Here is a 112,206-nt window from a genome sequence, read left to right on the forward strand (position 1 = left end):
GGACGGCGGGGTCGAGCCCGCCGGACCGGTACTGGGCCGCGGCGATCTTCCCGAGTCCGGCCCGGGCCGTGTTGAGCCGCTCCGTCCTGCGGGCGGCCTCGTCCCGCAGCCGGTCGAAGGCCGCGCGCGCCGCGTCCGCCTTCTCCTTCGCCCCGTTGTACCGCTCGGTCGCGACCTCGGCCTCCTGGTGGAGCCGGTCGACCTTCGCCTTCACCTGGGCCGTGGTGGGCCGGGGGTCGGCGTGTCCCGATCCCTCGAGGAGGGCCGTGGTCGCCGCCGAGGCGAGGGCGAGCGTGGCGGCGGTGCGGACCGCCTGGCCACCGAGGGGGAACGAGCGGGGTTTTCGGTGCGCTGCCACGAGGGCGGGTCACATCCTCTTCCTGACCGGGGACGGTGCCCGCCGGGCCGGCGGCGGCCCGCACAGGGGAGACGGACCGCCGCCGGTTTTTTCGGCGGGGGCGACCGACAGCCGCCGGGTGACCGGCGGTGGTGGGGAGCCGGCCACCTGCCGCAGGACGCTATGCGGGCCGGTTGCGTCCCGGCGGGGAGTTGACGTCAATTGACGTGACTTGGCGTTCCTCGATCGGTTGTTTTCGCTTCGAGCGGTGCGGTGTGTTTCCTTCCGGCAGGTCACCGACCGAAGCGCCGGAGACGGTGGACCCGGCCGCCGAGCGGTGCTAGGGCCCCGGCTAGGCTCCGCCCCATGGACGTCCTCATCAATGTCTTCGTCGCCCTGCACATCATCGGTATCGCCTCCCTCCTGGGCGGATTCCTCACCCAGATGAAGGCGATGGGAGCAGGTACGGCCCGCTTCACCCCCGCCATGCTGCACGGCGCGCTCACCATGCTGATCACCGGCATCGCGCTCGTCGGCCTCAACCAGGCCGACGACCAGACCGTGAACAACGTCAAGATCGGCGTCAAGCTGGCCGTCCTCGTCGTCATCCTCGCCCTCGTCTACGTCAAGCGGGACGAGGAGCGCGTCGACAAGGGCCTCTTCGGTGCCGTCGGCGGCCTGACCATGGCCAACATCTTCATCGCGACCCTCTGGGTCTGACGCGTCCGACGCTCCACCGCCGGCCGGTACAGCCCGTCCCGTGGCCGGTGCGACCGGTCCGTGTGACCCGTCTCGCGTCGCCGAAGCGCACCGGCCCGCCGAAGCCGGGACCGGATGTCGGTGGAGCGTCCTAGACTCGTGAGGCGATGAGCAGCCTCTTTGACGACAGCTTCCTGGCCGGCCTCCAGAACCACTCCTCGGAGGAGGCCCCGCCCCCGCCCGAGGACGACGACCACGGCACCCCGGCCGCGGAGGAGGTCCCGCACGACCTCTTCGGGGAGCACTTCGACGCGCCCCCGCCCCGGGACGCGCACTACCGCGACGGCGCCGCCCGGCCCGTCGTGGACGCCGCCGCGCTCCTGGAGGGGCTGAACGAGCAGCAGCGCGCCGCCGTCGTCCACACCGGCTCCCCCCTGCTCATCGTCGCGGGCGCCGGCTCCGGCAAGACGCGGGTGCTCACCCACCGCATCGCCCATCTCCTGGCCACCCGGCACGTCCACCCCGGCCAGATATTGGCGATCACCTTCACCAACAAGGCCGCCGGCGAGATGAAGGAGCGCGTCGAGCAGCTCGTCGGCCCCCGGGCCAACGCGATGTGGGTCATGACCTTCCACAGTGCCTGCGTCCGGATCCTGCGCCGCGAGTCGAAGAAGCTCGGCTTCACGTCCTCCTTTTCGATCTACGACGCGGCCGACTCGAAGCGGCTGATGTCCCTGGTCTGCCGCGACCTCGACCTCGATCCCAAGAAGTTCCCGCCGAAGTCCTTCAGCGCCAAGATCTCGAACCTCAAGAACGAGCTGATCGACGAGGAGGCCTTCGCCGACCAGGCCGCCGACGGCTTCGAGAAGACGCTCGCCGAGGCCTACCGGATGTACCAGGCCCGGCTGCGCGAGGCCAACGCCCTCGACTTCGACGACATCATCATGACGACGGTCCACCTGCTCCAGGCGTTCCCGGACGTCGCCGAGCACTACCGCCGCCGTTTCCGGCACGTCCTCGTCGACGAGTACCAGGACACCAACCACGCCCAGTACACCCTGGTGCGCGAGCTGGTCGGCACGGGCTACGAGGACCTCGGCCCGGCCGAGCTCTGCGTCGTCGGCGACGCCGACCAGTCGATCTACGCCTTCCGCGGCGCCACCATCCGCAACATCCTCCAGTTCGAGGAGGACTACCCGGACGCGACGACGATCCTCCTGGAGCAGAACTACCGCTCCACGCAGACGATCCTGTCCGCCGCCAACGCCGTCATCGAGCGCAACGAGTCCCGCCGCCCCAAGAACCTCTGGACGAACGCGGGCGCGGGCGCGCGGATCACCGGTTACGTCGCGGACACCGAGCACGACGAGGCCCAGTTCGTCGCCGACGAGATCGACCGGCTCACCGACGCGGGCGAGGCCAAGGCCGGTGACGTCGCCGTCTTCTACCGGACCAACGCCCAGTCCCGCGTCTTCGAAGAGATCTTCATCCGCGTCGGCCTGCCCTACAAGGTCGTCGGCGGCGTGCGCTTCTACGAGCGCAAGGAGGTCCGGGACGTCCTCGCGTACCTCCGCGTCCTCGCCAACCCCGAGGACACCGTCCCGCTCCGCCGCATCCTCAACGTGCCGAAGCGGGGCATCGGCGAGCGCGCCGAAGCCATGATCGACGCCCTCTCCCTGCGCGAGAAGATCACTTTCCCGCAGGCGCTCAAGCGGGTCGACGAGGCGTACGGCATGGCCGCGCGCTCCGCGAACGCCGTCAAGCGCTTCAACGCGCTGATGGACGAGCTGCGCACCATCGCCGAGTCCGGCGCGGGCCCCGCCGTCGTCCTGGAGGCCGTCCTGGAGCGGACCGGTTACCTGGCCGAGCTCCAGGCCTCCACCGACCCGCAGGACGAGACCCGCATCGAGAACCTCCAGGAGCTGGCCTCCGTGGCCCTGGAGTTCGAGCAGGAGCGCGGCGAGGGCGAGGGTACGGGCACGCTGGCCGAGTTCCTGGAGCAGGTCGCGCTCGTCGCGGACTCCGACCAGATCCCCGACGAGGACGAGGAGGGCTCGGGCGTCATCACCCTGATGACCCTGCACACCGCCAAGGGCCTGGAGTTCCCGGTGGTCTTCCTCACCGGCATGGAGGACGGCGTCTTCCCGCACATGCGCGCCCTGGGCCAGACGAAGGAGCTGGAGGAGGAGCGGCGCCTGGCCTACGTGGGCATCACGCGCGCGCGGGAGCGGCTCTACCTCACCCGTTCCTCGATGCGCAGCGCCTGGGGCCAGCCCTCGTACAACCCGGCCTCGCGCTTCCTGGAGGAGATCCCGCCCGCGTACCTGGAGTGGAAGCGGACCGGGCCGATGGTGAAGCCCGCCGGGCCGACCTCGGGCATCACCTCGTCCCTCTCCTCCTCGCGCTCCCGCTCGGGCCCGTCGGGCTTCGCGACGAGCCGGGCCGGTGACAAGCCGGTCGTCGCGCTCAAGGTCGGTGACCGGGTCACGCACGACCAGTTCGGTCTGGGCACGGTGATGGCGGTCGGCGGCGCCGGTCCGAACGCCGAGGCCACGATCGACTTCGGCGGCGAGAAGCCCAAGCGACTGCTGCTGCGGTACGCCCCGGTCGAGAAGCTGTAGCGCGATACGGGCGCCGCACGGCGAAGGCCCCGGCGAAAGCCGGGGCCCTGGTCGCAGGCAGCAGACAGCATGCAGCACGCCTCGTGCCGTACGTCTGTGACGTGGAGGCGGTTCAGCTGGTCGGGTCGAGGCCGTGGCTGCGGAGCCAGGCCAGCGGGTCGATCGCCGAGCCGCCGCCCGGCCGGACCTCGAAGTGGAGGTGGGGGCCGGTGGAGTTGCCGGAGTTGCCGGAGTACGCGATGACGTCACCGGCCTTGACCTCGCCGGAGCGGATCTTGGTGCTGCTGAGGTGGCAGTACCAGGTCTCCGTGCCGTCCTTCGCCGTCACGATCGCCATGTTGCCGTAGGCGCTGTTCCACTGGGTGCGGACGGTGCCGTCGGTCGCCGCCATCACCTTCGTGCCGTACTGGACGGGGAAGTCGATGCCGGTGTGGACGGACATCCAGTTGACGCCGGACTGGCCGTAACGCGCGCTGAGCTGGTGCAGCTTCACCGGCAGCACGAACTTCGGGCGCATCGCCTCACGGAGGGCCGCCTCCTCCGCGCGCTTCTTCCGCTCCGCCTCCTGGCGGACGCGGAGGTCGATGCGCTCCTGGGTGCGGCTGGCACGGTCGCCGAAGTCACGGGCGCCGTTGTCGAGCGCGACGAGCTGGGTGTCGAAGCGGTTGTTGGCGGCGATCTGCTGCACGGAGGCCTGGTCGGCCGCGGCGAGGGTGGTCGTGTCGTCCTTCTCGGACGCCGTGTTCTGCGGCGCGGTGAGCCCGCTGACGGAGGCGGCGGCGATGCCGGCGACGCCCATGACACAGGCGGAGGGAACGGCGACGGTCAGCAGGGCGGAGCGCTTGGCGGGGGTACGGCGACGGCCGCGGCCGCCGCCGGAGGTGCGGCGCGCGGAGCGGCCCGCACCGGTCTCGTCGGTGCGGAGCTCGACGGCCGGCCGGTGGACGGCGGCCGGGTCATGGTCCGTGCCGCCCTCGTACGCGTACTCCGCGGCGTCCCCGTCCCCGGCGGTGTCACCGTCCTCCTCGGACCGCGCCGGCTCGGGCACGAAGACGAACTCGGCGGTGTGGTCGCCGGTGTGGTCGGCGGCCGGCGCGTCGGCGGCGGAGGGGGAGCCGGCGTCGCTGTCGGTTCCGGTCGCGCGGCCGTGCTCCGGGTCGGCGTCGTACAGCGCCTCGGGGGTGTACTGCTGGGGGACGACCGGCTCGGCCTCGGCCGGCGCCTGGTTCCAGGCGGTCGCGTCGAAGGCACCGGTGTCGGTGGCGAAAGCGGGCGCCGCCCACTGGCCGGTCGCGTCGTACGACTCGTAGCCGTAGGTGTCCTGGGGGGCGTACGCGCCGGAGTGGACGGTCTCGTACGCGCCGGTCGCCTGCGCGTCGGTCCAGGCGGTGGCGTCCCACTGGCCGGTGGTGTCGTACGTGGTGGCGGCATCGTGGTGGGCGGTGCCGGGATACGCGGTGGTGGTGGCGGTGCTCCACTGGCCGGTGGTGTCCCACTGACCCGTCGCGTCGCCGTAGGTCTCGTACGCGCCCGTGGCGTCGGGCGTGGCGTAGGCGGTGGTGCCGGTGCCGGTGTCGTACTGCCCCAGATCCCATGAGCCGCTGTGGTCGGCCTGACCACCGGGATACGCGCCGAACAGCGGGTCGATGGCGAAGCTGCCGGTGGAGTGGGCGTCACCTTCGACGTACCCGGCGTAGGGGTGCTGGTCGTTCACCAACTTCTCTCTCGCCTCGGCAGCAGAACCAGTCCGGGGCGGGCCCGACGAGGGGTGTCCCGGGGGGAAGCAGTGGGCGCGACTGTACCCGGCGGTATGCGGCACGGACAATCTTCGGCGGGGTTTGAGGCCGCAGGAAACGGGCAATCGGCCGTGTTTCGCCAGCTCGTGGAGAGAGCTTTGGCCTTGTGTTCGAGAAACGTTCGAAGGGTCGTGTCGCCGCACGGTCATCACCCGCCCACCGGGGACTCGCCGCGCCTCCCCGGACTGGGCGCCGGACGGTCCACGGGCAGTCGCGACGTGGTCTGCGGACAGTCACCGAAGGAGCACGCGCGACTCCCCGGGCGGTCTTCGCGGGGCGGTCGTCGCAGGTCCGGAGCGATCCGGGGGTCCGGCCCTCGCTCTGCCGAGCAGGGTGTGCGCGTCCGGCGCGGCGGTCAGGCCACGGACGCGGCCCCCGGGTCGTCGTCCCCCGCCTCCGGGACGGCGGAGCCCTCGGCGTCCAGGGCCTCCAGGACCCCGGCGGCCACGGTGGGGTGGACCGGCAGCGCGAGATGGCCGATTCCGCTCACGCGCACGTCGTGCACCACGAGGTCGGCGTGGCGCAGCCGGGCCGTCTCCACCGGCACCATCACCCGGTCCAGGTCGCTCCAGAAGCTCACGAACCGCGTCCGGCAGCCCGGGGCCGGCTCCGCGAGTTCCCGCAGCACTTCGGAACCGGGCCGCATCTGCCGTACCAGCGGATGCGCGTCGGCGAGCGGCGCCACGGTGGTGCCCGCGTGGGGCGTGCCGAGCGTGACCAGGGTCCGGACCCGGGTGTCACCGCCCAGACGCTGGACGTAGTAGCGGGCGATGAGCCCGCCGAGGCTGTGCCCGACCACGTCCACCTCGTCGTGGCCCGTCCGCTCCCGGATCTCCTCCACCCGGCGGCCCAGGACCTCTGCCGCGGTGCGCAGATCGCAGGTGAGCGGCGAGTAGTTCAGCGACTCGACGCAGTCACGGCCGCCCCGCAGGAGGGCGCGCCGGAGCATGACGAAGACCGAACGGTTGTCGACGAAGCCGTGGAGCAGCACCACCGGCCGCCGGCCCGTGGCGCGCACCCGGCGCACCTCGCCGTCCGGGTCGGGGTCCCCGGCGGGGTCCGTGTCCGGCACGGGGGCGGGGGAGAGCCGCTCGGCGACGATGCCCGAGGGGTACAGGACGAGATGGCCGGTGAGGATGGCGAGCTCGAGAGCGGTGGCTTTCATCAGGGCGGTGACCTTGGTGAACTCCATCGCCGGCCTCCCTCCCGAACGGCGCGAGGGGCCGGACCGTACGGCGGTGCGCCGTACCCCCGTGCCGCGTGTCGGTGACGCGGAGGTACGGCGACACGCTGCGGCTCCCTTGCGGCCGCCCCCCGCTCGCTGCTGTGGGGCCCAGGAGGAGGGCCCGGAAGCGGGGGACGGCGCAGAGCGAACATGTCCCACGTGTGATTTCCCCCTCGCTGCCCACCGCGAAACGGCCGCTTGCGGGATGCTGTCGATAACGTTCGTTCACCTCCCCGGCAATCAGGCGCGGGGGTCGCATGTGGAGGCAGTGATGGGTGTGACCGGTCCGATCCGCGTGGTGGTAGCCAAGCCGGGTCTCGACGGCCACGATCGCGGGGCCAAGGTGATCGCGCGGGCGCTGCGCGACGCCGGTATGGAGGTCATCTACACGGGCCTCCACCAGACGCCCGAGCAGATCGTCGACACCGCGATCCAGGAGGACGCCGACGCGATCGGCCTCTCGATCCTCTCGGGCGCGCACAACACGCTGTTCGTGAAGGTCCTGGAACTCCTCAAGGAGCGCGACGCCGAGGACATCAAGGTCTTCGGCGGCGGCATCATCCCGGACGCCGACATCGCGCCGCTGAAGGAGAAGGGCGTGGCGGAGATCTTCACGCCGGGCGCCACCACGGCGTCCATCGTCGACTGGGTCAACGCCAACGTGCGCGTGGCGGTCTGACGCACCTTCGGATCCGAAGGGCTCTCCCGTGCGGGAGGGCCCTTCGCGCGTGCGGCCCGGAATTTTCGCCGGGGGCGGCGGACGGGACGGCCCGCACCCGGCGGGGAGCGAGCCCGTGGTGCCTTCCATTTCCGTACCCAAGCGATCCGTGGCGATCATCTTCGGGCAGTCCCGGTCCCGCCCTGGTGCGCTCCGTCACCGCGCCGTTACGTTCGGTGGCGCAGTGCTGGTACGAACGAGGCGGTAGAGCATGACTTCGGCACCCCGTATCGACGTCTCCACCTCGCTCCGCGACGGCGGGGCGGAACCCACCTCCCAGGAACTCGCCGAGCTGGCGGCGAGCCTCGCCACCGACGTCCTCTTCACCCTCCCGCTCGGCTCCGCCGGCGGAGCCGAACCCGACGCGACCTGGCAGCTGACCGGGGAGCGCGCGAGCGGCACGGCGGCCGTCTACTACGCGGAAGGGCGCACCCACCTGCGGAAGCCGTTCCTCTTCGCCGACGGGTTCAACTACGGCCCCAGCGACCTGCCCGCTCTCTACGGCCACTTCAACACGCCGTACGAGGAAGGCCGGCCGGGCTTCCTCGACCAGCTCCGCGCCCGCGGCTTCGACATCGTCCTGATCGGTTTCGACGAGCGCCACACCCACATCCAGCACAACGCCGAGGTCGCCCGCCAGGCGATCCTCCGCACCGTCGCCGAACGCCTCGGCGGCGAGCCGCTGGTCGTGGGCGGCGTCAGCATGGGCGGCATCATCACCCGGTACGCGCTCGCCAAGATGGAGAACGACGGGTACGACCACCAGACCGCCACCTACCTGTCCTACGACTCCCCGCACAACGGCGCCTGGATCCCCCTCGTCCTCCAGCAGATGGCGTACTTCTTCGAGAAGCTCGCACCCGCCGAGCCGTCCCAGGCCGCCCTGATCCGCAGTCCCGCCGCCCAGCAGCTGCTCTGGGCCTGGGTACCGGACTCCACGTACACCGGTGAGGTCGCCACCGCCAGTGAGCTGCGCCGGGAGTTCGTCCGCGAACTCGCCGACCTCGGCAACTTCCCGCGCCGGCCCCGGCTGCTCGGCGTCACCAACGGCCGCGGTGACGGCGTCGGCCGCCCGCTGCCGGCCGGTGAGATCGCCTTCGACTGGCAGGCGATCGTCGCGAGCGCCACCGCCCGCTTCCAGCCCGACAAGGGGACGGAGCAGCCGATCGGCGGCATGCACGCCGGTCTTCAGGTGCGCCGCTCCACCACCAGCGAGGTGCCCGCCCTGGACGGCGCGCCCGGCGGCACCCTGGACTCCTTCGGCAAGGTCGCGGACGCGATCAGCGCCAAGATCAGCGAGGAGTACCGCAGCGGCGCCTTCGTCCCGACGGTCAGCGCGGCCGCGCTCGACCACGACCCCGTCACCTGGGACGTCGACCCGAACCTCGACCTCCTCGACCAGGCCCCGGACCGCTTCCACCTGGACGACGTCGGCTTCGACACCGACAACACCACCCACGGCCAGGTCACCGCGCCCCTCGCCGAGTGGATCCTCGACCGGCTCACCTGACCGCCCGCCGGTCCGGCCCTCCGGACGGAGGGCCGGACCGTCCGGCGCCCTGGTCATCCGGCATCCGGGCCGTCCGTGCCCTCCCCGCCCAGGAGTTCGGCCCGCATCGCGGCCCGCAGCCGGAGGGTGGCCACCAGGCGCTGGAAGGCCTCCGACCAGTAGCCGCCCGCACCGGGCGAGAGGTCGTCGGCCTCCGCGGGCAGCGCCGTCAGCGCCTCCAGATGGCGCGTCGCGTCCGGCGCGAGGCAGCGCTCCGCCAGACCCATCACCCCGCTGAAGCTCCACGGATAACTCCCCGCCTCCCGCGCGGTGGCGAGCGCGTCGATCACCGCCCGGCCCAGCGGTTCCGCCCACGGCACGGCACAGACACCGAGCAGCTGGAACGCCTCCGGCAGGCCGTGGGCGGCGACGAACGCGGCCACCCACTCCGCCCGCTCGGCCGGCGGCAGCGTCGCCAGGAGCTGCGCCCGCTCGGCCGGCGACGCGATGCCGGGGCCCGTCGTCTGCGGGGCCGCCGGAAGCCCGAGGAGCGCGCGTGACCAGGCGGCGTCCCGCTGGCGCACGGCGGCCCGGCACCACGCGGCGTGCAGCTCCGGCTGCCAGTCGTCGGCGACGGGCAGCGCCACGATCTCCTCGGGGGACCGCCCGCCGAACCGGGCCCGCCAGGTGTCCAGCGGGGCCGCTTCGACGAGCTGCCCCAGCCACCAGGACCGCTCGCCCCGCCCGGACGGCGGATGGGGTACGACCCCGTCCCGGCGCATGCCCTCGTCGCATTCGTGCGGAGCCTCCACCACGACCGTCGGCGTGTCGGCCGTCCGGTCGAGGACGACACAGCTCGCCGCCCGGCCGGCCATCCGCCCCGCGAGCGCCGAACGGGGCAGGGCCGACAGCAACTCGGCGGCGGTCGCCCGCACGTTGCGGCTCCGGTCGGTGAGAGCGGCCTCCAGGAACTCCTCGTCCGCGTCGGACAGCCCCGCCCGCAGCGAGTCCAGGAACATCAGGCGGTCCTCCGCCCGCTCGGTCGCCCAGGTGGAGGCGAGGAGCGCACGTCCCGCCGCCGCGTCGGCCGCCCGTACGGCTCCGAGCAGGGCGACCCGCTCCGCGAACAGGCCTTCCTCCCACAGGGCCAGGACGGACTCCCGGTCCGCCGGGTCCGGCAGGCTCCCGCCCGCTCCCGCGCCCCGGAGGGCGAAGCGCCAGTCCGGGTTGAGGCGCGCCAGCCACAGCCCGCGCGGTCCGGCGAGGGCGAGCGCCCGCGGCCGCAGGTCGGTCCGCGCCCGCGCCGCGTCCAGCAGCGCCGGCAGGACGGCCGGCGGTGCCTTGTAGCCCAGCTCCACGGCCAGCGCCAGCCACTGCGGGAGCAGTTCGGCGAGGTCGGGCGTGATGCCGCGGCGCCCCCCGGCGGGCGAGGGCGCCACCCGGCCCGCGAGCAGCTGCTCCAGCCGGCGGCGGGCCGCCCCGGGCAGGGCGGGGCGCCCGTCCTCAGCGGCGGGTTCCGGGCGCGGAGCGGCCCGCCCGGGCAGCAGCCCCGCCCTGCGCCGTACGGTGTGCAGCGCGGCGGCGTCGAGCAGCGCGCCCGGCAGCGCGGCGGCGTCGAACACGGCCTGCGACGGTGCCCCCGCCGCACCGCTCGCACGCCCCGGCGTCCGCCGGTCCGTCCCCAGCAGCGCGGAGGCGACCAGCTCCTCCCACGCCTCCGCCTCGGCGGGGCCGGGCGACGCACCCGCTCCGGGTCGCGCGGATCCCGACCCCGGACCCGGCCCGGTGCTCCCGGTCGTCCCGGTCGACTCCGTCGTCACGGTCGTCGGTGCGGTCGTGTCCATCGGGCTCCTCCGGGCGGTCGGGGATCGGTGCGGGGGGTCATACGAGCGGGACCGTCTCGTGCGGGGACTCCGGGGACCAGGCGGCCAGGGGGGCGAAACCCCGGTGTCCGCACTCGCCGAAGACGGTCACGGGGGCCCCGCCGGACAGGGCGAGGAGGCGCCACAGGCCGGCGCGGGAGCGGGCGGCGGCGGTCAGGGGGAGGGCCTCGCGGCCGTCGGCGTCGGCGAGCTGCCAGCCGTACTCCGCCTGTGCGGGCACCACCTGGCCGAGGGTCACGGGCCAGGAGTCGAGCCACGGGTCCTCGCCCAGCATCCGGCCGTACGTGTCGAGGGCCCGGCCCACCGGCACCCCGGGCGGCGGCGCGGCCGGCACGTCCACCGGATCGAACCGCTCGCCCGGCTCGGCCCGCAGGCCGCCCGAACCCGCGTACGGGGTGAGCTCACCGGCCAGCACCCCGCCCACCGGGAACGCCAGCCGCGGCGCCCGCCCGGCCGCGCCGTAGGACAGCAGCAGCGCGGTCCGCCCGGATCCCGTGCCGTACAGCCAGATGCGACGGGTGGTCAGCCGGCCGTCGGCCGTGTCGTACTGGGCGAGGACGAGCCACCGGTCCCGCACCGGAGTTCCGTCGGCGGGCGCGGTGAGGCCCACCCGGGTCCGTACCGTCGCCGCGAGCGGGGTGGGCAGCCGGTCGGCCGACAGCCAGGCCCGGTCGAGAAGATGGATCAGGGCGCACTCCTCCAGGAGCCGCACCGGCCAGCCCGGCCCGGAGCCCGGTATCGCGGCCAGGTCCCGGACCCGGCCGGCGAGGCCCGGCGCCTGGGCGTCGACCATGCGCGCCGCGGTCTCCTCCCACAGGCCGTACCCCGCCTGCCCCGCCGCCGCGAGGCCACCCCGCAGCAGGTCCGCGAGGCGCCGCTCCAACTCCTCGGTGCCCGCGGTGATCCGGGCCGCCCTGCGCTCCGCGCGCCGGCGCGCCGCGCCGGGGTCGGCCGGGCCGTCCGGCGTGTCCCCCGTGGCCCGCCGGACGGCCGACTCCGCGCGGCCGCGCCGTCCCGCGAGCCACTCCCCGGCCCAGTCGGGCGCCGGCGCCTCCGGTACGGCGGCCTCGTCCGAGGCGGCGAGCAGCAGCAGGCCCAGCGCGTGCTTGCACGGGAACTTGCGGCTCGGACAACTGCACCGGTAGGCGGGTCCCGTGCCGTCCACGACCGTCCGGTACGGCGTCCTGCCGCTGCCCGCGCACAGCCCCCACACCGCCCCCTCGCCGCGGCCCGTCCCGGACCACGACGCGGCCCCAGCCAGCTTGCTCCCCGCCCGGCGTGAGGCCTCGTCAGGAGCCAGCGCCAGCACCTGCCCGGCCGTCCCGGGCACCCCCATGGCATTCATGTCACCGACCGTAGAGGCCGCCACTGACAACGCCCCGGCGCCGCCTCCCCGCACCCCGACGAAACTGCCCCTGACCTGCGGCGACGGCCGATTGTCAGTGACATGGTGCACCGTGGATCGCACAGCAGGTCGAACGATCTGGAGGGGGACCCATGACCGTGCCCGAAACCATCCCGCAGCCCCTGACCGGCGCCGCGCAGGACACCGCCCCGGCCGCCCCGGGGCCCGTCACGGAAGCCCTGCGGCCCCACGCGGAACACGCCTTCGCCCACGAACTCACCGCGCTCGCCGCCGCCGACGACCGGCCCCGGCCCACCCGGTGGCGCCTCTCACCCTGGGCCGTCGCCACCTACCTCCTCGGCGGCACCCTCCCCGACGGCACCCTGATCACCCCCAAGTACGTGGGCCCGCGCCGCATCGTCGAGGTCGCCGTCACCACCCTCGCCACCGACCGGGCGCTCCTCCTGCTCGGCGTCCCCGGCACCGCCAAGACCTGGGTCTCCGAGCACCTCGCCGCCGCCGTCAGCGGCGACTCCACCCTCCTCGTCCAGGGCACCGCCGGCACCCCCGAGGAGGCCATCCGGTACGGCTGGAACTACGCGCGGCTCCTCGCCGAGGGCCCCAGCCGCGCCGCCCTCGTGCCCAGCCCGGTCATGCGCGCCATGGCCCAGGGCATGACGGCCCGCGTGGAGGAACTCACCCGCGTCCCCGCGGACGTGCAGGACACCCTCATCACGATCCTGTCCGAGAAGACGCTGCCCGTCCCGGAACTCGGCGAGGAGGTCCAGGCCGTCCCCGGGTTCAACCTGATCGCCACCGCCAACGACCGCGACCGGGGCGTCAACGACCTCTCCAGCGCGCTGCGCCGCCGCTTCAACACGGTGGTGCTGCCGCTGCCCGCCACCGCCGACGCCGAGGTCGACATCGTCACCCGGCGCGTCGCACAGCTCGGCCGCTCCCTGGAGCTCCCCGCCGTCCCGGAGGGCGTGGAGGAGATCCGCCGGGTCGTCACCGTCTTCCGCGAGCTGCGCGACGGCGTCACCACGGACGGACGCACCAGGCTCAAGTCCCCCTCGGGGACGCTCTCCACCGCCGAGGCCATCTCCGTCGTCACCGGCGGCCTCGCCCTCGCCGCCCACTTCGGCGACGGCGTGCTGCGCCCTGGCGACGTCGCCGCCGGCATCCTCGGCGCGGTCGTCCGTGACCCCGCCGCCGACCAGGTGATCTGGCAGGAGTACCTGGAGACGGTGGTCAGAGAACGGGACGGCTGGAAGGACTTCTACCGCGCCTGCCGCGAGGTGAGCGCATGACGCCCTCCACCCTCACCGCACCCGCCGGCCCCCCGCCCAACGCCAGGGCGCCGCGCGAACGGGACGGCGGGCCGCTGCTGCTCGGCGTGCGGCACCACGGACCCGGCTCCGCCCGGGGCGTACGGGCCGCGCTGGACGCCGCCCGGCCCGAGGCCGTCCTCATCGAGGGCCCCGCCGAGGCCGACGCGCTCGTCGCCCTCGCCGCCGACCCCGCGATGCGGCCCCCCGTCGCCCTGCTCGCCCACGCCGTCGACGACCCGGGCCGCGCCGCCTTCTGGCCGCTGGCCGCGTTCTCGCCCGAGTGGGTCGCGATCCGCTGGGCGCTCGACCGGGGGGCCACGGTCCGGTTCATCGACCTGCCCGCCGCCCACACCCTCGCCGCCTCCGATCCCACCTGGCGGGACGACGAGGAGTCCGCCGACGGCGGCGTCCGCGTCGACCCGCTCGCCGAACTCGCCCGCGCCGCCGGGCACGAGGACGCCGAACGCTGGTGGGAGGACGCCGTGGAACTCCGGGGCGGCGGCGACCCCCTCGCCCCCTTCGCGGCGCTCGCCGAGGCCATGGGCGCCGTCCGCGAGGCGCACGGCGACGGCGGCGACCCCCGCGACCCGGTCCGCGAGGCCCACATGCGGCTGCGGCTGCGCGAGGCCCGCAAGGAGTTCGGCGACGCCGTCGCCGTCGTCTGCGGCGCCTGGCACGTCCCCGCCCTCGCCCGGAGGACCACCGCCACCGCCGACCGGGCCCTGCTCAGGGGCCTGCCCAAGGTGAGGACCGAGCTGACCTGGGTGCCCTGGACCCACCGCAGGCTCGCCCGCCGCTCCGGTTACGGCGCCGGCATCGAGGCACCCGGCTGGTACGGGCACCTCTTCGCCGCCCCCGACCGCCCGGTCGAACGGTGGATGACCAAGGTCGCCGGCCTCCTGAGGGCCGAGGACCACCCCGTCTCCACCGCCCACGTCATCGAGGCCGTCCGCCTCGCCGAGACCCTCGCCGCCCTGCGCGGCCGGCCGCACCCCGGCCTCGACGAGACCACCGACGCCGTCCGCGCCGTCCTCTGCGAGGGCTCCGACGTACCCCTCGCCCTCGTCCGCGACCGGCTCGTCGTCGGCGACGACCTCGGCGAGGTCCCGGCCGCAGCCCCCGCCGTACCCCTCCAGCGCGACCTCACCCGCCACCAGCGCGGCCTGCGCCTCACGCCGGAGGCGCAGGAACGCACCCTCGAACTCGACCTGCGCAAGGACACCGACGCCGCCCGCAGCCGCCTGCTGCACCGGCTGCGGCTGCTCGGCGTCGACTGGGGCCGGCCCGCCGCCGGCCGGGCCGGCACCGGCACCTTCCGGGAGACCTGGCACCTCCGCTGGGAACCGGAACTCCACGTCAGGGTCGCCGAGGCCGGCGTCTGGGGCACCACCGTCGAAGCCGCCGCCTCCGCCAAGGCCCGCTCCGGGGCCCTCGCCGCCACCGCCCTCGCCGACGTCACCGCCCTCGCCGAACACTGCCTCCTCGCCGGACTCACCCGGGCACTGCCCGTCGTGATCCGGGCGCTCGCCGACCGGGCCGCGCTCGACACCGACGTCGCCCACCTCGCCGACGCCCTCCCCGCCCTCGCCCGCTCCCTGCGGTACGGAGACGTCCGCGCCACCGACACCGGCGCCCTCGCCGACGTGGCCACCGGCCTCGCCGAGCGGATCTGCGTCGGCCTCCCGCCGGCCTGCGCCGGACTCGACGGCGACGCCGCCACCGCCATGCGCGAGCGGATCGACGCCGTCCACCGGGCGGTCGGCCTGCTGCCCGACTCCGCCGGCACGGCCGCCCGCTGGCGCGCCGTGCTCCACCGCCTCACCGGTCGCGACCGGGTGCCCGGCCTCCTGCGCGGACGCGCAGCCCGCCTCCTCCTGGACGAGGGCGGCATCGCCGAGGACGCGGCGGCCCTCCTCATGAGCCGCGCCCTCTCGCCCGCCGTCCCGCCCGCCGACGCCGCCGCCTGGATCGAGGGGTTCGCCGGCGGCGCCTCCGGAGGCGGACTGCTCCTCGTCCACGACGAACGGCTCCTGGGCCTCGTGGACACCTGGCTCACCGGCGTACCGGCCGAGGCGTTCACCTCCGTCCTGCCGCTGCTGCGCCGCACCTTCTCGGCGTACGAGCCCGGCGTCCGCCGCAGCCTCGGGGAGCTGGTCGCCCGCGGCCCCCGGGCCGGCGGGCCCGGCCGGTCCGCGCCCGTCACCCCCGGCTTCGCCGAGACCTCCGACCCCGGTCGGGCGGACGGCGTGCTGCCCCTCCTCCACCTCATCCTCGGCAGGGAGGCCCACCCGTGACCCCGACCACCGCCGACGAACGGCTCCGGCGCTGGCGCCTCGTCCTCGGCGGCGACGCCGACGGCACCGGCCACGCCCTCACCGGCACGGACGCCGCCATGGACGGTGCCCTCACCGCCCTCTACGGCCGGCCGGCCGCCGGCGACCGGGCCACCGGCCGCGACCGTTCCGGGGGACTCGGCGCCTCCGCGCCCTCCGTCGCCCGCTGGCTCGGCGACATCCGCGCGTACTTCCCCACCCCCGTCGTCCAGGTCATGCAGCGCGACGCCATCGACCGGCTCGGCCTCGCCACCCTCCTCCTGGAGCCCGAGATGCTGGCCGCCGTCGAGCCGGACGTCCACCTCGTCGGCACCCTCCTCTCGCTGGGCAAGGCTCTGCCCGAGACGACCCGGGAGACCGCCCGGGCCGTCGTCCGCACGGTCGTGGACGACCTGGAGAAACGGCTCGCCGGCCGCACCCGCGCCACCCTCACCGGCGCCCTCGACCGCTCCACCCGCGTCAGCCGCCCCCGCCACCGGGACATCGACTGGGACCGCACCCTCCGCGCCAACCTCAAGAACTACCTGCCCGAGTACGGCACGGTCGTCCCCGAGCGGCTCGTCGGCCACGGACGCGCCTCCCGGGCGGTGAAGAAGGAGGTGGTGCTCTGCATCGACCAGTCCGGCTCCATGGCCGCCTCCGTCGTGTACGCCTCCGTGTTCGGCGCGGTCCTCGCCTCCCTCCGCTCGCTCGCCACCCGGCTCGTCGTCTTCGACACCGCCGTCGCCGACCTCACCGAGCAGCTCGACGACCCGGTCGACGTCCTCTTCGGCACCCGCCTCGGCGGCGGCACCGACATCAACCGGGCCCTCGCCTACTGCCAGTCCCGCATCACCCGTCCGGCCGAAACCGTCCTCGTCCTCATCAGTGATCTGTACGAGGGGGGCATCCGCGACGAGATGCTCAAGCGGGTCGCCGCCATGCAGGCCTCCGGGGTGCGGTTCGTGTCCCTGCTCGCGCTCTCCGACGAGGGCACCCCGGCGTACGACCGGGAGCACGCGGCGGCGCTCGCGGCCCTGGGCGTCCCCGCCTTCGCCTGCACCCCCGACCTGTTCCCCGACATCATGGCCGCCGCCCTGGAGAAGCGCCCCCTGCCGATACCCGCGCCCTGACGCCGCCGCCCGCGCACGGGAGCCGGGCCCGCACGGGAGCCGGGCCCGCACCCGGGCCCCGCGCCTGAGAGCCGGGCCCGCGCCCGGGCGCCGAGTCCGGGCAGGGCCCCGCCGCGGGCGCGCCCGCACCCGCCCCGGACTTCCGGAACCCCGGGGGCCGACCCGCCCCTCCCCGGTGCGGAATCCGTCGCCCCCGCGCCACCCGCACGGACGCCCGCCGGCCCACTGAGGCCCATATCACACCCGTACGCCACGGGCCCTCACCCCGGCGCAGGGCGGGTCGTGAGCCCCGTACGGCCCAGGCCACGCCTGCCACCGGGGCATCCCGGCCCACCCGGCCCACCCCTACGGACAGCCCCCTGGCCCCTACGATCTGTGACCCGTATCACCGCTCCGTTGTGATCTGCGATTTAGGGACCCACGTCCCACGGGGATAACCTGCGAGACGGACATGCCGCGTCCACGGACTCCGTGCACGCCTCCCTTGTGACAGCGCAGTCACGTTGCCCTTCGCGGCACGCCCACGCAGACAACGAACCGCGATCATCAGAAAAGGGACGGACGCGCGTGGACCTGTTCGAGTACCAGGCGAGGGACCTCTTCGCCAAGCACGGTGTACCGGTGCTGGCCGGTGAAGTCATCGACACGCCTGAGGCGGCGCGCGAGGCCACCGAGCGTCTTGGCGGCAAGTCGGTCGTCAAGGCGCAGGTGAAGGTCGGCGGCCGCGGCAAGGCCGGCGGCGTCAAGCTGGCCGCCACCCCGGACGAGGCCGTCGCCCGCGCGACGGACATCCTCGGGATGGACATCAAGGGCCACACGGTCCACAAGGTGATGATCGCGGAGACCGCTCCGGAAATCCTCGAGGAGTACTACGTCTCGTACCTCCTCGACCGCACCAACCGCACCTTCCTGGCCATGGCCTCGGTCGCCGGCGGCATGGACATCGAGGAGGTCGCCGCGACGACCCCCGAGAAGCTGGCCAAGGTCCCGGTGGACGCCAACAACGGCGTCGACATCGAGAAGGCCCGCGAGATCGTCGCCCAGGCCAAGTTCCCGGCCGACGTCGCCGAGAAGGTCGCCGAGGTCCTCGTGACCCTGTGGAAGACCTTCGTCGCCGAGGACGCGCTCCTCGTCGAGGTCAACCCGCTGGCCAAGGTCGCCTCCGGCGACATCATCGCCCTCGACGGCAAGGTGTCCCTGGACGCCAACGCCGACTTCCGCCAGCCGGAGCACGAGGCGCTCGAGGACAAGGCCGCAGCCAACCCGCTCGAGGCTGCCGCCAAGGCCAAGGGCCTCAACTACGTCAAGCTCGACGGCGAGGTCGGCATCATCGGCAACGGCGCCGGCCTGGTCATGTCGACCCTGGACGTCGTCGCGTACGCCGGTGAGAACCACGGCGGCGTGAAGCCGGCCAACTTCCTCGACATCGGTGGCGGCGCCTCCGCCGAGGTCATGGCGAACGGCCTGGAGATCATCCTGGGCGACCCGGACGTCAAGTCCGTCTTCGTCAACGTCTTCGGTGGCATCACCGCCTGTGACGAGGTCGCCAACGGCATCGTCCAGGCCCTGGAGCTCCTCGCCTCCAAGGGCGAAGAGGTCACCAAGCCGTTGGTCGTGCGCCTCGACGGCAACAACGCGGAGCTGGGTCGCAAGATCCTGTCCGACGCCAACCACCCGCTCGTGCAGCGCGTGGACACCATGGACGGCGCGGCCGACAAGGCCGCCGAGCTCGCGGCTGCGAAGTAAGGGACAGGGGAAACCACAGCCATGGCTATCTTCCTCAACAAGGACAGCAAGGTCATCGTCCAGGGCATGACCGGTGCCACGGGCATGAAGCACACCAAGCTCATGCTGGGTGACGGCACCAACATCGTCGGCGGCGTGAACCCGCGCAAGGCCGGCACCAAGGTCGACTTCGACGGCACGGAGGTCCCGGTCTTCGGGTCCGTCGCCGAGGCCATGAAGGAGACCGGCGCTAACGTGTCCGTCCTCTTCGTGCCGCCGGCCTTCGCCAAGGCCGCCGTCGTCGAGGCGATCGACGCCGAGATCCCGCTCGCCGTCGTCATCACCGAGGGCATCGCGGTCCACGACTCCGCCGCGTTCTACGCGTACGCCGTGGAGAAGGGCAACAAGACCCGGATCATCGGCCCGAACTGCCCCGGTCTCATCACCCCGGGCCAGTCCAACGCCGGCATCATCCCGGGCGACATCACGAAGCCGGGCCGCATCGGCCTGGTCTCGAAGTCCGGCACGCTGACGTACCAGATGATGTACGAGCTCCGTGACATCGGCTTCTCGTCCGCCGTCGGCATCGGTGGCGACCCGGTCATCGGCACCACGCACATCGACGCCCTGGCGGCCTTCGAGGCCGACCCGGACACCGACCTGATCGTCATGATCGGTGAGATCGGCGGCGACGCCGAGGAGCGTGCGGCCGACTTCATCAAGGCCAACGTCACCAAGCCGGTCGTCGGCTACGTCGCGGGCTTCACCGCGCCCGAGGGCAAGACCATGGGCCACGCCGGCGCCATCGTCTCCGGCTCCTCCGGCACCGCCCAGGCGAAGAAGGAGGCCCTGGAGGCCGCGGGCGTCAAGGTCGGCAAGACGCCGACCGAGACGGCCAAGCTGGCGCGCGCGATCCTCGCCGGCTGAGCTTCCACCGCCGCACAGTGAGAGGGCCCCGCGCCCACCCGGAGACGGGTGGCTGCGGGGCCCTCTCGCGCGCGCGAGCCGCTATTCCGCGTACGGGACGAGCCGCTCGGGGCCTGGATGCGGCAGGGTCCTGAGCATGTCGCGCAGCTCCACGTCCTCCGGGTCCAGCTGCTGCGGGCCGCCCCGCACCGGCACCCCTCCGACGGACTGGCCGGGCGCGTTGACCGGGATGTAGCGGGTGGGCGCGGTCGCCGCGGTGACGGCCGTGACGCCGATGAGCACCGCCGTCATGCCGATCGCCGCCCGCGTCCAGCGCCGGATCCGCCGCTCGCCGCCCGTGCGGATCGCGGGGGCCGCCGGGAGGGTCGTCGTCGGTGCCTCCGCCACCAGGGTGCCCAGGCGTTCCCGCAGGGCCTCCGGTTCGGCCAGCTCCGGCACCCGGTCGGCGATGACCGCGCGGGCGTGCAGCAGCCGGCCGGCGGCGGCCGGGGTGCTCGCCTCGGTCTCGGCCGCCGTGTCCGGCAGGTCGAGGCCGAGCCCGTCGTAGAGCAGGACGGTCCGGCGGTACGGCGGCGGCAGTTCCAGCAGCGCCGCGAGCAGGGCCCGCCGCCTCGCCTCGGTCGGCGGGGCGTCGGGGTGCTTGTGGGCGCGGCGCAGCCGGTGCCAGGGGGAGAGCGCGTACTCGTGGGTCGCCGCCCGTACCCAGCCGACCGGGTCGGCGTCGACGGCCACCTCGGGCCACCGCTCCCACGCCTGGCGGAAGGCGTGCTCGACGGCCTCGCGGGAGAGTCCCCGGCGCCCGGTGAGCAGATAGGCCTGGTGGGCGAGGCCGGGCGCGGCGTAGGCGTACAGCGCGTCGAAGGCCTCTTCGGGGGTGAGGACGGGGGCCGCCGCCCGTGCGGACTCCGGTGCTCCGGCCCGCCCGGGAGCGCCGGATACGGGCCCGGAGGAGCGGGCGACGGTTTCCGCCGGGGTGCCGTTCTCCGCCGGGGCGGCGGTGCGTTTCAGGCGTTCCTGGTCCTGGGGCCGTCCGGCGCCCGGCCGGCGGGCCGGTCCCTGGGCGATGGCGGGGGAGGGCGAGGGCGCCTTCGGCGGCTTGGTGGCCCGCTTGGCGGTGGCCCGGGGCCGGACGTGGGCGGCGGGGCCGGGGGCGCTCGCGGGCGGGTCGCCGCCGGCGGGGGTGCCCGCGTCCTCCGCGGCGGCGAGCAGCTTCGCGTAGGCCTCGCGCTTACGGCCCCGCGGCGCCGAACGCCCGGTCTCCCACGCCTTCACCGTGGCCTTGGTGACGCCCACGGCCTCGGCGACCTGCTCCTCGCTCAGTGCGAGGGCCTCACGGAGCCGGCGTCGCTCCTTGGGGGTCGGAAGACTGACGGCGGATGCGGATTCGGTGGTGCTCCGGCTCATCGGCGTCGACCTCCCGCAGAGCTCCTCTGGGCGGAAAAGTACATAAACGTATATTGAGCGACACAACGGATGTTTGCCTGTTACGCCGCGAAAGCGCGTGTCGTTGGCAGCATGGCCCCGTGACCCACGTGACCGAGCACCCCCTGGTCCAGGGCGGCCGTTCCACCGCGTTCGCCACCGCCTGCGTCCGTGGCGCCGTCGCCGCGGGCCTCGGCCTCGGCGCCCTCGCCGTGCTGGTGATCGCGGCCTGGATCAGCTCCCCCTTCCCCGACAGCGGAGCCGGCGGCGCGCTGCACGTCGCCGCCGGCCTGTGGCTGCTCGCCCACGGCGTCGACCTGATCCGTACGGACACGCTGTCCGGCCTGCCCGCACCCCTCGGCGCCGCCCCGCTGCTCCTCGTCGCCCTCCCCGTCTGGCTGCTCCACCGCACCGCCCGCGACACCCTCGACCCGGCCGACCCGACCCGGCCCCGCCCCACCCCGGGCGGCGCGGTGGGCGCCGTCAGCGGCGGATACCTCCTCGTCGGCGCCACCGTCGTGGTCTACAGCGCCAGCGGGCCGCTGCCGGCCGACCTCGTCGCGGCCGGGCTGTGGCTGCCGGCCGTCGTCGTGGCCGCGGCGGGGGCGGGGGTCTGGACGGCGCTCGGCCGCCCCCTGCCCCGGCGTCGCGAGGCGGCGGTCGCCCTGCGGGCCGCCGGACTCGGACTCGCCACCCTGCTCGGCGGCGGGGCGGTGCTCGTGGCGGTCTCCCTGGTCTGGCACGCGGGCGCGGCCCACACCGCGTACCTCACCCTCGCGGGGGAGTGGTCGGGCCGGGCGGCGGTGCTGCTGCTCGTCCTGGCGCTGCTGCCGAACGCGGCGGTGTGGGGCGCGGCGTACGGGCTCGGGCCCGGCTTCGCGCTCGGCACGGGCGCCCTCGCCACGCCCCTCGGGCTCGCCGGGGTCCCCGCCCTGCCGCCCTTCCCGCTCCTCGCGGCCCTGCCGGCGGACGCGCGCGGGACGTGGCCGCACTGGTCCGCCGCCGCGGTGCCGTTCGCCGCGGCCGCGGTCCAGGGCTGGTACGCCGGCCGGGCCGGGCGGGACCTGGCGGCCCGGGGGACCGTCCTGGCGGCCCTCGGCGCGGCCTGGGCGACGGGCGCCGCGCTGACCGCCCTCGCCGCCGCCTCCGGGGGCCCGATCGGCTCCGGCCGCCTCGCCGACTTCGGTCCCGTGGGGTGGCAGACGGGCGCGGCGGCGGTGCTGTGGGGCGCGGCCGTGGGGGTGCCGGTGGCGTGCGGGGTACGGGCGTGGGGGCGGCGGGGCGTGCGGGGCCCGGAGGAGGCCGGTGCGGGGGGCGGGCCGGTCGGGCCGGTCCCGCCTGTCCCGTCGGCCCCGCCTGTCCCGTCGGTCGCACCGGTGGTCGCCGGGGCGACGACGGGCTACGAGGACCTGGACGAGCTGGACGGTCGCCTGGGCGGGCTGGACGACGCCGGGTACGAGCCGTACGACTTCCTGCCGGCGGCCTGGGAACCGACGCCCCCGGGGCCGGGGCCGGGGCCGGGGCCGGGACCTGAACCCGGAGCCGGGCGGGGACCTGTTCCGGGTGCGGGGCCCGGACCCGGCGCGGGTCCGGAGCCGGGGGACGGGGCGCCGGCGTAGCGGAGGGGGCGCCGTCCTGGTGGGGACCGGGGTTCCGGGGACGGGCACCGTCCCGGGGGTGTTGTGCCCACCCGTTCCGCCCTTGGCGGACGTATGCCCACAACATGGCGGTCGTGGCGGCGCGCGCCCGCCCGCCACGGGGCCGTCGCGGTGCCGTGGCACCTGGCCTGCCCCCGGTCGGCACCTGCCCCTCACAACATGGCCGCCGTGGCGGCGTTGGACCCTGTCGGCCCGTGGCGGCGTCACGCGCCCGCTTCGGCAGTGGCCGGCGGGTGCCACGGGGCTGTCGGGCGGGCCCCGCCCCGGCGTGTGCCACGACGGCGCCGGGTGGGGCGGCGTCATGAGCGGTCCACCCCCGGCCGGCGGGTGCCCACAGCACTCCCCCGTGGCGGGGCAGCCCCGGCCCCGGCGACCGATGGCCGCAACGGGCCCGGGCCGCGGGGCTGCGCGCGTCCCGGAGGGCTACTCGCGGACGCCGAAGCCGTCGCGGAGGGGCTTCGGAAGGTGGTTGTTGCAGGAGAGCTGGCCCGCGTGGGTGAGGGCGTCGTCGCGGCACTCGTAGAAGTCGCGGTAGACGAGCTGCATGGTGAAGCCGACCGCGACGATCAGGAGGGCGACGCTCGCGGCCACCAGGCCGCTGATCGCCGCCGTGCGCAGGGAGCGGAGCGGCGTCGCGGGGGCGGCCGGTCCCGAGGGCTGGGACGGCGGCTGTGACGTCGGCGACACCTCCGCAGCCCGCGTCGGCTGCTCCGCCGGCGCCGCCGGCTTCGCGCGGAGGGCGCTGACCGCCCAGTAGACCCCGAGCGCGCCGAGCAGCAGCGCCAGCTCCCGGATCTCGAAGATCGCGAAGAAGAACGCCCACATGCCCGCGAGAACCGCGTACCGCGCGCGCCGCTGGGCCGGGTCCGTCGGGTCCCAGCGCAGGGCGGGCCGCCCCGGTTCCTTACCGGGACCGTTACCGCCCTGGCGGTCCGGCCCCCGCCCGAAGCCGTCCGTCGAACGGCCCGGCTGACGCGGGCTCCAGCGCCCGTCGGCCGAGCCCTGGGCCCCCTCGGAGCCCTGCGGGCCCTGCGCGTCCGACGACCCCGAGGCCCCGGACGCGTCGTCGCCCGAGCCCTCCGGTCGCCGCGGCTGCCACGGCTGATCCGGCCGGCCCTCGGGCGGCGGCGCGAACGGGTTGTTGTCGTTCGTGGACTGGCGATCCGGCATGTGCTGGACGTCTTCCCTCTGTCGTCGTGACCGTCGTCGTGACCGCGGCCGCACCCGCGGTCGGCCCGCCTGACTACTGGCGTGGACCCTGACGCTACCGCCCGGCTCCGCCCCCGTCCCGTGGGGGCCGTCCGGTGTGCCGGTATCGTTGCTGACGGTCGAGCCATTCGTAGGGTTCCCCGTATCGAGGGGCACGATTCGTTCGTACGACCGCACAAACACCACGGAAAGAGTGTCTCCTGTGGCTGCCGCCCGTCTCGTCGTCCTGGTCTCCGGCTCCGGCACGAACCTCCAGGCCCTGCTCGACGCCATCGCCGCCGACCCCGAGGGGTACGGGGCGGAGATCGTCGCCGTGGGCGCCGACCGCGACTCCATCGCCGGTCTGGAGCGGGCCGAGCGCGCCGGGCTGCCCACCTTCGTCTGCCGGGTGAAGGACCACGCGACCCGCGAGGAGTGGGACCGCGCCCTGGCCGAGGCCACCGCCGCGTACGCGCCGGACCTCGTCGTCTCGGCCGGTTTCATGAAGATCGTCGGCAAGGAGTTCCTCGCCCGCTTCGGCGGCCGGTTCGTCAACACGCACCCGGCCCTGCTCCCCAGTTTTCCCGGTGCCCACGGGGTGCGTGACGCCCTCGCCTACGGGGCGAAGGTCACCGGATGCACCGTCCACTTCGTCGACGACGGTGTCGACACCGGCCCGATCATCGCCCAGGGCGTGGTCGAGGTGCGGGAGACGGACGATGAAGCCGCTCTGCACGAGCGCATCAAGGAAGTCGAGCGCTCGCTGCTCGTCGACGTCGTGGGGCGTCTCGCCCGGCACGGCTACCGCATTGAGGGACGAAAGGTTCATGTCGGTGAACACGGACACCGTTAAGCCCATCCGCCGCGCGCTGGTCAGCGTCTACGACAAGACGGGGCTGGAGGAGCTGGCCCGGGGCCTGCACGAGGCCGGTGTCGAGCTCGTCTCCACGGGTTCCACCGCCGGGAGGATCGCCGCCGCCGGCGTCCCGGTCACCAAGGTCGAGGAGCTCACCGGCTTCCCCGAGTGCCTCGACGGCCGCGTCAAGACCCTCCACCCGCGCGTGCACGCCGGCATCCTCGCCGACCTGCGCCTGGAGTCGCACCGCGCGCAGCTCGCCGAGCTCGGCGTCGAGCCCTTCGACCTGGTCGTCGTGAACCTCTACCCGTTCCGCGAGACCGTCGCCTCCGGCGCCACCGCGGACGAGTGCGTCGAGCAGATCGACATCGGCGGCCCGTCGATGGTCCGCGCCGCCGCCAAGAACCACCCGTCGGTGGCCATCGTCACCAGCCCCGAGCGGTACGGCGACGTCCTCGCCGCCGTCCGGGCGGGCGGCTTCGACCTGACCGCCCGCAAGCGCCTCGCCGCCGAGGCCTTCCAGCACACCGCCGCGTACGACGTCGCCGTCGCCTCCTGGTTCGCCGACGACTACTCCGCCGCCGACGACTCGGGCTTCCCCGACTTCCTGGGCGCCACCTTCGCCCGGAAGAACGTCCTGCGCTACGGCGAGAACCCGCACCAGGGCGCCGCGCTCTACGTCGACGGCACGGGCGGCCTCGCCGAGGCCGAGCAGCTGCACGGCAAGGAGATGTCGTACAACAACTTCACGGACACCGACGCCGCGCGCCGGGCCGCGTACGACCACGCCGAGCCGTGTGTCGCGATCATCAAGCACGCGAACCCGTGCGGCATCGCGATCGGCGCCGACGTCGCCGAGGCCCACCGCAAGGCCCACGCCTGCGACCCCCTGTCCGCCTTCGGCGGGGTCATCGCCGTCAACCGCCCCGTCTCGGTCGAGATGGCCGAGCAGGTCGCCGAGATCTTCACCGAGGTCATCGTCGCCCCCGGCTACGAGGACGGCGCCGTCGAGATCCTCGCCAAGAAGAAGAACATCCGCGTGCTGCGGGCCGAGGGCGCCCCGGCCAACCCGGTCGAGGTCAAGCCGATCGACGGCGGCGCGCTCCTCCAGGTGACCGACCGCCTCCAGGCCGAGGGCGACGACCCGGCCCACTGGACCCTCGCCACCGGGGACGCGCTCTCCGCCGACGAGCTGGCCGAGCTCGCCTTCGCCTGGAAGGCCTGCCGCGCGGTCAAGTCCAACGCGATCCTGCTCGCCAGGGACGGCGCCTCGGTCGGCGTCGGCATGGGCCAGGTCAACCGCGTCGACTCCGCGAAGCTCGCGGTCGAGCGGGCCGGCGAGGAGCGGGCGCGCGGCTCGTACGCCGCCTCCGACGCCTTCTTCCCCTTCCCCGACGGCCTGGAGATCCTCACCGCCGCCGGTGTGAAGGCGGTCGTGCAGCCCGGCGGCTCGGTCCGTGACGAGCTGGTCGTCGAGGCCGCGAAGAAGGCCGGGGTGACCATGTACTTCACCGGCACCCGCCACTTCTTCCACTGAGCGCCCACGGGCGCACGGGTCACCCGTCACGGGTCACCCGTCACGGGTGACCCGTGCGCCGGCCGTGGGGTCCTCCCGGCCCGGTGGGAGCCCCCACCGGCTCCCACCGGGCCGGACGGGCCCGGCCGGTGGATTCTGGTCTAATGGGATGCTCTTTGGTCGGCCGCCGGTACTGGGGGACGTGGTGTTGGACGTACTGAACAGGCCCGCTGCGGACACCGCCGACGCGCGCCCCCCGGACTCGGAACTGTCCCCGGCGCCGCTCCGCCCGTACCTGATCGTCGCGGCCGTGCTCTGCGGCCTGTACTTCCTCTACTCCTGGGTGCAGTACAGCCACTTCCGCACCCCCTCCTGGGACCTCGGCATCTTCGGGCAGTCCGTCCGCGCCTACGCCGAGTTCCGCGCCCCGGTCGTCGACATCAAGGGCCCCGGCTTCCTCATACTCGGCGACCACTTCAGCCCGGTGACGGCGCTCCTCGCGCCGCTGTACTGGGTCTGGCCCTCGCCGGTCTCGCTCCTGTTCGCGCAGGCCGCGCTGTTCGCCGCCTCCGCCGTCGTCGTCGGCCGCACCGCGCAGCAGATCCTCGGCAGCCGGGCCGCCGGCCTCGCCCTCACCGTCGCCTACGGGCTCTCCTGGGGCCTCCAGGAGGCGGTCAAGTCCGACTTCCACGAGATCGCCTTCGCGGTCCCGATGCTCGCCCTCGCCTGCCGCGCCCTCCTCCTGGGACGGTGGACCGCGGCCGTCGCCTGGTCGCTGCCCCTCGTCCTCGTCAAGGAGGACATGGGCCTGACCGTCTCCATGGTCGGCGTCGTCCTCGTCGTGAAGGGCCGCAAGCGGCTCGGGGCGGCCGTGGCCGCCTTCGGCGCGGCGGCCTTCGCGCTGACCGTCCTCGTCCTGATCCCGGCGGCGAGCCGGGCCGGCCAGTACGACTACTGGGCGAAGATCGAGAAGACCGGGCAGGGCACGGAGACCTCCTTCGGGCAGGTCGTCGCGGACGCGCTGACCTCCGGCGAGCGCTGGGAGATGCTCGTCTTCCTGCTCGGGATCACCGGCTTCCTCGCCCTGCGCTCCCCGCTGATCCTGCTCGTCCTGCCCACCCTCGGCTGGCGCTTCCTCTCCCAGGACGCCAACCACTGGGGCATGCACTGGCACTACAGCGCCATCCTCATGCCGGTCGTCTTCCTGGCCCTCGTGGACGCCGCCCGCGCGGTCCGCACCTCACCGCGCGCCTGGCTCGTCTCGTACGGGAAGGTCGTCGTCCCGGTCGCGACGGCGGTCGCGCTCGTGCTGGCCGCGAACCTGCCGCTGCGGGAGCTGCTGCGCTCCGAGACGTACCGCGCGGACGCCCGGGTCGCCCAGGCCCGGGCCGCGGTGGCGGCGGTGCCGGACGGGACGAGCGTGGAGGCCGACGTCCCCCTCCTCGCCCACCTCACGGCGGACCACCGCGTCTACTGGGTCGGTACGGCGAAGGGCGCCACGCCCGACTACCTCGCCCTGGACCTGCGGGGCTGGTCACAGCCGGTCTCCGACCCGGTGGCGCTGGCTTCGCAACTGCATCCGGAGGCGCGGTACGCGATCGTGCACCGCTCCGAGGGGTTCGTGGTGCTGAAGCGGCAGTGACGGACGGGAAAAACACCGTGGGCCGGATTCCAGAGGAATCCGGCCCACGGTGTTTTCGGGCTCAGTACTGGGGCTGGTTGCGCTTGAACCAGGCCACGGCGTCCGACTTCGCGTAGAAGACGATGATCAGGATGCCGAGCACCAGGCTGATCAGGGCGAAGACGTTCGTGCCCAGCAGGCTGAGGAGGCTGATGGCGACCACGAGCGAGGCGTAGACGATCGCGGAGATGCGAAGGCCGTTGCCGCCCTTGGTGGTCTTGAGGGCCATGACGAGCGCCCATATGCCGAAAGCGAGCGCCAGGATGCCGACGACCACGAAGACGCCGGTGACCGCGGCCGCGGCACCGTCCGCGTTGTTGACATCGGCGGAGCGGTCCATGATCTGGTCGGCGACCCAGCCGCCGGCCACCATGGTGGCGACGCCCATGACGATCTGGCAGATCGCCAGGATCCACAGCATCACGCGCGCGGCCTTCACCCCGCCCGGCATCTCCATCACCGCGCCCGGGTAACCGCCGCCGTACGGCGCGGCCGGCGGGGCGGCCGGGTAGCCGTAACCCTGCTGCGGCGGGGTGCCCTGGGGGGTCTGCTGCGGGTAGCCGTAGCCGGGCTGCTGTCCCTGCGGCGGCTGGCCGTAGGGGTTGTTCGGTTCGCCGAAGCTCATCGCGGGGTTCCTCCGTGAGGTTTTCTTGCGGGGACGTACGCGGCCCGCGCGGAGGACATTCACGGCATATGAGCGGCTTCCCCCCGGCACTTTCCGCGGCACTGCGCGGATCATCGTCGTCGTAACGTCGCTTTTTTGTCCAGTCGATAGGCGGCGGAGTTGTGCAAGTGCAACGGAAGCGCAACCTGCCGCGGTGGAGCGCGGGCACCGGGCGGAGGGCGAATTGGAAGTGGGCGGGGTTCATCCGGGAGGATGGGCCCCATGAGCGCCCAGATTCTCGATGGCAAGGCCACCGCAGCCGCGATCAAGTCCGAACTGACCGTCCGTGTGGCGGCTCTCAAGGAGAAGGGCGTCACGCCCGGTCTCGGCACGGTCCTGGTCGGCGACGACCCGGCCAGTCAGAAGTACGTGGCCGGAAAGCACCGTGACTGCGCGCAGGTCGGCCTGGCCTCGATCCAGCGGCAGCTGCCCGCCACCGCCACCCAGGAGGAGATCGAGGCGGTCGTACGGGAGCTCAACGAGGATCCCGCCTGCACCGGTTACATCGTCCAGCTCCCCCTCCCGAAGGGCATCGACGAGAACCGCATCCTGGAGCTGATGGACCCGGCCAAGGACGCGGACGGCCTGCACCCGACCAACCTCGGCCGGCTCGTCCTCAACGAGCCCGCGCCGCTGCCCTGCACGCCGAACGGCGTCATCACCCTGCTGCGGGCCCACGGTGTCGAGATCAACGGCGCGGAGGTCGTGGTCGTCGGCCGCGGCGTCACGATCGGCCGGCCGATGCCGCTGCTCCTCACCCGCCGCTCCGAGAACGCCACCGTGACCCAGTGCCACACGGGCACCCGGGACCTCGCGGCGCACCTGCGCAACGCGGACATCATCGTCGCGGCGGCGGGCGTGCCGCACCTGATCAGGCCCGAGGACGTGAAGCCGGGCGCGGCCGTCCTCGACGTCGGCGTCTCCCGCAACGCCGAGGGCAAGATCATGGGCGACGTGCACCCGGGCGTCGCCGAGGTGGCCGGCTGGATCTCCCCGAACCCGGGCGGCGTGGGCCCGATGACCCGCGCGCAGCTCCTCGTCAACGTCGTCGAGGCCGCCGAGCGCGCGGCCGCGGCGCTCTGACGTGACCTCCGGGACCCCGGGATCCCCGGGGACCCCGGACGGGCCGGAGGAGGCGGCGGACCCGGTGAAGGGCTCCCCGGTGTCCACCCCCGCCCCCACGGGCCCCGCCGCCGGCGGCTCCGGGCGTGGCTTCACGCGGCCGAAGCCGACCGTCGTCACCGAGGGCACCTCGCGGCCCGAGGGCGGCGGACGGGCGGCCTCCGGCGACGCGCCGGCGCCGGCCCGGCAGTGGCCGCTGCTCACCGTCCTCGGTCTGACGGCGCTCGGCCTGCTCGTGGTGGGGACCGACCCCTTCCCGCAGTCCTTCCGGGTGGGCGCGATCCTCGTCGGAGGCGCGCTCCTCACCGGTGCCGGGTTGCGCAGGGCGCTGCCCTCGGTCGGGATGCTGGCCGTCCGGTCGCGCTTCACCGACATGTTCACGTACGGGGTGCTCGGCACCCTCATCGTGCTGCTCGCGCTCATGGTGCAGCCGGGCCCCTGGCTGCGGATCCCGTTCCTGGAGGACGTCCTCCATCTGACCGTGACGTAGAGCGCCAAGCACACGGCGGTGCCCGCCCTCTCCCCCGTGGGAGGGCGGGCACCGCCGCGTGATCAAGGGTCATGTACTCGCCAAGCGGCTTCAAGCGCCGTCGGCGCGCTGTGGCACGGAAGTGACCATTCCGCTATGTTCCGCGCCGCCGGAACCGCCGGAGCGGCTGCTCCGTACCGGCCGCGCCGCGCCCCCGGACCTGCCATCCTGCGGGGAGGCAGGGGAACGAAGGGGAGCTCACATGCCCGGTTGGAAGCCGCTTCCTGAGGAACTGGCCCCGGAGATCCGCGCGTTCACGGAGCGGATGCGGCGGTCGATCGACCGCAGCGGCCTCGGTGTCCTCGCCGTCGCCGAACGGACCGGCCACGACCGGGCCACCTGGGAGGCGTACCTCCGCGCCGACCGCCCGGTGCCCCGGAGCGCCGTCCTGGCCCTCGCCGACGTGACCGGCGCGGACGCCGGCGCCCTCGCGGCGGACGCCGAACACGCCGAACGTGCCTGGCGGCGCGCGGGAACCGGCGCCACGCCGGGACCCGGCCCGGACGCCGAGGACGGCCGGGGTACGCGTCCGGCGCCGGCGCCCCCCGTCGCGTACCGGCCGGCGACCCAAGCCCGGGCGGTCCCCGACGGAGCCTCCGCCTTCCGCGACGACGGCGACGGCGGCGGTGACCCCGGTGGTGGCGGCCAGGACCACACCCTGCGGATCCGCCGCGTCGACGGAGACCTCCCGCTCACCCCCGCTCCCGGCACCGGCACCGCCCGCCGGGCCGGCGGCCCGCCCCGTACCCCCGTCACCCACGCCGTGCCACCGCCCCGGGACCGGTCCCCCGTCCGTACCCCCCTGACCCGCTCCCGCGCCGCGCTCCTTCACGCCGCGGGGATCGTCGGCGCGGGACTCGTCGTCACCGCCGCGCTGCTCCTCGTCGACCTCGGCGGCGGGGGCGCCGACGACGGGCGGGCGGCCACCGCGCCGCCCACCCGTGCCACCACCCCGCCCCCCACCGTCGTCACCCCGCTCCCCGCCGGAGCCACCTGCGCGGGACCGAGCTGTTCCGGGCAGGACCCGGAGGCCCTGGGCTGCGGCGGCCCCCTCGCCACCACCGTCGCGCGCACCACGGTCGGCGGCGCCCGGGTCGAGGTCCGGCACAGCCCCGCCTGCCGGGCCGCCTGGGCCCGCATCAGCGGCGCGGCGCCCGGGGACACCGTCACCGTCGAGGCCGCCGGCGTCACCCGGCGCGCCACGCTCCCGGCCGGCACCGACACCGACGCCTACACCCCGATGGTTCCGGTCGCCGCGGGCGGCGAGGCCCGCGCCTGCGCCGCGCTCGCCGACGGACGCGCCGGCTGCACCCCCGGCTGACGGCCCGGCGGACGCACCGGCCGCGCCCGGGGCCTGACGCGCCGACACCCCGCGGAAGGGTGGCAGTGAGCCGCACCACAAGGGGGTGGGGGTTCGGGGGGGCCCGGGTCGGATAGCCTGACCGCTGGATATCTCTTCACATCGAGACACCGATCGATCAGAGAGCCGTCCGACACCAGGGGCAGGGACCCCCCACCGCCAGCTGTCTTACGGAGATCGCCATGACCCGCACTCCCGTGAATGTCACCGTGACCGGCGCGGCCGGCCAGATCGGCTACGCGCTGCTGTTCCGCATCGCCTCGGGCCACCTGCTCGGCGCGGACGTGCCGGTCAAGCTGCGCCTCCTCGAGATCCCGCAGGGCGTGAAGGCCGCCGAGGGCACCGCCATGGAGCTCGACGACTGCGCGTTCCCGCTGCTCAAGGGCATCGACATCTTCGACGACCCGAACAAGGGCTTCGAGGGCGCCAACATCGCGCTGCTCGTCGGCGCCCGCCCCCGCACCAAGGGCATGGAGCGCGGCGACCTGCTCTCCGCCAACGGCGGCATCTTCAAGCCGCAGGGCAAGGCCATCAACGACCACGCCGCGGACGACATCAAGGTCCTCGTCGTCGGCAACCCGGCCAACACCAACGCCCTGATCGCCCAGGCCGCCGCGCCGGACGTCCCGGCCGAGCGCTTCACCGCCATGACGCGCCTGGACCACAACCGCGCGATCTCGCAGCTGGCCGCCAAGACCGGTGCCTCCGTCGAGGACATCAAGCGCCTCACCATCTGGGGCAACCACTCCGCCACCCAGTACCCGGACATCTTCCACGCGGAGATCGCCGGCAAGAACGCCGCCGAGGTCGTGGGCGACCAGGCGTGGGTGGCCGACACCTTCATCCCGACCGTCGCCAAGCGCGGCGCCGCGATCATCGAGGCCCGGGGCGCGTCCTCCGCCGCCTCCGCCGCCAACGCCGCCATCGACCACGTCCACACGTGGGTCAACGGCACCGCCGAGGGCGACTGGACCTCGATGGGCATCCCGTCGGACGGTTCCTACGGCGTTCCCGAGGGCCTCATCTCCTCCTTCCCCGTCACCTGCAAGGACGGGAAGTACGAGATCGTCCAGGGCCTGGAGATCAACGACTTCTCCCGCGAGCGCATCGACGCCTCCGTCGCCGAGCTGGCCGAGGAGCGCGACGCCGTGCGCGAGCTGGGTCTCCTCTGACCCTCACCCTGCGCCCCAGCACCCCCGGCCACCAGGCCGGGGGTGCTTTTTTCGGGCCGACACCGGGCACCGGCCTCCCCTATGCTGGCCCCTCCGGTCCGGCCAACACCGGCCGGGAACCAGTCCGTTCACGACATCGGGGGAGTCTTGACGCAGGCCTCCGTTCCCCATCAGCCGCCCGGGCCCCCCGGGCCGTCCGCACCACCGCCCCCACCGCCTCCGGGGCCCGGCACCGCGCCGCCCGCCACCGACGCGCGCCGGTCGCCCTCCGCCAGCGAGGCGACCCGGCTGCTCTGCGCCGGCACCTACCTCGACGACGGCTTCCGGGACGCCGTCATCGACCAGCTGTACGTCCACGAGGAGCGCTTCGCCGCGCCCTCCCTCGGCTACGACGCGAGCCGTGTCCTCGCCCACGCCCTGCGCGCCCGGCGCGTCGAACTCGCCTGGGCCGCCGGCATCCTCGCCCTCTGGATCGTCGCCTTCCCGCTCACCAAGGGCCTGGTGCTGCTCCTCGTCCTGCCCCTGCTGCTCCTCGGCCTCGCCCGCTGGATCCGCGGCCGGGCCGCCCGGGTGCCCCTCGTCCGCGCCCTCCCCGCCCTCCTCCTGCGCTGGTACGCGCGGCTGGCGCTCGCCCAGTCCTTCGTCCTCCTCCTCGTCCTCGCCCTCGCGGGCGACGAGGGCCGCTACGAGTTCTTCGACGCCACCGAGGAACTCTGGGAACTCCTCGGCACCGTCGGCCTCGGATTCGGCGCCGCCTTCGGCGCGTCGCCCGCGGAGCTGTGGAGCGTCGGAAAGCTGGAGGTGTGGATCACCCTCGCCCTGCCGTTCCTGATCGCCTGGGCGGTGGCCACCCAGCGCGGCCAGTTCGCCCGCGCGCTCACCGAGGAACTGTCCCGGGACCACTTCGCCGACCTGCGCGCCGACCCGGCCGAGCAGGCCGAGGGGGCCCGCTTCCGCCGCCTGCGGGACCGGATCCGCGCCGAGCAGCACGCCCCCCTCGTCCTGTACGACACCGAGTGGCCGTTCCGCGGCGCCGGCCAGCCGTACGAGCCGTGGTCGCTCTCCATCGAGCTGCGCCCCCGCGAGGGCCTCGGCGACACGGCGCCCGAACCGCTCGACAACAGCGCGGTGCTGCGCCACGTCGTCCCGTACGTCGCCGCCCTGCGCGAGCCGTCCCCGCACGGCTCGCCGGCGGCCCGGGCGGCCTCCCGGGACCGGCTGCGCGAGCTGGAGATCGACGAGGTCGTCTTCCTGCCCGCCGACGGCCTGACGGACCGGGCCACCGCCCCGTACACCGCCGCCGCGTTCGAGGCGCACCGGGCGGGCGCCGTCGAGGAGGGCGGCGAGGCCCGCCGCCACTTCCTGCGCGTCCGCGTCGGCGGCTGGGGCGAGGAGGTCGTCACGACCGTCTTCGTCCGGGTCCACACGCAGGGCGGCATGCTGATGCTGGAGGTCGCCCCGCACGTCCTGCGGCCGGTGAAGCGCCTGTACCGCGAGGCGGACCGGATCGCCCACCGCTACCGGTACAACCACCGCTTCGGCAGGGCCGTCTGGGCGCTCGGGCAGACCCCGCGCTCGGCCGGGCAGGCGCTCGTCACCCTCGCCCGCGCGCTCGGACACCTGTGGCGGGTCGCCACGGCGGGCCACGAGCACGCCCTGCCCGAGGGGCCGTACGCCTCGGTGCGCGAGCTCGGCTCGGACGACGAGGCCTCCCTTTTCCAGGAGATGGACGTCAGCCGTTACCTCAAGAGCATCCAGGACCGGGTGGCCAACGGCGTGACCGCCGCACTGCGCGAGGCCGGGTACGAGACCGCCGAATTCGAGCAGAAGATCATCCAGGTCGCGGAGGGCGGCACCTTCATCGAGAACACGCGGGGGAACGTGACCATCGGCGACCGCAACACCGTCACCAACAAGACCTTCACCACCACCCATACCACGAGGCCCGGAGGCGACCGTGGCTGAACAGGACAGGCCCGCGACCCGCGGCATCAACATCAGCAACGCGCACGGCAACGTCAGCGTCGGCGACAACAACCAGGTCTCGTACACCGTGCACGGGGCGGGGGCCGCCGCCCGCGACCCGCTCCAGGAGGAGCTGCTCACGGCGATCCGCGCGCTCCGCGCCGACCTCGGCCGTCTCGTCGCGACCGACGAGACCACCGTCCTCGAAGCCGAACTGGCCGACGCCGAGGACGAGATCGAGGGCACCGGCGCCGCCGGCCGGCCCCGCCTCGCCCGGCTCCGCCTCGCCCTGACCGACGCCGGTGCCGTGACCGGCATCCTCGCCTCGGGCGTGGCCGTCGGCCAGGCGGTCGGCGCCCTGCTCGGCGGGTGAGCCCGCCGTGACGGCCCGCTGGAACGACGAGACGCAGCGCTGGGAGAGCCCCGGTGACGGGCCGGGGCGGCCCACGGAACCCGCGGGGGACCCGGCGCCCGGCCCCGCGCCGCTCCCTGTGCCTCCGCCCGCGCCCCTTCCCGTGTTTCCGCCTTCGCCCGCGCCCGGTACGGGACCGGGCGCCGGCCCCGTACCCCCGTGGCCCGACGCCCCGGCGGCGCCCCCGGGCTCGCCCGTGTTCGATCCGGTGAGCGGGCGGTGGGAGAACGCCGGGTCGCCCGCGCGGACGGCGTCGCGGCTGCCCGGGAGGGTGCCCCGGCGCACGGTGGTCGTGGCCGCGGCCGTCGGCGCGGTCCTGGTCGCGGGCGCCCTCGGGAGCCGGCTGTTCCCCGGCGATGACGGCGGGGAGCCCGTGGCGGGCGAGCCGCATCCTTCCGTCTCGGCACCGGTGACCGCCGAGCCGGAACCGTCCACGGCACCGCCCTCGGAGACGTCCTCGGCCCCCACGCCGACGGTCATGCCGACCGGGACCGAGCCCCCGGCCGGCTACCGGACCGTCGACGACACCGGCGGCTTCACGATCGCGGTCCCCGAGGGCTGGGACCGCACCGAGTCCGACCAGGGCGTCTTCTACAACGCCCCCGACGGACAGAGCCTCCTGCAGGTCTTCGTGGTCCGGGAGCCCGGCCTGACGCCGTACGAGGCCCTGAGCGGGGTCTCCGCCGACGGCCGCGCCAACAAGCCCGGCTACGAGGAGACCGGCCCCCGCCGGGTCGGCGGCGAACCGGACGCCCCGGCGGACGCCGCCGAGCTGGTGTACGCCTACGACCGCCCGGACGGCACCCGCCGCAAGGTCGTCGACCGCGCCTTCACGGCGCCCGACGGCACCCACTACGCCGTCCTGGTCGCGGGGCCGGACACCGACTGGCCCCGGCAGCGCGAGCACCTGCGCGTCGCCCTGCGGTTCTTCCGGCCCGGCACGTCCTGACCCGGCCCGGGGCCCTCAGCCCGTGAGGTGCCCCGCCCGGAGCTCCGCCGCCAGGTCCGCGAGACCGCCGACCGCGCGGAGCAGCAGGGCGTTGCCGAAGGTGAGACGGTCGGCGCCGAGGCGGCCGAGTTCGGCGAAGGACGGGCCGCCCGGGACGGCCAGGGCGTTCAGGGACAGGTTCCCGAGGACGCTGCGGAGGGCCGGCAGGTCGGACGGCGGGGCGCCGATGGGGTACACGCAGTCCGCGCCCGCCGCCGCGTAGAGCCGGGCCCGGGCGAGGGCCTCCCCGGCCGGATCCGGGCCCCCGCGGAGATAGGCGTCGACGCGCGCGTTGACGAACAGCTCCGGGCCGGCCGCTTCCCGCACCCGTGCCAGCCACTCCGCGTGCGCCCCGGCGTCCTTGAGGCCGCCGGTCGCCCGGTCGGTGTCCTCCAGGTTGACCCCGACGGCACCGGACTGCCGTACCCGCTCGACCAGTTCGGCGGGCGGGAGGCCGTACCCGCCCTCCAGGTCCGCCGTGACGGGTACGGAGACGGAGCGGACGATCCGGGCCACGGCCGCGAACATCTCGCCGGGCGGCGTCGCCCCGTCCTCGTACCCGAGCGAGGCGGCGATCCCGGCGCTCGGCGTGGCCAGGGCCGGGAAACCGGCCGCCTCGAAGGCGCGAGCGCTGGCCGCGTCCCACGGGCCCGGCAGGACGAGGGGATCGTGCGCGCGCCGGCCGCGGTGCAGGTCCCGCAGGAGCCGCGCCCGCTCCGCCGCCCCGGCCCGGGTCCCCGTCCCGGTGACGCCCGGCGGTGTCATGAGGCGGTGCGGGGGGTGTAGTGGCCGGCGACCATGCGGGTGGTGACGCCGATCCGGTTCCAGGCGTTGATGGCGATGACGCCGGCGAGGAGCCGGGCCAGCTCCGTCTCCTCGAAGTGCCGCGCGGCCTCCTCGTACACCGCGTCCGGCACGAATCCGTCGGTGAGGACGGTGACGGCCTCGGTCAGGGCGAGGGCGGCGAGCTCCCGCTCGGTGTAGAAGTGCCGGGACTCCTCCCAGGCGGAGAGCTGGACGATCCGCTCGACGGTCTCGCCCTCCGCGAGCGCGTCCTTGCTGTGCATGTCGATGCAGAAGGCGCAGCGGTTGATCTGCGAGGCCCGGATCTTGACCAGGTGGTGGAGGGTGGGGTCGAGGTCCTTCGCGGCGGCCGTCTCCAGGCGGAGCATCGCCCGGTAGAAGTCCGGGACGAGCTCGGCGAAGGCCATCCGGGGCGAGTGCTCGTGCGCGTGCCCGGCGGTCGGGGTGCCGGAGTGCTGCCGTGTGTCCGTCGTGGTGGTCATGTTCCTCACCGTACGGGCGGGATGGCGCAGGGGTATGGTCCATTTCCATGGCGAACGACCGGGCCACTTTCGGGGCCGACCTCCACCTGGAACTGCGCGGCACCCGGCTGCGGGCCGGCCTCATGGACGCGCTGCGGGAGGCGGTCCGCAGCGGCCGTCTGGAGGCGGGCACCCGGCTGCCGTCCTCGCGGTCCCTCGCCGCCGACCTCGGCATCGCCCGGAACACCGTCGCCGACGCGTACGCCGAACTCGTCGCCGAGGGCTGGCTCACCGCCCGGCAGGGCTCCGGCACCCGGGTCGCCCCCCGCACCGCGCCCCGCCCCCCGGCCCCGCCCTCCACCGCCCCGGCCATCCCGGCGGCCGCCCGGACGCGGCACCCCGCCCGCCCCGACCGCCCCCTGCACAACCTGAAGGCCGGCACCCCCGACCTCGCCTCCTTCCCCCGCGCCGAGTGGCTCAAGGCCTACCGCCGGGCCCTGACCGCCGCCCCCAACGAGGCCTTCGGGTACGGCGACCCGCGCGGGCGCGCCGAACTGCGCACCGTCCTCGCCGAGTACCTCGCCCGCGCCCGCGGCGTGCACGCCCGGTCCGAACGGATCGTGATCTGCGCGGGGTTCGTCCACGGGCTGACCCTGATCGGCCAGGTGCTACGGGCCGGAGGCGTACGGGAGGCGGCGGTGGAGTCGTACGGGCTCGGGCTCCACGCCGACCTCCTCACGCGCGCCGGCCTCGCGACCCGGGCGCTGCCCCACGACGCGCGCGGCACGCGCGTGGAGTCGCTGACGGACGACCCGGCCTTCCGCGCGGCCGGCGCCGTCCTGATGACGGCCGCCCACCAGTTCCCGCTGGGCGGGGCCCTGCCGCCCGACCGGCGGGCCGCCGTCGTCGACTGGGCGCGCGCCACCGGCGGCGTCGTCCTGGAGGACGACTACGACGGCGAGTTCCGCTACGACCGCCAGCCGGTGGGGGCCCTTCAGCAGCTCGACCCCGAACGGGTCGTGTATCTGGGCACCGCCAGCAAGTCCCTGGCGCCGGGGCTGCGGCTGGCGTGGATGGTGCTGCCCGAGCGGCTGCTCGACGCCGTGGTGGCCGAGAAGGGAGCGGTGGACTGGGTGTCCAGCGCGACCGACCAGCTCGCCTTCGCGGAGTTCCTGCGTTCGGGGGCGTACGACCGGCACGTACGCGCCATGCGGCTGCGCTACCGGCGGCGCCGGGACCAGCTCGTGGAGGCGGTCGCGGCCCACGCGCCGCACACCCGCGTCGGGGGCATCGCGGCCGGTCTCCACGCCGTCCTCGCCCTGCCGCCGGGCACCGAGCAGGAGGTGCTGCGCGCCGCCGCCTGGCAGGGGCTCGCCGTCCAGGGCGTCGACCAGTTCCGCCGCCCCTCCGTCGCTCCCGCCCTGGACGGCCTGGTCGTCGGCTACGCCACTCCGCCCGACAGCGGCTGGCAGGCCGCGCTACGGGCCCTCTGCCGGATCCTGCCGCAGGACCCGGGCCCGGTCCCCGCCCCGCCGGCACCGTGACGGCCCGGCGCCCCCGCAACGGCGCCCGGCCCCGTCCGGCCCGGGGCCGAACCGTCGCGTTCGGTACGGAACGACTCCGTGGCGTGCGGCCGGAAAGCACCGGCCTACACTGTGCGGTCGCGACGGTCGCGACCGCGAAGGGGAGGGCGACGGACATGCGGAGGCTGAGGTCGAGCACGGTGGTGCTCGGCGGGATGGGTGTGCTCGCGGCGACGATCACCGCGTGCGGATCCGAACCGGACCGGCGGTGCGTGGACCCGCTGACGCGCGAGGAACTGCCCTCGTACGAGTGCCGGAGCGGCAGGGACGACGACGGCAGCGGCAGCACCGCCCGCGGCCAGTACTACTACGGCGGCTCCGTCCGCGACCGCACGGTGAGCGGGGGCAGCTTCGACAAGAAGGCCGTCGACACCGGCGGTTTCGGCTGCTCGGGCTCCGGCGGCGGCTGAGGAGGGCCCGGCCCATGGAACGGCACACCATCGACCCCCGGCCCGACTGGCAGCGGATCGTGGAGGAACAGGGGGTCGTCTACCCCCTGACCCGCTACCCGGACGGTTCGCTGCGCCCCTACTGGGACGAGAGCGCCTACTACAGCTTCTCCCTGCCCGAGGTGGAGGCGCTGGAGGAGGTCGTCGAGGAGCTGCACGCGCTCTGCCTGGAGGCGGCGGCGCACATCGTCGAGAAGGACCGTTTCGCCGAGCTCGGCATCACCGACCCCCGGGTCGCGTCCCGCGTCGCCGAGTCCTGGCGCCGCCGGGCCGAACTGCCCTCGCTGTACGGCCGGTTCGACCTGCGCTACGACGGGCGCGGCGGCCCGGCGAAGATGCTGGAGTACAACGCCGACACCCCCACCTCCCTGGTGGAGGCGGCCAGCCCGCAGTGGTTCTGGATGGAGGAGCGGTTCCCCGGCGCCGACCAGTGGAACTCGCTCCACGAGCGGCTCGTCGACGCCTGGAAGCGGCAGGCGCACCTGCTGCCGCCCGGCCCCGTGCACTTCGCCCACTCCGACGGCGACGAGCTCGGCGAGGACCTGATGACGGTCGCGTACCTGCGCGAGACCGCGCAGCAGGCCGGGCTCGCCACCGAGGCGCTCTCCGTCGAGCGGATCGGCTGGGACCGGCTCTCCCGCCGCTTCGTGGACGACCGGCTGCGGTTCATCCGCAGCTGTTTCAAGCTCTACCCGTGGGAGTGGCTGACCACCGACCGCTTCGGCCCGTACGTCCTCGACACCCTCGACAACGGCGGCGGCACCGGCACCACCTGCTGGATCGAGCCCGCGTGGAAGATGCTCCTCTCCAACAAGGCGCTCCTGGCGATCCTGTGGGAGCTCAACCCGGGGCACCCGAACCTGCTGGCCGCCTACCTCGACGGTCCGCGGGAACTCGCCGCGACCACCGGCTGGGCCGCCAAGCCGCTCCTCGGCCGTGAGGGTGCGGGCGTGACCCTGCACGAGGCCGGCGGCACGCCCGTCGTACGCGACGAACCCTGCTGCTACCAGGAGCTGGCCCCGCTGCCCGACTTCGACGGCAACCGGGTGGTGCTCGGCGCGTGGGTCGTCGAGAACGAGGCGGCGGGGCTCGGCATCCGAGAGTCGGCGGGGCTCGTCACGGACGAGTACGCCCGCTTCCTGCCGCACGTCATCCTCTGACCGGGGCGACCGGCGGCAGCCGGCCGGTTCCCGCCGGACCGTTCGCGAGCGCGCGCGAACGGTCCTCGACGGTCAGGGCCGATCAAGGCCGGCCAGTCACGGTCAGCGACGGCCGGACACGGTCAGGAAGCGTCGGCCAGCACCGCGCGCAGCTGCTCCAGCCCCCAGTCCAGGTCCTCCTTCGAGATCACCAGCGGCGGCGCGAGCCGGATCGTCGAACCGTGCGTGTCCTTCACGAGCACGCCCCGCTCCATCAGCCGCTCGGAGATCTCCCGGCCCGTCCCCCGGGACGGCACGATGTCCACCCCGGCCCACAGACCCCGCCCGCGCACCGCCTCCACCGCACCGCCGCCCACGAGCAGCCCCAGCTCCGCGTGGAGGTGCTCGCCCAGCTCGGCCGCCCGCTCCTGGTACTCGCCCGTCCGCAGCAGGGCGATCACCTCCAGGGCCACCGCGCAGGCCAGAGGGTTCCCGCCGAAGGTCGACCCGTGCTCACCCGGCCGGAACACCCCGAGCACCGAACGGTCCGCGACCACCGCCGACACCGGCACCACACCACCGCCCAGCGCCTTCCCCAGGATGTACACGTCGGGCACCACGCCCTCGTGCTCGCAGGCGAACGTCCGCCCGGTGCGGCCCAGCCCCGACTGGATCTCGTCCGCCATGAACAGCACGTTCCGCCGGGCGGTCAGCTCGCGCACCCCGCGCAGATAGCCCGCCGGCGGCACCAGCACCCCGGCCTCGCCCTGGATCGGCTCCAGGAGCACCGCCACCGTGTTCTCGGTGACCGCCGCGTCCAGCGCCGTCAGGTCCCCGTACGGCACGATCTCGAAGCCCGGCGTGTACGGACCGTAGTGGTCCCGCGCCTCGTGGTCCGTCGAGAAGCTGACGATCGTCGTCGTCCGGCCGTGGAAGTTGTTCGCCGCCACGACGATCTTCGCGTGCCCGTCCGGCACGCCCTTCACCTCGTACCCCCACTTGCGCGCGGTCTTCACGGCCGTCTCGACCGCCTCCGCGCCCGTGTTCATCGGCAGCACCGCCTCCTTGCCGCACAGCTCGGCCAGGCGGGCGCAGAACTCCGCGAACCGGTCGTGGTGGAAGGCCCGGGAGGTGAGCGTCACCCGGTCCAGCTGCGCCTTCGCCGCCCCGATCAGCCGGGGGTTGCCGTGCCCGAAGTTCAGCGCCGAGTAGCCGGCGAGCATGTCGAGGTAGCGGCGGCCCTCGACATCGGTCATCCAGGCGCCGTCCGCCGAGGCGACGACGACCGGAAGGGGGTGGTAGTTGTGAGCGCTGTGCGCCTCCGCGGAAGCGATCGCGTTGTGCGTCCTCGACACGGGATCTCCGTTCGTCCTGCGGCACGGGGAGTGGTGTGGCCCCCTTCATATCGTCGGTCTCGCGCCGGACGAAGAAACCTCCCGTGACGGCGCGCCCGCTTCCGCGCGCCCCCGCGCCGCGGCCGGCGGACGCGGAAGCGGCCCCGGAGGAGCCGCACGCGCCCCTCTGTGGACTGTGTTCCTCGTCTCATCACCCGCCGGCCGCGAGGCCCCCGGCCGGAACGGCGCGCCGCCCCGAACCGGCCCCGCCGGCGGGACCCCGCCGGGAGGACCGGCCGCACCGCACCGGCCGCACGGGATCGGTTCCGACACCTGAGAGAATGATGTGCATGGCCTCTGACAGTCCCCGTGTGCTCTCCGGAATCCAGCCCACCGCAGGCTCGTTCCACCTCGGCAACTACCTCGGCGCCGTCCGCCAGTGGGTCGCCCTCCAGGAGACCCACGACGCCTTCTACATGGTCGTCGACCTCCACGCGATCACGGTTCCGCAGGACCCCGCCGAGCTCCGCGCCAACACCCGGCTCGCCGTCGCCCAGCTGCTCGCCGCCGGCCTCGACCCGGAGCGCTGCACCCTCTTCGTCCAGAGCCACGTCCCCGAGCACGCCCAGCTCGGCTGGGTCATGAACTGCCTCACCGGCTTCGGCGAGGCCTCCCGCATGACCCAGTTCAAGGACAAGTCCGCCAAGCAGGGCGCCGACCGCGCCACCGTCGGCCTCTTCACGTACCCGATCCTCCAGGTCGCCGACATCCTCCTCTACCAGGCCCACCAGGTCCCGGTCGGCGAGGACCAGCGCCAGCACATCGAGCTCACCCGCGACCTCGCCGAGCGCTTCAACGGCCGCTTCGGCGAGACCTTCACGATCCCCGAGCCGTACATCCTCAAGGAGACGGCGAAGATCTACGACCTCCAGGACCCGGCGGTCAAGATGAGCAAGTCGGCCTCCACGCCCAAGGGCCTCATCAACCTCCTGGACGACCCGAAGGTCACCGCGAAGAAGGTCAGGAGCGCCGTCACCGACACCGACACGGTCATCCGCTTCGACCCGGAGAACAAGGCCGGCGTCTCCAACCTCCTCGGCATCATGTCCACCCTCACCGGGACGTCGATCGCCGACCTGGAGAAGAGCTACGAGGGCAAGATGTACGGCGCGCTGAAGACCGACCTCGCCGAGGTGATGGTGGACTTCGTCACGCCCTTCCGGTCCCGCACCCAGGAATACCTGGACGACCCGGAGACGCTGGACTCGATCCTGGCCAAGGGCGCCGAGAAGGCGCGCGCCGTCGCCGCCGAGACGCTGGCGCAGGCCTACGACCGGCTGGGCTTCCTGCCCGCCAAGCACTGAGTCCGGGGACCCTGGCCACGAGGGTGGTGCAGGCCGCACACTGGCGGCGGCACCACCACCGCACACGACGCGACGGATGACGGAGGAGAACGACGTGGGGACCGTAACGCTCGGCGTTTCGATCGCGGTCCCGGAGCCCTACGGCAGCCTGCTCCAGGAGCGGCGCGCGGGCTTCGGGGATCCCGCCGCGCACGCCATTCCCACCCACGTCACGCTCGTCCCGCCCACGGAGGCCACGGAGGACCGGCTGCCGGAGATCGGGGCGCACCTCGCGGGTGTCGCCGCCGGCTGCCGGCCGTTCACCGTGCGCCTCCGGGGCACCGGCACCTTCCGCCCGCTCTCCCCGGTCGTCTTCGTCCAGCTCGTCGAGGGCGCCGGCGCCTGCGACCGGCTCCAGCGGCTGATCCGGGACGAGACCGGGCCGCTCGTCCGCGAGCTCCAGTTCCCGTACCACCCGCACGTCACCGTCGCCCACGGCATCTCCGAGGCGGGGATGGACCGGGCGTACGAGGAGCTCGCCGGGTACGAGGCCGCCTGGACCTGCCGCTCCTTCGCCCTGTACGAGCAGGGCACGGACGGCGTGTGGCGCAAGCTGTGCGACTACGAGTTCGGCAACGGCCGCCCCGCCACCGCCGTCCCGGCCCAGGGCGGCAGCCCGCTCGACTCCCCGGCGCCCACCCACACGTAGCCGGTACGGGGCGCGGGCCGCGCGCCCCTCACACCGGCAGGCGCCGGAAGAGCGGCCGCGGCACGTGCCGCAGCGCCGAGCCCACCATCCGCAGCGCCCCCGGCACCCACACCGTCTCCGAGCGGCGCCGCAGCCCCAGCTCGATCGCCCCCGCGACCGCCTCCGGCGTGGTCGCGAACGGCTCCGCCGCCCGCGCGCCCCCCGCCCCGCCGCGCCGCACGGGCCCCGGCCGTACCACCATGACGTGCACCCCCGTCCCGTACAGCGCGTCGCCCAGCCCCTGCGCGAACACGTCGAGCCCCGCCTTCGACGAGCCGTAGATGAAATCGGCCCGCCGCGCCCGCTCCGCCGCCACCGAGGACAGCACCACGAGCGAACCGTGCCCCTGCGCCTGCAGCGCGCCCGCGCACACCAGACCGGCCGAGACGGCACCCGTGTAGTTCGTCTGCGCCACCCGCACGGCCGCCCCCGGATCGGACTCGTCCCGCGCCTGGTCACCGAGGACCCCGAAGGCAAGCAGCACCAGGTCCACGTCCCCCGCCGCGAAGACCGCGCCCAGCCGCTCCTCGTGCGAGGCGGTGTCGAGCGCGTCGAACGGCACGGTCCGCACCTCCGCGCCCAGCGGCCGCAGCGAAGCGGCCGCCGCCGACAGCGCGGGGGAGGGACGGCCCGCGAGCAGGACCGTACGGGTCCGGCGTGCGATCAGCCGCCGGGCCGTCGCGAGCCCGATCGCGGACGTGCCGCCGAGCACGAGCAGGGACTGGGGAGCGCCGAAGGCGTCCTTCACGGTGAACTCCTAGGGGGTGTCTTGTCGATCAGGCCGGGTCAGGGAGCGGCGTCTGGTGCCGTGGACCGCAAGGCGGAGGAGGGAGTCCATGCGGAGCATCGGCGACCGACGACAACGCGGCGGGGCGCGGTGCCAGGCGTCGCGAGCCCGGCAAGATCGGCGAGACACCCCCTAGAGGGCGAGACGGCGGGACAGGTCGGAGCGGAGCACGGCCCCCGGGTCGAGCGCGGAGCGCAGGGCGCGGAAGTCGGCGAGCCGTGGGTACATCGCCGCCACCGCCCCCGGCCGGACCCGCGAGTCGGCGGCGAGCTGCACCCGGCCGCCCGCGCCGAGGACCTCCTCGTCGAGCGCGTCGAGGAAGGCCGGGAGGCCCGGGAGGCCGGCCGGCAGGTCGAGCCCCAGCGACCAGCCGGGCAGCGGATAGGAGAGCCAGCCGGGCCCGGCCTCCCCGAACCGGGTGAGGACGGCCGGGAGCGCGGGGAACCGGCGCGCCGCGATCCGTCGCACGATCCGGCACAGCGTCTCCTCCTGCCCGTACGGGACGGCGCAGCGGTACGGGACGAAGCCCCCGGGCCCGTACAGCCGGTTCCCGTGCGGCAGCGCGTCCAGCGGGTGCAGGACGGCGGACAGCGGCCGGAGACGGCCCGTGGAGCGGCGGGGCGCGGCGCGGTACCGGAGGGCGCCCGCGAGCCCCAGGGCCGTCCGGCCGAGCAGGCCGCCGGGGACGTACGGCGGCGGCGCGGGCAGCGTCACGGGCCGGAAGGCGAGCGGGGCGCGGCGGGCCGGGTGCCGGCGGGGCAGCGCCGCGTACGGGGCGTGCCGGGCGCGGATCAGGACGGCCCGGCCCGTGGCGGCGCCCCGGGCGAGCGGGTCGATGCGGGCGATCTCGTACGCGGGCGGGGCGCCGGCCACCTCCCGGCCGGGCGGCGCGCCGGCGAGCCGGGCCATCAGCTCGTCCAGGTCGCGCACGCGCTCGGTGTCCACGCTCAGCAGCGAGGTCTGGACGCGCAGGAGGCGCAGGGTCACCGTGAGGACGATCCCGGTCAGCCCGAGGCCTCCGGTGGTGGCGTCGAAGAGGGGCGTGCCGGGCAGCGCCGTCCGGACCTCCCCGTCGGGTGTGAGCAGGTCCAACGCGGTGACGTGCCGGGCGAAGGACCCCGCCCCCGGATGGTTGGCGCCGTGGACGTCGGTGGCGACGGCCCCGCCGGCGGTGACGTACCGGGTGGCGGGGGTGACGGGCAGGAAGAAGCCGCGCGGCAGCAGGGCCGTCATCAGCCGGTGCAGGCTGATCCCGGCCTCGCACACGACGAGCCCGGCGGCGGCGTCGAAGGCGAGGATCCGGGCGAGGCCGGTCATGTCCAGGACGGTGCCGCCCGCGTTCTGGGCGGCGTCGCCGTAGGCCCGGCCGAGCCCGCGGGCGAGCGCGCCGCGCGGATCCCCGGCGCGCAGGGCCGCGGCCACCTCGGCCGAGCCGCGGGGCCGCCGCACGCGCGCGAGGGTGGGGGAGGTGCGGGCCCACCCGCTGATCGGTACGCAGTCGTCGTCCAGGACGCGGGTCTCGACAGCCATGAAGGTGACCGTATCGCCGCTTCTCCCCCTTATGCCGGTATTGCGCCCCACGTCCCCGGGATGTCGGCCGGACCACCGTGACCCACCCCACGGCCCCCGCCGCGGCCACGCCGGTCCGGGTCCGTGAGCGGCGGCGGGGAAGTCTCGTACCGTCGACCCACCGACGGAACGAGGAGCGCGCGCACGACATGGACTGGCTGACCGGACTCCCCGTCATCGGCCCCTGGGTCACCCGCCTCACGCGGACCCACGCCTGGCACTCGTACGAGACCCTCGACCGGGCCCACTGGACGCGGCTGGCCGCCGCGATCACCTTCCTCTCCTTCCTCGCCCTCTTCCCGCTGATCACCGTCGGCGCCGCGATCGGCGCCTCGCTCCTCACCGACGACCAGCTCGACCGCATCCAGCGGAAGATCGCCGAGCAGGTGCCCGGCATCTCCGACCAGCTCGACATCGACGCGCTCGTCGCCAACGCCGGCACCGTCGGCCTCGTCGCCGGCGCCCTCCTCCTCTTCACCGGCATCGGCTGGATCGGCTCCATGCGGGACTGCCTGCGCGCCGTCTGGGACCTCGACGACGTCGACGAGGGCAACCCGGTCGTCCGCAAGGGCAAGGACACGGTCATCCTCCTCGGCCTCGGCGGCGTCGTCCTCGGCTCGCTCGCCGCCTCCTGGCTCGGCTCCGCCGCCGTCGGCTGGACCGCCGACCGGATCGGCATCTCCGGCGGCGGCGCGGGCGGTGTCCTGCTCCACACCGCCGCGGTGCTCGTCGCCGTGGTCGCGAACTTCCTGATCCTGCTCTACGTCCTGACCCTGCTGCCCGGCGTCGAACCCGCCCGCAAGGACCTCGTCGTCGCCGCGCTCATCGGCGCAGTCGGCTTCGAACTGCTGAAGCTGCTGCTCGGCGGCTACATGAGGGGCGTCGCGGCGAAGTCCATGTACGGGGCATTCGGGGTCCCGGTCGCCCTGATGCTCTGGATGAACCTCACCGCGAAACTCCTGCTGTTCTGCGCGGCCTGGACGGCCACGGACACGCGCGGCGACACCGCTACGGATTCACGTCCGGACCGGGAGGAGCCGTCCGGGGACGGCGCCGCGCCCCCGAAGCCGCCGTCGGCCAGCGGCGATTGACCAGGAAGACCGCCCCGGCGATCAGCACGAGCACCCCGCCCGCCACGGCGAGCGCGACCCCCGCCCCACCGGACCTCCCCTCCGTCGCGGCGGCCACGGCCGGCTTCGCCGCCGGGACCTCGTCGGCCGGCACCGTCACCTCCCGCGTGTCGCCGGTACGCGCCGACAGCGGCGGCACCAGCTCACCCACCGGCCGCACCTTGCCCGCCGCCGCGAAGCCCCAGTCGAGCAGCCGCGCGGCCTCCTTGTAGACCGCGTGCTGCTCCTTGGACGAGGGGTTCATGACGGTGACGAGCAGCACCCGGCCGTTGCGCTCGGCGACCCCGGTGAACGTGGCGCCCGCGTGCGTCGTGCTGCCGTTCTTGACCCCCGCGATGCCCTGGTAGGGCGCGACACCGAAGTCTCCGGTCAGCAGCCGGTTGGTGTTCTGGATCTCGAAGGTCTCGCGCTTCTTGCCCGGCTTCTGCTCGCCGGGGAACGCCGCCCGGGGCGTCGCCGCGTACGCGCGGAAGTCCGCGTTCTGCATGCCGCTGCGCGCGATCAGGGTCAGGTCGTACGCGGACGACACCTGCCCCTGGGCGTCGTAGCCGTCCGGGGTGACGACGCGGGTGTCGAGGGCCTGGAGCTCGACCGCGCGGGCGTTCATCTCCGCCACGGTCTTGCGCACCCCGCCGTTCATCTCGGAGAGGACGTGCACGGCGTCGTTCCCCGAACGCAGGAACACCCCCAGCCACAGGTCGTGCACCGAGTAGCTCTGCTTCTCCTTCAGCCCGACCAGGCTGGAACCGGCGCCGACGCCGGACAGCTCGGTCGAGGTCACCAGGTGCGTCCGGTTCTTCGCGATCTTCGGCAGCAGCGTGTCCGCGAACAGCATCTTCAGGGTGGACGCGGGCGCCAGCCGCCAGTGGGCGTTGTGCGCCGCGAGCACCTGTCCGTTCTCCGCGTCCGCCACGATCCACGACCGCCCCGACAGCTCCTTCGGCAGCACCGGCGCCCCGGCCCCCAGCCGCACCTGCGTGCCCGGCTTCCCGAGCAGCTCACCGCCGACCATCGACATCACGGCGGGCGGCTTGGGCTGCTTCTCCTTCTCGTCCTTGCCGGGCTTGCCGTCCGCGTGGGCGACGGGGGCGGTGACGAGGGGCAGCAGCAGGGCGGCACCGGCCACCCAGGCGAACTTTTTCGATGCAGACACGACCGAGAACGTACCGCCCCGCACCACCGATCCGAACCCCACGGGCCGCTTCCCCCACCCTCCTCCACCCGGACGCGGGGCGGGCGGAGCGGGCGGTGATACTGGGGTCATGAAGCTCAGCCGCCGCGTCTCCTGGTTCCTGCTCGCGTTCGGGGTGTGGAGCTGGTTCATCTGGGTCACTTTCGTCAAGAACCTGTGGAACGACGGGAGCGGTCTCGCCTTCGACGACGCGGGTGAGCCGACGGCCTACTTCTGGGTTCACCTGCTGCTCGCCGTGACGTCCTTTGTCTTGGGGACGGTGATCGGAGTGATCGGGTTGCGTGGGGTGCGCGCCGCGCGGCGCGAGGGCGGGGCGCCGTCCGCGAGCGGCCGGTAGCGGGCCGGGGGAGAGGGGGGTTCGGGCATGGGTGTCTTCGTGCTGGTTCTGGTCGTGGTCCTCGCGCTGCTCGGGGTGGTGCACCGGTATGTGTGGCAGCGTCTCGTACGGGACGTGACGGCGCCCGGCGGGCCGGCGCGGCGGATCGGAACGGCCCTCGTCGTCGTGCTGCCGCTGCTGTCGCTCGGGGCGCTGGTGTCGGCGCGGGCGGGTGCGCCCTTCTGGGTGCAGCGGGCCGTCGCCTGGCCCGGGGTTCCTGTGGCTCGCCCTGCTGCTGTACGTGGTCCTCGCCCTGGCCCTCGGCGAGGCCGTGCGGCCGCTGCTGCGCGCCTGGCTCGCCCGCAGGGCCGCCGCCGCGCCCCGGGCCGTACCGGAGCCGTCGCCCGCCCTCGTACCGGCGCACGCGCCCGGGCCCGGGGCGGCGGAGCCCGAGGTGCCGGTCGGGGAGGCCGGGCGGTCGGCGGACGCGGCCGGGGTGTCCCGGCGGCTGTTCGTGTCGCGGGTGGTCGGCGGGGCCGCCGCGGCCGTGGCCGCGGGGACGGTCGGGTACGGCACCTACGGTGTGCTGCGCGGGCCCCGGGTCAAGCGCGTCACCGTGCCGCTCGCCAAGGTGCCGCGCGCCGCGCACGGGTACCGGATCGCCGTCGTCTCCGACATCCACCTCGGTCCGATCCTCGGCCGCGCCCACACGCAGCGCATCGTGGACGCCATCAACTCCGCCCAGCCCGACCTGATCGCCGTCGTCGGTGACCTCGTGGACGGCACCGTGGAGAACCTCGGCTCCGCCGCCGAACCGCTCGCCCGGCTCCGGGCCCGGCACGGCTCCTTCTTCGTCACGGGCAACCACGAGTACTTCTCCGGCGCCGACGCCTGGGTCGACCACGTCCGCGACCTCGGCCTGCGCCCGCTGCGCAACGAGCGCGTCGAGATCGCCGCCGGTTTCGACCTGGCCGGCGTGGACGACGTGGCCGGTGAGAGCGAGGGCCGGGGCCCCGACTTCGTCCGCGCCCTCGGCGACCGCGACCGGGCGCGGGCCGCCGTGCTCCTGGCCCACCAGCCGATCGTCGTGCACGACGCCGTACGCCACGGCGTGGACCTCCAGCTCTCGGGCCACACGCACGGCGGACAGCTGTGGCCCGGCAACCACCTGGCCGAGCTCGCCAACCCGACCGTCGCCGGTCTGGAGCGCTACGGCGACACCCAGCTGTACGTCTCGCGGGGCGCCGGCGCCTGGGGGCCACCGGTCCGGGTCGGCGCGCCGTCCGACATCACGATCGTCGAAATCGCCTCGAAACAGGCCTGAAGGGGACGAGGAGGGGGCCGAAGCGGTACCGGTCACTCCTCGTCCAGGACCGTTGACGTGCTGCTCATCGACCCGAAGCCGCCCCATCCCGGACATATCCACAGGCTGTGAAGCTTTTCTCTTCCACTTGTGAAAGGCGTGTGATTGGGTGACGCCATTGCGGCGTGCCGGGGGGCCGCCGCGGTTGGGGTGGGTCGAAAAAAAGGAAGCACGGCAATGCGGTCGACGGTCCGTCTGCGGATCCTCATCACGTGTGGAGTTCTGGTGGCCGCCGGAGTGGGTGGCTGGCAACTCCTTCCGTCCGACGAAGCGCGGACGGACGCGATCTCCGTCGGAACGACGGACGAAGTGACCTCGCTCGACCCGGCCGGCGCCTACGACGCCGGCTCCTGGGCGATGTACAGCAACGTCTTCCAGTCCCTGCTGACCTTCAAGCCGGGCATCCCCACGCCCGTGCCGGACGCCGCCGAGAGCTGCGCCTTCGTGGGCTCGCGGCTCACCACGTACCGCTGCACGCTCCGCGACGACCTGACCTTCTCCAGCGGCCGCAAGGTGACCGCCGAGGACGTCAAGTACTCCTTCGAGCGGATGCTCCGGATCAAGGCCGACGTCGGCCCGAAGCCGCTCTTCCCGACCCTGAAGACCATCGTGGCCGACGGCCGCACCGTCACCTTCCACCTGAGCGGCCGCGACGCCACCTTCCCGCTGAAGGTGGCCACCGGCGCCGGTGCCATCGTCGACCGCGAGCGCTACCCGGCCGACCGGCTGCGCGCGGACCACGCGGTCGACGGCTCCGGCCCGTACGTCCTCAAGGAGTACAAGCCCGGCGAGTCCGCCCGCCTGGAGCCCAACCCGGCCTACCGGGGCGCCCTCGCCAGGACCGGCAGCCCGGTCCTCGTCCGCTACTACCGCACCTCGGAGCAGCTCGCCGAGGCCTGGAAGACCAAGCAGGTCCAGGTGACGCACCGGCAGCTGCCGCCGGACTTCATCTCCGACCTCGACACCAAGGACGGCACGCGGGTGACCGAGGCGGAGAGCCCCGAGACCCGGAACCTCAACTTCAACGTGCGGCCCGGCCGTCCGATGGCGAACAAGGCGGTGCGGCAGGCGATCGCCGCCGTCATCGACCGCCCGGAGCTCGCCACCGGCACGTACAAGGACACGGTCGAGCCGCTGTACTCCCTCATTCCGCAGGGCTTCCTCGGCCACAACACCGCCTTCTACGACGCCAACCCCGAGCCCAGTGCGGACAAGGCGAAGAAGATCCTGCGGGACGCCGGGGTCGAGACGCCGGTGACGTTCACCTTCGGCTACCGCGAGGGCACTCCGTACGACAAGGAGACCGCCGCCATCAAGGAGCAGCTGGAGGAGACCGGCCTCTTCAGGGTCAAGCTGGTCGAGGCGGACTGGCAGAGCTTCCAGAAGGCGTACGCCCGGGGCGCCTACGACGTGTACACGGTCGGCTGGCTGCCCGACTTCCCCGACTCCGACAGCTTCACCGCGCCGCTCGTCGGTACGGCGAACACGCTGCACAACGGCTTCTCCAGCAAGCGGATCGACGCGCTGATCGCCTCGACGCAGCAGTACGGCGACCGGGCCCGGGCGACCGGCGACTTCAAGGCCATCCAGACGGAGGTCGCCGCCGAGGTCCCGCTCGTCCCGCTGTGGCAGAAGAGGGACTACGTGCTCTCCACGGAGGAGGTCGCCGGTTCCCAGCTGCTGTCGGACGGCACGGGCATCTGGCGCCTGTGGGAACTGAAGTGGATCTGACGGGCTGAGCTCCGGGCCTCGGCCGCCGGCCCGGGCACGGCCCGGGAAGCCCGGCCCCCGGATGCCCGGCCCTTCTCAGTGCGACCGTTCACGCTGCTTCGCGGCGGTGCGCTTCGGCTTGCCCGAGGCGGCCATGCCGGCCGCCGTCGGCAGGAAGTCGGAGAGCAGTTCGTGGGTCTCCTTGACCAGCGGCCGCAGGACGCGGAAGCGGGAGAGGGAGATCGCGCGGGCGGTGACCGGCGCGAGCCGTTCGACCAGGCGCCGGCTGTTGGCGGCGCCCTCCGAGCGGTCGTAGACCCAGAACAGCACCAGGCCCATCTGCTGGAGCCACAGCAACCGGGGGAGGGCCTCGGCCAGTTCGGGATCCGGCTTGACGGAGGCGCCGGAGATCACCCGCCGGTGCACGTCGATCGCGGCCTCGCGCGGGCCTTCCGACTCGGGCGAGAACGGGCTCAGCGGGCTCTGCGGGTCGGCGGCGTTCTTGAAGAACTGGGCCGCGAACTCGTGGTACGGCTCCGCGATGTCGAGCCAGCCGAGCAGGACCCCCCGGATGCGTGCGGTGAGGTCCTTCTCGGGGCCGTTCAGGAGGGGTTCCACGGCCGCCTGGTGCTCCTCGGCGATCCGGTCGTAGAACCCCTGGACGAGGTGTTCCTTGGAGGAGAAGTAGTAGTAGGCGTTGCCCACGGAGACCCCGGCCTCCTGGGCGATGGCCCGCATCGTCGTCCGGTCGTAGCCGCGCTCCTTGAACAGCCGGAGCGCGGTTTCGAGGATGAGCGTGCGGGTCTGCTCGCTCTTGGGGGCCTTCTTCTCTTCCTTCGCGTCCTTCACGGTGCCGAGCCTAGCCGGGCGGCGCGGGCGCCTCGCAGCGCCCGGTCCCGCAGCCGTCCCCGGTGGGGTCCGCTCCGTGCGGTGCCGGCTCTCGGCCCTCCCCGGCCGGTCCCTTGAGGGCCTCCCGCCACCGGGCGGCGGTGAGAACGGCGGCCCGGGCGAAGGGCTGCCCGGCCGGGGTGGCGAGCCAGTGGGCCTTCGGGCGGTGCTCGGCAAGGGCCCAGAGGCAGACGATCCAGGCGGCCGACTCGCGGTAGACCTGCCCCCGGTCCCCGACCACCGTGATCTCCCGGAGGGTCGCGGCGTGGTCGAGGGCCGGGAACGTGCGCCGCGCCTGCTCCGAACCGGCCGGCACCAGGTCGAGCGGGACGAGCTGCCGCTGACGCAGCAGCCAGTGCCGGAGGTGGACGCAGAGCGGGCAGTCGGCGTCGTACAGGACGGTGAGCCGGCCGACCGGGGTGACCGGGCGAATGACGGGGGTCGTCATGGCGCGGCTCCGGTCAGGCGCGGGGCGCGGCCGGGGCGGGCGGGTTCCAGGGGCCGCCCCGGCCCGGGGTCGTCCAGCCCTGCGGGGCGACGGGCGGTACCTGCTCGCGTTCCATGACGCCCCGGCGGCGGATCTTGTTGAGGACGTAGACGTTGCCGAGGTGCATCACGCCCAGGACGAGGAGGACGACTCCGAGCTTGACGGAGAGGGCCTCGAAGAGGGCGCGGGCGTCGAGGACCGCGTCGTCCTGGCTGAGGTAGAGCGCGACGAAGCCGAAGTTGACGAGGTAGAAGCCGACCACGAGGAGGTGGTTGACGGCCTCCGCGAGCTTCTCGTTCCCGTGCAGCACGTCGGAGAGGAAGATCCTTCCGTTGCGGCTGAGGGTGCGGGCGACCCAGATGGTCAGAGCCACGCTGATCAGCAGGTAGACGATGTACGCGACGACAGTGAGGTCCATGCCCCACGCTCCCTTGAACGCGTTCAAATGCTGGCAGGCATGACTGTAGACCTCCTCTTGAACGTGTTCAAGTCCGGGGTGCGGCGGGGACGGCCGTGATGAACAAAGGGGTGGTCAAGCGCCTTACGCGCCCCTAGGGTCACGGGGTGACGCTCATTCATGACCTGGCCGGCGAAGGCCCCTCCACCGTCCTCCTGCTGCACTCCGGGGTCTGCGACCGCCGGATGTGGGACGGACAGTTCCACGCGCTGGCCGAAGCCGGACACCGCGTCGTCCGGTGCGACCTTCGCGGCTACGGTGACACCCCCATCGACGCCCCGCACACCCACGCCGAGGACGTCCGCGCCCTCCTCGACGAGATCGGCGCCGACCGCGCCGCCGTCGTCGGTTCCTCCTTCGGCGGCGAGGTCGCCCTGGAGTTCGCCGCCCTCCACCCGGCGCGCGTCTCCGCACTCGCCCTGCTCTGCTCCGGCGCCCCCGGCCACGAGCCGAGCGAGGAGCTGCGCGCCTGGGGCGCGCGCGAGAGGGACCTGCTCATCGCCGGCGACATCGACGCCGCCGTCGAACTCAACGTCCACACCTGGCTCGGCCCCGGCGCCGGCCCCGAGGTGCGTGCGCTCGTCCGGGCCATGCAGCGGCACATCTTCGACGTCCAGCTGCCGGTGCCGGAGGAGCACGCCCCCGTCGACGCGGGCGTCACGGCCGAGGATCTCCCCCGTATCGAGGCCCCCGCGCTCGTCGTCTCCGGCGCCCATGACGTGCCCGACTTCCGCGCCCTCGCCGAGGACCTGGCCCGCCTCCTGCCGGCCGCCCGCCACGAGCGCCTCGACTGGGCCGGTCACCTCCCGGCCCTGGAGCGGCCGGCGGAGACGGCCGCCCTGCTGACCGCCTTCCTGGCCGAGGCCGGCGCCCCCGGCGCGGCGGTGCGCTGACCGCCACGCCGGACCGCTCCGTTGCTCCGGGTCGTCAGCCCAGGGTGCCGGCGAGCAGCGGGAGCAGGCGGTCCCAGTGCCGGCGCAGCCCGGCCGGGTCGAAGGCGTCGGTGTCGGCCATGGTGAAGCCGTGGACGGTTCCGGGATAGATCTCGGAGGTGTGGTCCACCCCGGCCGCGTCCAGTACCCCGTTGAGTTCGCCCAGGGCCGCGGGCGTCAGATCGCTCGCGGCGTGGCCGAGATGGACCCGGGCGGTGATCCGGGAGAGGAAGCCGGGCAGCCCGCCCGGCTCGTCCGCGACCACCGGGCCGTGGAATCCGGCGACCGCGGCCACCCGGCCCGGATGCGCCGCGGCGGTCCGCAGCGCCAGGAGGCCGCCGATGCAGTAGCCGGTCACCGCGACCGGTCCGCCGGCGACCTCCGGCCGGGCGGCGAGGAAGCGGAGGTAGGCGTCCGCGTCCCGCAGCGCCCGGGCGGGCGTGTGCGCCCCGATCAGGGGCATCAGCCGTGCGAACAGGGCGGGCCGGGCCTCCTCGCCGATGTGCGCGGGCAGTTCGATCACCGGCGCGGGGCCGTGGCGGTAGAAGAAGTTCGGTACGAGGACGTAGTAGCCGTGACCGGCCAGTTCGCGGGCCATCTCCCGCAGGACGGGCCGGAGTCCGAAACCGTCCGCGTACATCAGCACCCCGGGGTGCCGCCCGCCGCCGCCGGGGAAGGCGGCGAAGGCGTCGGCGCGGCCGTCGGCGGTGGGGATCTCCAGTGTCTTCGTGAGCAAGGGGGGTCGTTCTCCTGTCGTGGTCGATGCGTGGAGCGCGTGATCGACACGACGGAGGAGGGGCCCGCGCGGCACTCAGCGGAACACCGGGTCACCGATCCGTGTGTGGCGCGAGGCCGTCCCGGTCGTCATGCCCCCACCGTAGTGGCCCCACGGCGCGGGCCGCGCGCACGATTCGGCCAAGGTCCGGGCCGGGACGTCGACGCACCCCGCGCCCGCCGTCAGGTTCGGCGGAAGCGGCGGACGCCGGGCACGAGCGCCGTTGCCAGGCAGCAGCCGCCGACGGCCACGGCGGCCGCCACCAGCGGCACGCCGGTGCCCCAGACGGAGGCGGCGAGCGGCGCGAGCGCGTAGCCGAGCGGCATGGCGGCGAGGGAGAGCAGCCAGTCGTACGAGGTGACGCGGGCGAGGGCGTGGGCGGGCACCGCCCGCTGGACGGCGGTCTCCCAGACGGGGGAGAGGAAGCCGAGGCCGGCCTGCGCGAGGCCGTACGCGGCGATCGTCAGCGGCGCGGGCGCGGCGACGGCGAGCAGGACCAGCGGCAGGGCGTACGTGGCGAGGCCGAGGTTGGCGGCGAGGACCGGGCGGCGGGGGCGGACGCGGTCGGCGAGCAGCGCTCCGAGGAGGAAGCCGACGGCGCCGGTCTGGAGCAGGAGGACCCAGGTGGCCGCGCCGCCGAGCCGCTGGACGGCGATCGCCGGGCCGAGGGTCATCAGGACGGCGGCGGCACCGTTCCAGGCGCTGTGGGCGACCAGGCTCGTCCAGTACCAGTCCCGGGAGCGGACCTCGTGCCAGCCCTCCGCCAGGTCGGCGCGGAACGAGCGGCGTGGGATCGGCACCCGCTCGACGCGGACGGCCGTCAGGAGCAGGGCGCTGACGGCGAAGGTGGCCGCGTCCAGGACGAACGCCCAGCCGGGGCCGACGGTGAGGACGAGGGTGCCGGCGAGCGCGGGGCCGCCGAGGCGGGTGGCGCTGACGGCGATGCCCATGGCCGCGTTCGCCCGGTGCAGGGACTCCGCCGGGACCGTGCCCTTGACCAGCGGGGAGACGGTCGGCATGGCGAAGGCGCCGGCCGCGCCGCCGACGGCCTCCGCGACCGCGATGACGGCGAGCGTCGGGGCGCCGCCGAGGAGTTGGACGCCGACGACGAGCTGGGTGGCGCAGCGGACCAGATCGGTGACGAGGGCGACCGTACGGGCGTCGAAGCGGTCGCCGACGACGCCGCCGAGCGGCAGCAGGAGCAGCTTGGGCACCATGGCGCAGCCGAGGACGAGGGCCAGGGCGGCGGTGGAGCCGGTGGCCGCGAGGACGGCGAGGGCGAGGGCGGCGGGGACGGCGGCGTCGCCGAGGAGAGAGAGGGCGCGGCCGGCGAAGAGGAGGCGGAAGGAGCGGGTGCGGAGGGGGTGGGGGAGGGGCGGGGACATGGCGGGGGGCGGGATGGCGGGCATGCCCCTGAATTTATTTCGGCACCGAATAATTCGTCAACGAAATATTCGGTACCGAAGGGATTTGGGGCGGGGCGCGTCCGCGGAAGGTGCCGGCCGGCGACGTACGATCGGCGCATGGAGCCGACGGAAGCGACCGACCCCGCGGGCGCGACGCCCGCCCCGCGCGACTGGACCGACGGGCACGTCGAGCGCTGGCAGCCCGTCCTGCCCGGCCTCGACCCCGTCGTCGAGGGCGCCGTCACCCGCATGAAGAAGCTCTCCGTGCACCTGCGCCGGGTCCGCGAACAGTCCCTCGCCGACTTCGACCTCGAGCGCCACGAGTTCGACACCCTCCACAAGCTCGCGGGCCGCGGCGGCAGCGCCGCCCCCTCCGACCTCGCCCAGGACCTCGACCTCGCCCCCGCCTCCGTCACCGGCCGCCTCGACGCCCTGGAGAAACGCGGCCTCGTCCGCCGCACCCCCTCCACCACCGACCGCCGCCGCGTCGTCGTGGAACTCACCCCCACCGGCCGCGAGATCTGGCACGGCGCCATGGACGTCCTCGGCCACGAGGAGTACCGCCTCCTCGGCGTCCTCTCCCCCGTCGAGCGCACCCAGCTCAACGACCTCCTCCGCCGCATCATGCTCGTCGCCGAGGAGAACCCCACCACCCGCCCCTGGCACGGCTGACCCCGCCGGCCCGGCGGGCCCTAGGATGCGCTCGTGACGCGGTTCGACGAGGTCAAGGCCAGATTCTGGGACGAGGGGTCCTGCGGGAGCGTCTCCCCCGTGACGGAAGAGGCGATCAAGGAAGCCGAGCACCGGCTCGGTGTCCGTCTTCCGGCATCGCTGCTGGAGCTCCTGCGGATCCGGGACGGCGGCCTCGTGGCGGAGGCGTGGGACGCGTTCCCCACCGACGTGCCGACGTCATGGAGCGCGGACCACGTGCCCTTCGGCGAACTGCTGGGCATCGGCCGCTACGACCGTCGGTCCTCCTTGCTGGACTCGCCCTACCGGATCGCAGAATGGGGACTTCCCACTCCTCTGGTGCTGCTCTCAGGGGACGGGCACACCTGGATCGCCCTCGACTACCGGAGCTGCGGCGAGCGGGGGGAGCCGTCCGTGACCTGGTTCGACGAGGAGTACGGCACGGGCCTGCCGCTGGCCGCCGACTTCCGGACGTTCGTCGAGCGCCTGGCCCCGGCGTCGTCGTTCGACCACGACGACGCCGCACGGCACGGCTGACCCCAGGAGCCGTTCCTCAGAAGCTCAGCTGACGCGCGTACGCGATCTGGCTCATCACCCAGTGGATCGTGTCCGGGCGGGTCGCCGGGATCATCGTGGCGTGGTGGCGGCCGCCGCTGGTGACCGTGACCTGGACGAAGCCCGAGGTCGTCTTCTCCTTCATCAGGAGGAACAGCAGGCCCAGGCCGCAGGCCGCGACGAAGACGCAGGCCAGCACGATGCCGACCGTCGAGATCTTCTCCTCGGTGCGCGACAGGTCCGTCGCGTTCCACACCGCCCCCTTGAGCGGCATCGACCCGGCCGGGGTGAGGATCTGGTCGCCCACCACCGTGATGTCCCCGAGGGAGAACGACGGCGCCCCGCCCGCCGCGTACTGCGGCGGCACCGGCACCCCGCCCGGCAGCGTCGGCTGGTACGCGGGCGACACCGGGTAGGCCCCGCCCGCCGGCGCCGCGTCGTGCGGGTACCCGTACCCCGGCGCGCCGGCCCCGTGGCCCGGCCCCCACGTGTAGTCCCCGTCCGCGTAAGGGTTCGGCTCGCTCATCAGTCCCCGTCTCCCCGCACACGACCGTGCGGACACGAAAAAGCCCGCTTCTGCACGACGCAGCGTACAGAAGCGGGCTTCCCCGCCGTGACCAGGTGTCAGAAGCGACGCGTGATCAGCGCGCGCTTCACTTCCTGGATCGCCTTGGTGACCTCGATGCCACGCGGGCACGCGTCGGTGCAGTTGAACGTGGTGCGGCAGCGCCACACACCGTCCTTGTCGTTCAGGATCTCCAGGCGCTGCTCGCCCGCCTCGTCACGCGAGTCGAAGATGAAGCGGTGCGCGTTGACGATCGCGGCCGGACCGAAGTACTGGCCGTCGTTCCAGAAGACCGGGCAGGACGAGGTGCACGCGGCGCACAGGATGCACTTGGTGGTGTCGTCGAAGCGCTCGCGGTCCTCGGCCGACTGCAGACGCTCGCGCGTCGGCTCGTTGCCCTTGGTGACCAGGAACGGCATGACGTCCCGGTACGCCTGGAAGAAGGGCTCCATGTCGACCACGAGGTCCTTCATCACCGTCAGGCCCTTTATGGCCTCGACGGTGATCGGCTTCTCGGGGTTGATGTCCTTGATCAGCGTCTTGCAGGCGAGCCTGTTCTTGCCGTTGATCCGCATCGCGTCCGAGCCGCAGATGCCGTGCGCGCACGAGCGACGGAAGGTCAGCGTGCCGTCCAGGTCCCACTTGATCTTGTGGAGACCGTCGAGCACGCGCTCCTTCGGGTCGATCTCGATCTGGAAGTCCTCCCAGACCGCCGCGTCCGAGAGCTCGGGGTTGAACCGGCGGATGCGGAAGGTGACCGTGATGTAGGGGGACGCGGCGGAGTCCTTCTCCACCTTGTCCAGAACGGGGGTAGCCATCAGTACTTACGCTCCATCGGCTGGTAGCGGGTCTGGACGACCGGCTTGTAGTCGAGACGGACGGTCTCGGAGCCGTCCTCGCCGACCTCGCGGTACGCCATGGTGTGGCGCATGAAGTTGACGTCGTCGCGGTTCGGGTAGTCCTCGCGGTAGTGACCGCCGCGGGACTCCTTGCGCGCCAGGGCCGAGACGGCCATGACCTCGGCCAGGTCGAGCAGGTTGCCCAGCTCGATGGCCTCCAGGAGGTCGGTGTTGAAGCGCTTGCCCTTGTCCTGGATGGACACGTTCAGGTAGCGCTCGCGCAGCTCGGCGATCTTCTCGACGGCCGTCTTGATGGTCTGCTCCGTACGGAACACCATCACGTTCGCGTCCATCGTCTCCTGGAGCTCACGGCGCAGGTCCGCGACCCGCTCGCTGCCCGTGGAGTTGCGCAGCTGCTCGATCTGCTGCTCGACGAAGGAGGCGGGGTTCTCCGGCAGCTCGACGTAGTCGTGCTTCGCGGAGTACTCCGCCGCCGCGATGCCCGACCGCTTGCCGAACACGTTGATGTCGAGCAGCGAGTTGGTGCCGAGGCGGTTGGCGCCGTGCACGGAGACACAGGCGACCTCGCCGGCCGCGTAGAGGCCCGGGACGACCGTGGTGTTGTCCGCGAGCACCTCGCCCTGGACGTTGGTCGGGATGCCGCCCATGGCGTAGTGCGCGGTGGGCTGGATCGGGATCGGGTCCGTGTACGGCTCGATGCCGAGGTACGTACGGGCGAACTCGGTGATGTCCGGCAGCTTGGCGTCCAGCTGCTCCGGCGGGAGGTGCGTCAGGTCCAGGTAGACGTGGTCGCCCTCGGGACCGCAGCCGCGGCCCTCGCGGATCTCCGTGTAGATGGAGCGGGAGACGACGTCACGGGACGCGAGGTCCTTCATGACCGGCGCGTACTTCTCCATGAAGCGCTCGCCGTCCTTGTTGCGGAGGATGCCGCCCTCACCGCGGGCGCCCTCCGTCAGCAGGATGCCCATGCGCCAGATGCCCGTCGGGTGGAACTGGAAGAACTCCATGTCCTCCAGCGGGATGCCACGGCGGTAGCAGGCGGCCTGGCCGTCACCGGTCAGGGTGTGGGCGTTCGAGGTCACCTTGAAGAACTTGCCGGTGCCGCCGGACGCGTAGATCACGGCCTTCGCCTGGAAGACGTGGATCTCACCGGTGGCCAGCTCGTACGCGACCACACCGGCGGACTTCTTGACGCCGTCGACCTCGGTGATCAGCTGGTCCAGGACGTAGAACTCGTTGAAGAACTCCACGCCCTCCTTGACGCAGTTCTGGTACAGCGTCTGGAGGATCATGTGACCCGTGCGGTCCGCGGCGTAGCAGGACCGGCGGACCGGGGCCTCGCCGTGGTTGCGGGAGTGACCGCCGAAGCGGCGCTGGTCGATGGTGCCGTTCGGGGTCCGGTTGAACGGCAGGCCCATCTTCTCCAGGTCGAGGACGGCGTCGATGGCCTCCTTCGCCAGGATCTCGGCGGCGTCCTGGTCGACCAGGTAGTCACCGCCCTTGACCGTGTCGAAGGTGTGCCACTCCCAGTTGTCCTCCTCCACGTTCGCCAGCGCGGCGGCCATGCCGCCCTGCGCGGCGCCCGTGTGGGAGCGGGTCGGGTACAGCTTGGTCAGCACGGCGGTGCGGCTGCGCTTCGTCGCCTCGATGGCGGCGCGCATGCCGGCGCCACCGGCGCCGACGATGACGGTGTCGTACTTGTGGAACTTCATGACGTGGATTACCTCAGCCCCGTGCCTAGCGGATGTTCGGGTCGAAGGTGAAGATCACCAGCGTGCCCAGAAGGATGGTGAACACCGTGGCGGTGTACAGCAGGCCCTTGAGCCACAGGCGCGTGTTGGCCCGCTCCGCGTAGTCGTTGATGACGGTACGGAGGCCGTTGGCGCCGTGCAGCATGGCGAGCCACAGCATCAGGAGGTCCCAGACCTGCCAGAACGGGGACGCCCAGCGGCCCGCCACGAAGGCGAAACCGATCTTGGAGACGCCGCCGTCCAGGAACAGCTGGATCAGCAGGTGGCCGAGGACCAGCACGACCAGGACCACGCCGGAGAGGCGCATGAAGAGCCACGCGGCCATCTCGAAGTTGCCACGGGTCGCGCGCGGGGTCTTGCCGGTGCGCTTGCGGGGGGCCTCGATGTACGGGGCCGGGTTGTCCACGTCGTAGCGGGCGCCGCCCTCGACGGGACCGATCGCGGTGGAGGTCTCAGTGGACATGTCTGGCGTCAGCTCCCGAACAGTTCACGTGCGGCGTGGCCGAGGACGGGGTAGATCGAGCCCGCCATCAGCACGAGCCAGATGCCCACGACGGTCCAGAGCATCTGCTTCTGGTAGCGCGGGCCCTTGGACCAGAAGTCCACGGCGATGACGCGAAGGCCGTTGAGCGCGTGGAAGAGGATGGCGGCGACGAGGCCGTACTCGAGCAGCGCGACGATCGGCGTCTTGTAGGTCGCGACAACCTCGTCGTACGCCTCGGGGGAGACACGGACGAGAGCGGTGTCCAGTACGTGTACGAACAGGAAGAAGAAGATGAGGACGCCGGTGACTCGATGAGCCACCCAGGACCACATTCCTTCCCGGCCGCGGTACAGCGTTCCAGCCGGCACGGAAAAACCCTCCGGGAGCGGGGATCAGGGCCGGCCGGCTTCTCTGTCGGTCAGGCCCGGCCGGGTACGGTCCACCGGCCCCGGTCATCGTAGCGACGAGTTGTCGGTTCGCTCGCGCGGGGTCCATAGGTGTGATCAAACAGGCACGGACGGACCATCCCCGAGGCCGGTATCGGCGCGTTCCGGACGGAATCACGCGCCGGCGGGGCGAGAGGTGAGGTCCCGGGCGAGTCGGAAGGCGAGCCGGGCCCGGGCGAGCCGCCTCAGTTCGTCGGCCGCGACGGCCCGCTCCTCCTCCGGTTCGTTGCCGAGACGTGACCGGATCCCGGCCAGGACCTGGTCCAGCCGCTCCCCGGGCCGCACGCCGTCGAGGCTGATCACGAAGGCGTGCCCGAAGCTGCTCTCGTACGCGGCGTGGGCGGCCCGCAGGGCGGTGCGCGCGGCGGGCGGCGCGTCCGGGTGCGGCAGGACCGGGCACTCGGCGGCCAGCGCCTCGTCCAGATCGTGTCCTGCCAGGTCGTAGCCCGCTTCGTCGGCCGCGGCGAGCAGCGCGTCCACGGTCGGGTACGGACGGTGGGAGGCCACCCGTTCGGCCCAGTGGCGGCTGTGGCAGCAGGAGAGGAGCAGCTCCTCGGCCTCGGCCGCGGAGGCCGCGTTGAAGCGGCCCAGGGCGTCCCGCGCGGCGGCGGGCCCCGGCAGGCCGGCCCGCCGCACGGCTGCCGCGGATGCGTCCGAGGAGCCCGGTGTCCGGAAGGGGGCGTGGGTGTCGCTGGTCAGCGTGGTCTCCGGGACGGGAGGGCGGGGCGGGGAGGGTGTGACGCAACGCTATCGACGGGACGGGGGAAGTGTCCGACGGATGCGCGAATTTCACCCGGAAGGGAGAGTTTCGGTACAGGAGATGGACTTCGGGGTTCCCGAGGTTGCCTGCGGAGTTCAGGAAGTCGGGACCCGGCGGGTCCGGGGCGTGGCGTGCGTGAGGCCGGACGCGCGGGCCGGGCGGCCGGGCGCGGCGGATCCGGGGGCCGGAGGGGTAGGGGTCCGGAGGTTCGGGAAGTCGCCGGACGGCCGTCGCCCGATTGGCCGGACCGTCCTCCGTACGGAAGGATTCCGATCGATGCGGTACTCCATACGAGGACCCCGCCGGGGTCCCGCTCTGCTCGCGACCACGGTGGCACTGGCCACCGTGGCGGCCTGTTCCGGCGGCTCCCCCTCCGGTGCGGGCGCCCCCACGTCCGGCACGTCCGGTACGGCGGCGGGCACCGCGCCCACGGGGACGAGCCCGGCCGCGCCGCCCAGCCCCCGTCCCACCACGACGACGCCGAGCCCCACGCCGACGCCGTCCCGGACGTACCCGCTCTCGTCGGCGCCGCGCACCGTCCCGGCGGTCCGCGACCACACGCCGGCCCGCGGCCCGGGCTGGAAGCCGGCCGCCCCGGCCGGTGTCGTCGTCGCCGCGAACAGCGCGGGCCTCGCCGACGAGGGCAGGCTCCTCGCCGGCGAGCTGGGCCTTCCCTACCGGGGCGCCGTCGCCGCGGGCCCGGGGGACGTCGAGCTGGCCCTCGGCGGCGCGGGCGGCGCCCCCGAGTCGTACACGCTCGTCGTCCGCGACAACCGGGTGCGGATCAGCGGGCCGGACGAGGCCGGGGTCTTCTACGGGACCCGGACGCTCAAGCAGTCGGTGAAGGCGACCGGGGCCATGCCGGAGGGGACGGTCACCGACCGGCCCGCCAAACCGCAGCGCGGGCTCATGGTCGACATCGCCCGCAAGCACTTCACGGCCGCCTGGCTGGAGGACCGCATCCGGGAGATGGGCGACCTCAAGCTCAACCAGCTCGGCCTGCACTTCTCCGACGACCAGGGCTTCCGGATCCAGTCCGACTCCCACCCGGAGGTCGTCTCGGCCCAGCACCTCACCAAGGCGGAGGTCCGGCGCATCCTGGCGCTCGCGGCGAGCCGGCACATCACCGTGATCCCCGAGATCGACTCGCCGGGGCACCTCGGCGCGGTGATCGCCGCCCACCCCGACCTCCAGCTCCGCAGCGCGACCGGCCGGGCCCCGCGCGGAGCGGTCGACATCGCCAACCCGCGAGCCGCCCGGATCGTCGACGACCTGCTGCGCGAGTACACGGCCCTCTTCCCCGGCCGCTACTGGCACCTCGGCGCCGACGAGTACGTCGCCCTCATGGCCCGGGACCCGGAGGCCACCTACCCGAAGCTCGCGCAGGCCGCGCGGGCCAAGTACGGGCCGTCCGCCCGCGTCCAGGACCTGGCGACCGGCTGGCTCAACGACCGGGCCGCCGTCGTCCGCCCCACCGGCAAGACCCTGAAGGCGTGGAACGACGGCTTCTTCACGGGCGGGGTGGTGAACCCGGCCCAGGACATCGAGGTCGAGTACTGGACGGGCAAGGAGATCGGGGCCAGGCCGCCCGTCCCGTACCTCAGCGCGGGCCGCAAGCTGGTCAACCTCAACGACGAGTACCTCTACTACGTCCTCGGCGAGCCCAACGACTTCGCCTATCCGACGGGACGCCGCATCTACGAGCAGTGGACCCCGCTGGTGGTGCGCGGCACCACCCCCGTGCCCTCGCGGTACGACTCCCAGATCCTCGGCGCCCGCTTCGCCGTCTGGTGCGACCTGTCACGGGCGCAGACCCAGACGCAGGTGGCGGAGGGGATCCGGATGCCGCTGACGGCCCTCGCGCAGAAGGTGTGGGACGCGCGCACACCGGCGCTGAGCTGGGCGGACTTCCGCACCCTGGCGAACCGGGTGCGCTGAGGGATCCCTGGACGCGCGCACCGCGCGTCGCGTACGTTCCCCCGGCGACGGCCGCACGGCCGCCGCCGGGGCTCCGGGGAGGGGCGCCGTCCGCTCCTCCGGGGGGAACCGCACCGCATGCTCCGCGATCCCAAGGACCTCGCCTTCGCCGTCTCGGCCCTGCTGGGGGCCACGGTCCTCGCCGACGCCCTCGGTCTCTTCGCCGCCTCCGAGCTGTGGACGGCGGCGACGGACAGCACCCCGGGGGACGTGTCGGCGCTCGACCTCGCGCTGGCGCTCCTGACCGGGACGGCGCTGCTCCAGCTCCTCCTGCTCGTGGCGACCGGGACCGTCTTCATCGCCTGGTTCCACCGGCTGCGGCTGAACGCCGAGGTCTGGGCCGGCGACTTCCAGAGCCGGACGCCGGGCTGGGCCGTCGGCGGCTGGTTCGTCCCGGTCGCCGGGTTGTGGATCCCGCGCGCGATCGCCGCCGACATCTGGCGGGCGAGCCGGCCCGACCCGTCGGCGCCCGACCGCCGGGGCGAGTTCCTGCTGCTCAACGGCTGGTGGCTGGTGTTCGTGGCGGACGTGGTCCTGGGCCGTGTGGCGGCCTGGCGGCTCGGCCGGGCGGAGACCTTCGAGGCGCACGCGTCGGCCACGTGGTGGCTCCTGGCGAGCGGCGCGCTCGACATGGCCGCCGCCGTCCTCGCGATCCTCTTCGTACGGCGTCTGACCTCTATGCAGCACGCCAAGGCAACCGGCATGATTTCGGCCGCGCAGTGACGAAAACGCGCCAGTCGGCGCAGTAGGGGAAGTACTGCGTCCGTATCGGGTGGCGAGGAGGCGTCCATGACGTCGGCGATGTCGGTGACGGGCCGGAGCCTGCGGGAACTGATCGACGGCGCCGGCGAACGGAGCCTGGCCGCGGCCGGGCTCGCCTGCCTCGACCGCTGTCTGCCGCTGCTCGGCCCGGACCTGGGTGATCTCCTGCGCCCCGTCTGGGCCGCCGTCGCCCGTGGCGACGGCCCCGCCTGGGGCGAGTCGCTGGCGAAGGCCCGCGCGGAACTGGACGGCGCGGCGGCGGGTGCCGGGGAGGGTGACCCCGGGGAGGCCGTGCGCGGGATGCTGGCCGCCGCCCCGGCCGCCTGGGCCGCCGGTGACCTGCGCGCCTGGGCGGACGCCTGCTCGGCCACCGCCCTCGTCCTGCACGGCCGCCACGACCCGGCCGGCGTGCCGGACGGTCTCGTCGAGCGCTGCCGCGCCGGGGACGCGGAGGGGGCCGGTCCGCTGCTCGCGGGGGAGCTCCGCCGCCAGCAGGCCGTCCTCGAAGCCGTCGCCCACGGCCCGACCGGACTGCGCCGGGCCCGTGAGCTCTCCGTCGAGGGCGGCCGCGTGCTGCGCGCCGTCGTCTCCCGCCGGGCCCGCACGGCCTGAGCGGCGGTACCGGCCGGGGCCGTACGGCCGAGGGGTTCGCTACGGCCGCGGCCGGCCCTTCTCTTCCTCCCCCGCCCCGAGCGTCACCGAGGCGATCAGCTCCGTGATGTCCCGCTCCGCCGCCGCCTTGGACAGGCCGAGGCCGCTCAGCACGCCCTCGCCGTGCTCGTGCTCCAGGAGCGCGAGGAGGATGTGCTCGGTGCCGACGTAGGGGTGGCCCAGGCGCAGGGCCTCGCGGAAGGTCAGTTCCAGGACCTTCTTCGCCGCCGCGTCGTACGGGATGAGGGCGGGCACCTCCGGGGAGGCCGGCGGCAGGGTCGGGAGGACGGCCGCGCGGAGCCGCTCGGGCGTGACGCCCTGCCCGGTGATCCACCGCACCGCGATGCCCTCCGGCTCGGCCAGCAGGCCGAGGGCGAGGTGGGCGGGGGTGGTCTCGGTGTTGCCGGCGGACGTGGCCTCGTTCTGCGCGGCCACGACCACGTTCCGCGCCCGGGGGGTGAACCGGCTGAACCCGGCGTTCGGGTCCATTTTCTCCGCGTCCGGCTCCTTGGGGACGAAGCGCTTCTGCGCCGCCTGGCGCGTGACGCCCATGCTGCGGCCGATGTCGGTCCAGGAGGCGCCGGAGCGCCGGGCCTGGTCCACGAAGTGGCCGATGAGGTGGTCGGCGATGTCGCCGAGGTGGTCGGCCGCGAGAACCGCTCCGGAGAGCTGGTCCAGCGGGCTGCCGGGGATCTTCTTGACCGCTTCGATGAGGTCGTCGAGACGGACGGGGACGTTCAGACCGACTGGATTCGTCATGAGGCAACCTTAGGTTGACACCTCAGTGCTGTCAATCAGTGGTTGACAGTTGCGGGTCGGATGTCTGCCCAGGGCCGTGACCTGCCACGACGCGGGCAGCGGTCGGCCAGGAAGGAGAGGCAAGGAGAGGAGAGGAAGGGGAAAAGGGAGACGACCGGGGCCGCCACCCCCCACAGGAGAGGCCCCGGTCGTCATCCACGGAGCCGCAGCACGGCTCCGTACTCCATACAGCGCCGGGGGTGCGGTTTGTGTCACACCCGTCTTCCGGCCGCCCGAGGTGGCGGAAAGGTTGCGATATGCGCGAAGAGCGCGGACCGCGTGGACGCGACGCGGATCCACGACGTAGCGTGCAGGGTGCGCGAGCCAGCGTGGCGGTGATGACCAGCCGCGATGACGCGACCGACGCGACCGACGAACAGGGTTTGGGGAGTGCTGGGGGACGACGCGGAGCTGACGGCCGCGGTGCTCGCTGCGCAGGACGGGGACGAGAACGCCTTCCGCACTGTGTATCGCGCCGTGCACCCCCGGCTGCTCGGCTACATACGCACACTGGTCGGCGAGGCCGACGCCGAGGACGTCGCCTCCGAGTCCTGGCTCCAGATAGCCCGTGACCTCGACCGGTTCAGCGGGGACGCGGACCGCTTCCGCGGCTGGGCCGCCCGGATCGCCCGCAACCGCGCGCTCGACCACATCCGCATGCGCGGACGCCGCCCTGCCGTGGCCGGGGACGAGACCGAGCTCGCCGAGAAGCCCGCCGACTCCGACACCGTGGGTGAGGCCCTGGAAGCCCTCTCCACCTCCGACACCATGCACCTGATCGCCCGCCTCCCCCAGGACCAGGCCGAGGCCGTCGTCCTCCGCGTCGTCGTCGGACTCGACGCCAAGAGCGCCGCCGAGACCCTCGGCAAACGCCCCGGCGCGGTCCGGACCGCCGCCCACCGGGGCCTGAAGAAGCTCGCCGAACTCCTCGGAGTCGACGGCGAGGCGGTGGGCGACGGGGGCGACGGGGCCGTCCCGCCGCTGGAAGGAGTGCCTCCGCAGCGCGGCCGAGGCACCGGCACGGTGACGCCCGGCGGTGTGACGCAATCACGTCCCCGTACGCAGAAGGACATGTGATGGCCGACGAGCGGTACCAGTGGCTCGACCAGGAGGCCGCGGAGCGGCTGCTCCGCGGCGAGCCGGTCGACGCCGTCGACGACCGGGCGCGGTCCCAGGCACAGCGCCTCGCCGAGGCCCTCGGCGGGGCCCGTACCCCTTCCGCCGCCGTCCCCGCGGACGCCGAACTGCCCGGCGAGGCCGCCGCCCTGGCCGCCTTCCGCAAGGCCGTGGCCGAGCGCGCCGCCCTCACCGGTACCGCCGCCGCGCCCACCTCCGCCGCTCCGCCCGCCGGCCCGGCGGACCTCGGCCGGGTGCGACTCGCGCCGGTCACCGCCCCCGCCCGCCGCTGGGGCCGTTCCGTCCGGTACGGACTGGCCGCCGCGGTCGCCGCCGTCACGGTCGGCGGGGTCGCCGTCGCCGCCGGCACCGGGGTGCTGCCCCTGGTCGGCCCCTCACCGGCGAACTCCGTCACCGCGGCGGAGAGCCCCGAGCCGGTCGTGACGGAGACGCCGGGCGTCCGCCAGGACCCCGGGACGCCCCCGCCCGCGACCCCGGACCGCGACGGGCGCACCCCCGGCACGCCGGCCACCGGCACCCCCGGCACCTCGCCGTCGGCCGGCGGCGGGCACCCGGACGGCGGGAGCGGCGCGGCCTCCGGCGGCCCCGCGCCCGGCCGGACCACCGGCGCCCCGGACGGTGACGGCGACCACACCGGCGCCGATACGGGCGCCGGTACCGGCACCTCGCCCGGCACCGACTCCACCGGCGGCGGCACGGCACTGCCCGACACCCCGCTCAAGGCCTGCCGCGACTTCCGCGCGGGCCGCCTCGACGAGGCCGGCCGCCGCCAGCTCGCCGGCAGGCTCCGCAGCGGCGAGACCCTGCGCCGCTACTGCGACCGGATCCTGCCCGTCGACACCGGGACGGCGGGCGGCGGCTCCGGCGACGCGGGAGGTGCGGGCGGCCCCGGCGGCTCCGGCGACACGAAGGACGACGGGGCGGGTGACGGCAAGGGCGACGGCAAGGACGACGGGTCCGGCGACGCCGACGAGCACCGCCCCGGCCACGGCGGCGGCAAGGGCACGGGCAGCGGGCCGCGCCCCGGCACGGACCGGGACTCCGGCGCGCGCGACACCACGGGAGGCGGGTCCGGGGGCCGGGCCGGAAGCGCCCCGAAGAACCGTTCCTGACACTCTTCCGGGCCGGGTGTAACACTTCGCGGCCCGTCGGCGCAGTAATGAGTGAGCCGACTGGTCATCGGCGGCGCGGCGAGCCGGGGTTCCCCCCGTACCTACGGCTCCGCGCACCCGGCGCGGGTGGGGCACGTTCCCCCGGTCCCACCCGCGCCCTCTCCTCTCCCGGCCCCTCCCGGTCCCCGCCGCGGGGACGTCACCAGTGGACGACGACCTTGTCGCCGACCTTCACCTGGTCGAAGAGGGCCGCGAGCTTCGCCCGGTCCCGGACGTTCACACAGCCGTGCGAGGCCCCGCCGTAGCCGCGGGCGGCGAAGTCCGACGAGTAGTGCACCGCCTGGCCGCCGCTGAAGAACATCGCGTACGGCATGGGCGTGTGGTAGATCGTCGACGTCCACTCCCTGGCCTTCCAGCCCACGCTGAACGTGCCCTCGCGGGTCGGGGTGTTCTCCGAGCCGAAGCGGACGTCCATGGACGACACGACCCGGCCGTCGATCATCCAGGCCAGCGTTCGGCTCTCCTTGCTGATGCACAGCACCCGGCCCGTCATGCAGCGCGCGTCGGGGGTGTCCAGCTCGTTGGTCGTGGAGGGCTTCAGCTCGTCGGCCGTCGGCTCCTTCGACACGGTGAGCAGCCGTTCCCAGGTCGCCGTGTCCACCGTGCCCGTCACCGGCAGCGCGCGCTTCTTCTGGAAGGCCTTCACGGAGCCGGCGGTCATCGTCCCGTAGAAGGCCGTGGGCGCCCGGTCGAAGTGGTCCAGCTGCCGGAGCCGCGCCTGCAGCTCACGGACCTGCTCGCTCTCGTCCCCGTCGTCCATCAGGACCTTTCCGGCCGTGCCGGGAGTGGTTCCGGAGGACGGGGCGCCGGACGACGGGGCCGAAGGAGAAGAGGCGCCCGGCGACGGGGCCGCCGACGTCGGGCCCCCGGTGCCGCGCCCGGCGCCCCCCGCGCCGGGACCCGCCGCCTGCGCCGTACAGCCGGCCGCCAGAACCACGGCCGAGGCCGCAAGGACCACTCTGCGTATGACGGACGAACGCCTCATGAAAGCCCCCCGGAAAAACGAATGTCGTGTGTACGGAGGGATGTTCCCGGCACCCGCGCGGTTGCGCGCGTGACCGAAACGAGACGGGCATGCTGTGAGGAAGGTCCCAGCGTGCTGCTCTCCACCCGCGCGCACGCCCACGGCTACAGTCCGTCGCGAGGGTCGGTACCGCTCAGTAGTGGCTGAGGCGGCAGCATTCGCAGGTCTATCGGGAGGCACAGCACATGGCGCGCGAGTCGGAGTCGGGACTGCCCATCGAACCGGTCTACGGACCGGAAGCCCTGGAGGGCTGGGACCCCGCCGAGAAGCTGGGCGAGCCGGGCTCGTACCCCTTCACCCGCGGCGTCTACCCGAGCATGTACACGGGCCGCCCGTGGACCATGCGCCAGTACGCCGGTTTCGGCACCGCGGTGGAGTCCAACGCCCGCTACAAGCAGCTCATCGAGAACGGCACGATGGGCCTGTCCGTCGCCTTCGACCTGCCCACCCAGATGGGCCACGACTCCGACGCCCCCATCGCCCACGGCGAGGTCGGCAAGGTCGGCGTCGCCATCGACTCGATCGACGACATGCGCGTGCTGTTCGGCGGGATCCCGCTGGACAAGGTCTCCACCTCGATGACCATCAACGCCCCCGCCGCCCTCCTGCTGGTCCTCTACCAACTCGTCGGCGAGGAGCAGGGCGTCCCGGCCGACAAGCTCACCGGCACCATCCAGAACGACGTGCTGAAGGAGTACATCGCCCGCGGCACGTACATCTTCCCGCCCAAGCCGTCCCTGCGGCTCATCGCGGACATCTTCAAGTACTGCAAGGCCGAGATCCCGAAGTGGAACACCATCTCGATCTCCGGTTACCACATGGCGGAGGCCGGCGCCTCGCCCGCGCAGGAGATCGCGTTCACCCTCGCCGACGGCATCGAGTACGTCAGGACCGCCGTCGCCGCCGGCATGGACGTGGACGACTTCGCGCCCCGCCTGTCCTTCTTCTTCGTCGCCCGTACGACGATCCTGGAGGAGGTCGCCAAGTTCCGCGCCGCCCGCCGGATCTGGGCCCGGGTGATGAAGGAGGAGTTCGGCGCCAAGAACCCCAAGTCGCTGATGCTCCGCTTCCACACCCAGACCGCCGGCGTGCAGCTCACCGCCCAGCAGCCCGAGGTCAACCTGGTCCGGGTCGCCGTCCAGGGCCTCGCGGCCGTCCTCGGTGGCACCCAGTCGCTGCACACCAACTCCTTCGACGAGGCCATCGCCCTCCCGACGGACAAGTCCGCCCGCCTCGCCCTGCGCACCCAGCAGGTCCTCGCGTACGAGACCGACGTCACCGCCACCGTCGACCCCTTCGCGGGCAGCTACGTGGTCGAGAAGATGACCGACGACGTGGAGGCCGCCGCCCTGGAGCTGATGGCCAAGGTCGAGGAGCTCGGCGGCGCGGTCAACGCCATCGAGCGCGGCTTCCAGAAGAGCGAGATCGAGCGCTCCGCCTACCGCATCGCCCAGGAGACCGACAGCGGCGAGCGGGTCGTCGTCGGCGTCAACCGCTACACCATCGACGTCGAGGAGCCCTACGAGCCGCTCCGCGTCGACCCGGCGATCGAGGCCCAGCAGGCCGAACGCCTCGCCAAGCTGCGTGCCGAGCGGGACCAGGCGGCCGTCGACGCGGCGCTCGCGGAGCTGAAGAAGGCGGCGGAGGGCACGGACAACGTGCTCTACCCGATGAAGGACGCGCTCAGGGCGCGGGCCACGGTCGGCGAGGTCTGCAACGCGCTGCGCGAGGTGTGGGGGACGTACGTTCCCACGGACGCGTTCTAGCCTTTCCAGCACGCGGAACACCGAGGCGGAGAGTCGCACCCCTGTGCGACACTCCGCCTCATGCTGGGTGTCACCGATCTGCCGACCTATCTCGCGGGCCTCGTCCTCATCATCCTGCTGCCGGGGCCGAACTCGCTGTACGTGCTCTCCGTCGCCGCCCGCAAGGGCACCCGGACCGGGTACAAGGCCGCGGCCGGGGTGTTCACCGGCGACACGGTCCTGATGACGCTGGCCGCGCTCGGCGCCGCCTCGCTGCTGCAGACCACGCCGCTCCTGTTCCTGATCGTGAAGTACGCCGGGGCCGGATACCTGGCCTGGATGGCGTACGGGATGCTCCGGGCCGCGTGGGAGACGTGGCGGTCCCGCGGGGAGGCGGACGCGGAGGACCGGACGGCCCCGGAGGCGGCGGGGCCGGGGGAGCGGCCGTACCGGAGGGCGCTGATCATCAGCCTCTTCAACCCGAAGGCGATCCTCTTCCTCATCTCCTTCTTCGTGCAGTTCGTGGACCCGTCCTACGCCTACCCGGCGCTGTCCTTCCTGGTCCTCGGCACGCTCCTCCAGCTCGGCAGCTTCCTCTACCTGACGACGCTCATCTTCGGCGGGACGCGCCTGGCCGCGGCCTTCCGGCGCCGCCGGCGGCTCTCGGCCGGGGCTACTTCCGCCGCCGGCGCGCTGTTCCTCGGCTTCGCCGTGAAGCTCTCGCTCAGCAGCGCCGCCTGACGCCGGGACGGCGGCGCTTGACCCTCACACCGTGTGAGGCCGTTCCGTAGGGGGCGTCATGTTCACCATCGGAGACTTCGCCCGGCACGGGCGGGTGTCGGTCCGCATGCTGCGTCACTACGACGCCATCGGACTGCTGCGCCCGGCCCGCGTCGACCCGCACACCGGATACCGCTTCTACACGGCGGACCAGCTCGCCCGCCTCAACCGCGTCATCGCGCTGAAGGACCTCGGGTTCACCCTCGACCAGGTGGGGGCCATCCTCGGGGACGAGATCGGCGCGGAGGAGCTGCGCGGGATGCTGCGGCTGCGCCACGCCGAGCTGGAGACGGCCGTCGAGGCGGCGCGGGCCCGGCTCGCCCAGGTCGGTGCGAGGCTCCGAGCCATCGAGAGCGAGGGACACATGTCCACGCAGGACGTCGTCGTCAAGAAGATCCCCGCCGTCCGGACCGCCGAGCTGAGCGCCGTCGCCGCGAGCTTCGGCCCGCAGGACATCGGCCCGGTGATCGGGCCGCTGTACGAGGAGCTGTGCGCCCGTCTGGAGGCCGCCGGGGTCACCGGCTTCGGACCGGCGATCGCCTCGTACGAGGACACGGGCCGCGGGGACGGCTCGGTCCTCGTCCACGCCGGGATGACCGTCCCCGAGGGGACGGCCGTCGAGGGCGTGGAGGTGCGGGTGCTGCCCGGCGTCGAGGAGGCCGCCACCGTCATCCACCGGGGCGCGATGGACGACATCCTCCCGACCGCCCAGAACCTGGCCGCCTGGATCGGCACCAACGGCTACCGCTCGGCCGGCTACGCCCGCGAGCTGTACCTGGAGGTCCCGGAGGACAAGGGCGCCTGGGTCACCGAACTCCAGGAACCGGTCATCCGCGCCTGACCGTGCGGGGCGCGGCCCGCACGGGTTCCCGAGCCCTCGCCGTCCCGCTACTTCCGCAAGGCCTTCCGCAGCCGCAGCGCGCGGCGCGCCAGGCGGCGGATCTTCGGGTGGCGGGGGACCGGGAGGCCGCCGGGCAGGTTCAGGACCGTCAGGCGGCGGAGGCCGAAGTGGTGGCGGGTGCGGTCCGCGAGGGGGCCCGAGAGGTGCCGTACCGCCGCCTCGCGCAGGTCCGGGCGGATCTTCGGCTGCATCGCGAAGCCGACCGCGCCCACCAGGTCGTTGAGAGCCGGCACGTTCTCCACCGGCTCAGGCGCCGCCCCGGCCCCCGCCGCGTCCTCCAGCGGCGGGACGACCGCGTCCACGACGGTGAGCGGGATCCGGTTGCTGTTCTGGTACGGCGTGAGCCGCGCGAGCAGGGTGTCCGTGCCGACGCGGGCGACCGGCAGCCCGTAGAAGGTGCGCGCGGTGAGCAGCGCCGTGGAGAAGCAGCCCACCACGAGCGCCGGCCGCAACTCCCGGAAGAGGACCTCGGCGAGGACCGGCCGGTGCTCCACGGTCAGCGTGGCGCCGAGCCGTTCCGCCTCCTGGGCCAGGGCCCGGGACCACGCGTCCGGGGCCGTCGGGTGGGGCTTGAAGACGAGCCTCCGGTGCCCGCGGGCGACGGCGCCGCGCACCATCCGCAGGTGCAGCTCCTCCTCCTCGGCGGGCGTCACCAGGTTCAGCGCCGCCAGGTACTGGCCGAGCAGCAGCGCCGCGCCCCCGTCGGAGGCCGGGGCGGCCGGCTCGCCGTCGCCGGACAGCTCCGCCACGACCGAGGTGAACGCCTCGGACGGCACCGTCTCCGGCACCGCCCCGAACTCCGCGAGCAGCAGCGGTGACAGGCCGGGTACGAGATCCAGGTGGAGCAGCCGGCGCACCCGGCCGCCGACGAGCGGATCGATCTTGTTGCGGGTCGGCCCGTAGCTCATCAGCCCGTCGGCGTAGACGGTGATCGAGGCCTCGGGCAGCAGCTGGGCGATCGCGAGCGCCGGGGTGACCTGGATCGACTCCACGGCGAGTTCGATCCGGTCGTCCCCCAGCCGCCACAGTTTGCGCAGGTGCCGCTGGAGCAGCGGCAGGTCGCTCGCCCGGGGCGTCCAGCCGGCCGGGTGGAGCGGGGAGATGGTCTCGTTCCACGACAGCACGGCGTCGAAGCGGTCGCGCAGCCGGGCGAAGCCCTCGGCCTCGTCGAGCGCCGGGGTCGTCTCGGGCACGGCCGCGTTGTTGGTGACGAGCAGCAGGCGCCGGTCGGCGGTGCCGAAGCGGCCGCTGTCGATCGCGGCGGCCAGCGTCACCGCGCCGTACAGGGTGGAGGCACAGAAGATCTGCGTCGTCCGGGATGCGGGACGCGAGGCCGGGGCGGCCGGGGCGGCCAGGGGGGCCGGGGCCGGGGCGGCCGAGGTCCGGCCGGTGCGGGAGGCGGTGTCCGGGGTGGTGGGGCGGCCGGTGCGGGAGGCGGTCACGCGGCCACCTCCGCCGAGGCCGCGCCGCGTCCGGCCGCCGTCGCCGCCCCGGGCGGTGGCGGGGCCGGCGGTCCGGCGGGCGGGTCCAGCGGGCGCTGCCGGCGCAGCTTGCGCAGCAGCGCCGCCCGGTCCCCGCCCATCGCCTTCAGCGCCTCGTCGAGCACCTCCCGCGGCATGCGCCGCAACGCGCCCGCGCTCATCCCGGTCAGCTGCCGGGCCACGTCCGGCTCGAATCGTCCGATCGAACCGATGTGATGGGAAATCACCGCGCAATAGGTGCGGACGGCTTTCGGGAGAAGCCGGCCGGCCTCCGGATCCTTCGCCGTTTCCTCGATCACCTGGTCGAATGCGCGAATGAAATCCAATTGCCGCACGTCACCGATCTGCGTGAGGGAGGTCGCCACCCCGCGCCGGTAGAAGACGCCCAGCTCGTCGAGGGCGGCGAAGGATTCCGCCTCGCGGTGCAGCCGCCAGATCCACGGCCGGTCCTCGGCCGTGCGCAGCCCGTGCGGGAAGTGCAGCAGCCCCCGGTCCAGGAGCCGCCGGTGGTAGATCCCGGCCCAGGCGTACGGGTAGTCGACCGAGGTCGTCCGGTGCGCCGGCAGGATCGCGTCGCGGGGCCGCAGCACCTCGCGGCGGCGGGGGACCGGCACCCGGCGCACCCCCCGGTTCCGGCCGGTGACGGAGACGTGGTCGGTGCGCACGAAGTCGCAGCCCAGCTCCTCGGCCGCGGCGACCAGACGGCCGTAGTAGCCGTGGGCGAGCCAGTCGTCCCCGTCGAGGAAGGTCACGTACTCGCCCCGGGCGGCGTCCAGGCCGGTGTTGCGGGCGGTGGCGAGGCCCTCGTTGCGCGCGTGCCGGATCAGGACCGCGCCCGGGAGCTCGCGCGCGGCCCGTTCGAGGAGCTCCGGCGTCCCGTCGGACGAGCAGTCGTCGACGAGCAGGAACTCGAAGTCCTCGCGGGCGTTCGCGCGCAGGGAGGCGAGGGTGTCGGGGGCGTATGTCTGCACGTTGAAGAACGGCACGACGACGGAGAGCTTGACCACGCGGCCGACGCTAGGCGGCGCATCCGGCATTCCCGCCGACCGGTGGGCGGATATTCGGTGAACACCAAGCGGCGGGCGCCTTAACCACCTTTCCGCATAAGGGAATCGGCCGCCCCGGGCCCCTGGTCAGAGGTCGCTTCAGACGTCGGAGAGGCGCTGTTCACCGTTTGTTGTGACCCAGTTGGGCCGAAAAGCGGAATGCCCTTCTAGCGTCCTCGGCGTGCCAGCAAGTACCTCAGAAGCGGTACGGGTCGCCGTGCTCGCCGATTCCGACACCCGGTGGAAATGGGGCGCGCTCACCGCGCGCCGCCTCGCCGGGACGACGGCGGTACCCGCCGAACCCGCCGGATTCGTCCTGCGCGGCCGGGCCACCCCCACCGCCCGCCAGCTCGCCGAGACCGGGGCGGCCGCGACCGCCCCGCGCGAGGTCACGGGAGCGGAGTTCCTGCGCGCCGTACGGGACGCCGGGACGCGCGGCGAGGGGTACGACGTCCTCGTCCTCGCCCTGGTCGGCGGCACGGTCCGGGCCGTCCTCCAAGGCCTGGCCGACCTGGGCCTCACCCGCCGGCCGGTGATCGTCACCGGTTACGTCGGCGTCGTCTACGAGAAGCTGACCGACGGCCTCCTGCTGCGCCACGGCGCCGACGTCGTTCTCGCCAACTCCCGCCACGACGCCGAGCGTTTCCGGGCCGTGTACGAGGGCGTCGGCGCCGCCGCCGACGCGGTCGTCGAGGCGGCCCTGCCCTTCCTCGGAGGCGCCCCCTACACGCCCCTGGCCGGCCGGGACACCCTGGTCTTCGCCGCCCAGCCCTCCGTGCCCGCAACCCGCGCCGAACGCGCCTACGTGCTGCGCCGGCTGATCGGGCACGCCCGGCTCCACCCGGGCCGCGAGGTGCTGCTCAAGCTGCGCTCCAAGCCGGGCGAGCACACCACGCACCTGGAGGAGTACCCGTACCAGAAACTGGTGCGCGACCTCGCCCCGCCGCCCAACTTCCGTCTCGTGTACGGGCACATGGGCGAGATCCTGGACCGCACCGACCTGCTGGTCACCGTCTCCTCCACGGCGGCCCTGGAGGCGCTCCACCGGCGCGTCCCGACCGCGATCCTCACCGATCTCGGGGTCCGCGAGGCCCTCGGCAACCACCACTTCGTCGGTTCCGGCCTGCTCACCTCCTTCGACCGGCTCGACAAGGGCGCCGTCCCGGAGCCCGACGGGACGTGGCTCGCCCGTCAGGGGGTCGCCTCCGACAGCCCGTACGAGGCCGCCTTCGACGCCGCCCGCGAGCGGGTCGCGGAGCTCCTCGCCCGGCCCTCGCTGCCCCCGATCACCCCCTACTACACCGCGGAGACGGCCCCCGGCTACCTGCCGGGCATCCTCGCCCGCCACCGCCTCGACGTCACCGCGCCGGAGCCCCGTGACAGCGGGCTGCGCCGGATCGTCCGGGAGGCGGCGCGCGGCGCGTACCGCCACGGCGTGCAGCGCGTGGCCCCCGTCGTCCGCCGCCTGGGAGAGCTCTGATGACGACCACCCCCACCGTTCTCGCCGTGATCCCGGCCCGGGGCGGCTCCAAGGGCGTCCCCGCCAAGAACCTGGCCGCCGTGGCCGGGGTCCCGCTGGTGGCCCGTGCCGTCCGCGCCTGCCTCGGCGCCCCGCCGGTCACCCACGTGGTGGTCTCCACCGACGACGCCGCCATCGCCGCCGCCGCCCGGACCGCCGGCGCCGAGGCCGTCCGGCGGCCGGCCGGGCTCTCGGGCGACACCGCCACCAGCGAGTCCGCCGTCCTGCACGCCCTGGACGCCTTCGAGGCCACCCACGGCCGCACCGCCGACGTGGTCCTCCTCGTCCAGTGCACGAGCCCCTTCCTGACCTCCGCCGAGATCGCCGAGGCCGCCGGCCGGATCCTCGAAGGCGCCGCCGACACGGCCTTCACGGCCGCCCCCTCGCACGGCTTCCTCTGGCGCGCGGCCGACGGCGGCGCCGAGGGCGTCAACCACGACAAGGCCCACCGCCCGCGCCGCCAGGACCGCGCACCCGAGTACCTGGAGACCGGCGCCGTGTACGCCATGGACGCGGCCGGCTTCCGTACCCACGGGCACCGCTTCTTCGGCCGCACCGCCCTCGTCGTCACCGACCCGGCCCGCGTCCTGGAGATCGACGACCCGCACGACCTGGCCCGCGCCCGGGCGCTCGCGCCCCTCCTCGACGAGCCGGTCACCCCGCGCTTCGACGACGTCGACGCGGTCGTCCTCGACTTCGACGGCACGCAGACCGACGACCGGGTCCACCTCGACGCCGAGGGCCGGGAGTTCGTCTCCGCGCACCGCGGCGACGGCCTCGGCATCGCCGCCCTGCGCCGCGCCGGGCTGCCCGTCCTCATCCTCTCCACCGAACAGAACGCCGTCGTCGCCGCCCGCGCCCGCAAGCTCCGCATCCCCGTCCTGCACGGCATCGACCGCAAGGACCTCGCCCTCAAGGAGTGGTGCGAGGCCGAGGGCATCGACCCGCAGCGCGTGCTCTACGCCGGCAACGACGTCAACGACCTGCCCTGCTTCCACCTCGTCGGCTGGCCCGTCGCGGTGAGCAGCGCCCACGACTCCGTACGGGCCGCCGCCCGCGCGGTCACCGTCACCCCGGGCGGCTCCGGCGCGATCCGCGAGATCGCCGGCTGGCTCCTCGGACCCGACCTCCACCTCCCCGCCGCTTCCCCCGGCGCCGTCCCCAACGCGTAAGGAACCCCCATGAGCACCCGTCTGCGCACCCTCGGCAGCAAGACCGCCGGCCCCGGCCGGCCCGTCTACATCACCGGCGAGATCGGCATCAACCACAACGGCGACCTCGACAACGCCTTCGCCCTCATCGACGTGGCCGCCGAGGCGGGCTGTGACGCCGTCAAGTTCCAGAAGCGCACCCCGGAGATCTGCACCCCGCGCGACCAGTGGGACATCGAGCGCGACACCCCCTGGGGCCGCATGACCTACATCGACTACCGCCACCGCGTGGAGTTCGGCGAGGACGAGTACCGCGCCATCGACGAGCACTGCAAGAAGCGTGGCATCGACTGGTTCGCCTCCCCCTGGGACACCGAGGCCGTCGCCTTCCTGGAGAAGTTCGACGTCCCCGCGCACAAGGTGGCCTCCGCCTCCCTCACCGACGACGAGCTGCTGCGCGAACTGCGCGCGACCGGCCGCACCGTCATCCTCTCCACCGGCATGTCGACCCCGAAGCAGATCCGGCACGCCGTCGAGGTCCTCGGCAGCGACAACATCCTGCTCTGCCACGCCACCTCCACGTACCCGGCCAAGGCCGAGGAGCTGAACCTGCGCGTGATCCAGACGCTGCAGGAGGAGTACCCGAACGTCCCGATCGGCTACTCCGGCCACGAGACCGGCCTCCAGACCACCCTGGCCGCCGTCGCCCTCGGCGCCACCTTCGTCGAGCGCCACATCACCCTCGACCGGGCGATGTGGGGCTCCGACCAGGCCGCCTCCGTCGAGCCGCAGGGCCTCCAGCGCCTCGTCCGCGACATCCGCACCATCGAGACCGCCCTCGGCGACGGGATCAAGAAGGTGTACGAGTCGGAGCTCGGCCCGATGAAGAAGCTCCGCCGGGTCCCGGGGCTCGACGCCGCATGACCGCGCGGCTGGCGTTCGTCGAGAGCCCGGTCCAGCTCCTGAACGTCCTGGAGTGGGCCCACGCCCGGGCGGCCACCACCGCTCCGGCCCCCGGCCGGGGCCCCGGCCCCGGCCCCGCCGGCCCCGCCCCCGGCCCGCCCCCGGAAACCCCAGCCCCCACCACCACCGCGGGACCCGGCCCGTCCCCGGGCGCCGACGGACTCACCGTCGTCGTCCTGTCGCCGACCGACCCGATGTCCCGGGGCCAGCTGCGCCGCATGGCGCAGCTCGCCCGGGACGAGGGGTTCACCGTCCACTGGCAGGAGGCCCGCGGCGGGCGCGGCGCGCTCGTCCGCACCCTGCGGCGGCTCGCCGGGCCGCTCCGGGCGGCCGAGCGGGTGATCATCGGCGACCCGTTCTCCCGCTACGTCCAACTGCTCCTGACCCTCTTCGGCCCCCGGCACCTCACCGTCGTCGACGACGGCACGGCCACCATGGAGTTCGCCGCCCAGCTCGGCGCCGGGGAGCGCCTGGTCCGCTGGCACCGCAAGGGCAGGCTCGGCCCCCGCGAACTCGCCCTCGCGCCGGTGACCTCGATGGCCCGGCGGCGCCTCGCCCCCGGCAGGGCCCGCACCGTCGAGATCTTCACCTCGCTCCCGGTCCAGGCCCCGCCCGGCACCACCGTCACCGAGAACCACTACACCTGGACCCGCGCCCGCTTCGGCCCCCCGGCGCTGACCGGCGGAGCCGACCTGGTGGGGACCTCCCTGGTGGAGACGGGTGTCGTCGACGCCGACCAGTACCTGCGGGTCGTCACCCGCCTCGCCCGGACGCATGGCGCCACCCGCTACTTCGCCCACCGCCGGGAGAGCGCCGAGAAGCTGCACCGGATCGCCGTCGAGACCGGCCTGCAGGTGGTCCGGCCGGAACTGCCCCTGGAGCTGATCGCCCGGCGCGGCCCGATCGGCCGTACGATCGTGAGCTTTCCCTCAACGGTCGTCCACACGCTGCCGCTCGCCCTCTCCGGGACCGGCGTCAGGGTCGCGGTCTGCGCGATCGAACCCGAGTGGCTGCGGGCCACCGCCTCACCGCGCGCCCAGGGCTTTCTGGCCGGGGTGGCGGGCACCGCCGCCCACGAGGTCGACCGGCTCACGGCCCGCGCGACCTCCCGAACCGATCGGCTCGAATTCGGGTGAGCTTACCCACAGAGAGCCCCCGTCATACCTGGTGAACCGAGATTCTTTCCCCTAACGGGTTGAACTTTTGGAGATCGACAGGCAGTTGATCTCCGCGTGGGCATACCCTTCAAAAGGTGAACCAGTTGAAGTCCCGTGAGCCCGGCTCCGCCACCCTGCCCGGAACACTGTCCGCACCCCTGCGCGCCGAACTGATCGCGTTCCGCAGGGATGTGCACATGCACCCCGAGCTCGGGAATCAGGAGTTCCGTACGACCGCCGCGCTCAAGGCCCGCCTGGAGGCGGCCGGCCTCGCGCCGAAGGTTCTCCCAGGCGGCACCGGCCTCATCTGTGACATCGGCACCTGGGACGGGCGCCGCCCCATGCTGGCCATCCGCGCCGACCTCGACGCGCTGCCCATCCCCGACGTCAAGACCGTCGCCTACCGGTCCACCGTGCCCAACCGCGCCCACGCCTGCGGTCACGACGTCCACACCACCACCGTCCTCGGCGCCGGCCTGGTCCTCGCCGAGCTCGACCGCGAGGGCCTCCTGCCCAACGCCGTACGGCTCCTCTTCCAGCCCGCCGAGGAGGTGCTGCCCGGCGGCGCCGCCGAGGCCGTGGCCGCCGGCGTCCTGGACGGCGTGGGCCGGATCATCGCGCTGCACTGCGACCCGCGGGTGGACGCCGGGAAGATCGGCCTGCGCGCCGGCCCCATCACCTCCGCCTGCGACCGCCTGGAGATCACCCTCGACGGGCCCGGCGGTCACACCGCCCGCCCGCACCTCACCACCGACCTGGTCACCGCCGCCGCCCGGATCGCCACCGACGTCCCGGCCGTGCTGGCCCGCCGCGTCGACGCCCGCTCCGGCCTCTCGGTCACCTGGGGCCGCATCGAATCGGGCCACGCGCCCAACGTCATCCCCCAGCACGCCGAGCTCTCCGGCACCGTCCGCTGCCTGGACCTGCGCACCTGGCGCGAAGCGCCCGACCTGGTGCACGCGGCCGTGGACGAGATCGCGACCCTGCACCGGGCGAAGTCGACCGTCAACTACGTCCGGGGCGTCCCGCCGGTCGTCAACGACCCGGTCGTCACCGAACTGCTCCGCGACGCCATGACCGCCCGCCTCGGCCCGCAGGCCATCGAGGACACCGAGCAGAGCCTCGGCGGCGAGGACTTCTCCTGGTACCTGGAGCACGTCCCCGGCGCCATGGCCCGCCTCGGCGTCCGCACCCCCGGTGACACCCGCGTCCGCGACCTCCACGCCGGCGACTTCGACGTGGACGAGCACTGCATCGAGACCGCCGTCGAGCTGTTCACGGCCGCGGCCCTGATCGACGCCACGCCGCAGGACTGAGAGCCCGGCCCGCATGCCGAGGTCGGCCGTCCTCCGCGGGACGGCCGACCCATGTGGCTCAACGGCTTCGTGACCTCACCAGTGCACGGGCAGGGCCCGCACGTGAGTGATCCCGACGTTCGGGCTGTCGGAGCACTTCTGGCGCGACACGATGCCGGTCCGCACCGTAGGGCCGTAGCGCTGGAACGGGCCGCCGCTGGGGCCCTGGCAGGTGACCTGGACGCGCCACTGGCGGGCCACCGGGAAGCCCGTGCACTTCGCGTATCCGTAGTACGGGGCTGTGCGCGAGGCCCACGTCGTGCACCGTGCCGGGGCGTCCGCGGCGTGTGCCGCGGGGTTCGCGCCGGTCACTCCGGCGGCCAGGGACAGCGCGGCCGTGGCGAGAGCCACCCGCCGTCGGGTGGCCAGCAGCGCCATCAGAGGCGCACCCGCTCGACGCCGATCTTGTAGATCCCCACGTTGGGGTTGTCGGAGCACTTGGCCTTCGACTCCTTGCCGTTGCCGACGGCCGGTCCGTAGACGACCCACTTCGTCCCCCGGGGGTCGATGCAGGTGATCTTGACCTTGGCGCCCTCGAGCGGGTACGGCAGCATGCCGGTGCACTTGGCGGAGCCCGTGTAGGGCGCTCGGCTCGACTTCCACGTCTCGCAGTCGACGCTTCGCAGGCCCGTCTGCGCGGCGGACGCGGCCGGTGCGGTGATCAGCGATCCGGCCGCGACGGCGAGGCCGAGCGCGGTGACCACGGTCTTCTTCTTCACAGGTTCCCCCTGGGCTCTCGTACGGGTACAGCGATGGAACGGACAGCGTTTCCGACCGGTCGGAGTCAGGCGCTGAAGGAGACGCCGACGCGCAGGACGCCGACGTTCGGGCTGTCGGAGCACTTGGCCGTTGACGTCTCGGTGTTGCGCTTCCACGGGCCGTAGATCGTCCACTGGCGGCCCTGCGGATTGACGCAGGTGACCTTGACCCGGAACTTGTCGCCCCAGGCGATCTTGCTGCAGTAGGCGGAGCCGGTGTAGGGCGCCCGGCTGGACGTCCACGTGTTGCAGTCACCGACGGTGCCCGCGGAGGCCGCGGGCGCCAGGGCGGCCGAACCTCCGAGCAGCGCTGCCGTGAGGCCGAGAGCGGCGATGGCGCGTTTCATGTATCCCCCTGTGTCATGGACGGCGGGGCCGTCCACCTGGTCCTGGTGACGTCCCCACCGCCTGTCGTGCGGTCGGGCAGAGAACTACCAGTGGGTACGGGAGGAGGCGAGCGGCCGCGGAGGACAATGTCAGGTGATCGACACCGAGGTGCTCCCGCGCGGCCGCGTGACTCTCGCCGTACGCTGGGTACATCTCGTGAGCGTCGATCCGGTAACGACTCATGAACGGGTCTTTAACTGACATCTACGCGCGTTACGATCCACCGGAACCAGCGCCGCAAGGGGCGCTTTCGGTCAGTCTTGAAGGGACCTCTCGTGCGCCGGGTATCCAAGATCACCGCCGCGTGTGCTGTCACAGCGGCTCTCGCTCTCACCGCCGCATGCGGTGAGTCGTCCACCGGGGGCAGCGGCTCCGACAAGGGCACCGTCAAGGTCGGTATGGCCTACGACGTGGGCGGCCGCGGCGACAACTCCTTCAACGACTCCGCCGCGCGCGGCCTGGACAAGGCCAAGGCCGACCTCGGCGTCGAGACCAAGGAGCTGACCGCCAAGACCGGCGAGACCCCGGCCGACCGCGAGCAGCGCCTCGCCTCGCTGGCCGAGGGCGGCTACAACCCGGTCATCGGTGTCGGCTTCGCCTACAAGGACGCGATCGACAAGGTCGCGGGCAAGTTCCCGAAGACCACGTTCGGCCTCATCGACTCGGTCTCCGACAAGAAGAACGTCGACTCGATCGTCTTCACGGAGGAGCAGGGCTCCTACCTCGCCGGTGTCGCCGCGGCGCTGAAGTCGAAGGACGGCAAGATCGGCTTCATCGGCGGTGTGGACCTCCCGCTGATCAAGAAGTTCGCCGCCGGCTTCCAGCAGGGTGTCAAGGACACCAAGCCGGGTGCCAACGTCCAGATCCAGTACCTCTCCACCGGTACGGACCTCTCCGGCTTCGGTGCTCCGGACAAGGGCAAGGCCGCCGCGAAGGGCATGCTCGACAAGGGCATCGACGTCATCTTCGCCGCCGCGGGCGGCTCGGGCGCCGGCGCCATCGAGGCCGTCGCCGCCAAGCCGGGCACCTGGGCCATCGGCGTGGACTCGGACCAGGCCAAGGACCCGGCGCTGTCGAAGTACGCCGGCTCGATCATGACCTCGGTCGTCAAGAACGTCGACACCGGTGTCTTCGAGCTGATCAAGTCCGTCAAGGACGGCAAGTCGATGACCGGCACGCACTCCTACTCGCTGGCCGAGAACGGTGTCTCCCTGACGACCACGGGTGACCACCTGAAGGACATCCAGGCCAAGCTGGACGAGGCCAAGAAGAAGATCGTCGACGGCAAGATCAAGGTCGCCACGACCCTCTGACACGTGTCGGAGGGGGGCCCGGGGAGCGGCGTCGGCCGACACTCCGGGCCCCCTTCACACGTATGCCCACGGGCAGTTGAACTTTTCCCCTGACGCTACGCGCGTAGCTCCCGGGGTACGCGGTATTTTTCGCCCCCGACAGCGCCTGCGTCCCCGTCTCATCCTCTTCACGCTCCCTGCCTAGGAGAGTGCGCCATCAAAGCCTCCAGCTCCAGCAGTCCCCACGCCGTAGAACTCCGCGGCATCACCAAGCGTTTCCCCGGCGTCGTGGCCAATCACGACATCGACATCACCGTGCGCCGCGGCACCGTGCACGCCCTCGTGGGCGAGAACGGAGCGGGCAAGTCGACCCTGATGAAGATCCTCTACGGCATGCAGAAGCCGGACGAGGGCACCATCGCGATCGACGGCGAGCAGGTGTCGTTCAACAACCCGGGCGACGCCATCGCCCGTGGTGTCGGCATGGTCCACCAGCACTTCATGCTCGCGGACAACCTCACCGTCCTCGAGAACGTCGTCCTCGGTTCCGAGAAGCTGTACGGAATCGGTGACCAGGCCCGCGCCCGGATCAAGGAGATCTCCGACGCGTACGGTCTCGGCATCCGGCCCGACGTCCTCGTCGAGGACCTGGGCGTCGCCGACCGTCAGCGCGTGGAGATCCTCAAGGTCCTCTACCGCGGCGCGCGCACGCTGATCCTCGACGAGCCGACCGCGGTCCTGGTCCCGCAGGAGGTCGACGCGCTCTTCGACAACCTGCGTGAGCTCAAGGCCGAGGGTCTGACCGTCATCTTCATCTCGCACAAGCTGGGCGAGGTCCTCTCGGTCGCGGACGACATCACCGTCATCCGCCGCGGCACCACGGTGGGCACCGCCGACCCCGCCGGCACCACGGCCAAGCAACTCGCCGAGCTGATGGTCGGCAGCGAGCTTCCGTCCCCGGAGACCCGCGAGTCGACGGTCACGGACGTGCCGATGCTCACCGTCGAGAACCTCTCGCTGAGCGCAGTCGACCCCGACGGCGCGGTCCGAGCCGTCCTGGACGGCATCACCTTCACCATCCACAAGGGTGAGGTGCTGGGCATCGCCGGTGTCGAGGGCAACGGCCAGTCCGAGCTCGTCGACGCGATCATGGGTATGCGCCACCCCGACCACGGCGTCCTCACCCTCGACGGCACCGACATCTCCTCGGCGCCGACCCGCAAGCGGCGCGAGGACGGCATCGGCTGCATTCCCGAGGACCGCCACCGGCACGGTCTCCTCCTGGAGGCGCCCCTCTGGGAGAACCGCATCCTCGGGCACGTCACCGAGAAGCCCAACTCGAAGGGGGCCATCCTCGATCTGAAGGCGGCCCGCAGGGACACCGAGCGCATCGTCCGCGAGTACGACGTCCGCACCCCCGGCATCGACGTCACCGCGGCCTCCCTGTCCGGCGGCAACCAGCAGAAGCTGATCGTCGGCCGGGAAATGAGCCACGACCCCAAGCTGCTGATCGCCGCGCACCCCACCAGGGGCGTGGACGTCGGCGCCCAGGCGCAGATCTGGGACCAGATCCGCGAGGCCCGCCGCGAGGGCCTGGCCGTGCTGCTGATCTCCGCCGACCTGGACGAGCTGATCGGGCTCTCCGACTCGCTGCGCGTGATGTACCGGGGCCGCCTCGTCGCCGACGCCGACCCGGCCACGATCACGCCCGAGGAGCTGGGCTCGGCCATGACCGGCGCGGTCACCGGCCATCTTGAGCACGAAGAGAACGTCGAGGGCTCCGTGAGCCCCGAGCGCAACGACGGCCCGGAGGACGAGGCCCGATGAAGAAGATCGACAAGGAGCGCTTGCTCCTGGGCATCGCGGCACCGCTCCTCGCGGTCGTGGCGGCCTTCCTGATCACCGCACTGGTCCTGGCGGCCACCGGCAAGGAGCCGTTCAGCGCCTTCGGGATCATGTTCGACTACGGCATCAAGTCGGACAGCCAGGTCGCCATCATCAACAAGGCGACGACGTACTACCTGGCGGGTCTCGCGGTGGCCATCGGCTTCCGCATGAACCTGTTCAACATCGGTGTCGACGGCCAGTACCGTCTCGCGGCCTTCTTCGCCGCCGCCGTGGGTGGCGCGCTGACCCTGCCCGGCATCCTCCAGATTCCGCTGATCATCGTCACCGCGATGATCGTCGGTGCCATGTGGGCGGGCATCGCCGGTGTCCTGAAGGTCACCCGCGGTGTCAGCGAGGTCGTCTCCACGATCATGCTGAACTTCATCGCCACCGCGATCATCGGCTACCTGCTCCAGCCCGGCCGCCTCGGCCACCTCGACGAGGCGGGGACGAAGGTCTCCACCAACCCGCTCCCCGAGTCCTCGCACTTCTTCACGTTCCCGACCACGCCGAGCCCGGTCTGGGGCTTCCTGGTCGTCGCGGTCCTCGCGGGCGTCGCGTACTGGTTCACGCTCTCGCGCACGCGCTTCGGCTTCGACCTGCGGACCGTCGGCCAGTCCGAGACCGCCGCCTCGGCCAGCGGTGTCAACGTCAAGAAGATGATCGTCACCTCGATGGTGATCTCCGGTGCCGCCGCGGGCCTGATCGGCATGCCGACCCTGCTCAACGACTCCTACGAGTACAGCGGTGACTTCCCCGTCGGCATCGGCTTCACCGGCATCGCCATCGCGCTCCTCGGCCGCAACCACCCGGTCGGCATCGCGCTCGCCGCGGTCCTCTGGTCCTTCCTGGAGCGCGGTGGCCAGCAGCTGGAGTTCGAGGGCTACGACAGGGAGATCGTCGGCGTCATGCAGGGCGTCATCGTCCTCTGCGTCGTCATCGCCTACGAGGTCGTGCGCCGCTACGGCCTCAAGCGTCAGCAGCGCCAGGTCGGAGAGAAGCTCGCGGCCCAGGCCCGTTCCAACGACACGACGGAGGTGTCGGCGTGAGCGCCACGGCGACTTCCACCCCGCCGCCCGCGGCCCCCAAGGCGGCCGGCGGCAAGGGCGGCCGTACCCGCCTTTCCCTCCCCTGGATCCTGCTGCTCGTGGCGGGCGGGCTCATCGCCCTCTCCGCCGTCCGCGCCATCACCGGCGCGCAGGACCTCACCTCGGCCGGCCAGATCAGCGCCGCGCTCTCCCTCGCCGTGCCGATCGGCCTCGCCGGTCTGGGCGGTCTGTGGGCCGAGCGCGCGGGCGTGGTCAACATCGGCCTCGAAGGCATGATGATCCTCGGCACCTTCTTCGGTGCCTGGGCCGGCTGGCAGACCGACCCCTGGCTCGGTGTCCTCGCCGGTGTCGTCGGCGGCATGTTCGGCGGCCTGCTGCACGCGGTCGCCACCGTCACCTTCGGTGTCGACCACATCATCTCCGGCATCGCGATCAACATCCTCGCCCTCGGCGTCACCACCTACTTCGCCAAGCTGTGGTTCAACTCGGGTGAGGCGGCGGCCAAGGGCGGCAGCCCCAAGCAGTCCCCGCCCGCCGAGGACATCACCTCGATCACGGTTCCGGGTCTGTCCGACTGGCTGGCCGACGTCGAGAAGCACCACTGGTTCCTGGTCTCGGACGTCGCCGGCATCCTCGGCGGCCTCGTCACCAACCTCTCGCTGGTCACGATCCTCGCCGTCCTGCTGGTGATCGGCACGTACTTCGTCCTGTGGAGGACTGCGTTCGGTCTGCGGCTGCGCTCCTGCGGTGAGAACCCGGTCGCCGCGGAGTCTCTGGGCGTCAACGTCTACAAGTACAAGTACATCGCCGTGATCGTCTCCGGCGGCCTGGCCGGCCTCGGCGGCGCGTTCCTGTCGCTGGTCACCTCGCACATCTACAACGAGGGCCAGACCGGCGGCCGCGGCTACATCGGCCTCGCGGCGATGATCTTCGGCAACTGGCGGCCCGGCGGTCTGGCCATGGGTGCCGGCCTGTTCGGCTTCGCCGACGCGCTCCAGCTGCGCAGCGGTGGCGAGTCCGTGCACGCCCTCCTTCTGCTGCTCGTCGCGGTCCTCGTGGGCATCGCGCTGTGGAAGGCCTACCGGAAGCGCTGGATCACCGCCGCGGTCAGCGCCGTCATGGCGGCCGTCATGCTCGTCTGGTACCTGGGCACGGACACCGTCCCGGTCGAGTTCGTCAGCGCCACCCCGTACGTGGTGACCCTGCTGGTGCTCTCCCTCTCCGCGCAGCGGCTGCGGATGCCCAAGGCGGACGGCATGCGCTACCGCAAGGGCGAAGGAAAGTGACGGCCCCCGACTGGGACGCGCTGCGCACGGCCGCCCGCGAGGCCATGGCCCGCGCCTACGCCCCGTACTCCGGTTACCCGGTCGGCGCGGCGGCCCTCGTCGACGACGGGCGGGTGGTCTCCGGCTGCAACGTGGAGAACGCCTCCTTCGGTGTCGGACTGTGCGCCGAGTGCGGGCTGGTCTCCCAGCTCCAGGCGACCGGCGGCGGCCGGCTCACCCACTTCGTGTGCGTGGACGGCCGCGGCGAGTCCCTGGTGCCCTGCGGCCGGTGCCGGCAGCTGCTGTACGAGTTCGGCGGCTCCGAACTCGTCCTGGAGACCCCGGCCGGGTTCCTGACCCTGGCCGAGATGCTGCCGCAGGCTTTCGGCCCGGAGCACCTCGGCAAGTAGCACCGCGGAGCGGCCCTTCCGGCACGATGGGAGGGCCGCTCCTCCTTTCCCCCTCTATGCGCGTAGAAAGAGGCACCACATGGACGTCATCTCCGTCATCCGCACCAAGCGGGACAAGGGCGAGCTGAGCCCCGAGCAGATCGACTGGGTCATCGACGCCTACACCCGCGGGGTCGTCGCCGACGAGCAGATGTCCGCCCTGGCCATGGCCATCCTGCTCAACGGCATGAACCGCGCGGAGATCGCCCGCTGGACGGCGGCGATGATCGCCTCCGGCGAGCGCATGAACTTCGACTCGCTCTCCCGCCCGACCGCCGACAAGCACTCCACCGGCGGCGTCGGCGACAAGATCACCCTCCCGCTCGCCCCGCTCGTCGCTGCCTGCGGCGCGGCCGTCCCGCAGCTGTCGGGCCGCGGCCTCGGCCACACCGGCGGCACGCTCGACAAGCTGGAGTCCATCCCCGGCTGGCGCGCGCTGCTCTCCAACGAGGAGATGCTGCACGTCCTCGACACCACCGGCGCCGTGATCTGCGCGGCCGGCGACGGCCTGGCCCCCGCCGACAAGAAGCTCTACGCGCTGCGGGACGTCACCGGCACCGTCGAGGCCATCCCGCTGATCGCCTCCTCGATCATGTCCAAGAAGATCGCCGAGGGCACCGGCTCGCTCGTCCTGGACGTGAAGGTCGGCACCGGCGCCTTCATGAAGACCATCGAGGACGCCCGCGAACTCGCCTCCACCATGGTCGCCCTCGGCACCGACAGCGGCGTGAGGACGGTCGCGCTCCTCACCGACATGTCGACCCCGCTCGGCCTGACCGCCGGCAACGCCCTGGAGGTCCGCGAGTCCGTCGAGGTCCTCGCCGGCGGCGGCCCGGCCGACGTCGTCGAGCTGACGATCGCGCTCGCCCGCGAGATGCTCGACGCGGCCGGCATCAAGGACGCCGACCCGGAGAAGGCCCTCAAGGACGGCTCCGCCATGGACGTCTGGCGCCGGATGATCGCCGCGCAGGGCGGCGACCCGGACGCCACCCTGCCGGTCGCCCGCGAGCGGCACGTCGTCACCGCCCCCGCCTCCGGCGTCCTGACCCGCCTCGACGCCTACGACATCGGCATCGCCGCCTGGCGCCTCGGCGCGGGCCGCGCCCGCAAGGAGGACCCGGTGCAGGCCGGCGCGGGCGTCGAGCTCCACGCCAAGCCGGGTGACACCGTGACGGCGGGCCAGCCCCTGCTGACCCTCCACACCGACACCCCGGAGAAGTTCGACTACGCGCTGAAGTCGCTGGACGCGTCCTGGGACATCGCCCCCGAGGGCACGGCGTTCACCCCGGCCCCGATCGTCCTGGACCGCATCGCGTAACGGCTTCCGCCGCCGCCCGGGCCGGTGTTCCGCACCGGCCCGGGCCGGGCGCCGGTGCAGGCCGGGCGCCGGGGCGGCGGGCGGTCAGCCGAGCGCCCGCGCCGCTTCCCGGTCCTCCGGCACGCCGGGCCCCCGCAGCAGCGCCGGAAGCTCCCGCATGTCCGTGAAGACCACCGTCCCCGGGCCCGCGAGGCGGTCGGCCCCGGTCAGGCCGCCGGTGTAGCCGAAGGCGCGCATGCCCGCGGCACGGGCGGCCCGCACTCCGTACGGGCTGTCCTCGACGACCGCGCAGCGCTCCGGCGGGACACCCAGCGCGGCGGCGGCGTGGAGGAAGAGGTCCGGGGCCGGCTTGCCGCGGGAGACGTCGTGGGCGCTGAACATCCGGCCCCCGAAGCGCTCCAGAAGACCCGTGCGGCCGAGGTTGCGCCTGATCGAGGCGTGGCTGCCGTTGGAGGCGAGGCAGTACGGCACCGCCAGGGCGTCCAGCGCGTCGGCCACGCCCTCCACGGCCGTCAGCTCGGCGTCGAGCGCGTCCTCGTACCGCTGCCGGAAGGGGAGGTGCCAGTCGGGCTCCAGGGGACGGCCCCGGCGCTCCTCCACGAGGGCGGTGAGCAGCTCGTGGGACGAGCCGATGAAGCGCTCGGCCACCTCCGCCTCGGTGAACTCCGCTCCGAGACTCGCGAACACCTCCCGGTCCACCCGGCAGTAGATCCGCTCGCTGTCCACCAGAACACCGTCACAGTCGAAGATCACCAGTTCGACAGGCTCACGCGTCATGATGGCGACCCTACCGGGCCGGTCCGCGATGAGTTCCGGCCACGGGGACGGTCTGCCCGGTGTGGACACCAGTCAGCCCCTTGTCGTGACCCTGCCCGCCCGGCCCGGCCGTGAGGACGTCGCCCGCCTCTGCGCCGCCCTGGACGCGGCCCCGCCCGGCCCCGTCGTCTGCGAGGTCGGCGCCCTCGGGCAGGCCGACCTCGCGGCCGTCGACGCCCTCGCCCGGCTGAGACTCGCCGCCGGACGCCGGGGCCACCGCCTCCGCCTGCGCGGAGCGGGACCCGACCTGCGGGCCCTGCTCCGGCTGACCGGCCTCGACACCGTCCTGGAGGACGACTCCCCGCCGTGACGCGCCCGCGAACCAGACCGGGCGGTGGGACCCCGGCCGGGCGGCGGGGCGGGCGGGGCGGGAAACCCCTTACGCCTCCAGCCGCTCCGGCAGGTCGAAGAGGGGGAACCAGCGCGGGGTGTCCAGGAAGAAGTCCATCCCGGCGACCTTGCCGTCCCGCAGCTCCAGGACGATGAGCGCCCACGGGCTGTACCCGCCCTCGGGGTCCGGGTGGTAGTGCGCGAAGGCCGGCTGGCCGTTCGCCACGGTCGGCACCAGCTTGGAGCCGCGGCAGACGTCGCCGACGCCCAGCATCCAGCCGACGATGTCCTCGTGCCCCTGGAGCCACAGGTCGTACGGCGGCATGGACATGGTCGCGTCCTCGTGGAGGAGCGCGGTCAGCGCCTTCATGTCGTAGCCCTCGAACGCGGCCACGTACCGCTCCAGGAGCTCCTTCTGCTCCTCGTCCAGCGGGTTCGCCGCGTCCGACTCGGCCGGCGCCTGCTCGGCCAGGGTCGCCCGGGCCCGCTGGAGCGCGCTGTTCACCGAGGCGACGGAGGTGTCGAGCAGCTCCGCCACCTCACTCGCCTTCCACGCGAGCACCTCGCGCAGGATGAGCACCGCGCGCTGCTTCGGCGGCAGGTGCTGGAGCGCGGCCACGAACGCCAGCCGCACCGTCTCCCGGGAGACCGCCGTCTCCGCCGGGTCCGCCACCGACGGCAGCACCCGCCCGTCCGGGACCGGCTCCAGCCAGGTGATCTCCGGCTGCTTCACGAGCTGCGCCTGCGCCACCGGCGTCGGCCCGCTCAGGTCCATCGGCCGCGCCCGCCGGTTCCCCGCGTTCAGCGCGTCCAGGCAGACGTTGGTCGCGATCCGGTAGAGCCAGGACCGCAGGGAGGAGCGGCCCTCGAAGGAGTCGATGGCCTTCCAGGCCCGCACCATCGTGTCCTGCACCGCGTCCTCCGCCTCGAAGGACGAACCGAGCATCCGGTAGCAGTAACCGGTCAGCTCCCTGCGGTACTTGTCGAGTTCGTCGGTCTTCACCGTCACGTCACTCATCGGGTCCACACCCCACTCACCCCTCACCGGCACCCGTCCGGTGCCGATGGGAGCGAAGCTACCGCAGGGGACCGACAGCCGGGGTCAGGTTCCCGGCTTGCGTCCGTACACGAACACGTCGTCGCCGTTCCGCAGGAGGTTCCAGTACGCCTTGGCGTCGGCCGGCCGCATGTTGACGCAGCCGCCGGAGCCCGGCGGGTTCCACATGGACTTGGTGGTCGAGTGGAAGGCCTGGCCGCCGTCGAAGAACTGCGCGTACGGCATCGACACGTCGTAGAGCGTCGACCAGTGGTTGATGTTCCGCCAGTAGACCTTCTTGGAGCCGGTACGGGTCTCCGTGCCGTCCTTGCCCGTCCGCACCGGCACCGGGCCGTACTTCAGGCGCGAGCCGTCCTGGATCCAGCTGAGCTGCCGCGTCAGGTCGACGCAGGCGATCCGGCCCCGGTTCGTCGGACACTTCCCGTCCCTGTTCGGGTTGGTGCCCGCCGCCCGCTGCTGGAGCATCGTGTTCATGGTCCGCCAGGTGAGCGGACCGGCGTACCCCACGGCCGGGGTGATCCCGTGGGTGCGCTGGAAGGCCTGGGTGGCCTGGCAGTCGGCGAGCGACTGGCGCCCGTCGACCACCCGGCCCAGAAACTTCTCCACCTGCTTCTGGTACGGCCCCGTCGTCACGTTGCAGGACGCGGCCTGCGCCGGGGTCGCGCCCAGGGCGACCGTCAGTGGCACCACCAGCGACGCCAGCCCCGCGGCCGTCCCCGCTCTCTTCCCCACCCGCATGATCCGGTTCATTCGCGTCAACTCCCCCTTGAGTCCTGACATGTGGGACGCGCGGGGGAGTCTGTCAGTTGCAGCCCCGGGCGGGAAGAGGGCTCAGACCGCCGCCGGGCGGAGCCGGCGCGCCGCCACCCGCGCGCTGTGGGTGCCGTACAGCGTGATCGACACGACGCCGAGGACCGCGGCGAGGCCGAGCAGGACCGTGCCGGTCCAGCCGCCCGCGTGGAAGGCGACCGCGCCGAGCGTGCCGCCCGCGCTGCTGCCGAGGTAGTACGCGGACTGGTACAGCGCCGAGGCCTGCGCCCGGCCCGTCGTGGCCGTACGGCTCACCGCCGAGGAGGCGACCGCGTGGCCCGCGAAGAAGCCGGCCGTGATCAGCACCAGGCCCGCGACGACGGCCGCGAGCGCGTCGGAGAGCGAGAGCAGCAGGCCCGCCGCGGTGGTGGAGACCGCCAGGTAGAGCGCCCCGCGCCGGCCGAGCCGGCCGACCAGCCTCCCGGCGGCGGCCGAGGAGACCGTACCGACCAGGTAGATGAGGAAGATCGAACCGATCACGCCCTGCGGGAGCGAGAAGGGCGCCTCCACCAGGCGGTAGCCGATCACCGTGTAGACCGCGCCGAACACCGTCATGAACAGCGCGCCGATCGCGTACAGCCGGCGCAGCAGCGGGTCCGCCAGGTGCGTGCGCACCGTGCCCGCGAGCGCCCTCGGGTCGAGCGCGCCGGGGGTGAAGTGGCGGGCCTTCGGCAGCAGCGCCCGGAAGACCAGCAGGCACACCAGCGAGGTCAGGCCGACGGCGGCGAGACCCGCGCGCCAGCCCCACAGCTGCGCCGCCCAGCCGGTGACGATCCGGCCGCTCATGCCGCCGATCGAGTTGCCCGCCACGAAGAGGCCGATCGCGCCGACCAGGGCCCGGGGGCGGACCTCCTCGGCCAGGTACGCCATGGCCGAGGCCGGCAGCCCGGCGAGGGCCGCGCCCTGCACCGCGCGCAGCGCGATCAGGGACTCCAGGTTCGGCGCGAAGGGCACCAGGAGGCCGACGGCGACCGCGACCGAAAGGGAGCCGATCATCATGGCCCGCCGGCCGAAACGCTCCGACAGGGCGCTGAGCGGCAGGACGCAGACGGCCAGCGCGCCGGTCGCGGCGGAGACCGTCCAGGAGGCGGCGGAGGCGCCGGTGCCGAACGAGGCCGAGAGGGCGGGCAGCAGTGCCTGCGTGGAGTAGAGGAGGGCGAAGGCGGCCAGTCCGGCGGCGAAGAGAGCGAGGCTCGTACGGCGGTAGCCGGCGGTGCCGGGGGCGAGGCGGGTGTCGGCGGCCGCGAGGGTGGCGGCCGCCTTGGTACTGGCGGAAGGCATGCCCCGAACGTAGGCCGGTCCCTTTCATGCGTCCAATGCACGGAACTGCTGTAATCGTTCCCATGGCGCATGAGTACAGGTCACAGCCACGGCTGTCACCGAACAGTAACGAAGAAGACATGGGACCGCTGCTCGCGCCGCGGCTCGCGTACTTCGCCGCGGTCGCCCGGCACGAGCACGTGACCCGGGCCGCGGCCGAGATGGGCGTCCCCCAGTCGACGCTCTCCCGCGCCATGGTCCGGCTGGAACAGGACCTCGGCGTCGCCCTCTTCGCCCGCCGGGGCCGCACCGTCTCCCTCACCCCGGCCGGCCGCCGCTTCCTCACCGCCGCCGAGCGGGCGCTGGCGGAGGTGGAACGGGCCGCCGACACCGTACGGGCCGACGCCGACCCGGCCGCCGGGCGGGTCGCCTTCGGCTTCCTCCACACCATGGGCTCCGAGACCGTCCCCGGACTGCTGCGCGCCTTCCGCGTGGACCACCCGCGCGTCCGCTTCACCCTCGTCCAGAACTACGGCGAGGCGATGATCGAGCGGCTGCGGGCCGGCGAGCTCGACCTCTGTCTCACCTCGCCGGTGCCGGACGCGCCCGACCTGGTCGCCCGCCGGCTCGACGAGCAGCGGCTGCGCCTGGTCGTCCCCGACGACCACCGCCTCGCGGGCCGCAAACGCATCCGCCTCGCCGAGGCCGCCGACGAGACCTTCGTGACCCTGGAACCGGGGTACGGGCTCCGCCGCATCACCGACGACCTGTGCGCCGAGGCCGGCTTCACGCCGCGCGTGGCCTTCGAGGGCGAGGAGGCGGAGACGCTGCGCGGTCTCGTCGCGGCGGGCCTGGGCGTCGCGCTGCTGCCGCCGCCCGCCGTCGCGCGCCCCGGCGTCGTCGAACTCACCGTGACCGCGCCGCGGGCGGTCCGCGAGATCGGCCTCGCCTGGCTCGACGGCCATCCGGACACGGCCCCGGTCGCCGCCTTCAAGAAGTTCCTCCTGAGCCGCCGGGGCCACCTCCTCCCGAAGGAGGCCCAGGCCCCCCAGGAACCCTGAGGCCGACCCCGCCTCCTCACCGGCGGGGGGCGCCTCCGAAGCCCGCCGCCAGGGGCATGCGCAGGCCCAGGGGCGGTGGGGCGGCCATCGCGTCCGTCAGGGGGCGGGAGACCGGGCGGGCGAAGAGGGCGCCGAGCACGAAGTCGGCGGCCAGGGCCCGTACTTCGGCGGCGTACTGCCGCAGGGCGTGGCCGTCCGTGTGCACCTCGAACCGGCAGGTGTCCCGGTTGGCCTTCTTGGCCCGGTCCGCGAAGCGGAAGGACAGCTCCGGGTCCGTCCGCGCGTCGTTCGTCCCGTGCACCAGCAGCACCCGGCGCCCCACCAGCTGCCGTACCGGCTCCGGCTCCGCCGCCACGTCCTCCTCGGGGAGCCAGGGCGCCAGCGCGAGGACCGCGGCGACCGCGTCGTGGCCGCCCGCCCGCAGCGCCGCCCGCGCGCCCATCCCGAGGCCGGCCAGGCACACGGGAACGTCGCCGTAGCGCCGTACCGCCTCCGACACCGCCCAGGAGGCGTCCGCCGCGAGGTCCGCGTCCGGGCCGTTCCAGCCGCGGCCCCGGTAGCGCACCACGTGCGCCACGAGCCCGTCCGCGCGCCCCGCCCGGACGAGCGCGCGCCCCAGCGGCAGCGCCGCCGCGTGCGCCCGTACCGAGGGCCGCCGCCCCGACACCGGCTCGCCGTCCGGCAGGAGCAGCACCACGCCGCCCACCGCCGCCTGCGAAGTCCCGACCGCCCGACCGAGCCGGGGTCTCCGGCCGTCGGCGGTCCCCACGAGTGCGTAGTGCGCCATGGCAGAACAGTCTCAGAATCCGAGGTGTACGCCAGTGGTACGCGCGGTCTCTGTTACGTATCGCCCGGGCCGGCCCACCCCCGAACGCGGGCGCCACTCGCACCCTTTCGTCCGCGGTCATCCGGACACCGTGGGGCGGACGCGACCGGCGCGGAGGCGAAAAGTCCGCACCGATGCGGCGCCGGGACGCCCGCTCTACGCGCGTAGGGGCTACAGTGCGGAAATGACGAGCCAGACCCCCAACGTCCCCACCGCGGACCAGATCCGCCGTGCCCCGAAGGTGCTGCTCCACGACCACCTCGACGGCGGACTGCGCCCCGGCACGATCATCGAACTCGCCCGTGAACAGGGCTACTCGCGGCTCCCCGAGACGGAACCGGACAAGCTCGGCCTCTGGTTCCGCGAGGCCGCCGACTCCGGGTCCCTGGAGCGCTACCTGGAGACCTTCGCGCACACCTGCGCCGTCATGCAGACCCGCGAGGCCCTCGTCCGGGTCGCCGCCGAGTGCGCGGTCGACCTGGCCGAGGACGGCGTCGTGTACGCGGAGGTGCGCTACGCGCCCGAGCAGCACCTGGAGGCCGGCCTCACCCTCGAAGAAGTCGTGGAGGCCGTCAACGAAGGCTTCCGGGAGGGCGAGCGGCAGGCCAGGGCGGCCGGGCACCGCATCCGGGTCGGTGCCCTGCTGACCGCCATGCGCCACGCGGCCCGCGCCCTGGAGATCGCCGAACTCGCCAACCGCTACCGCGACGCGGGCGTCGTCGGCTTCGACATCGCGGGCGCCGAGGCCGGCTTCCCGCCCACCCGCCACCTCGACGCCTTCGAGTACCTGAAGCGGGAGAACAACCACTTCACGATCCACGCCGGTGAGGCCTTCGGGCTGCCCTCCATCTGGCAGGCGCTCCAGTGGTGCGGCGCCGACCGTCTCGGTCACGGCGTCCGGATCATCGACGACATCGAGGTCGCCGAGGACGGCACGGTCCGCCTCGGCCGCCTCGCCGCCTACGTCCGCGACAAGCGGATCCCGCTGGAGATGTGCCCCACCTCCAACCTCCAGACCGGCGCCGCCGCCTCCTACGCCGAGCACCCCATCGGGCTGCTCCGCAGGCTCCACTTCCGCACGACGGTCAACACCGACAACCGGCTGATGAGCGGCACCAGCATGAGCCGGGAATTCGAGTGCCTGGTCGAAGCATTCGATTACACGCTCGATGACATGCAGTGGTTCACGGTCAATGCGATGAAATCAGCGTTCATTCCTTTCGATGAACGACTCGCCATGATCAACGACGTGATCAAGCCAGGTTATGCCGAGCTGAAGTCCGAATGGCTGTTCCGGCAGACGGCTGTCACCAGCACGTCTTCCCCGGCGGCCGACTGACGGCGGCTGCCCGGAGGGGCGGAAGGCGGCCGGGAGGGCGACACCCGGCCGCCTTTCGGTGTTTGCGGTCGGGGTGCCCGGCTGGTTAGTTTGCGGAACCGCTCCGCAATATCCGGATGCCCTTTTCCGGTTTCCGGTTCTCCCGACGCCCGGTCTCCCTTCCCCAAAGCTCAAGGAAGATTTTCTGATGAAGCAGTCTGCCGCCAAGAAGCTCGGTGTCGCCGCCCTCGGCGCCGCTTTCGCCGCCGCCGCCGCGGGCACGGCCTCCGCCGCGCCCGAGCTGCCCGTGGGCGCCGACGCGCTGGGCTCCCTGACCTCGGCCGTCCCGCTGGGCGACGGTCTCGCCCAGCTGCCCGTCGGCGGGCAGGGCGCCCTCGGCCAGGTCCTCGACCACGGCGCGAAGACCCTCCCCGCCGCCGCCAACCAGGCCACCCAGCACACCCCGCTGGCCCCCGTCACGGGCCTCCTCGGCGGCCTGCCGCTCGGCCAGGCCACCGCCGTCCTCGGCGGCGTGGTGCCCGGCACCCTCCCGGTCGCCTGACCGGAGCCGTACGACAGCGAAGGGGCGCGCACCCGTTTCCGGGTACGCGCCCCTTCGGCGTACGCGCGCCCCGGCCGCCGGGTCTACCAGGCGGTGGTCGTGCGCTTCTCCTGCGGCAGGAGCATCCACAGCGCCAGGTAGAGCAGGAACTGCGGGCCCGGCAGCAGACACGAGACCAGGAAGATCACGCGCATCGTCGTCGCGGAGGTGCCGAAGCGCCGGGCGAGCGCCGCGCACACTCCGCCGATCATGCGTCCGTCACGGGGGCGGGCAAGTGCGGCCATGGTGGGCTCCTTCGGAGTCGGTCCGGGAACCTTTCCGTCGGGCTCCCGATGACTCCATGGTGCCGTCGCACCGGGGGACGAAGCGTCGGTCTACGGGGCGATCCGGACCCTGGGAATCCTCGGGGTCGAACCCTGAGCCGACTCCTTCCGGGGCAGGGCCCCGCCCCGCGCCCGGCTCCCCCCGGCGGAGGACGCGGCCGGACCGGAGCGCCCCGTGCCCGTCCGGCGCCGCAGCCGGGCCCGCCCGGCGGGCACCACGAGCAGGTGGGTCAGCGCCACCCCGGCCGTGTTGAGCAGCACCGAGTCCACGTCCACGACCTGCCCGGGCACCGCCGTCTGCAACAGCTCCAGGGCCAGCGACACCAGGGCCCCCGCGGCCGTCGTCCGGACCAGCGAGGCCCAGGGCGAGACGTCGAGCCGCCCGTCGGCCATCGGAAGCAGCACCCCGAGCGGGGCCAGGAGCAGCAGCCCCTCCGCGAGGAGCCGTACCGCCCGGGTCCCGCCGAGCGCCAGATCGGCGCGGATGCCGTCGAGCGGGACCGTGTTCGGCGCGGTCACCCAGGCCACGTCCCGTGGGCGCAGGCCGACCCAGGCGACGAGCAGCAGATACGCGGCCAGGAGTACGAACCCGGCCACGCGGACGACCACGGCGGCACTGCCGCCCGAACCTTGACGCTGCACGCCCCCCTAGACGTGCCCGGCGGCGGAATCGGTTCCGCCGCCGGGCACGCGCGGGAGGACGTCACACCCGCCGGCCCCTCCCACCGGGTCCGGTCACTCCCGGCCGGACCCCCGGCGGCCGGGTCACTCCCCGGCCGGGGCCTCCGAGGCCGGGTCCGCCGAACCCGAGGGCCCCGGGACCGTCACCGTCGGCACCGTGCCCAGCGGCGGCGCCGACTCCGGACGCTCCCGCAGCTCCGGCGTGCACCGGTAGCGCTTCGGCGCGTACGCGCCCGGACCGCCCAGCAGCACCGTGTGCTCGCCCGCCCCCGCCGCGCTCTCCGCGAAGGTGCAGACGATCTGCGACAGGGCCGTCGGCGCCAGGTCCTCCGGCTGACGGTTCAGCCGCAGGGTGCCCGCCGGATCACCGGCCCGCGCGCCCTTCACCGCCATCGGTCCGCGCACCGCCGTGGTGAACCCGGCCGCCCGCTCCTCCTCCGACGGCCCGGCGACCAGCAGCTCCAGCAGCTCCGACGCCGTCCGCAGCGGCGAACGGCCGGCCTTCTCCTCCGGTAGCGGGGCCCCGCGCTCCACCACTTCCAGCTGCGCGCCGCACACCAGGTGCACCCGGAGCGGCACGCCCTGCGCCGCCGCGGAGGAGGACTCCCCGGTCAGGCTGCACGGCACCCGGGTGGGGGCCGCGCCCGCGTCCACCGGGACCGACGTGGTGCGGATCCCGCACCCGCCGACCAGCAGGGTGAGCGCGGCCGCCACCAGGGCGCCCGCGCGGACCGTACGGCGCTTCACTCTTCCTCCACCCGCGACTCGCGCGCGATCCCCGACGCGTCCCTGGGCAGCCGCAGCACGAACACCGCGCCGCCCGTCTTCCCGTCCTCGCCGACCGAGTTCGACGCGGAGATGGACCCCTCGTGGATCAGCGCGTTCTCCATGGCGATCGACAGGCCCAGCCCGCTGCCGTCCGACCTCGGCCGCGACGCGCTCGCCTTGTAGAAACGGTCGAAGACGTGCGGCAGCACCTCCTCGGGGATGCCGGGGCCGTGGTCGCGCACCGCGATCACCAGCTCCTCGCCCCCGTCCGTACCGGTCTCCTCGGTACGGACCGACACCCGCACCGGCGAACCGCCGTGCTTCAGCGCGTTCCCGATCAGATTGGCGAGGATCACGTCGAGCCGGCGCGGGTCGAGACGCGCCACGATCCCGCGCTCCGCGTCCAGCTCCACCGCGTCCAACCAGGCCCGCGCGTCGATGCAGGCGGTGATCTGGTCCGCGATGTCGACGTCGTCCAGGACGAGCCGGGCGGTGCCCGCGTCGAAGCGGGTCACCTCCATCAGGTTCTCCACCAGGTCGTTGAGCCGCCGGGTCTCGCTCACCACCAGCGCCACCGCCGGGGCGATCATCGGGTCCAGGGAGTCCTGCTCGTCCTCCAGGACCTCGGTGACGGCCGTCAGCGCGGTGAGCGGCGTCCGCAGCTCGTGCGACATGTCGGCCACGAAGCGCCGGCTCGACTCCTCCCGGGCGCTCATGTCGGCGACCTGCTTCTGCAGCGACTCGGCCGCGTCGTTGAACGTCCGCGACAGATCCGCCAGTTCGTCCGCTCCCGAGACCTGGAGCCGGGTGTCGAGCTTGCCCTCGCCGAGCTGCTTGGCCGCCTCCCCGACCCGGTGCACCGGCCGCAGCACGGTCGTCGCCGCCACCTGCGCGAGCAGCACCGACCCGGCCACGGCGAGCGCCGTGGCGATCCCCAGCGACCAGGCGAGCGAGTTCAGATCGGCCTTCTCCGCCGCCAGCGACTTGAACATGTATCCGGCGGGGCCGCCGCCGTCGATCCGCGTCCCGCCCACCAGATAGGGCGTCCCGCCCCGCTCCGTACGCTGCCAGAACAGGTGGTACGGGTAGGGATTGGCGTCCGACACCGGGCGGCGGGTGTCCACCGCCTCCCGCAGCGCCCGCGGCACGTCCGCGAGCGTGAAGGTGTCCGGGTCCGAGGCGCCGACGATCGGCTTGCCCGCCTCCCGCTCACCGAGCAGCAGCACCTGGTAGCCCGCGCTGCCGCTCGCCATCTGCTCGGCGGTGCGGCGCAGTTCCTCCTGGTCGGGCCGGAGCGGCAGCGTCGCCGCCCGGTTCTGCATCTCCTGCCGGAAGTCGTTCAGCGCCCCGTCCTGGGTCCGGGTGAGCACCGCCTCCCGGTTGAGCCAGTACGCGATGCCCGAGGCGGCGACGGCCGCGGTGAGCGCGACCAGGGCGAAGACCACGACGAGCCGCAGCCGCAGGCTGGTGAGACCGAGCCGCGTGATGATTCCCCGGCTCACGCAGGGACGTCCAGTCGGTAGCCGACGCCCCGCACCGTACGGATCAGGGTCGGCGAGGACGGCACGTCCTCCACCTTGGCGCGCAGCCGCTGCACACACGCGTCGACCAGCCGGGAGTCGCCCAGGTAGTCGTGCTCCCACACGAGCCGCAGCAACTGCTGGCGGGAGAGCGCCTGTCCGGGCCGCCGGCTCAGCTCCAGGAGCAGCCGCAGCTCCGTGGGGGTGAGCTGGAGGTCCTCCCCGTTCTTCGTCACGGTCATCGCCGCCCGGTCGATCACGAGCGAACCGAAGGTGGCGGAATCGGCCGACTCCCGCTCGCCGCGCCGCAGGACGGCACGGATACGGGCGTCGAGGACCCGCCCCTGCACCGGCTTGACCACGTAGTCGTCGGCGCCGGACTCCAGGCCGACGACCACGTCGATGTCGTCGCTGCGCGCGGTGAGCAGAATGATCGGCAGCTGGTCGGTGCGGCGGATGCGACGGCACACCTCGAAGCCGTCGATGCCGGGCAGCATGACGTCCAGCACGACCAGGTCGGGCCGCTGCTCACGGAGCAGTTGCAGCCCGTCCTCGCCCGTCGCGGCGGTGGCCACCCGGTGGCCCTGCCGGGACAGGGAGAGTTCGAGGGCCGTCCGGATGGCGTCGTCGTCCTCGATCAGCAACAGAAAAGGCACGGACGTCATTCTGTCGCATGCGGCCGTCCGAGTTCGACCGGACGGAGGCGCGCGCACGCCCCGGCCCCTGTGACACGTCTGTGACAGTCGGCGGACACCGCCATGAAGTGCGCCGGGCAGGCTTCTTGTCACACGGACCGGCCACACTCCAACCGACGGGGGGCGCGAGATGAACGCACTGCACAGCACCACCTCAAGCGCAGTTGTCACGCGTCTCCACGACGTCGTGCGGAGCGCGGAGAAGTCCGGCGCGGTGAACGGGCGGGGGTGCGTTCGCGGTGTCGGACGTCAGCGCAAGGCGCCTTACATGGTGGCCGTCGCTGACGGGGGAGCGGCGTACGGGGAGGTCACGGGGGAGCGTTCCGGTTGTTCGGAGGCCGAGTTCACGGCCTACGTCCAGGAGCGCCGGGCCTCCCTGTACGCCACCGCCTACCACCTCACCGGTGACCGTTTCGAGGCCGAGGACCTGCTCCAGAGCGCGCTGTTCTCCACGTACCGCGCCTGGGACCGGATCAGCGACAAGGCGGCCGTCGGCGGATACCTCCGCCGCACCATGACGAACCTGCACATCAGCGCCTGGCGCCGGCGCAAGCTCAACGAGTACCCGACCGAGGAGCTGCCGGAGACGGTCGGCGAGACGGACGCCATGCGGGGCACGGAGCTGCGCGCGGTGCTGTGGCAGGCGCTCGCCCGGCTGCCCGAGCTGCAGCGCACCATGCTGGTGCTGCGCTATTACGAGGGCCGCACCGATCCGGAGATCGCGGCGATCCTGGACATCAGTGTCGGCACGGTGAAGTCGAGCATCTGGCGCTCGCTGCGGCGACTGCGCGAGGACGAGGTGCTGAGCTTCGGCCGTGACGAGGAGGAGTCCTTCGGCGAGCTGGTGGCCTGAGGGTACGGGGGGAACACGGGGGGACCGTACGGGGGTACGGGGGAACGACGCGGGGCCGGACGAGAGGGGGATCTCGTCCGGCCCCGCGTCACGTCCGCGGACGGTTTCAGCGGGCGGCGGGCGTCCGGTGCCGCCCGGCGGCGGCCGCCGCCAGACGGCCGAGGGCCTCGGCCTTGGCGCACGGGTGGGCGCCGAGCGCCGTCTGCCGGGCCACGATGGAACGCTCGGCGCGCATCAGGCGCCAGCCGCGGCGCAGCAGGAACGGCACCGACTTGCGGCCCTCCCGCAGGTCGCGCAGCAGACGGCGGCGGAAGGTCGTGGAGGGCCGGCCGCGCAGGCAGAGCGCGTCGGCGAGCACCCCGAGCTCGCGGCAGCGCTCCACGATGTCGGCGGCGAAGATGCCCTCCGCCACGAACAGCGGGGTGCGCCCGATGTCCAGACGGTCGCGGTCGACCCGGGAGCTGGTGGCGATGTCGTACACCGGGACGTCGGTCCGGCCGGTGCGGCACAGGTCGAGGATCGCGGCGACGGCGGCGTCCGCGTCCCAGGAGAGGGGCGAGTCCCAGTCGATGTCCGAGCTGCCGAGGACGAGCGGGAGGGTCGGGTCGTCGCCCTCCTTGTAGAAGTCGTCGAGGCGCAGCACCGGAAGTCCGGTGCGGGCGGCGAGAGAGGACTTGCCGGAGCCGGAGGGGCCCGCGAGCAGGACGACTCGGGTCGGTATCGGTTGGGAGGTCACGGGACACCAGTGTGAGGCATTCCCGCGTGCGGCGGAGCCCCGGGAGCGCCCCTTGGTATCGAGCATCACACCCCGACCACGGGCGGTGCCCGCCCCGTCACGCCCGGGGACGGAGCGGGCACCGCCCTCGTCCGGGCACGGCGGACGGCCCCCGGGCGGCAGGCGGGTCACGCCGCCGGCCCGGGGGCCGTCCCACACGTCGCGCCGCTAGTACGAGGAGCCGGAGGCGCCCAGCGAACCCGTCGGGTGCCAGACCGTCTTCGTCTCCAGGAAGGCCGTCATGCGGTCCGTGCCCGGGGACGCGGTGAAGTCCTCGGTACGGCGGCGCAGGACGCGCTTCAGGTTGTCGGCCGCGGCGATCTCGAGCTCGCGGGCGAGGCCGGTGTCCGCGCCCGTGAGGTCGATCGCGTTGACGTCCTGGTGGGCGGCCAGGTGCGGGCCCATCTCGGCGGCCTTGCCGGAGAGAACGTTGACGACACCGCCCGGCAGGTCGGAGGTGGCGAGCACCTCACCGAGGGACAGTGCCGGGAGCGGGGCCTTCTCGCTCGCGACGACGACCGCCGTGTTGCCGGTGGCGATCACCGGGGCGATCACCGACACCAGGCCCAGGAAGGACGACTCCTGCGGGGCGATGACGGCGACGACACCGGTCGGCTCCGGGGTGGACAGGTTGAAGAACGGGCCCGCGACCGGGTTCGCCCCGCCCACGACCTGCGCGATCTTGTCGGTCCAGCCCGCGTACCAGACCCAGCGGTCGATCGTGGCCTCGACGACCTCGGCCGCCTTGTTCTTCGACAGCCCCTCCGCGTGCGCGACCTCGTGCACGAACTGGCCCTTGCGGCCCTCCAGCATCTCGGCGACGCGGTAGAGGATCTGGCCCCGGTTGTACGCCGTCGCGCCCGCCCAGCCGCCGAAGGCCTTGCGCGCGGCCACGACGGCGTCACGGGCGTCCTTGCGGGAGGAGAGCGGGGCGTTCGCCAGCCACTTGCCCTTCGAGTCCGTCACCTCGTACACCCGGCCGCTCTCGGAACGCGGGAACTTGCCTCCCACGTACAGCTTGTAGGTCTTGAAGACGCTCAGACGCTGCTCGGACTTCTCAGACATCGAGGTAGGCCTCCAGACCGTGACGGCCGCCCTCGCGGCCGAAGCCCGACTCCTTGTAACCGCCGAACGGCGAGGTCGGGTCGAACTTGTTGAACGTGTTGGCCCAGACGACACCCGCCCGGAGCTTGCCCGCCACGGCGAGGATCCGCGAGCCCTTCTCCGTCCAGATGCCGGCCGACAGGCCGTACTGGCTGTTGTTGGCCTTCGCGACGGCCTCGTCGGGGGTACGGAACGTGAGCACCGACAGGACCGGGCCGAAGATCTCGTCGCGGGCCACCGTGTGCGCCTGCGTCACGTTCGTGAACAGGGTCGGGGCGAACCAGTACCCGGCCGACGGGATCTCGCAGGCGGCCGACCAGCGCTCGGCGCCCTCGGCCTCGCCCTGCTCCACGAGCGCGGTGATGCGGGCCAGCTGCTCGGGCGAGTTGATGGCGCCGATGTCGGTGTTCTTGTCCAGCGGGTCGCCCAGACGCAGGGTGCTCAGGCGGCGCTTCAGCGCGTCGAGCACCTCGTCGTGGACGGACTCCTGGACGAGGAGCCGCGAGCCCGCGCAGCAGACCTGGCCCTGGTTGAAGAAGATGCCGTTGACGATGCCCTCGACGGCCTGGTCGACCGGGGCGTCGTCGAAGACGATGTTGGCGCCCTTGCCGCCCAGCTCCAGGGTGAGCTTCTTGTCCGTGCCGGCGACGGAGCGCGCGATGGCCTTGCCGACGGCGGTCGAGCCGGTGAAGGCGACCTTGTTCACGTCCGGGTGCTCGACCAGCGCGGCGCCGGCGTCCCCGTAACCGGGCAGGATGTTGACGACGCCCTTCGGCAGCCCGGCCTGGCGGCAGATGTCCGCGAAGAACAGGGCGGAGAGCGGGGTCGTCTCGGCCGGCTTCAGGACGACCGTGTTGCCGGTCGCGAGCGCCGGGGCGATCTTCCACGCCAGCATCAGCAGCGGGAAGTTCCACGGGATGACCTGGCCGGCCACGCCCAGCGGGCGGGGGTTCGCTCCGAAGCCGGCGTGGTCGAGCTTGTCGGCCCAGCCCGCGTAGTAGAAGAAGTGCGCCGCGACCAGGGGGAGGTCCGCGTCGCGGGTCTCCTTGATCGGCTTGCCGTTGTCGAGGGTCTCCAGGACGGCCAGCTCGCGGCTGCGCTCCTGGATGATGCGGGCGATCCGGAAGAGGTACTTGGCGCGCTCGGAACCGGGCAGCGCCGACCACTTCTCGAAGGCCCGGCGCGCCGCCTTCACCGCGCGGTCCACGTCCTCGGCGCCCGCCTGGGCGACCTCGGACAGAACCTCCTCGGTGGAGGGGGAGACGCTCTTGAAGACCTTGCCGTCGGCCGCGTCCGTGAACTCGCCGTCGATGAACAGGCCGTAGGAAGGGGCGATGTCGACGACGGACCGGGACTCGGGCGCCGGTGCGTACTCGAATGCAGATGCCATGTTGATCAGTCCACCGTCACGTAATCGGGGCCGGAGTAGCGGCCGGTCGCCAGCTTCTGGCGCTGCATCAGCAGGTCGTTGAGCAGGCTGGAGGCGCCGAAGCGGAACCAGTGGTTGTCCAGCCAGTTCTCGCCGACGGTCTCGTTGACCAGCACCAGGAACTTGATCGCTTCCTTGGTGTTGCGGATGCCGCCGGCCGGCTTCACACCGATCTGCACGCCGGTCTGCGCGCGGAAGTCGCGCACCGCCTCCAGCATGAGCAGGGTGTTCGCGGGGGTGGCGTTCACCGCGACCTTGCCGGTCGAGGTCTTGATGAAGTCCGCGCCGGCCATCATGCCGAGCCAGGAGGCGCGGCGGATGTTGTCGTACGTGGACAGCTCACCGGTCTCGAAGATCACCTTGAGGCGGGCGCGGTCGCCGCACTCCGCCTTGATCGCGGCGATCTGCTCGTAGACCTCCAGGTAGCGGCCGGCGAGGAAGGCGCCACGGTCGATGACCATGTCGATCTCGTCCGCGCCGGCGGCGATCGCGTCGGCGGTGTCGGCCAGCTTCACGGGGAGGGCGGCGCGGCCCGCCGGGAAGGCGGTGGCGACCGAGGCGACCTTGACGCCGGAGCCCGCCAGGGCGGCCTTGGCGGTGGCCACCATGTCGGGGTAGACGCAGACGGCGGCGGTCGTCGGGGTCGTACGGTCGGTCGGATCGGGATGGACGGCCTTCGCGGCGAGGGCCCGGACCTTGCCCGGGGTGTCCGCGCCTTCGAGCGTCGTCAGGTCGATCATCGAGATGGCCAGGTCGATGGCGTACGCCTTGGCCGTGGTCTTGATCGAGCGGGTGCCGAGGGACGCGGCGCGCGCCTCCAGGCCGACGGCGTCGACGCCGGGCAGCCCGTGGAGGAAGCGGCGCAGCGCGCTGTCGGACGCGGTCACGTCGGCGAAGGCATTGGCTGCGGGTGCAGTGGTGGGCATGGTCACCAGTCGAGCATATCTACGCGCGTAGCGACCTGTACAGGGGAGGCCCCGGGCAGAGCCCGAGGTCACAGCCCCGCATCCGGCGCGGTGACACCTGTCACACGCCCGTGACGAGGAGCGGACGCCTCCCTCATACAAGATCACTAATTTTTGTCTCGCAGCCAGCCAGACCTCACCGGACACAGTCGGACCGAGCAACAGCGGCATGCGGCTCTCCATCCACCCTGACCAGATCCCTGGAGTCGTTATGCGCACCGCCCTTCGCACCGCCATCGCCACCGCCCTCGTCGCGGGCGTCGCGGTCACCACCCCGGCCCTCACCGCCGTGGCGGCCTTCGCCGCCGACGGTCCGGTGACGACCGCGACGAACGGCCCCAGGACCCCCGGTACCGCGACGGTCACGCCGGCTGCCACCGCGACCCCGACCACTCCGGCGAGCCCGAGCACCCCGGCGGCCCCCTCCGCGACCACCGCCACGCCGTCCGCCTCCGCGACGCCCTCCGCCACCCCGACGCCGACCGCGACCGCCACCACGGCGCCCACCGCCTCCGCCCCCCCGACCGCGCCGGCCACCACCGCCCCCGCCACCGACACGGCGCAGGGCACCCTCGTCCGCACCGAGAAGCTGGCGGGCGGCTACGTCGCCAAGATCTACAAGGTCGCGGCGGGGCACCACCGGGCCGACTTCTACCTCCAGGGCGCGTACACCGAGTCCCTCACCGCCGACGGCCGCTCCGTCGCCGGCAACGACAACGGCACCTTCTTCGTCCTCACCCCGGGCGGCGCCACCCACCACTGGGTCGGCAACTACATCCCCGGCGCGCGCTCCGGCGTCTACCGGCTCGCCGACGGCACCGTCGTGCAGCTCGACCGCGAGAACGGCGTCCCCGGCCTCCAGCTCCTCGACAACGGTGTGGGCCGCGGCTACACCTACGTGGCGAGCGGCCGCCAGGTCCTCACCTACGGCAAGGCCGTCGTGATCCTGGAGGAGGACGGCGGGTTCGCCGCCTACGTCCCCGGCTCCGCGCGGCAGGCCGCCCCGCAGCTGCTGTCCGGCGCGCCCGCCCCTGCCGCCGGAACCCCGGTCGTCATCGGGGAGTGCACCGTCCGCCAGGACATCCCCTCCGTCTTCGCGCAGCTGACCGTGACGCTCACCCACGACCTGGAGAAGGGCCCCAAGGCCGTCCTCAAGGACGAGCAGGGCAAGCCGGTCGTCACCGTCGACCGCGCCCACCCCGCCGACACCGGCATGGGCCTGACCATCTCCGGCGCCCACACCCTCACCCCGAAGCTCGGCCAGCGCACCCAGGGCGGTGGCACCCCGTACGCCTGGACCGCGTTCCCGAAGCTGCCGAAGGGCTGCGAGAAGCCCACCTCCTCCACCACCCGCCCGGCCACCGGCACAGGCACGGGTACGGGCACGGGCACGGGCCCCTCGGCCACCGGCGGCCAGACCTCCGTCGTCCCGAAGGGCGGCGTCGCGGCCGGTGCCGAGCTCGGCACCACGGGCGGGTCCACCGCCCTCGTCGCCACCGGCGCGGGAGCGGCCTCGCTCGCCGCCGCGGGCCTCGGCTTCCTCGTCGTCCGCCGCCGCGCGGCGGGCCGCGCCTGACGGGAACGGGGCGGCGGGGCCCACGCCTCACCCCGCCCTCCGACAGCCACGCACCCCTCGCACACCCCACACCCCTCAGCCTCCCCGCCCCTTGACCCGAGCGGGAGCACCACCCCACCCCACCCAGCCTCCTCGCCCTTTGACCCGAGCGGGAGCACCACCCCACCCCACCCAGCCTCCTCGCCCTTTGACCCGAGCGGGAGCACCACCCCACCCCACCCGGGCCGGTCGCCGCAGCCATGTGGCGGCCGGCCCCGTTCCGTCCGGAGCCGCGCCCCGTGAAGCCCGCCCGCCCCAGCCGTCACCCCGCCCGTCCCCGTACCGCGTCGCTCGCCGCGGCGGCCGTGCTCACCGTGGTCACCGCCCTGGCCGGCTGTTCGGCCGGACCCGGTGGCGAGGGCACGCCGCCGCCCCGCGTCGTCGAGGCCTCGGCGCCCGTGCCGGCGGCGCAGGCCGCCTCCGTCCGTCCGCTCGCCCGTTCGCTGCCCGTCCGCGTCCGGATGCCGTCCACCGGCGTCGACACCGGTCCCGGCGGGCCGGTCCTCCGCCTCGGACTCGCCGCCGACGGCACGGTCGAGGTGCCCTCGGAGGCGGAGGCGGACCGCATCGGCTGGTACGACAAGGGCGTCACGCCCGGGGAGACCGGCCCCGCGATCCTCATCGGCCACTTCGACACCGCGCGCGGACCCGCCGTGCTCAAGGACGTCGCCAAGGCCCGCGTCGGCGACGAGATCACCGTGACCAGGGCCGACGGCACCGACGCCGTCTTCCGCGTCCGCGAGCTGGAGCAGGTCGACAAGAAGACCTTCCCGACGGCGAAGGTCTACGGCGACACCACCCGCCCCGAGCTGCGCCTCATCACCTGCGGCGGCGAACTGGCCGGCGGCCACCGCCCCGACAACATCATCCTGTACGCGGATCTGGTGGCCGCGCGGGCCGCCTGAGCCCCCACCGGGCCCGCTGAGGCACAATCTCCGGCATGACCACCCCCGAGCAGCCGTCCGAGCCGGGCCACGAGCCGCGCCAGGACCGGCCGAGTGCCGAGCCGCCGTACGCCGACCGCGCCTACCGCTCCCCCCTGGGGATCGCGAGCGGGGTCTTCCTGCTGCTCCTCGCGTGCTTCTTCGCCGGGGACGCGCTGCTGCGCGGCGAGGGCCGCACGCCGTGGCTGGCGCTCGCCGGACTCCTCCTGGCCGCCCCGCTGATCGTCGCCTTCACCATCCGGCCGGTGGTGTACGCCAACGCCGACCGGCTCCGGGTCCGCAACCCCTTCCGGACGATCACCCTGCCGTGGAGCGCCGTCGCCGACGTCCGCGCCGGCTACTCCAGCGAGGTCTTCACCCAGGAGGGCGCCACGTACCAGCTGTGGGCCGTCCCCGTCTCGCTGCGCAAGCGCAAGAAGGCGGCCCGCCTCGGGGCCCGCGCCACCGGGGAGGCCGCCGGCTCCTTCGACTCCGACGGCCGGGCCGCCCCCGCGGACCGGGCCATCGCCGAGCTGCGCGAGATGGCCGGGGCCGGTGCCGGCCGGCCGGGCGCGCAGGGCGGCCCCGAGGTGCGCTGGGCGTACGAGATCCTCGCCCCGGCCGTGGCCGGAGCGGTCCTCTTCGTGATCCTCAAGGCGACCGGCTGATCCCGCCCCCGACGGGGCGCACGCCGGAGGGCCGGTACGGAAACGCTTCCGTACCGGCCCTCCGTGCCGTCCTGCGCCGCGGGCGCGGCGGTCAGAGACCGGCCGCCTCCGCCAGGTCCTTCTTCAGCGCGGCGAGCACCTCGGCGCCCTTCGCCCGCGCCGCCGGGAGCCCCTCGGTACCCGCCACCGGGACGACGACCTCCAGGTAGCACTTCAGCTTGGGCTCCGTACCGGACGGGCGGACGATCACCCGGGCCTTGTGGTCGCCCTCCAGGTGGTAGCGCAGCCCGTCCGTCGGCGGCAGCGACTCCGTGCCCTTCGTCAGGTCCTCCGCCGACACGACCGTCAGCCCCGCGAGCCGCACCGGGGGCCGCTCGCGCAGCGCCGCCATCGCGTTCGCGATGACGCTCAGGTCCTGGACGCGCACCGACAGCTGGTCGGTGGCGTGCAGACCGTGCCGCACCGCCAGGTCGTCGAGCAGGTCCGTCAGCGTCCGGCCCCGCTCCTTCAGCTCGGAGGCCAGCTCGGCGACGGCCAGCGCCGCCGTGATGCCGTCCTTGTCGCGGACGCCCTCCGGGTCGACGCAGTAGCCGAGCGCCTCCTCGTAGCCGTACCGCAGCCCTTCGACCCGGGCGATCCACTTGAAGCCGGTCAGCGTCTCCTCGTACCCGACCCCGGCGGCCTCGGCGATCCGGCCGAGCAGCGAGGAGGACACGATCGACTCGGCGAAGACGCCCCGGGCGCCCTTGCCCACCAGGTGCGCGG

The 112,206-nt window shown here is 73.5% G+C and carries 105 protein-coding genes and 1 pseudogene (2 of these 106 cut by a window edge); 59 read left to right on the top strand and 47 right to left on the bottom strand.

Features of this window, described 5'->3' with window-relative positions:
* Positions 1–358: the 5' end (the start) of a C40 family peptidase gene (locus tag ABTY40_RS13625; protein ID WP_352059655.1), read on the bottom strand. 785 nt of this gene lie to the left of the window's left edge; the window shows 358 of its 1,143 coding nt (coding positions 1–358); the start codon lies at positions 356–358; its stop codon lies off the left edge, out of view.
* A gap of 345 nt (positions 359–703) precedes the next feature.
* Here ABTY40_RS13625 and ABTY40_RS13630 point away from each other — a divergent pair, with 345 nt between their 5' ends.
* Positions 704–1,057 carry a hypothetical protein gene (locus ABTY40_RS13630; RefSeq protein ID WP_352059656.1) on the top strand — a complete coding sequence of 118 codons (354 nt, stop codon included), beginning with the start codon at positions 704–706 and terminating at the stop codon, positions 1,055–1,057.
* 146 nt (positions 1,058–1,203) lie between these two features.
* Entirely contained in the window at positions 1,204–3,657 is a 2,454-nt protein-coding gene (pcrA, locus tag ABTY40_RS13635; protein WP_352059657.1) for a DNA helicase PcrA, read from the top strand.
* A 112-nt stretch (positions 3,658–3,769) separates the two neighbouring features.
* On the opposite strand, the gene ABTY40_RS13640 is transcribed toward pcrA, so the two are convergent.
* A complete protein-coding gene (locus tag ABTY40_RS13640; RefSeq protein ID WP_352059658.1) occupies positions 3,770–5,371 on the bottom strand; it encodes a M23 family metallopeptidase in 1,602 nt (533 codons plus the stop codon).
* A gap of 437 nt (positions 5,372–5,808) precedes the next feature.
* The gene (locus tag ABTY40_RS13645; protein ID WP_352059659.1) at positions 5,809–6,645 is read right to left on the bottom strand and encodes an esterase/lipase family protein; all 837 of its coding nucleotides are present in this window, start codon (positions 6,643–6,645) and stop codon (positions 5,809–5,811) included.
* Positions 6,646–6,949: 304 nt separating this feature from the next.
* Between ABTY40_RS13645 and icmB the strand changes: the two genes are divergently transcribed.
* Positions 6,950–7,357 carry a coenzyme B12-dependent isobutyryl CoA mutase small subunit gene (icmB, locus tag ABTY40_RS13650; RefSeq protein ID WP_309052690.1) on the top strand — a complete coding sequence of 136 codons (408 nt, stop codon included), beginning with the start codon at positions 6,950–6,952 and terminating at the stop codon, positions 7,355–7,357.
* Positions 7,358–7,607: 250 nt separating this feature from the next.
* The gene (locus ABTY40_RS13655) at positions 7,608–8,906 is read left to right on the top strand and encodes an alpha/beta hydrolase (protein ID WP_352059660.1); all 1,299 of its coding nucleotides are present in this window, start codon (positions 7,608–7,610) and stop codon (positions 8,904–8,906) included.
* 53 nt (positions 8,907–8,959) lie between these two features.
* Here the strand turns inward: ABTY40_RS13655 and ABTY40_RS13660 are convergent, their stop codons facing one another.
* Together ABTY40_RS13660 and ABTY40_RS13665 are read right to left on the bottom strand one after the other, a co-directional pair.
* The gene (locus ABTY40_RS13660; protein ID WP_352059661.1) at positions 8,960–10,729 is read right to left on the bottom strand and encodes a DUF5691 domain-containing protein; all 1,770 of its coding nucleotides are present in this window, start codon (positions 10,727–10,729) and stop codon (positions 8,960–8,962) included.
* 37 nt (positions 10,730–10,766) lie between these two features.
* Entirely contained in the window at positions 10,767–12,113 is a 1,347-nt protein-coding gene (locus ABTY40_RS13665; protein WP_352059662.1) for an SWIM zinc finger family protein, read from the bottom strand.
* Positions 12,114–12,265: 152 nt separating this feature from the next.
* Here ABTY40_RS13665 and ABTY40_RS13670 point away from each other — a divergent pair, with 152 nt between their 5' ends.
* The 5 genes from ABTY40_RS13670 to sucD all read left to right on the top strand — a co-directional run bounded on the left by ABTY40_RS13670 (position 12,266) and on the right by sucD (position 19,541).
* Positions 12,266–13,423: an AAA family ATPase gene (locus ABTY40_RS13670; RefSeq protein ID WP_352059663.1), complete on the top strand. Its 1,158-nt coding sequence runs from the start codon at positions 12,266–12,268 to the stop codon at positions 13,421–13,423.
* Positions 13,420–15,738 (top strand): DUF5682 family protein, encoded by a 2,319-nt coding sequence (locus ABTY40_RS13675; RefSeq protein WP_352059664.1) that lies wholly within the window; start codon positions 13,420–13,422, stop codon positions 15,736–15,738. The genes ABTY40_RS13670 and ABTY40_RS13675 overlap by 4 nt, the downstream gene beginning before the upstream one ends.
* Entirely contained in the window at positions 15,735–16,889 is a 1,155-nt protein-coding gene (locus ABTY40_RS13680; protein ID WP_352059665.1) for a VWA domain-containing protein, read from the top strand. The genes ABTY40_RS13675 and ABTY40_RS13680 overlap by 4 nt, the downstream gene beginning before the upstream one ends.
* Before the next feature lie 567 nt (positions 16,890–17,456).
* Complete coding sequence (sucC, locus tag ABTY40_RS13685; RefSeq protein ID WP_309050365.1) at positions 17,457–18,635, top strand: ADP-forming succinate--CoA ligase subunit beta; 1,179 nt, start codon at positions 17,457–17,459, stop codon at positions 18,633–18,635.
* Between the two features lie 21 nt (positions 18,636–18,656).
* Positions 18,657–19,541 carry a succinate--CoA ligase subunit alpha gene (sucD, locus tag ABTY40_RS13690; protein ID WP_309050366.1) on the top strand — a complete coding sequence of 295 codons (885 nt, stop codon included), beginning with the start codon at positions 18,657–18,659 and terminating at the stop codon, positions 19,539–19,541.
* A gap of 81 nt (positions 19,542–19,622) precedes the next feature.
* Here sucD and ABTY40_RS13695 read toward each other — a convergent pair whose 3' ends face one another.
* Positions 19,623–20,945, bottom strand: coding sequence for a helix-turn-helix domain-containing protein (locus ABTY40_RS13695; RefSeq protein WP_352059666.1), 1,323 nt, complete (start codon positions 20,943–20,945; stop codon positions 19,623–19,625).
* Positions 20,946–21,064: 119 nt separating this feature from the next.
* On the opposite strand from ABTY40_RS13695, the gene ABTY40_RS13700 reads away from it, so the two are divergent.
* A complete protein-coding gene (locus ABTY40_RS13700; protein WP_352059667.1) occupies positions 21,065–22,582 on the top strand; it encodes a cell division protein PerM in 1,518 nt (505 codons plus the stop codon).
* Positions 22,583–23,044: 462 nt separating this feature from the next.
* Here ABTY40_RS13700 and ABTY40_RS13705 read toward each other — a convergent pair whose 3' ends face one another.
* Complete coding sequence (locus ABTY40_RS13705; RefSeq protein ID WP_352059668.1) at positions 23,045–23,791, bottom strand: hypothetical protein; 747 nt, start codon at positions 23,789–23,791, stop codon at positions 23,045–23,047.
* Between the two features lie 241 nt (positions 23,792–24,032).
* On the opposite strand from ABTY40_RS13705, the gene purN reads away from it, so the two are divergent.
* From purN to ABTY40_RS13720, 3 genes are all read left to right on the top strand, one after another.
* Positions 24,033–24,662 (top strand): phosphoribosylglycinamide formyltransferase, encoded by a 630-nt coding sequence (gene purN / locus ABTY40_RS13710; protein WP_345278472.1) that lies wholly within the window; start codon positions 24,033–24,035, stop codon positions 24,660–24,662.
* Complete coding sequence (gene purH / locus ABTY40_RS13715; RefSeq protein WP_352059669.1) at positions 24,637–26,202, top strand: bifunctional phosphoribosylaminoimidazolecarboxamide formyltransferase/IMP cyclohydrolase; 1,566 nt, start codon at positions 24,637–24,639, stop codon at positions 26,200–26,202. Before purN ends, purH begins: the two co-directional genes overlap by 26 nt.
* Positions 26,203–26,350: 148 nt before the next feature.
* Entirely contained in the window at positions 26,351–27,823 is a 1,473-nt protein-coding gene (locus ABTY40_RS13720; protein ID WP_502990570.1) for a DUF2079 domain-containing protein, read from the top strand.
* Between the two features lie 61 nt (positions 27,824–27,884).
* Here ABTY40_RS13720 and ABTY40_RS13725 read toward each other — a convergent pair whose 3' ends face one another.
* On the bottom strand, positions 27,885–28,487 hold the full coding sequence (locus ABTY40_RS13725) for a hypothetical protein (RefSeq protein WP_352059670.1): 603 nt from the start codon (positions 28,485–28,487) through the stop codon (positions 27,885–27,887).
* A gap of 261 nt (positions 28,488–28,748) precedes the next feature.
* On the opposite strand from ABTY40_RS13725, the gene ABTY40_RS13730 reads away from it, so the two are divergent.
* The 7 genes from ABTY40_RS13730 (at position 28,749) to ABTY40_RS13760 (ending at position 36,035) form a co-directional block, all read left to right on the top strand.
* Positions 28,749–29,609, top strand: a complete 861-nt coding sequence (locus ABTY40_RS13730) for a bifunctional methylenetetrahydrofolate dehydrogenase/methenyltetrahydrofolate cyclohydrolase (protein WP_352059671.1) — start codon at positions 28,749–28,751, stop codon at positions 29,607–29,609.
* Positions 29,610–29,688: 79 nt separating this feature from the next.
* Positions 29,689–30,138 carry a DUF3017 domain-containing protein gene (locus ABTY40_RS13735; protein ID WP_386332305.1) on the top strand — a complete coding sequence of 150 codons (450 nt, stop codon included), beginning with the start codon at positions 29,689–29,691 and terminating at the stop codon, positions 30,136–30,138.
* Between the two features lie 241 nt (positions 30,139–30,379).
* Positions 30,380–31,498: a DUF2690 domain-containing protein gene (locus ABTY40_RS13740; RefSeq protein WP_352059672.1), complete on the top strand. Its 1,119-nt coding sequence runs from the start codon at positions 30,380–30,382 to the stop codon at positions 31,496–31,498.
* A gap of 221 nt (positions 31,499–31,719) precedes the next feature.
* Positions 31,720–32,709, top strand: coding sequence for a malate dehydrogenase (locus ABTY40_RS13745; RefSeq protein ID WP_352059673.1), 990 nt, complete (start codon positions 31,720–31,722; stop codon positions 32,707–32,709).
* A gap of 147 nt (positions 32,710–32,856) precedes the next feature.
* Positions 32,857–34,674: an AbeC-like domain-containing protein gene (locus ABTY40_RS13750; RefSeq protein ID WP_352059674.1), complete on the top strand. Its 1,818-nt coding sequence runs from the start codon at positions 32,857–32,859 to the stop codon at positions 34,672–34,674.
* Positions 34,667–35,047, top strand: coding sequence for a hypothetical protein (locus tag ABTY40_RS13755; protein WP_352059675.1), 381 nt, complete (start codon positions 34,667–34,669; stop codon positions 35,045–35,047). The genes ABTY40_RS13750 and ABTY40_RS13755 overlap by 8 nt, the downstream gene beginning before the upstream one ends.
* A 331-nt stretch (positions 35,048–35,378) precedes the next feature.
* Positions 35,379–36,035 carry a serine/threonine kinase C-terminal domain-containing protein gene (locus tag ABTY40_RS13760; protein ID WP_352059676.1) on the top strand — a complete coding sequence of 219 codons (657 nt, stop codon included), beginning with the start codon at positions 35,379–35,381 and terminating at the stop codon, positions 36,033–36,035.
* 15 nt (positions 36,036–36,050) lie between these two features.
* Here the strand turns inward: ABTY40_RS13760 and ABTY40_RS13765 are convergent, their stop codons facing one another.
* Positions 36,051–36,839, bottom strand: a complete 789-nt coding sequence (locus ABTY40_RS13765; RefSeq protein WP_352059677.1) for an isocitrate lyase/PEP mutase family protein — start codon at positions 36,837–36,839, stop codon at positions 36,051–36,053.
* A complete protein-coding gene (locus ABTY40_RS13770) occupies positions 36,836–37,360 on the bottom strand; it encodes a carboxymuconolactone decarboxylase family protein (protein WP_352059678.1) in 525 nt (174 codons plus the stop codon). Before ABTY40_RS13770 ends, ABTY40_RS13765 begins: the two co-directional genes overlap by 4 nt.
* 47 nt (positions 37,361–37,407) lie before the next feature.
* Between ABTY40_RS13770 and pdxR the strand changes: the two genes are divergently transcribed.
* From pdxR to ABTY40_RS13785, 3 genes are all read left to right on the top strand, one after another.
* A complete protein-coding gene (gene pdxR, locus ABTY40_RS13775) occupies positions 37,408–38,883 on the top strand; it encodes a MocR-like pyridoxine biosynthesis transcription factor PdxR (RefSeq protein WP_352059679.1) in 1,476 nt (491 codons plus the stop codon).
* 155 nt (positions 38,884–39,038) lie between these two features.
* On the top strand, positions 39,039–39,332 hold the full coding sequence (locus ABTY40_RS13780) for a hypothetical protein (RefSeq protein ID WP_345278459.1): 294 nt from the start codon (positions 39,039–39,041) through the stop codon (positions 39,330–39,332).
* Between the two features lie 14 nt (positions 39,333–39,346).
* Positions 39,347–40,531: a glutathionylspermidine synthase family protein gene (locus tag ABTY40_RS13785; RefSeq protein WP_352059680.1), complete on the top strand. Its 1,185-nt coding sequence runs from the start codon at positions 39,347–39,349 to the stop codon at positions 40,529–40,531.
* Positions 40,532–40,653: 122 nt separating this feature from the next.
* On the opposite strand, the gene rocD is transcribed toward ABTY40_RS13785, so the two are convergent.
* Positions 40,654–41,865 carry an ornithine--oxo-acid transaminase gene (gene rocD / locus ABTY40_RS13790; protein WP_352059681.1) on the bottom strand — a complete coding sequence of 404 codons (1,212 nt, stop codon included), beginning with the start codon at positions 41,863–41,865 and terminating at the stop codon, positions 40,654–40,656.
* 329 nt (positions 41,866–42,194) lie between these two features.
* Between rocD and trpS the strand changes: the two genes are divergently transcribed.
* Positions 42,195–43,208 (top strand): tryptophan--tRNA ligase, encoded by a 1,014-nt coding sequence (gene trpS / locus ABTY40_RS13795; protein ID WP_352059682.1) that lies wholly within the window; start codon positions 42,195–42,197, stop codon positions 43,206–43,208.
* Between the two features lie 94 nt (positions 43,209–43,302).
* A complete protein-coding gene (locus ABTY40_RS13800) occupies positions 43,303–43,896 on the top strand; it encodes a 2'-5' RNA ligase family protein (protein WP_352059683.1) in 594 nt (197 codons plus the stop codon).
* A gap of 28 nt (positions 43,897–43,924) precedes the next feature.
* Here the strand turns inward: ABTY40_RS13800 and dprE2 are convergent, their stop codons facing one another.
* Positions 43,925–44,683, bottom strand: coding sequence for a decaprenylphospho-beta-D-erythro-pentofuranosid-2-ulose 2-reductase (gene dprE2, locus ABTY40_RS13805; RefSeq protein WP_352059684.1), 759 nt, complete (start codon positions 44,681–44,683; stop codon positions 43,925–43,927).
* A 171-nt stretch (positions 44,684–44,854) separates the two neighbouring features.
* A complete protein-coding gene (dprE1, locus tag ABTY40_RS13810) occupies positions 44,855–46,252 on the bottom strand; it encodes an FAD-binding oxidoreductase (protein WP_352059685.1) in 1,398 nt (465 codons plus the stop codon).
* A gap of 188 nt (positions 46,253–46,440) precedes the next feature.
* Between dprE1 and ABTY40_RS13815 the strand changes: the two genes are divergently transcribed.
* The gene (locus ABTY40_RS13815) at positions 46,441–47,382 is read left to right on the top strand and encodes a YihY/virulence factor BrkB family protein (RefSeq protein WP_352059686.1); all 942 of its coding nucleotides are present in this window, start codon (positions 46,441–46,443) and stop codon (positions 47,380–47,382) included.
* Here ABTY40_RS13815 and ABTY40_RS13820 read toward each other — a convergent pair.
* Entirely contained in the window at positions 47,300–48,574 is a 1,275-nt protein-coding gene (locus ABTY40_RS13820; protein ID WP_502990571.1) for a D-alanyl-D-alanine carboxypeptidase family protein, read from the bottom strand. The genes ABTY40_RS13815 and ABTY40_RS13820 overlap by 83 nt on opposite strands.
* 109 nt (positions 48,575–48,683) lie before the next feature.
* Here ABTY40_RS13820 and ABTY40_RS13825 point away from each other — a divergent pair, with 109 nt between their 5' ends.
* The 3 genes and pseudogenes from ABTY40_RS13825 (at position 48,684) to ABTY40_RS13835 (ending at position 52,023) form a co-directional block, all read left to right on the top strand.
* Positions 48,684–48,950, top strand: coding sequence for an SCO4848 family membrane protein (locus tag ABTY40_RS13825; RefSeq protein ID WP_345278450.1), 267 nt, complete (start codon positions 48,684–48,686; stop codon positions 48,948–48,950).
* 27 nt (positions 48,951–48,977) lie between these two features.
* Positions 48,978–50,253, top strand: a pseudogene (locus ABTY40_RS13830) (metallophosphoesterase).
* A gap of 216 nt (positions 50,254–50,469) precedes the next feature.
* Positions 50,470–52,023: an ABC transporter substrate-binding protein gene (locus tag ABTY40_RS13835; protein ID WP_352059688.1), complete on the top strand. Its 1,554-nt coding sequence runs from the start codon at positions 50,470–50,472 to the stop codon at positions 52,021–52,023.
* A 75-nt stretch (positions 52,024–52,098) separates the two neighbouring features.
* Here ABTY40_RS13835 and ABTY40_RS13840 read toward each other — a convergent pair whose 3' ends face one another.
* The 3 genes from ABTY40_RS13840 to ABTY40_RS13850 are packed head-to-tail and all read right to left on the bottom strand — an operon-like array spanning position 52,099 to position 53,795.
* A complete protein-coding gene (locus ABTY40_RS13840; RefSeq protein ID WP_352059689.1) occupies positions 52,099–52,851 on the bottom strand; it encodes a TetR/AcrR family transcriptional regulator in 753 nt (250 codons plus the stop codon).
* Positions 52,852–52,861: 10 nt separating this feature from the next.
* The gene (locus ABTY40_RS13845) at positions 52,862–53,338 is read right to left on the bottom strand and encodes a thiol-disulfide oxidoreductase DCC family protein (RefSeq protein ID WP_352059690.1); all 477 of its coding nucleotides are present in this window, start codon (positions 53,336–53,338) and stop codon (positions 52,862–52,864) included.
* Between the two features lie 13 nt (positions 53,339–53,351).
* Complete coding sequence (locus tag ABTY40_RS13850) at positions 53,352–53,795, bottom strand: hypothetical protein (RefSeq protein WP_352059691.1); 444 nt, start codon at positions 53,793–53,795, stop codon at positions 53,352–53,354.
* A 146-nt stretch (positions 53,796–53,941) separates the two neighbouring features.
* On the opposite strand from ABTY40_RS13850, the gene ABTY40_RS13855 reads away from it, so the two are divergent.
* Positions 53,942–54,727 (top strand): alpha/beta fold hydrolase, encoded by a 786-nt coding sequence (locus ABTY40_RS13855; protein WP_352059692.1) that lies wholly within the window; start codon positions 53,942–53,944, stop codon positions 54,725–54,727.
* A gap of 34 nt (positions 54,728–54,761) precedes the next feature.
* On the opposite strand, the gene ABTY40_RS13860 is transcribed toward ABTY40_RS13855, so the two are convergent.
* Both ABTY40_RS13860 and ABTY40_RS13865 read right to left on the bottom strand, forming a co-directional pair.
* Positions 54,762–55,502 carry a dienelactone hydrolase family protein gene (locus ABTY40_RS13860; protein WP_352059693.1) on the bottom strand — a complete coding sequence of 247 codons (741 nt, stop codon included), beginning with the start codon at positions 55,500–55,502 and terminating at the stop codon, positions 54,762–54,764.
* A gap of 221 nt (positions 55,503–55,723) precedes the next feature.
* A complete protein-coding gene (locus ABTY40_RS13865; RefSeq protein ID WP_352059694.1) occupies positions 55,724–56,950 on the bottom strand; it encodes an MFS transporter in 1,227 nt (408 codons plus the stop codon).
* 114 nt (positions 56,951–57,064) lie between these two features.
* Here ABTY40_RS13865 and ABTY40_RS13870 point away from each other — a divergent pair, with 114 nt between their 5' ends.
* Both ABTY40_RS13870 and ABTY40_RS13875 read left to right on the top strand, forming a co-directional pair.
* A complete protein-coding gene (locus tag ABTY40_RS13870) occupies positions 57,065–57,619 on the top strand; it encodes a MarR family winged helix-turn-helix transcriptional regulator (protein WP_352059695.1) in 555 nt (184 codons plus the stop codon).
* Positions 57,620–57,652: 33 nt separating this feature from the next.
* Positions 57,653–58,174 (top strand): SMI1/KNR4 family protein, encoded by a 522-nt coding sequence (locus ABTY40_RS13875; protein ID WP_352059696.1) that lies wholly within the window; start codon positions 57,653–57,655, stop codon positions 58,172–58,174.
* Between the two features lie 16 nt (positions 58,175–58,190).
* Here the strand turns inward: ABTY40_RS13875 and ABTY40_RS13880 are convergent, their stop codons facing one another.
* The 6 genes from ABTY40_RS13880 to ABTY40_RS13905 form a co-directional block, all read right to left on the bottom strand.
* Positions 58,191–58,718: a hypothetical protein gene (locus ABTY40_RS13880; protein ID WP_352059697.1), complete on the bottom strand. Its 528-nt coding sequence runs from the start codon at positions 58,716–58,718 to the stop codon at positions 58,191–58,193.
* Between the two features lie 98 nt (positions 58,719–58,816).
* Complete coding sequence (locus ABTY40_RS13885; RefSeq protein ID WP_309051978.1) at positions 58,817–59,575, bottom strand: succinate dehydrogenase iron-sulfur subunit; 759 nt, start codon at positions 59,573–59,575, stop codon at positions 58,817–58,819.
* On the bottom strand, positions 59,575–61,329 hold the full coding sequence (gene sdhA / locus ABTY40_RS13890) for a succinate dehydrogenase flavoprotein subunit (protein ID WP_352059698.1): 1,755 nt from the start codon (positions 61,327–61,329) through the stop codon (positions 59,575–59,577). The genes ABTY40_RS13885 and sdhA overlap by 1 nt, the downstream gene beginning before the upstream one ends.
* 25 nt (positions 61,330–61,354) lie before the next feature.
* Positions 61,355–61,831, bottom strand: coding sequence for a succinate dehydrogenase hydrophobic membrane anchor subunit (locus tag ABTY40_RS13895; protein ID WP_309052056.1), 477 nt, complete (start codon positions 61,829–61,831; stop codon positions 61,355–61,357).
* Positions 61,832–61,839: 8 nt separating this feature from the next.
* Entirely contained in the window at positions 61,840–62,220 is a 381-nt protein-coding gene (gene sdhC, locus ABTY40_RS13900) for a succinate dehydrogenase, cytochrome b556 subunit (RefSeq protein ID WP_309052057.1), read from the bottom strand.
* 192 nt (positions 62,221–62,412) lie between these two features.
* Positions 62,413–62,934 (bottom strand): 2-oxo-4-hydroxy-4-carboxy-5-ureidoimidazoline decarboxylase, encoded by a 522-nt coding sequence (locus ABTY40_RS13905; protein WP_502990572.1) that lies wholly within the window; start codon positions 62,932–62,934, stop codon positions 62,413–62,415.
* A 400-nt stretch (positions 62,935–63,334) separates the two neighbouring features.
* On the opposite strand from ABTY40_RS13905, the gene ABTY40_RS13910 reads away from it, so the two are divergent.
* The 3 genes from ABTY40_RS13910 to ABTY40_RS13920 all read left to right on the top strand — a co-directional run bounded on the left by ABTY40_RS13910 (position 63,335) and on the right by ABTY40_RS13920 (position 66,409).
* Entirely contained in the window at positions 63,335–64,996 is a 1,662-nt protein-coding gene (locus ABTY40_RS13910) for a beta-N-acetylhexosaminidase (protein WP_352059699.1), read from the top strand.
* A 117-nt stretch (positions 64,997–65,113) separates the two neighbouring features.
* The gene (locus tag ABTY40_RS13915) at positions 65,114–65,758 is read left to right on the top strand and encodes a DUF4328 domain-containing protein (RefSeq protein ID WP_352059700.1); all 645 of its coding nucleotides are present in this window, start codon (positions 65,114–65,116) and stop codon (positions 65,756–65,758) included.
* Positions 65,759–65,824: 66 nt separating this feature from the next.
* Positions 65,825–66,409: a hypothetical protein gene (locus ABTY40_RS13920; RefSeq protein ID WP_352059701.1), complete on the top strand. Its 585-nt coding sequence runs from the start codon at positions 65,825–65,827 to the stop codon at positions 66,407–66,409.
* Between the two features lie 39 nt (positions 66,410–66,448).
* Here the strand turns inward: ABTY40_RS13920 and ABTY40_RS13925 are convergent, their stop codons facing one another.
* On the bottom strand, positions 66,449–67,207 hold the full coding sequence (locus ABTY40_RS13925) for a Clp protease N-terminal domain-containing protein (RefSeq protein WP_352059702.1): 759 nt from the start codon (positions 67,205–67,207) through the stop codon (positions 66,449–66,451).
* 429 nt (positions 67,208–67,636) lie between these two features.
* Between ABTY40_RS13925 and ABTY40_RS13930 the strand changes: the two genes are divergently transcribed.
* Together ABTY40_RS13930 and ABTY40_RS13935 are read left to right on the top strand one after the other, a co-directional pair.
* The gene (locus ABTY40_RS13930) at positions 67,637–68,323 is read left to right on the top strand and encodes an RNA polymerase sigma factor (RefSeq protein WP_352059703.1); all 687 of its coding nucleotides are present in this window, start codon (positions 67,637–67,639) and stop codon (positions 68,321–68,323) included.
* Positions 68,323–69,495, top strand: coding sequence for a hypothetical protein (locus ABTY40_RS13935; protein ID WP_352059704.1), 1,173 nt, complete (start codon positions 68,323–68,325; stop codon positions 69,493–69,495). Before ABTY40_RS13930 ends, ABTY40_RS13935 begins: the two co-directional genes overlap by 1 nt.
* Before the next feature lie 199 nt (positions 69,496–69,694).
* Here ABTY40_RS13935 and ABTY40_RS13940 read toward each other — a convergent pair whose 3' ends face one another.
* A complete protein-coding gene (locus ABTY40_RS13940) occupies positions 69,695–70,540 on the bottom strand; it encodes a L,D-transpeptidase family protein (RefSeq protein WP_502990573.1) in 846 nt (281 codons plus the stop codon).
* 224 nt (positions 70,541–70,764) lie between these two features.
* Here ABTY40_RS13940 and ABTY40_RS13945 point away from each other — a divergent pair, with 224 nt between their 5' ends.
* From ABTY40_RS13945 to ABTY40_RS13955, 3 genes are read left to right on the top strand one after another with little or no spacing between them, the layout of a single operon-like run.
* Positions 70,765–72,345, top strand: a complete 1,581-nt coding sequence (locus ABTY40_RS13945; protein ID WP_345278429.1) for an acyl-CoA mutase large subunit family protein — start codon at positions 70,765–70,767, stop codon at positions 72,343–72,345.
* A gap of 60 nt (positions 72,346–72,405) precedes the next feature.
* Positions 72,406–73,065: a leucine efflux protein LeuE gene (gene leuE, locus ABTY40_RS13950; RefSeq protein ID WP_352059706.1), complete on the top strand. Its 660-nt coding sequence runs from the start codon at positions 72,406–72,408 to the stop codon at positions 73,063–73,065.
* A 58-nt stretch (positions 73,066–73,123) separates the two neighbouring features.
* Entirely contained in the window at positions 73,124–73,945 is an 822-nt protein-coding gene (locus tag ABTY40_RS13955; protein WP_352059707.1) for a MerR family transcriptional regulator, read from the top strand.
* Positions 73,946–73,992: 47 nt separating this feature from the next.
* On the opposite strand, the gene ABTY40_RS13960 is transcribed toward ABTY40_RS13955, so the two are convergent.
* Together ABTY40_RS13960 and ABTY40_RS13965 are read right to left on the bottom strand one after the other, a co-directional pair.
* The gene (locus ABTY40_RS13960) at positions 73,993–75,360 is read right to left on the bottom strand and encodes an alpha-2,8-polysialyltransferase family protein (protein ID WP_352059756.1); all 1,368 of its coding nucleotides are present in this window, start codon (positions 75,358–75,360) and stop codon (positions 73,993–73,995) included.
* An 83-nt stretch (positions 75,361–75,443) separates the two neighbouring features.
* Positions 75,444–76,493 carry a glycosyltransferase family 2 protein gene (locus tag ABTY40_RS13965; RefSeq protein WP_352059708.1) on the bottom strand — a complete coding sequence of 350 codons (1,050 nt, stop codon included), beginning with the start codon at positions 76,491–76,493 and terminating at the stop codon, positions 75,444–75,446.
* A 220-nt stretch (positions 76,494–76,713) separates the two neighbouring features.
* Between ABTY40_RS13965 and ABTY40_RS13970 the strand changes: the two genes are divergently transcribed.
* The 5 genes from ABTY40_RS13970 to ABTY40_RS13990 all read left to right on the top strand — a co-directional run bounded on the left by ABTY40_RS13970 (position 76,714) and on the right by ABTY40_RS13990 (position 82,638).
* Positions 76,714–78,012, top strand: coding sequence for a DUF6716 putative glycosyltransferase (locus ABTY40_RS13970; RefSeq protein WP_352059709.1), 1,299 nt, complete (start codon positions 76,714–76,716; stop codon positions 78,010–78,012).
* A complete protein-coding gene (locus ABTY40_RS13975) occupies positions 78,012–79,223 on the top strand; it encodes a cytidylyltransferase domain-containing protein (RefSeq protein ID WP_352059710.1) in 1,212 nt (403 codons plus the stop codon). The genes ABTY40_RS13970 and ABTY40_RS13975 overlap by 1 nt, the downstream gene beginning before the upstream one ends.
* Before the next feature lie 9 nt (positions 79,224–79,232).
* Positions 79,233–80,126: an N-acetylneuraminate synthase family protein gene (locus tag ABTY40_RS13980; RefSeq protein WP_352059711.1), complete on the top strand. Its 894-nt coding sequence runs from the start codon at positions 79,233–79,235 to the stop codon at positions 80,124–80,126.
* Positions 80,123–81,301, top strand: coding sequence for a hypothetical protein (locus ABTY40_RS13985; protein ID WP_352059712.1), 1,179 nt, complete (start codon positions 80,123–80,125; stop codon positions 81,299–81,301). The genes ABTY40_RS13980 and ABTY40_RS13985 overlap by 4 nt, the downstream gene beginning before the upstream one ends.
* Before the next feature lie 116 nt (positions 81,302–81,417).
* Positions 81,418–82,638 carry an amidohydrolase gene (locus tag ABTY40_RS13990; RefSeq protein ID WP_352059713.1) on the top strand — a complete coding sequence of 407 codons (1,221 nt, stop codon included), beginning with the start codon at positions 81,418–81,420 and terminating at the stop codon, positions 82,636–82,638.
* Between the two features lie 75 nt (positions 82,639–82,713).
* On the opposite strand, the gene ABTY40_RS13995 is transcribed toward ABTY40_RS13990, so the two are convergent.
* The 3 genes from ABTY40_RS13995 to ABTY40_RS14005 all read right to left on the bottom strand — a co-directional run bounded on the left by ABTY40_RS13995 (position 82,714) and on the right by ABTY40_RS14005 (position 83,782).
* Complete coding sequence (locus ABTY40_RS13995; protein WP_352059714.1) at positions 82,714–83,055, bottom strand: hypothetical protein; 342 nt, start codon at positions 83,053–83,055, stop codon at positions 82,714–82,716.
* On the bottom strand, positions 83,055–83,396 hold the full coding sequence (locus ABTY40_RS14000) for a hypothetical protein (protein ID WP_352059715.1): 342 nt from the start codon (positions 83,394–83,396) through the stop codon (positions 83,055–83,057). Before ABTY40_RS14000 ends, ABTY40_RS13995 begins: the two co-directional genes overlap by 1 nt.
* A gap of 65 nt (positions 83,397–83,461) precedes the next feature.
* The gene (locus ABTY40_RS14005) at positions 83,462–83,782 is read right to left on the bottom strand and encodes a hypothetical protein (protein WP_352059716.1); all 321 of its coding nucleotides are present in this window, start codon (positions 83,780–83,782) and stop codon (positions 83,462–83,464) included.
* Positions 83,783–84,097: 315 nt separating this feature from the next.
* Between ABTY40_RS14005 and ABTY40_RS14010 the strand changes: the two genes are divergently transcribed.
* From ABTY40_RS14010 to ABTY40_RS14035, 6 genes are all read left to right on the top strand, one after another.
* A complete protein-coding gene (locus tag ABTY40_RS14010) occupies positions 84,098–85,135 on the top strand; it encodes a BMP family lipoprotein (protein ID WP_352059717.1) in 1,038 nt (345 codons plus the stop codon).
* Between the two features lie 195 nt (positions 85,136–85,330).
* On the top strand, positions 85,331–86,941 hold the full coding sequence (locus ABTY40_RS14015) for an ABC transporter ATP-binding protein (RefSeq protein ID WP_352059757.1): 1,611 nt from the start codon (positions 85,331–85,333) through the stop codon (positions 86,939–86,941).
* The gene (locus tag ABTY40_RS14020) at positions 86,938–88,050 is read left to right on the top strand and encodes an ABC transporter permease (protein ID WP_352059718.1); all 1,113 of its coding nucleotides are present in this window, start codon (positions 86,938–86,940) and stop codon (positions 88,048–88,050) included. Before ABTY40_RS14015 ends, ABTY40_RS14020 begins: the two co-directional genes overlap by 4 nt.
* Positions 88,047–89,336 carry an ABC transporter permease gene (locus tag ABTY40_RS14025; RefSeq protein ID WP_352059719.1) on the top strand — a complete coding sequence of 430 codons (1,290 nt, stop codon included), beginning with the start codon at positions 88,047–88,049 and terminating at the stop codon, positions 89,334–89,336. The genes ABTY40_RS14020 and ABTY40_RS14025 overlap by 4 nt, the downstream gene beginning before the upstream one ends.
* Entirely contained in the window at positions 89,333–89,725 is a 393-nt protein-coding gene (locus ABTY40_RS14030; protein WP_352059720.1) for a cytidine deaminase, read from the top strand. The genes ABTY40_RS14025 and ABTY40_RS14030 overlap by 4 nt, the downstream gene beginning before the upstream one ends.
* 79 nt (positions 89,726–89,804) lie before the next feature.
* Positions 89,805–91,082, top strand: a complete 1,278-nt coding sequence (locus tag ABTY40_RS14035) for a thymidine phosphorylase (protein WP_352059721.1) — start codon at positions 89,805–89,807, stop codon at positions 91,080–91,082.
* Positions 91,083–91,166: 84 nt separating this feature from the next.
* Here the strand turns inward: ABTY40_RS14035 and ABTY40_RS14040 are convergent, their stop codons facing one another.
* Positions 91,167–91,859, bottom strand: a complete 693-nt coding sequence (locus tag ABTY40_RS14040) for an HAD family hydrolase (protein WP_352059722.1) — start codon at positions 91,857–91,859, stop codon at positions 91,167–91,169.
* On the opposite strand from ABTY40_RS14040, the gene ABTY40_RS14045 reads away from it, so the two are divergent.
* The gene (locus ABTY40_RS14045; protein WP_352059723.1) at positions 91,858–92,208 is read left to right on the top strand and encodes an STAS domain-containing protein; all 351 of its coding nucleotides are present in this window, start codon (positions 91,858–91,860) and stop codon (positions 92,206–92,208) included. The genes ABTY40_RS14040 and ABTY40_RS14045 overlap by 2 nt on opposite strands.
* Before the next feature lie 69 nt (positions 92,209–92,277).
* Here ABTY40_RS14045 and ABTY40_RS14050 read toward each other — a convergent pair whose 3' ends face one another.
* From ABTY40_RS14050 to ABTY40_RS14060, 3 genes are all read right to left on the bottom strand, one after another.
* Positions 92,278–93,246 carry a sigma-70 family RNA polymerase sigma factor gene (locus ABTY40_RS14050; RefSeq protein ID WP_352059724.1) on the bottom strand — a complete coding sequence of 323 codons (969 nt, stop codon included), beginning with the start codon at positions 93,244–93,246 and terminating at the stop codon, positions 92,278–92,280.
* An 84-nt stretch (positions 93,247–93,330) separates the two neighbouring features.
* On the bottom strand, positions 93,331–94,035 hold the full coding sequence (locus tag ABTY40_RS14055) for a L,D-transpeptidase (protein WP_352059725.1): 705 nt from the start codon (positions 94,033–94,035) through the stop codon (positions 93,331–93,333).
* 81 nt (positions 94,036–94,116) lie between these two features.
* The gene (locus ABTY40_RS14060) at positions 94,117–95,376 is read right to left on the bottom strand and encodes an MFS transporter (protein ID WP_352059726.1); all 1,260 of its coding nucleotides are present in this window, start codon (positions 95,374–95,376) and stop codon (positions 94,117–94,119) included.
* Between the two features lie 62 nt (positions 95,377–95,438).
* On the opposite strand from ABTY40_RS14060, the gene ABTY40_RS14065 reads away from it, so the two are divergent.
* Entirely contained in the window at positions 95,439–96,416 is a 978-nt protein-coding gene (locus tag ABTY40_RS14065; RefSeq protein ID WP_352059727.1) for a LysR family transcriptional regulator, read from the top strand.
* A gap of 16 nt (positions 96,417–96,432) precedes the next feature.
* Here ABTY40_RS14065 and ABTY40_RS14070 read toward each other — a convergent pair whose 3' ends face one another.
* Positions 96,433–97,203, bottom strand: coding sequence for an alpha/beta hydrolase (locus tag ABTY40_RS14070; protein WP_352059728.1), 771 nt, complete (start codon positions 97,201–97,203; stop codon positions 96,433–96,435).
* Positions 97,204–97,426: 223 nt separating this feature from the next.
* Here ABTY40_RS14070 and ABTY40_RS14075 point away from each other — a divergent pair, with 223 nt between their 5' ends.
* Entirely contained in the window at positions 97,427–98,581 is a 1,155-nt protein-coding gene (locus ABTY40_RS14075) for an adenosine deaminase (RefSeq protein ID WP_352059729.1), read from the top strand.
* A 187-nt stretch (positions 98,582–98,768) separates the two neighbouring features.
* Complete coding sequence (locus ABTY40_RS14080; protein WP_352059730.1) at positions 98,769–99,122, top strand: hypothetical protein; 354 nt, start codon at positions 98,769–98,771, stop codon at positions 99,120–99,122.
* A gap of 83 nt (positions 99,123–99,205) precedes the next feature.
* Here ABTY40_RS14080 and ABTY40_RS14085 read toward each other — a convergent pair whose 3' ends face one another.
* The 5 genes from ABTY40_RS14085 to afsQ1 all read right to left on the bottom strand — a co-directional run bounded on the left by ABTY40_RS14085 (position 99,206) and on the right by afsQ1 (position 103,070).
* Positions 99,206–99,406 carry a PspC domain-containing protein gene (locus ABTY40_RS14085; RefSeq protein ID WP_309050468.1) on the bottom strand — a complete coding sequence of 67 codons (201 nt, stop codon included), beginning with the start codon at positions 99,404–99,406 and terminating at the stop codon, positions 99,206–99,208.
* Between the two features lie 90 nt (positions 99,407–99,496).
* Entirely contained in the window at positions 99,497–100,087 is a 591-nt protein-coding gene (locus ABTY40_RS14090; RefSeq protein WP_352059731.1) for a VanZ family protein, read from the bottom strand.
* Between the two features lie 123 nt (positions 100,088–100,210).
* On the bottom strand, positions 100,211–100,873 hold the full coding sequence (locus tag ABTY40_RS14095) for a hypothetical protein (protein ID WP_352059732.1): 663 nt from the start codon (positions 100,871–100,873) through the stop codon (positions 100,211–100,213).
* Entirely contained in the window at positions 100,870–102,396 is a 1,527-nt protein-coding gene (locus ABTY40_RS14100; RefSeq protein ID WP_352059733.1) for an ATP-binding protein, read from the bottom strand. Before ABTY40_RS14100 ends, ABTY40_RS14095 begins: the two co-directional genes overlap by 4 nt.
* Positions 102,393–103,070, bottom strand: a complete 678-nt coding sequence (afsQ1, locus tag ABTY40_RS14105) for a two-component system response regulator AfsQ1 (RefSeq protein ID WP_352059734.1) — start codon at positions 103,068–103,070, stop codon at positions 102,393–102,395. The genes ABTY40_RS14100 and afsQ1 overlap by 4 nt, the downstream gene beginning before the upstream one ends.
* A 169-nt stretch (positions 103,071–103,239) precedes the next feature.
* Here afsQ1 and ABTY40_RS14110 point away from each other — a divergent pair, with 169 nt between their 5' ends.
* Positions 103,240–103,962: a SigE family RNA polymerase sigma factor gene (locus tag ABTY40_RS14110; protein WP_345278402.1), complete on the top strand. Its 723-nt coding sequence runs from the start codon at positions 103,240–103,242 to the stop codon at positions 103,960–103,962.
* Positions 103,963–104,068: 106 nt separating this feature from the next.
* Here ABTY40_RS14110 and ABTY40_RS14115 read toward each other — a convergent pair whose 3' ends face one another.
* The 4 genes from ABTY40_RS14115 to deoC all read right to left on the bottom strand — a co-directional run bounded on the left by ABTY40_RS14115 (position 104,069) and on the right by deoC (position 108,196).
* Positions 104,069–104,764 carry a uridine kinase family protein gene (locus tag ABTY40_RS14115; protein ID WP_352059735.1) on the bottom strand — a complete coding sequence of 232 codons (696 nt, stop codon included), beginning with the start codon at positions 104,762–104,764 and terminating at the stop codon, positions 104,069–104,071.
* Between the two features lie 141 nt (positions 104,765–104,905).
* Complete coding sequence (locus ABTY40_RS14120; RefSeq protein ID WP_352059736.1) at positions 104,906–105,802, bottom strand: aldehyde dehydrogenase family protein; 897 nt, start codon at positions 105,800–105,802, stop codon at positions 104,906–104,908.
* A complete protein-coding gene (locus ABTY40_RS14125; RefSeq protein WP_345278398.1) occupies positions 105,795–107,231 on the bottom strand; it encodes an aldehyde dehydrogenase family protein in 1,437 nt (478 codons plus the stop codon). Before ABTY40_RS14125 ends, ABTY40_RS14120 begins: the two co-directional genes overlap by 8 nt.
* A gap of 5 nt (positions 107,232–107,236) precedes the next feature.
* Positions 107,237–108,196, bottom strand: coding sequence for a deoxyribose-phosphate aldolase (gene deoC / locus ABTY40_RS14130; RefSeq protein ID WP_352059737.1), 960 nt, complete (start codon positions 108,194–108,196; stop codon positions 107,237–107,239).
* Positions 108,197–108,446: 250 nt separating this feature from the next.
* Here deoC and ABTY40_RS14135 point away from each other — a divergent pair, with 250 nt between their 5' ends.
* The 3 genes from ABTY40_RS14135 (at position 108,447) to ABTY40_RS14145 (ending at position 111,441) form a co-directional block, all read left to right on the top strand.
* Positions 108,447–109,811 (top strand): hypothetical protein, encoded by a 1,365-nt coding sequence (locus tag ABTY40_RS14135; RefSeq protein WP_352059738.1) that lies wholly within the window; start codon positions 108,447–108,449, stop codon positions 109,809–109,811.
* A gap of 239 nt (positions 109,812–110,050) precedes the next feature.
* A complete protein-coding gene (locus ABTY40_RS14140) occupies positions 110,051–110,755 on the top strand; it encodes a class F sortase (protein WP_502990575.1) in 705 nt (234 codons plus the stop codon).
* A gap of 35 nt (positions 110,756–110,790) precedes the next feature.
* Positions 110,791–111,441 (top strand): PH domain-containing protein, encoded by a 651-nt coding sequence (locus ABTY40_RS14145; protein ID WP_352059740.1) that lies wholly within the window; start codon positions 110,791–110,793, stop codon positions 111,439–111,441.
* Positions 111,442–111,532: 91 nt separating this feature from the next.
* On the opposite strand, the gene ABTY40_RS14150 is transcribed toward ABTY40_RS14145, so the two are convergent.
* Positions 111,533–112,206: the final stretch of a phospho-sugar mutase gene (locus ABTY40_RS14150; RefSeq protein ID WP_352059741.1), read on the bottom strand. The gene runs 979 nt beyond the window's last position; 674 of the gene's 1,653 nt are visible here — the last part of the coding sequence; the start codon falls outside the window, past its right edge; its stop codon occupies positions 111,533–111,535.

Origin of the sequence: Streptomyces sp. NPDC126503 (assembly GCF_040302405.1) — a bacterium.
GTDB classification, from domain to species: Bacteria; Actinomycetota; Actinomycetes; order Streptomycetales; family Streptomycetaceae; genus Streptomyces; species Streptomyces gulbargensis.

Excerpts from the sequence above, each read along its gene's own strand:
- ABTY40_RS13770 (WP_352059678.1), bottom strand. The coding sequence starts at position 37,360 with ATGACCACCACGACGGACACACGGCAGCACTCCGGCACCCCGACCGCC.
- ABTY40_RS13740 (WP_352059672.1), top strand. The coding sequence starts at position 30,380 with ATGCCCGGTTGGAAGCCGCTTCCTGAGGAACTGGCCCCGGAGATCCGC.
- ABTY40_RS13765 (WP_352059677.1), bottom strand. The coding sequence starts at position 36,839 with ATGACACCGCCGGGCGTCACCGGGACGGGGACCCGGGCCGGGGCGGCG.
- ABTY40_RS13675 (WP_352059664.1), top strand. The coding sequence starts at position 13,420 with ATGACGCCCTCCACCCTCACCGCACCCGCCGGCCCCCCGCCCAACGCC.
- pdxR (WP_352059679.1), top strand. The coding sequence starts at position 37,408 with ATGGCGAACGACCGGGCCACTTTCGGGGCCGACCTCCACCTGGAACTG.
- ABTY40_RS14145 (WP_352059740.1), top strand. The coding sequence starts at position 110,791 with ATGACCACCCCCGAGCAGCCGTCCGAGCCGGGCCACGAGCCGCGCCAG.
- ABTY40_RS13850 (WP_352059691.1), bottom strand. The coding sequence starts at position 53,795 with ATGGACCTCACTGTCGTCGCGTACATCGTCTACCTGCTGATCAGCGTG.
- ABTY40_RS13910 (WP_352059699.1), top strand. The coding sequence starts at position 63,335 with ATGCGGTACTCCATACGAGGACCCCGCCGGGGTCCCGCTCTGCTCGCG.
- ABTY40_RS14125 (WP_345278398.1), bottom strand. The coding sequence starts at position 107,231 with ATGGCATCTGCATTCGAGTACGCACCGGCGCCCGAGTCCCGGTCCGTC.
- ABTY40_RS14005 (WP_352059716.1), bottom strand. The coding sequence starts at position 83,782 with ATGAAACGCGCCATCGCCGCTCTCGGCCTCACGGCAGCGCTGCTCGGA.
- ABTY40_RS13980 (WP_352059711.1), top strand. The coding sequence starts at position 79,233 with ATGAGCACCCGTCTGCGCACCCTCGGCAGCAAGACCGCCGGCCCCGGC.
- ABTY40_RS13985 (WP_352059712.1), top strand. The coding sequence starts at position 80,123 with ATGACCGCGCGGCTGGCGTTCGTCGAGAGCCCGGTCCAGCTCCTGAAC.
- ABTY40_RS13865 (WP_352059694.1), bottom strand. The coding sequence starts at position 56,950 with ATGCCCGCCATCCCGCCCCCCGCCATGTCCCCGCCCCTCCCCCACCCC.
- ABTY40_RS13935 (WP_352059704.1), top strand. The coding sequence starts at position 68,323 with ATGGCCGACGAGCGGTACCAGTGGCTCGACCAGGAGGCCGCGGAGCGG.
- ABTY40_RS13885 (WP_309051978.1), bottom strand. The coding sequence starts at position 59,575 with ATGGCTACCCCCGTTCTGGACAAGGTGGAGAAGGACTCCGCCGCGTCC.
- ABTY40_RS13780 (WP_345278459.1), top strand. The coding sequence starts at position 39,039 with ATGCGGAGGCTGAGGTCGAGCACGGTGGTGCTCGGCGGGATGGGTGTG.
- ABTY40_RS13915 (WP_352059700.1), top strand. The coding sequence starts at position 65,114 with ATGCTCCGCGATCCCAAGGACCTCGCCTTCGCCGTCTCGGCCCTGCTG.
- ABTY40_RS14065 (WP_352059727.1), top strand. The coding sequence starts at position 95,439 with ATGGCGCATGAGTACAGGTCACAGCCACGGCTGTCACCGAACAGTAAC.
- ABTY40_RS13870 (WP_352059695.1), top strand. The coding sequence starts at position 57,065 with ATGGAGCCGACGGAAGCGACCGACCCCGCGGGCGCGACGCCCGCCCCG.
- trpS (WP_352059682.1), top strand. The coding sequence starts at position 42,195 with ATGGCCTCTGACAGTCCCCGTGTGCTCTCCGGAATCCAGCCCACCGCA.
- ABTY40_RS13730 (WP_352059671.1), top strand. The coding sequence starts at position 28,749 with ATGAGCGCCCAGATTCTCGATGGCAAGGCCACCGCAGCCGCGATCAAG.
- ABTY40_RS14085 (WP_309050468.1), bottom strand. The coding sequence starts at position 99,406 with ATGGCCGCACTTGCCCGCCCCCGTGACGGACGCATGATCGGCGGAGTG.
- ABTY40_RS13895 (WP_309052056.1), bottom strand. The coding sequence starts at position 61,831 with ATGTCCACTGAGACCTCCACCGCGATCGGTCCCGTCGAGGGCGGCGCC.
- ABTY40_RS13660 (WP_352059661.1), bottom strand. The coding sequence starts at position 10,729 with ATGGACACGACCGCACCGACGACCGTGACGACGGAGTCGACCGGGACG.
- leuE (WP_352059706.1), top strand. The coding sequence starts at position 72,406 with ATGCTGGGTGTCACCGATCTGCCGACCTATCTCGCGGGCCTCGTCCTC.
- ABTY40_RS13695 (WP_352059666.1), bottom strand. The coding sequence starts at position 20,945 with ATGAGCCGGAGCACCACCGAATCCGCATCCGCCGTCAGTCTTCCGACC.
- dprE1 (WP_352059685.1), bottom strand. The coding sequence starts at position 46,252 with ATGGCTGTCGAGACCCGCGTCCTGGACGACGACTGCGTACCGATCAGC.
- ABTY40_RS13725 (WP_352059670.1), bottom strand. The coding sequence starts at position 28,487 with ATGAGCTTCGGCGAACCGAACAACCCCTACGGCCAGCCGCCGCAGGGA.
- ABTY40_RS13745 (WP_352059673.1), top strand. The coding sequence starts at position 31,720 with ATGACCCGCACTCCCGTGAATGTCACCGTGACCGGCGCGGCCGGCCAG.
- pcrA (WP_352059657.1), top strand. The coding sequence starts at position 1,204 with ATGAGCAGCCTCTTTGACGACAGCTTCCTGGCCGGCCTCCAGAACCAC.
- ABTY40_RS13845 (WP_352059690.1), bottom strand. The coding sequence starts at position 53,338 with ATGACGACCCCCGTCATTCGCCCGGTCACCCCGGTCGGCCGGCTCACC.
- ABTY40_RS14035 (WP_352059721.1), top strand. The coding sequence starts at position 89,805 with ATGGACGTCATCTCCGTCATCCGCACCAAGCGGGACAAGGGCGAGCTG.
- ABTY40_RS14040 (WP_352059722.1), bottom strand. The coding sequence starts at position 91,859 with ATGACGCGTGAGCCTGTCGAACTGGTGATCTTCGACTGTGACGGTGTT.
- ABTY40_RS13945 (WP_345278429.1), top strand. The coding sequence starts at position 70,765 with ATGGCGCGCGAGTCGGAGTCGGGACTGCCCATCGAACCGGTCTACGGA.
- ABTY40_RS13665 (WP_352059662.1), bottom strand. The coding sequence starts at position 12,113 with ATGAATGCCATGGGGGTGCCCGGGACGGCCGGGCAGGTGCTGGCGCTG.
- ABTY40_RS14075 (WP_352059729.1), top strand. The coding sequence starts at position 97,427 with ATGACGAGCCAGACCCCCAACGTCCCCACCGCGGACCAGATCCGCCGT.
- ABTY40_RS14135 (WP_352059738.1), top strand. The coding sequence starts at position 108,447 with ATGCGCACCGCCCTTCGCACCGCCATCGCCACCGCCCTCGTCGCGGGC.
- ABTY40_RS13995 (WP_352059714.1), bottom strand. The coding sequence starts at position 83,055 with ATGGCGCTGCTGGCCACCCGACGGCGGGTGGCTCTCGCCACGGCCGCG.
- sucD (WP_309050366.1), top strand. The coding sequence starts at position 18,657 with ATGGCTATCTTCCTCAACAAGGACAGCAAGGTCATCGTCCAGGGCATG.
- ABTY40_RS13955 (WP_352059707.1), top strand. The coding sequence starts at position 73,124 with ATGTTCACCATCGGAGACTTCGCCCGGCACGGGCGGGTGTCGGTCCGC.
- ABTY40_RS14080 (WP_352059730.1), top strand. The coding sequence starts at position 98,769 with ATGAAGCAGTCTGCCGCCAAGAAGCTCGGTGTCGCCGCCCTCGGCGCC.
- ABTY40_RS14070 (WP_352059728.1), bottom strand. The coding sequence starts at position 97,203 with ATGGCGCACTACGCACTCGTGGGGACCGCCGACGGCCGGAGACCCCGG.
- sdhA (WP_352059698.1), bottom strand. The coding sequence starts at position 61,329 with ATGAAGTTCCACAAGTACGACACCGTCATCGTCGGCGCCGGTGGCGCC.
- ABTY40_RS14120 (WP_352059736.1), bottom strand. The coding sequence starts at position 105,802 with ATGTCTGAGAAGTCCGAGCAGCGTCTGAGCGTCTTCAAGACCTACAAG.
- ABTY40_RS14110 (WP_345278402.1), top strand. The coding sequence starts at position 103,240 with ATGAACGCACTGCACAGCACCACCTCAAGCGCAGTTGTCACGCGTCTC.
- ABTY40_RS13815 (WP_352059686.1), top strand. The coding sequence starts at position 46,441 with ATGGACTGGCTGACCGGACTCCCCGTCATCGGCCCCTGGGTCACCCGC.
- ABTY40_RS13705 (WP_352059668.1), bottom strand. The coding sequence starts at position 23,791 with ATGCCGGATCGCCAGTCCACGAACGACAACAACCCGTTCGCGCCGCCG.
- ABTY40_RS14020 (WP_352059718.1), top strand. The coding sequence starts at position 86,938 with ATGAAGAAGATCGACAAGGAGCGCTTGCTCCTGGGCATCGCGGCACCG.
- ABTY40_RS13630 (WP_352059656.1), top strand. The coding sequence starts at position 704 with ATGGACGTCCTCATCAATGTCTTCGTCGCCCTGCACATCATCGGTATC.
- deoC (WP_352059737.1), bottom strand. The coding sequence starts at position 108,196 with ATGCCCACCACTGCACCCGCAGCCAATGCCTTCGCCGACGTGACCGCG.
- ABTY40_RS13880 (WP_352059697.1), bottom strand. The coding sequence starts at position 58,718 with ATGAGCGAGCCGAACCCTTACGCGGACGGGGACTACACGTGGGGGCCG.
- ABTY40_RS13670 (WP_352059663.1), top strand. The coding sequence starts at position 12,266 with ATGACCGTGCCCGAAACCATCCCGCAGCCCCTGACCGGCGCCGCGCAG.
- ABTY40_RS14045 (WP_352059723.1), top strand. The coding sequence starts at position 91,858 with ATGATGGCGACCCTACCGGGCCGGTCCGCGATGAGTTCCGGCCACGGG.
- ABTY40_RS14055 (WP_352059725.1), bottom strand. The coding sequence starts at position 94,035 with ATGAACCGGATCATGCGGGTGGGGAAGAGAGCGGGGACGGCCGCGGGG.
- ABTY40_RS13940 (WP_502990573.1), bottom strand. The coding sequence starts at position 70,540 with ATGAGGCGTTCGTCCGTCATACGCAGAGTGGTCCTTGCGGCCTCGGCC.
- ABTY40_RS13720 (WP_502990570.1), top strand. The coding sequence starts at position 26,351 with ATGCTCTTTGGTCGGCCGCCGGTACTGGGGGACGTGGTGTTGGACGTA.
- ABTY40_RS14115 (WP_352059735.1), bottom strand. The coding sequence starts at position 104,764 with ATGCTCGATACCAAGGGGCGCTCCCGGGGCTCCGCCGCACGCGGGAAT.
- ABTY40_RS14050 (WP_352059724.1), bottom strand. The coding sequence starts at position 93,246 with ATGAGTGACGTGACGGTGAAGACCGACGAACTCGACAAGTACCGCAGG.
- ABTY40_RS13655 (WP_352059660.1), top strand. The coding sequence starts at position 7,608 with ATGACTTCGGCACCCCGTATCGACGTCTCCACCTCGCTCCGCGACGGC.
- ABTY40_RS13920 (WP_352059701.1), top strand. The coding sequence starts at position 65,825 with ATGACGTCGGCGATGTCGGTGACGGGCCGGAGCCTGCGGGAACTGATC.
- ABTY40_RS14060 (WP_352059726.1), bottom strand. The coding sequence starts at position 95,376 with ATGCCTTCCGCCAGTACCAAGGCGGCCGCCACCCTCGCGGCCGCCGAC.
- ABTY40_RS14140 (WP_502990575.1), top strand. The coding sequence starts at position 110,051 with ATGTGGCGGCCGGCCCCGTTCCGTCCGGAGCCGCGCCCCGTGAAGCCC.
- ABTY40_RS13835 (WP_352059688.1), top strand. The coding sequence starts at position 50,470 with ATGCGGTCGACGGTCCGTCTGCGGATCCTCATCACGTGTGGAGTTCTG.
- ABTY40_RS13975 (WP_352059710.1), top strand. The coding sequence starts at position 78,012 with ATGACGACCACCCCCACCGTTCTCGCCGTGATCCCGGCCCGGGGCGGC.
- purH (WP_352059669.1), top strand. The coding sequence starts at position 24,637 with ATGTCGGTGAACACGGACACCGTTAAGCCCATCCGCCGCGCGCTGGTC.
- ABTY40_RS13785 (WP_352059680.1), top strand. The coding sequence starts at position 39,347 with ATGGAACGGCACACCATCGACCCCCGGCCCGACTGGCAGCGGATCGTG.
- ABTY40_RS13825 (WP_345278450.1), top strand. The coding sequence starts at position 48,684 with ATGAAGCTCAGCCGCCGCGTCTCCTGGTTCCTGCTCGCGTTCGGGGTG.
- ABTY40_RS13925 (WP_352059702.1), bottom strand. The coding sequence starts at position 67,207 with ATGACGAATCCAGTCGGTCTGAACGTCCCCGTCCGTCTCGACGACCTC.
- ABTY40_RS13645 (WP_352059659.1), bottom strand. The coding sequence starts at position 6,645 with ATGGAGTTCACCAAGGTCACCGCCCTGATGAAAGCCACCGCTCTCGAG.
- icmB (WP_309052690.1), top strand. The coding sequence starts at position 6,950 with ATGGGTGTGACCGGTCCGATCCGCGTGGTGGTAGCCAAGCCGGGTCTC.